Origin of the sequence: Citrobacter sp. Ce119 (assembly GCF_030334525.1) — a bacterium.
In the GTDB taxonomy this organism is placed as follows: Bacteria; Pseudomonadota; Gammaproteobacteria; order Enterobacterales; family Enterobacteriaceae; genus Citrobacter; species Citrobacter europaeus.
On the sequence record NZ_JAOWDR010000055.1, the window covers coordinates 1 to 84,755 of the forward strand.

The following is an 84,755-nucleotide window of genomic DNA, read 5'->3' on the forward strand; positions in this document are numbered from 1 at the left end:
TTCTCCCTTTTCGCCATTGAAAAATCCCCCCGGAATGACAGCAAATTCAGTATTGATTTATAACAATATGGTATCAATCTTAGCAGTAATCGCCCTCTAATCAGCACTAATTCTGCTCACTATAATGAGCCCATCAAAACAAAGCACCGCAGCGTTGTCCGTCGGAAACCTGTATCTCTCTGTTGTTTTTTATGGGGATTTTTTATGAAAGCCTTCACCCGAACGCTAAAAACTACGATGCCGGCCATGCTGTTATTCGCATCATTAAGTGGAGCCTCAACAATGAGTTTTGCTGATTCAACCAATCCGAGTGCCCCTGTTTCCATGACAGATAAGTGGGACAAGACCTTCGCTGAGAGCCAGAAAGTCGAACATCGTAAAGTCTCGTTCCAGAATCGATATGGCATCACCTTAGTGGGCGATCTTTACCTGCCTAAAGACCGTGGCGATCGCAAGCTGGCTGCGATTGCGGTCAGTGGGCCTTTTGGCGCGGTGAAAGAGCAATCCAGCGGTCTGTATGCGCAGACGCTGGCGGAACAAGGATTTGTTACCCTGGCATTCGATCCCTCTTACACGGGGGAAAGCGGCGGCTATCCGCGAAACGTCGCCTCACCGGATATCAACACTGAAGATTTCAGCGCGGCAGTGGATTTCTTAGGGCTGCAAAAAGAGGTGGATCGCAATCGTATCGGGCTGCTCGGTATTTGCGGCTGGGGTGGCATGGCGTTGAACGACGCTGCGATGGATACCCGCGTCAAAGCGGTGGCTACCAGCGTGATGTACGACATGAGCCGGGCGATGGGCCATGGTGTGGGGGATGGCAAAGACCGTTATTCCACCGCCGACCGTCGTGCTGTTCTGCAATATCTGAATGAACAGCGCTGGAAGGATGCGCAGAGCGGCACGTTCGCACACGGCGGTCATGATATTAACGTCGACAGCAACGGTAAGGTCAGCGCGGGCGAGCGCGTTCTGCCAGAAACGCTGCCGGCAAATCCGCATCCGATACTGAAAGAGTTCTTCGATTACTATCGCATGCCGCGCGGCTTCCACGAGCGTTCCGTTAACTCGACCGGGGCGTGGACGGCAACGATGCCACTGTCGTTTATGAATATGCCGCTGCTGAGCTACGCCAGTGAAATCACCATCCCCACGCTTATTGTGACCGGTGAGAAAGCGCATTCACGCTATTTTGCTGAAGATGCTTTCAAGGCGATTGGCAGTAAAGACAAAGAACTGGTCGTGGTGCCAGGGGCAAATCATGTGGACCTCTACGATAACGTGGCCGGAAAAATACCTTTCGCGAAGTTCGAACAATTTTTCCAGACCAAACTGAAATAAACCCTCTCCTGAATTGATGCAAAGCCACCGGCCTCTGGCGGGTGGCTTTTATCCTGATCTTCGTGAAATTTCACTATGTCGACGCTAAACCAAACACCATCACATCCTCATCAGCGCGCATACTGGGGCGGTATTTTTGCCATGACCCTGTGCGTGTTTGTGCTGATTGCTTCTGAATTTATGCCCGTCAGCCTGCTCACGCCGATTGCCCGCGATTTAGGCGTGACGGAGGGGCTGGCAGGCCTCTGGGGCATGCTTGCAACCGCCGCGCCAACCAGGTGGTGGACATGGATTGCGCGTACGCTGCCCGACAACGCCGAAGCCGAGACGGGCTAATGGTCGCGGTGATTCTGCTCTCAATCGCCCTTGGGTCAACGGCAGGAGGCATCGTGTTTGACCACCTCGGCTGGCAAAGCGCGCGTAAAGGTTACATTCTGGCGGCTCATCAGTAACGGACTTGATACGATAAGCGCCACATTTCATTATGGGCGCTTTTTATGCGGCATAACGCTTTCCCTGCGCTATTTAAAAATATAATTCGTAGAATTCTCATATATCAAACATCTGGCTCTTAATGGAAACCTCTTACATTTTATTCTGAAAGCGACTTTTCAGTGCATGTCTATATTAAAATTTTAACTAAAATTCTACAGAACATATATTAACAACTATGTGCTAACAGTAAAATATCCTTGCAAGAGAATTTATAATGTTAACTATTTCATGTTGTTATAGTTGATTAAGGTTAGAGTTTAGAGTATCTTTAATCTAATCTTACATTCTTAATTAAAAGCAGATAATGACAATATGAAAGCCAGACTCTATAGTTTTTCAGAAGATGCAAATGATACTTTTGTTTTTAGATGGACCAGAAAACATTATGAGTTTTGCATGGATAACAATATCTTTTTAAATCATAGAGGAAAGAAAGTTTATAAAGAAAGGAATTTGCTACTATTATCTAAAGGTGACAAAATTCGAATTGAAGCTGATGTTATTGCTGAGCAATATTCAACTATGCCGGTAAAAAGTTTTTCCAGCGTAGGCGCATTTTCATTTCCAACCTGTCAATTGCCGGGTAATGTACGAATCGGCAGATTTTGTAGCATTGCATCAAATGTAAAAATCATGGGTGGGAACCATCCAATGAATCGTTTTACTACTCATATGCTTACTTATAATGGCGAGTTTGATAAATATGCTGCCAGCGAGTTTGGACAAAACTGGACGTTGAAACCATTTATCACTAAACCTAAGGATTTAACGATTGGCAATGATGTCTGGATTGGTAATGATGTTGTTTTAAAGGGGGGGATTTCAATTGGCGATGGCGCTGTTGTTGCTGCAAATTCTGTGGTTACTAAAGATGTGCCTCCATATGCTATTGTCGCAGGGGTTCCAGCAAAAATTATCAAATACAGATTTGAGTCCGGTATTATCGAAGAGTTGTTAAAAATAAAATGGTGGAACTATAATTACACCGATTTGCCTGATAACAGCAAATGCGACGATATCATAAATTTCGTCACTGAAATGAATAAGTTGATATCAAATGGTAGTATTCAACAAAAGATATATAAAAAATTCAATCTTACCGAAACATTCACAACTCTTTAGTTTACTATGCGATTGTTGGCGTTGAGCGTCTTACCATTGACAGCATACGCAGCAACGCTCGGACCAGGCAGCCCGGCACCGGGTGTGCTATGCGACAAAACTCTCTGTGCCGACGAGCACGGGCTGTCGCTGGCGTTAACCACAAAGTATCCTAGGAAGAGGCAAGGGGGCAGGCAGGCTGCTGCCGGAGAGTTTGACTCCACTGCCTTTACCTTTCGTGGCGACTCGTTTGGCGACACCACCGAGCGCCAGTATCGGAACGATCGCTATTTCGCACCAGATGGTAAGCGTAGCGGCAAAGTGAATACGCGTTACACCGTACTGTTGTTCGGGCAGAAGGATAACTTCTGACAGCCCCGGCGTTTTCCCTGTCTGCGCGGCGGGGATGCCGTTTTCCTCTTACCTGCACCACTAACTCTCAAAATTGAGAGGCCGATCCTCTGAGCAGGACTTTTGTCCTCAATCCTCTGCAAACGTCTGGTTACAATCCCTGCATATCTTCAATACCCATAATTCAGGAATTGTTATGACTGCACATATTAATGCCAAAGCGGGTGATTTTGCGCCAACCGTAATTATGCCGGGCGATCCGCTCCGCGCTAAGTTTATTGCCGAAAATTATCTAATTGATTACCGTGAAGTCACCAATGTACGCAATATGCTGGGCTATACCGGTTTATATTTTGGGCAACCTGTTTCGGTGATGGGACACGGAATGGGCATTCCTTCAATGACGCTTTATGCCCATGAACTGGTACATGATTTTGGCGTGCAGAGAATTATTCGTGTTGGTAGCCTGGGGGCAACACAACATCATGTCAAAATGCGAGATATTATTCTTGCCGTCGCCGCTGGAACCGATTCTGTCACGAATTTAAAACGTAGCGCGGGCTACGCAATGGCGGCATCTGCTCATTTTCCATTATTGCAGCAGGCGTGGACATTGGCACAGAAGTCTGGCATCGATATTAAAGTCGGCAATGTCTTCAGTGGTGATCTTTATTACGATCCTGACGAAAATTTAATACCGGCACTGGAAAAGTTTGGTGTGCTGGGTGTGGATATGGAAGTGGCAGGGTTATACGCTTTAGCGCATCAGTTTAATATTGAAGCGTTGGCTATATTAACCGTATCCGATCATTGCCTGACAGGAGAAGAAACGACGGCAGAAGAACGGCAGTTAACGTTTAAGAATATGATAGAGCTGGCGCTGAATACAGCTATTACGGCTTAGCATCAGCATTTAGATGAACCAATCAGAGATGGCATTATATGAAGAATAAAATAGCACTTACGCTGATTAGTTTTCTGGCAAATTTTATTATGGCGGGGTTTGCCAGTCAGTTTGGCATGCTGATTGAACCGATTGCACTACGCTACAGTGCCGATGTGAATACTGTTGCTTCGATATTTTCGTTGCTTAACGGTGGAGCATTAGCCGGAACCGTCGCCGCCTTTTTCTTGATTGAGAAAATCGGTGTTAAGCGTATGACGTTCATTATCTATTCGATAGTGTTCCTCTGCGCTCTGGCAATGCACTTAAGCCCTGGATTATGGCCGGTGATGGTCGCCATGACCCTGGTGGGTTTCTGCGGCGGGATTGGTCTGTGCGTAGCGGGAACGATCGTGGTATCAGTTTGGCAGGATCGCATTCAAAGTACGATGCTGGTGGTGCAGGACGCCACCTTTAACGTTGCGGGCGTAGTTTTTCCGCTGATCACTACCTTCGCCCTGACGCACAATATGTCGTGGAGTTATAGCTATCTGAGCGTAGGTATGGTGGCTCTACTCACGCTGGGCGTTGTGGCTCTCACCCGTTTTTCCGCCTGTGAAACGGCTCCTGCAGCGGATAGCGCAGACGTGGCGAAATCGGAGTGGAACCCAGGGATTATCAGCGGCGGTATAGGTCTGTTTTTAGGCATGCTGGCGCTGTATACCTTCCTGACCTGGGCACCATTGTTTGTGAAGAACAAATTTGGTATTCCCTTTGAAGAAGCAGGAAATATTATTACGCAATATTGGGGGGCTGCGCTGGTCGGCGCGTTAGTCTCAACCGTTATTGTTTCCCGAGTGAAAATACATTATTTCCTGCTAAGTATTATTCTGCTGGCTTGCGTAATTACATCCATTATTGTCACGAAGGAAAAAATCTCCGGGCTTGATTATCTGGCCTACAGTTACGGATTTGTCTGCGCAGCATTGTATAACTCCTTTATTGCCTACGGTGTTTCTTTCGTGAAGCGCGCGAGTAGCCAGAACGTATCTTATATTTTAATTAGCGGCAGTGCCGGGGCGATGTTTAGTCCGGCGATCAGTGCGCTAATGGAAAAAACTATGGGATTACAGAAAATTATGTACGCAATACCGGTGTTGTATTTAATCATCTTTATCATGTTGATGGGTACATTGAAACTTAAACGTAATTAAACACAGTAATAACGCTTACCTTTTTAATTAGATAGCCAGTCGTCACGCCATTTATTTGGTGGGGCGACACTCAACCTTGCTCAAAGGAATTGAAAATGCTGAAGAAAAATAAATCAATGATGAAAAAAACAGTTCTGGGTGCGGTAATTGCGATGTGCTGTACGCAAGCGCTTGCGGCTGATTATACCGATGGCAACATCCGCAAAAATGATTTTAACTGGATGCAGATGAACTTAATGCAAAGTGTGGATGCGAAAGTGCCTTATGGCATTCGTAATGACACCTATCTGGAACTGGAGTTTGGCGCGCGTTCCGGAATTATCGATCTGTACGGTTATGTGGATTTCTTTGATATTTTGGATCGCGAGCAGGACGATCGTCATGGTGGTGATAACTTTTTTGCCAAGATATCTCCGCGTTTTTCCCTGGACGCCATTTTTAATAAAGATTTATCCGTTGGTCCGTTTAATGAATTCTATATCGCAACGGTAAATAACATTGGTGACCGGGAATTATTTGAGCATTACGTCGGTCTGGGCACGGATGTTAAGGTGCCGTGGTTTGGTCTGGTGGGAATGAACATCTATGCGCACTATGTTCGTGAAAACTACGGTGCGGATAACGAAGGTAAGTGGGATGGCTACATGTTCTCGACCAACTGGTCGACGCCGTTCTATACCTTTTCCAACGGCAGTTACTTGAACTATCAGGGTTACTTTGACTACCAGTTCGCCGCTAATAAGATTGCTAATCAACCGTTATACAGCAATAACGCGATTGAATGGTATAACGGCATCTACTGGCATTCAGAGCATTATGCGGTAGGTTATGGCTTGAAGTACTTCCGCAACATGGCACTGATGGAAAACCACGGCGGAGCAGGGCGTACCACCGGGCTAGGCCACTATTTCAACCTCACCTACAAGTTCTGATTGCACCGAAATGACACACCAATGCTCTGTTTGCGAGAGTTGGTGTGTCAGTCAATGATGTCGTTGCCGAGAAATTTACGCAGCCCATCCAGATCCTTAATTTCCAGTCCTTGCTTCGTACGCGTTACCAGCCCGGCATCCGTCAGCGCTTTAACTGCCCGCCGATAAACCCGGTCAGTGGTGCCGAATCGCTCAGCTTCCTGGTATTTTTTATCAAAACCATCCATTGGCTGCTTGTTCTGATGCTGGCGATACAGGTCATACGCCACGTTATGTACGATAGGGTAGAGCATCCGGTGCAGGAAGATTTCTAGCATATCCTGATAATCAACGGCCATTGCGCTGGCGAAAAATATCGCCAGCCTGGGATGCTGGTTCAGCGCTTCTTCCAGACGATCACAGGTGCACACCGCCACGGTAAGCGGTTCTTCAGCTACGATGTCAAGCTGGCAGCGATACCCGGTAAAAAACTCCATTTCACCAAACAATTGCTCATCACATTCCATTGCGCCCAACTGAAAACGGCGACCATTCTCCGCGCTATACCGTAGAGAAATTCGCCCTGATTGCACCATAATCAGTCGATCGACTACCTGTCCCTGACGGTATAGATACTCATCTTCCTGGATAATCTGCGTTTCAGAGAGTAGCTCCTGAAATATCTTCTCAATTAAGGCATCATCCTGTTGCCAGATATTGTGAAAACGACCTTTAGTGAGGGGCTTAAGCTGCATGGCTCAACGTCTTATTGTTTGAGAAAATTCCTATCGCTGACTGTATGCCATCTGCTGAGCAATGTCATTAAGAGCGGGTTGGAGATAATAAAAGGACCAGCACGCTGCTGGCCCTGACACACTAAGGATGGCTGATAAAGCGAGACAGCCGCTGGCGCAGCAGGCGGTTTTCCTGTCGTAACTGTGCATTCTCTTCCAGCAACGTTAGCGCAACGGCAATTCCCGGCCAGTCAAGTTCCAGCTCCTGACGCAGGCGCACCGCGCGACGCATTACGGTCAGCGCATGGTCGTCAAACGTCTTGTCTTCATGAGGCTCAATTACCCCTAAGCCGACAATCTCATGGAGCTCCTCTTCTGATACACCGGTGTACAGACAAAATTCGGTAATGGTAAAGGTGACGGTGACGTTAGCCATTATGCTTTCCCCCACTCTTTGCGCGGATCAAAGGTCTTTTGTGCATCCGCCAGCTGTTGCCACAGGGCGGCGCTGGCATCGTCAGGTTTCGGCGGCATGACTATTTTGATCACCGCATACAAATCGCCGGTATGTTTTTTACTTACCAGACCCTTGCCCTTAATGCGTAGTCGCTGTCCGGCCTGGCTTCCCGCGGGAATGGTCAGCAGGATGCTCTCTTTTAGCGTCGGAACGGTGACTTTCGCCCCTAACGCGGCTTCCCATGGTGCCAGGGGAACGACCACTTCCAGATCCTGATTAACGATATCGAACAGTGGATGCGGCGCAATATGAATCACCAGCCACAAATCACCGTTCGGCCCACCGTTTTCGCCGGGGGTGCCCTGGCCTTTCAGACGGATACGCTGACCGTTACCGACGCCAGCCGGAATTTTCACATTCAGTGTTTTGGGAATTTCACGTTCAACCATGCCGAATGCATTGTAGACCGGCAGGTTGTAACTGATCGTTCGGCTATGCTCAGTAAGCGTTTCTTCGAGGAATACGGCAACTTCAATTTCGATGTCGTGCCCGCGGCTGGCAGGGCGCTGGCGCGACTGGTGCGCACGCTGACCAAAAATGGAAGAGAAGATATCGTCGAAATCTTCGGCGCTGTAGCTTTGATTCTCTCCTTGCTGGAATTGACGACTGAACTGTGGATCGTTGCGGTGCTGCCACAGCTGGTCGTACTCGGCGCGTCGCTGCTCATCACTCAGTACTTCCCAGGCTTCAGCAACCTCTTTAAACCGGGCCTCCGCGTCAGTCTCTTTACTGACATCAGGATGGTATTTACGGGCGAGTCGACGATAGGCGGTCTTGATTGTCTTGAGATCGTCTGTCGGTTTCACGCCCATAATGGCGTAATAATCCTTTAATTCCATAGCGTTCTCTCGTGTAAATCAACACTTGCAGAAGGTGAACCGTGACAACTGGTATCACCGCTTAGTTTAGGGTAATCCTGATAACGGCGAATGCCAACCGTGAAGGAGGGATATTGCTATAAACGATGCGGTTGCGCACCACCAACAGCGCTTTTGACGTTATGGCGTCTGTTGTGTGGTGCGAATAGTGAGATTAGCTGAACATCAGGATTTGGTTATCAGGAAGCGGACCGTATCAGCATAGTTTTGTACGAACGCGTTAAGATCATCAGATTTCAGTCCTTTCGGATTGATCATATATTTACCGTTGATAAAAATGGCGGGTACACCGGTTAAATCTACCGCTTTAGCCATTTCTTGCTGTTTGGCAGTCAATGATTTCACGGCAAAACTATTCCATGCGGCATCATAATCACTGGCGCTGACGCCTGCGCTGATAAATACATTACGAATATCGTCCGCTGTTTTAATGGTTTGTTTTTTCTGAACAGCATCAAAAAGCATCGGTTTAACTTTATCTTGTACGTTCAACAGCATGGCGACGGACCAGGCGTGCGTCATGTCCTGCCCCAGAGGGCCTAAAAAGTCGACGTGGTATTCCGTGAGTTTGACATCAGCAGGCAAGACTTTTTTTACGTTATCAGTGATTTCAAAAACTTCATCGTACTGATAACAGGAAGGGCAATAGAATGAGAAAAACTTCAGCGCCGCCGGGGCTGAAACGACGGGTTTTTCCAGCGAGATATACTCTTTGCCGTCGGTAAATGATGCTGCCTGAGCGCTAACTGTAAAAAGTAACCCAATCAGGGGTAATAAATATTTTTTCATTTCCATATACTCTAAATAACATTTAATAAACAAATTAACTGCTAATGAATACGCCATGCACTGCGTCAGTCTATAATACGATAATCCCATTAAAATGCGCTGACACTTACTTTCATTTACGCAGTAATACGTGTCGGGATGTTATTTATGTAGTGTCACAGAAATATCTTTTGGCACTCTTCGTAAATAGCGAATGATAACTTCCGTGATATTTTCTCGTTTATTTCGGCAATGTTATATTGTAATAACAAAACATAAAAATATGATTAATTCTCATTTCGTTTATAAAGGTGAGCTGCAAGACGATGCGCTATGTTCTGCCAACGTCCTCTACAATTTTCTTTCTCTTGTCGCGCGTGAACGAATAGGGCAACTGTCAGACAAAACGGTGCGACGGGACCCATTCGCTCGGTTTATGTCAGGGAGCCCGACCTCAATCTGATTAAAATCGCGGTATATCCAGCAGATAGCAGGACATAACTTTACAGCGGAAAGGTTGCCAAAACCTGGCGAGTGGTTAAGATAACTCGCATCAATTAGCGAGGGTGTAATGGCGAAACGTCAACGGATGGGATGGTGGTTCCTCTGTCTGGCATGTGTTGTGGTGATGGTTTGTACCGCACAACGCATGGCGGGCCTGCACGCGTTGCAAATGGACACCGTTGCCACAAGCGTTGTTGTCAGCGCACAAGCGCAGACCGACGAGACTTCACCCGTTACCCCTTGTGAACTGAGCGCAAAGTCATTACTGGCCGCGCCTCCTGTACTGTTTGAAGGCGCTATTCTGGTTCTGTGTCTGCTGCTGTCGCTGTTGGCGCCAGTGCGGGCGTTTCGTTTGCCTTTTTTCCCTCCGCGAGCCATCTCGCCGCCCACTCTCAGGGTACATCTGCGATTTTGCGTCTTCCGTGAATGACAGAACAGCCGTTGCTGACTGTTAAATAATTATTCACGGAGAAAAACTATGATGACTGTTTTCAGACAGGCGCTGCTCTGTCTGTTATTGCTATGGCTGCCCGTATCCTGGGCGGTTGAACCCGGCTGGCTACGTTCACCCGATAACGATCACGCCAGCGTGCGGCTACGCGCAGATACGTCCGCAGGCGGTGAAACGCGTCTGTTACTGGATGTCAAACTGGAGGACGGCTGGAAAACCTACTGGCGTTCGCCGGGCGAGGGCGGCGTCGCGCCTGCTATCGCCTGGAAAGACGAAATGCCAACGGTCGACTGGTTTTGGCCAACCCCTGCGCGCTTTGAGGTCGCCAATATCACTACCCAGGGTTATCACGATAAGGTGACGTTCCCGATGGTTGTGCGCGGTAGATCGCCAGCCACGCTTAGTGGCGTTTTGACGCTATCCACCTGTAGCAACGTTTGCCTGTTGACGGATTTTCCTTTTTCCGTGACGCCCACAGCTCAGGATCCGACTTTTGCCCATGACTATGCTCAGGCGATGGGGCAGATCCCGCTTGCCAGCGGTCTGACCGATACTCTGCACGCCGGAGCAAGGGCCGGAGAATTGGTCGTCGAGGCTCATCGCGCGGGAGGCTGGAATGCACCAGGGCTATATCTGGACGCCGTTGATGATGCGGATTTTGGCATGCCGCAAATTCACGTTGCAGGAGAGACGTTACGCGCCACGGTACCTGTTCATGATGGTTGGGGGGAAGGCGCGCCGGATTTACGCGGGAAGTCGGTCACGCTGGTGCTGGCAGATAACGGCGTTGCCCAGGAAAGTCGTCTTGTGATTGGCGAAGCCCCGGTTATTGAAAACGCCTCGCTCCCGTTGTGGCAGGTGGTGCTAATGGCGCTGTTGGGCGGCTTAATCCTCAATCTGATGCCCTGTGTGTTACCGGTTCTGGGTATGAAGCTGGGCTCTATTTTGCTGGTCGAGGAAAAAAAACGTCACCAGATCCGCCGTCAGTTCCTCGCATCGGTAGCCGGAATTCTGGTCTCGTTTATGGCCCTGGCGCTATTGATGACGGTGCTGCGTTTAACTAATCAGGCACTTGGCTGGGGGATTCAGTTTCAGAATCCGTGGTTTATTGGCGTCATGGTGTTGGTGATGCTGACGTTCAGCGCCAGCTTGTTCGGGTGGTTCGAATTCCGTCTGCCGTCGGCGATGACCACCACGCTGGCGACTCACGGCGGCAATGGTTTGTCGGGACATTTCTGGCAAGGCGCATTTGCGACTTTGCTTGCTACGCCGTGCAGCGCCCCGTTTCTGGGCACGGCGGTGGCGGTGGCATTGACCGCTTCGCTGCCGACATTGTGGGGGCTATTTTTCGCCCTTGGGCTGGGGATGAGCTTGCCGTGGCTGCTGGTGGCTCTGCGTCCCGGTCTGGCGCTGCGTTTGCCGCGTCCAGGACGCTGGATGAATATTTTGCGGCGTCTTCTCGGCATGATGATGCTGGGGTCGGCTATCTGGCTTGCGACGTTGCTGCTCCCACATATAGGGCTTGGTGGACAAGGTAGCGCGAAAGAAAGCGTGAACTGGCAACCGCTCAGCGAGCAGGCGATTGAGGATGCGCTGGCGCAACATAAGCGTGTATTCATTGACGTCACTGCTGACTGGTGCATCACCTGTAAAGTAAATAAATACAACGTATTGCATAAAGATGACGTCCAGGCCGCTTTGCAACAGCCGGACGTGGTGGCGTTACGCGGCGACTGGACGCTGACATCTGAAGCTATCACCGAATTTCTGAAAAAACGCGGCCAGGTTGCTGTGCCGTATAACCAAATTTATGGCCCCGGTCTGCCGGAAGGTCAGGTGTTGCCCACGTTGTTAACCCGCGATGCGGTACTGCAAATGTTGAACGATGCCAAAGGAGTCACCCCATGAAGATGATGATTGTTCTGCTGTTAACCCTGTTTTCAGCCGTCAGCGTAGCGAAAGAGCCTGCACCGTTTACCCCGGAACAGGAAAAGCAAATTGAAGCATTAATTCAGGAAGCCCTGTTTAACGATCCCAATAGCCCGCGGATTGGCGCCAGGCAGGCGAAACTGACCCTGATAAACTTCACTGATTACAACTGTCCATACTGTAAACAGTTAGATCCCATGCTGGAAAAAATAGTGCAGAAATATCCTGATGTGGCGGTGGTGATTAAACCGCTGCCGTTTAAAGGGGAAAGTTCGGAACTGGCGGCGCGGACCGTGCTGACCACCTGGCATCAGCATCCGCAGCAGTTTCTGGCGCTACATGAAAAACTGATGCAGAAGAAGGGGTATCATACCGACGTCAGTATTAAACAGGCGCAGGAAAAATCGGGGGCCAGTCCGGTTACGCTGGACGCCCAAAGTGCTGAAACGCTGAGCACTAACCTGCAACTGGCGCGACTGGTGGGAGTGCAGGGAACCCCCGCAACGATTATTGGTGATGAACTTATTCCCGGTGCGGTGCCGTGGGAAACCCTTGAGGAAGTGGTAAAAGAAAAACTGGCGGCGGCCAATGCTCAGTAAATTGCGCCGCTGGCTGCGCGAAGGACTGATCTTACTGGCGCTGTTAGCGGGGGGGATGCTGCTGATGGATGCCTGGCGCGCGCCGCAGCTACCTGCCTCTTTTGACAGCACGCCTTTACAAACGCTGGATGGTGAAACCGTCACGCTGGCGGCACTCAGCAAAGACGAGCCGGTGCTGCTTTATTTCTGGGCGAGCTGGTGCGGCGTATGCCGCTTCACGACGCCGGAAGTCGCCAGGCTGCGCTCGGAAGGGCAAAACGTGATGACCATTGCGCTACGCTCCGGGAGTGAAGCGGAAGTCTCGCACTGGCTGTCGCGTAAAGGCGTGGACTTTCCGGTCATCAATGATGCTAACGGGGCAATCTCCCGTAGTTGGGCGATCAGCGTTACGCCCACGTTGGTGGTGATGTCCCAGGGCCGGGTGGTATCAACAACCAGCGGCTGGACCAGCTACTGGGGCATGAAACTTCGGCTGTGGTGGGCAACAACGTTCTGATATTTATGCCGGGGGAACCCGGCATTTTCTTACGATAAAAAGGTAATAAAAACAGGTTGTTCTGATATTAAATCCCTAAACCATATACTAATGGCTATATATTTTTGATTTTTTCTGTAGTTGCAAATCTACAAAGGTAATGGCATATCTGATGGTGTTTTAAATATCTTATTTCTTACAGGGATTATAGAATAATGGGCAAGGGTAAAATTATTGTTGCATCAATGATGGTGTTTTGTGTCCTTATTTTTATTGCTGCTATTGCCTTTTTTATGATGTATCAGGGGGAACTAACTGAACCAACCAGTGAAGAGAAACATGCTGCTATTCTGCATGCCGCGGGTCTGCTGAAATCAGACGTGCAGGATGAAAAAACAATAAAAAATTTATTTCAACGTTATATTTTGTCGCGTAAGGTAAATCTGGATTCTGGTGAATGGGTGGCAGACGATGCCGTGACGCAGGAATGTAAAAAGCTCGCTCCGGAACATGATCCCGCGAAGATTTATCAGCGCTGTGCAATTGCAGATGTTTATCTGGTCAAGAATAAAAACAATAAAATTCAACAAATTATACTACCCATTTTCGGTAAGGGTGCGAAGTCGATGATGCATGCCTTTCTGGCCCTTGACCCAGACGGACGTACGGTTAAAAACCTGTATTACTACCAACAGCGGGAAACTCCATTTTTGGGTGCCAGAGTGGAAGATGAGAGTTGGCGTAAGCAGTGGCCGGGTAAAAAAGTGGTTGATAATAACGGGAAGCCAGTGCTGAGAATAACTCAGGAAAAATCGGGAAATATCGATGAATATACGGTAGATGGTATTTCTGGTGCAACTCTGACATCGATGGGGGTAGAGAACAGTATCAACTACTGGACAGGCGAGCAGGGCTATGGCCGTTTTCTGCAACGGATTACTCGTGATCCTGATATAATAGCGCCCTAATTATTTTTTGTATTAAATAATATTTGTCCTCATGCTCGCTGTCGACTTGATTTGCGTCAGCGAGTATTGGGCGAGTTCTATTCCTTAGAGTCTATAAATACTCCTGTCTTAACGTCTGCATCAATAAATCCAGACTGTCTCAATTCTGTATTCATCACATTTTCATGAAATAAATTTACATAACTTGTCACCTGTTGACATTTTTATGATCCAGGTCATGTACAGCACAATCAAAAATCGGTAATGATAATAATTATCATTTGTATTTTACGGGATGCGTGCCGTGCGTAAGTTCAGTTTTTTCCTGCTGACCACTTTCTGTAGCTTGTTTGTAAGCCTTCACGTATGGGCTGCTACAAACTATGCGCCGTTTATTGAGGATATTGAGCAACGTCTTGATAAAACGGCAGAACTTTACTCTCAACAGCAAACAGATGAGGCGCGACGCACGGTGCAAATGGCCTACTTTGAGGTATTTGAAAACCTTGAAGGTCCTATTCGAATCAACATTTCCGCCAGCAAAAGTTATGAGATGGAAAGCGCTTTTGGTGAGATCCGACGCATGATTGGCGAAAAAAAATCTTTCTCAGACGTGCAGGCCAAAATTGACTGGCTTAAAGCTTCGTTGCGTGAAGTTGAACCCGTGTTAGATGGCGGGCATCGTCTGGTTGCCGAAGAGCAGCACAATGCGTTTTCCAGAACGGATATCGCCGTACACTGGCAAGAGAGTTTTCGCATTATCGACGATTTGCTGGCCCAGGCGGTAAATAACTATCAGGCTGGGAATTTAAGCGTAGCCAGCCAGAACGTCCAGCAAGCGCACTATCAGGGTTTCAAAAACTCAGAGATGGAAATGTCGGTCAGACAGAATCGATCGGCAAAAGACGCAGCTGCGATCAATCAGCAATTTTCTGCGCTGATTGCGCTCACCGCGCAGCCGGATCGCCTGAATGATGTTTCATATCAGGTCACTACTTTGTTACAGGATATTGAGGATCTTCTGCCAGGTCTGGCCACTACCCGTGACGAACAGCAGGTTACAGCGGAACAAAATACGGGAAGTGCTCCAGTGGCTGAGGATGACAAAGCTCGCGCAGACTGGACTGCCGTGTCTTTAGGTATCCATCAAAGTATTCAGGACGCGATTGCCCGCTATCAGCAGGGCGATGCGAAGAATGCCATTCTGGATGTTCAAGATAGTTATTTTGACCGCTTTGAAGCCAGCGGTATGGAAAACAAGATTGGTTCTCGCGATTCGGCGTTTAAGACCTCGCTGGAGGCTTACTTTACGCGTCTGGTTAGTCTGATGAAAGCTGGTCAGCCAGTGGAAAGACTCAACGCCGAAGCCAGCGCGCTGGAGCAGGACTTACAAAAAGCGGTGGCGATGTTGGGGGAAGGAGAAGAGACCCAGTGGAGTCTGCTGCTCTATAGCCTGATGATCATTGTCCGCGAAGGTCTGGAGGCACTGCTTATCGTGGCGGCCATCGTAGCTTATATGGTGAAAAACAATCACCAGGATAAGTTGCCGCTGATTCGCCAGTCGGTGGTTGTCGCACTAATCGCAAGCGTCATTACCGCTGCGATATTCCAGCTCCTGTTCACTAATTCCGGTGCCAGTCGTGAATTGCTGGAAGGCGTAACGATGCTGATTGCCGTCGTTATGCTGTTCTTTATGAGCTACTGGTTACTGTCAAAAGTCGAGGCACGCCATTGGAAAGCCTGGCTGGAAGGAAAGCTGTCTCACTCACTTTCCCGCGGTTCACTGGTTGGACTCTGGCTGACAAGCTTCCTGGCTGTTTACCGTGAAGGGGCGGAGACGGTGCTGTTTTACTATGCCCTGGTCGGGGACGCGAATGATATTTCTGGCCATATGGCGATTGCAGCAGGTTTTGCTATCGGCTGTGTTGTCCTGCTGGCCGCCTGGCTCCTCATGCGCTACTCGGTCGTACGTCTGCCGTTGAAGCCATTCTTTATGTTTACCGGCAGTTTTATGTACCTGATGGCTTTTGTATTTGCGGGCAAAGGGGTTCTGGAACTGGTGGAAGGCAAACTGTTCCAGCCAACGTTGATTAACGGCATGCCTGAAATCAGCTGGTTGGGAATTTATCCCTACGTGGAAACGTTATTACCGCAGATTGTATTACTGCTTGCGGCGCTGGTGGCGCTGTGGGTGATGCGGCGGAAAAGCTCTGTTCCAGGGGAAACGATAAAAAATAATCTATAGCTGTTATTTAAGACGAGAGGATATGTCTGATGACCATGAAGAAAACCCTGATTGCCAGTGCAGTGATGGCGGGTATTTTCACTGCTCCGGCCGCGTTTGCCTTTAAGGAGTATCCGGCGGGCGAGCCTGTCACCATGAATGAGATGGAACTGGCCGCTGTGTATCTGCAGCCAATCGATATGGAACCGCGCGGCATGGGGTTACCGGCAGCAAAAGCCGATATTCACCTTGAGGCGGATATTCATGCAGTAGAAGGCAGTAAAAATGGTTTTGGCGCAGGCGAGTGGATCCCTTATCTGACCATCAGTTACACCTTAATTAACAGTGATACAGGTGAAAAACAAGAAGGTACTTTCATGCCGATGGTCGCCAGCGATGGTCCTCATTACGGCGCTAACATCAAGATGATGGGTGTGGGTAACTATAAAGTGACCTACCACATCGAGCCGCCGTCAAAAGCGGGAATGCATCGTCATACAGACAGTGAAACAGGCGTTGGCCGCTGGTGGAAACCATTTGATGTGAGCTATGAATTTAAATACGTCGGCCTGAACTAAGCGCTTTTCCCATCAGGCTGCTTTATTTGCCATGTTGGGCCGGGCAGTGCTCCCAATCCTATGTACGAGGTGTACCTATGATTTGTTTTGCGCTGCCCACATCCCACCTGACTGCAAACTATTCCCTCTGATGGGCAGGCTCTAAATTATCGATATATCTGGATAGTTACATCATTCAATCCGCCGTACAGAGTCGATGTTATGAGTTATTTTTTTGTCACGACACTACAGGTTTTTTTCTGCGTTGCGTTGCTCTCCGGGGTTCTCTGGAGTCGCAACGATCCCCCTTCTTTGCGCCCACTTGTCTGGACCTTACTCACAGGCTTAATCGTTGGTGTGTTGGTGGGGCTCACCCTCCGTGGTTCGCAGCCAGTGCAATTACTGCTGGTCGGTACAGAAGTGATGATTACGCTGTTGTTTGTGTTGAGCTTCTGGTGGGTATCAAACCGCATTCGCTACCTGTGGCAGGGGATTCTGGTGTTTGGCGCTGCCCGACACTGGGCACTGGATCCTAATCTCGGCGGATTAACCAGCACCCATGTACTCAATACCGATCTGCTGTTGAATTTGACGGCAATGCTATTGGCATTTGCGATTCTCTGCCTGGCGGGAGTGCTTTGCGCCATGCTATTGCGTCGGATTCGTGGACTTTACTGGCCGTTAACCCTGATTCTGATGGTAATGATTTGGCTGCCCTTAAGCGGCAATCTGTTGCTGTTATTAATGAAACTGCAGGTACTGCCGCTGGCGAAATCGCTATTGAGCTTCGTAGCCAAAGTGACAAACAACGCGGCGATGTATAACTGGTTGGGGGCCGCTCTGTTACTTGTTCTGGCGCTGTGTTGGATACCGGCGCTGCTTCGCGCTATCCGACAGACGCGTGAAGCCGATGAGCCGATAGCACATCGACTGGCGTTGGCGCATCGTCGAAATGCGTTTCGTCTTTGGCTGGTGACGTTAGGGTGTGCGGGGGTCGTGATCGCCGGACAGCTTTGGTGGGAAAAAGTCGCCTCTCAGCCTCCGCAATTGTCAGAGGCAATTCCGGTACAACTTGCTAGTGATGGCATGGTTCATCTGCCAATAGAACAACTCCGTGATGGCAAATTGCACCGCTTTGTCTGGGTAGCAGATGATGGTAAAGCTGTACGTTTTTTCGTGATTAACCGTTATCCCGACAAGTTGCGTTTGGGTGTGGTTTTTGATGCCTGTTTGCTGTGTGGCGATCAGGGCTACGTGATGGAAGGGAATCAGGTTATTTGCGTGGCCTGCGGGGTACACATTTTCATTCCTTCGATTGGTAAACCTGGCGGTTGCAATCCGGTGCCGATTGAAAACTGGCGTAATGATGAGAAAGAGCTGGTGATCCCGGGTAAAGAACTGGCTGCTGGCGTGAATTATTTCTCGACGGTAATGACCATCAAGGTGACCGACCCGGTTGACGGCTCCACATTGACAAATACCTCTGCTGACTACAAATACAGCTATGGCGGCAAAACCTGGTTCTTCTCATCTGAGGCAAATTACGACCGCTTCCGTAAAACACCGGAACAGTTCGTTCCTGCCGAATTGAGGGAGGAGTAACAATGTTGTGGCGAATGTTACGACAATCCTGGGGGCGCAATCTCCGGCGCAAGGGGCTGGCTATTGTAACCGTCTTTCTTGCTTCCAGCCTGATCTCCGCACTGCTGGCGGTGTCGATTGATATTGGCGATAAAATGTCCAGAGAGCTGAAGTCTTATGGTGCCAATATTTTGATTGAACCAGCCGGGCAGGCGGCACTGCCTGCGCTTTTCAGTGAAAACAGTAATCCACTCTCAGAACAGGATTTCCTGGATGAAGTGGAACTACCAAACATCAAGGATATTTTCTGGCGTAACAACATTGTCGGCTTTGCTCCTATGCTCGGCGGTGATATCGACATCGACGGCAAAAAAATACGTATTCTTGGCACCTTCTTCAGTCAGCCGGTGGATATTCCAGATGAAGAAGGGTTTGAAACGGGGCAGAAAATGGTAAGCCCGTTCTGGCAGGTTACTGGTCAATGGCCACAGGAGCCTGTTGGTGATGTCCCTCAAACATTGGTTGGCCATGCGTTGGCACGACAAACGGGCTGGAAGCCAGGCGATCAACTGGTAATTCGTACCAGTAAAACAGCGTTGAACGTGACCGTCAGCGGAATCCTCTCTAGCGGCGGGGATGAGGATAACCAACTGGTTATGCCGTTGCGCACGGCGCAAGCGCTGCTTGGTTTACCCGGTAAAGTGCAGGCTATTCGTGTCTCGGCGCTGACGGTACCGGAAAATGAGCTGTCGCGTCGGGCGCGTGAAAATCTTGACGCATTGAATGCTGAAGAATACGACCTTTGGTACTGCACGGCCTATGTCTCGTCCATTGCACATCAACTGGAGGAGGCTATTTCTGGTGCAGAAGTCCGTCCAGTGTGGCAGGTTGCTGCATCCGAAGGGGTCGTTATCGATAAAATTCAGTTGCTGATGGCGGTCGTGACCGTCGCAGCACTGGCGGCTTCGGCGATGGGAATTGCGTCCCTGATGACCAGCACCATTATGGAACGCGCTAAAGAGATCGGCCTGATGAAGGCGCTTGGCGCGCATCAATGGCAAATCATGCTGCTGTTCTATCTTGAAGCCGCTTCCAGTGGACTGGCCGGAGGAGCATTGGGATGTATAGCTGGTTGGGGAATGGCGAAAGCGATTGGCTTGATGCTATTTGCTGCACCACTGAATTTTGCCTGGATTGTGGTGCCATGTGTACTGGTGATTGCGGTCCTGATTGCCCTGATTGGCACCTGGTTCCCGGCTCGGCGTATTGCCCGCCTGTATCCTGTGGAGGTGCTGTATGGCCGCTAAACGGACAATGCTCTGGTTACTGGTATGGCGGGCGCTGCGTCTGCGCTTTCAGCGGGTTAGCGTGGTATTTGCCGCATTGATGGTGGGGGCGACCATTGTGACCGCGCTGTCAGCGGTGTGGTTCGACATCAATACCAAAATGAGTGAGGAATTACGAACTTTTGGCGCAAATTTCTATATCGGGCCAAGCCATGGCTCCAGTATGCCGCAGCAAGAGCTGCAGACCATTTTAGATCAGGCGCCACAAGGCCTGGTTCATGGAGCCAGCCCATGGCTATACGGTATGGCGCGCACCGAGCTGGAAAAGGTGGTGATTGTCGGCGTGTGGTTTGAATCCTTACAAAAGCTGGTGCCGTACTGGCAGGTTCAAGGGAGTTGGATTGGTGTCAGTTTCGACGATCGCAATGCGATGATAGGCGTCAAACTGGCAGAGCGCCTTAATGTCCAGCCGGGCGATAGCATTATTCTGGTGGATCACAATCAGCGTAAAAACTTACAGATTAAAGGCATTGTTGAAGCCGGTGATGCGACAGATAACATGTTGATTGTGAGTCTTGATGTGGCGCAGGCGTGGCTGCATCAGTCCGATAAAATCAGCCATGGACTCATGAGTGTCAGTAATGATGTCGGCCAGGTGGAAAACTTTGCCAGCCGTTTACAGGTTCAATACCCGGACCTGGAAATACGCCCAATCCGGAAAGTCTCTGCTTCAGAAGGACAGGTGCTGGATAAGATAAAAGGCTTAATGGGGCTGGTTTCGGTCGTGATCCTTGCACTGTCATCTTTGTGTGTGAATACCACGTTGATGGCCATTGTTGGTGAGCGAGCCCGGGAGTTTGCGCTGCAAAAAGCGTTGGGAGCCAGCAACGGCGATATTGTCCGGCAAATCCTTCTGGAAACCTGCATTATCGCGCTGGCCGCAGTGGTTTGTGGGTGGTTATTAGGGTACGTGTTAGCCCAATTGCTTGGGCTGACCGTATTTAATGCCGCTATTTCACTACGCTGGCCAGTGCTGCCGGTCACCCTGACATTATCTTTACTGGTCGCCATTCTGGCGGCGATTGTCCCGGTCCGTCGTGCGGTCAGCGTCGAACCCGCAAAAGTGTTGAAAGGAGAGTAACGCCATGTCCGTTATGCAGACCCCGTCAATGGCAATAGAAACCCGCCATTTATATAAACGGTTCGGCGATGTTACCGCCTTAGATAATATCAACCTGCAAATAGTGCAGGGCGAGTTTGTCGCTATTATGGGCGCCTCAGGTTCAGGGAAAACGACACTGATGAATATTCTGACTTGCCTGGATACTGCAACAGAAGGTCAGGTATTTTTAGATGGGATAGATGCTGCCGCACTGGATGAAGAGGGGCGCCGCCGTTTTCGCGCAGAAAAAATAGGGCTGGTGTTCCAGCAGTTTCATCTGATCCCGTTTTTAACCGCGCTGGAGAATATCATGTTGGCACAGCACTACCACAGCGTTGTGGATGAAGCTGCTGCCAGAAAGGTTCTGGAACAGGTGGGGCTTGGACACCGGGTAACGCACCTGCCGAGTCAACTTTCCGGAGGGGAACAGCAACGGGTGTGCATTGCCCGGGCTCTGGTCAATGAACCGCCGGTAATTTTTGCCGATGAACCCACGGGTAACCTTGATGAAGAGAATGAACAGCGGGTGCTCGATCTACTCACAGATCTGCATCGTCAGGGGCGTACGATTGTGATGGTGACACATAACCCGGCGCTTGGGTTGTTTGCCGATCGTATTATCCGTCTGCAACATGGCAAATATCTGGGTGAGGAGGCTAATCAACATGCGCTGGATTAACATATTAACTCTCGCCACTTTGGTTCTGATTAGTGGATGTAAGGAAGAGAAGTTGGCGGTTGGACAGCAAGCCCCGGCGCTGGCAACATTCGACTTGCAGGGCGGAGAGGCCGGGCTTGAACGCTGGCGTGGAAAGGCTGTTTATCTAAACTTTTGGTCGGCGAGTTGCGGTGGCTGTCTTGCCGAAATGGACGCGCTGGAAGCGCTAAGTAAAAAGTGGGGTGATAAGGTTGTGGTGGTGGCAGTGAATACCGATCCGGCGACGGTTAAAATAGATGGCTTACTGGCGAAACATCAGGTTTCTTACCCGGTACTTCGCGATCAGCTTAAGATTTCCCAGGAGCGCTATCAGGTCATCGGTACGCCAACCTCTGTGTTGATTGACAGGGAAGGTCGCGTGCTGGAATTACACCAGGGGATGCGGAAATCATCTGAGTTAGATGCGACGTTTGCGCGCATGGCCGCCCGATGAACGCGATACAGAGAGAAACGCTATATGGCATTCCGGTGGAATAAAGAGAGTCTGGCCGTCCTGCATGAAAATGCAGGTGTTCTTACGACGGAGCAGATTGCACTGATGCTTCGCACCAATATTACGGTTGTGCGCAATATGGCGTATCGACTGAAACTCAGCCTGCGGGTATCCGCCTACAATCAAAAACGTATTGAGCAAGTACAAACTCTCTATACGTCTTCTGAACCATTAAATCTGAAAGAGATTGCAGCAAAAACCGGACTGACATTCAGTACGGTGCAGTACATTGTATATGTGAAATTAAAAAGTAAACCGTATACCAAACGGGAATACGTTTCCTTTGAAACTGACGATGCGGTTCATTATCGGATACAACGGGAGTTCATTGATACTGAACGTTCCCTTCTGCACAACATTCCAGATAATACACGCTTTCATCAATTGTACCTGACAGACGGAACTTTATATTCTGCACGTAATATTCGCAGCGAAGTGATTATCTCCGATTAATCGGATGGCATATTTCGTTACCCGACGAAGCAAGTATTCATATTAGCGTTTAACCTGGCTTATCTTTTTTTGTGGGAAAATAAAGAATGGCCAATGTATACGCGTATGAATCCGCTCTGGTGATGATGATTACCGCCACGTTTGTCCTCGCCGGGATGGTGAAAGGCGTTACGGGTATGGGATTGCCCACCGTGGCTATGGGGATCCTGGGGTCGCTTATTTCGCCGGTTGCCGCGGCAGCCATGCTGCTGTTGCCTTCACTGATTAGCAATCTTTTTCAGTTTGGCGGTGGCGGAAATACGCGTCAATTACTCAGACGACTATGGCCAATGCTGTTGACGGTGGTGGTAGCGACACTGCTTGCCAGCGCGTGGATTACCGGTGGCGACACCACCCGTACCCAGTTTGCGCTCGGCGTGGCGTTGGTGGCTTACGCTATCTGGACGCTGGCTGGAAAGAAAATCGCGGTGGCTCCGCAGCATGAAAAATCGTTTTCCCTCGTCATTGGATTTGTGACCGGCTTATTGACTGGCGGAACCGGCGTGTTTGTAATGCCCGCCGTACCCTGGATCCAGTCATTGGGGTTTGAGAAAGATGAACTGGTACAGGCGCTCGGGATCTCTTTTACGTTTTCGACCCTGGCATTGGCGCTTGGTTTGTGGTGGCACAATGCGCTGCCCGTACAGTCGCTAAGCTTATCGGCGTTGGCCATTGTTCCTGCGCTGATTGGTCAGTGGTTAGGAACCCGTGTGCGACGGGTTATTTCTCCTGTTGTGTTTAAACGCTGTTTTCTGTTTTGTCTGGTTGGGTTGGGTATGGAGATGATGTTGCGTGCGGCGTGACCGGTGCGGTGACTTTAGGGCGCTATCATGGCATCGTTACTTCAGGCATTCAGGGGCAAAGAGGTCGCTATGGCATCAGAGATGTTAAGTGAAGAAGAGGGCGCTCTGGAGTCGCGAATGGCGCTCACTGCGGCTGCTATGGCCGATAAATCGCGCTCGCGTATGCTGTGCGCCTTGATGGATGGCCGCGCCTGGACCGCAACCGAACTTAGCGCTGTGGCGGATGTATCAGCGTCGACTGCCAGCGCGCATCTGGCGCGTCTGTGCGAACAACGCTTTGTTGTGGCGCTTGCGCAGGGCAGGCATCGTTATTTTCGCCTTGCAGGTTCCGATATTGCTGAACTGCTGGAGCGTTTGATGGGGGTGGCGTGGGCGACATCAACGCCCCGCAAAATCACGACGCCGCCAGGCTTACGGCATGCACGAACCTGCTACGATCATCTCGCCGGGGAGGTGGCGGTGAGGCTGTTCGACACGCTGGTTTCCCGTCAGTGGTTAACGCCGGATGGTGAAACGCTAACGCCGCTTGGGCAGGAAAAGCTGGCCCAGATGGGGATTGTCCTGGCGACGGGTTCATCCCGGCGGAAGCTAACCTGCGGTTGTCTGGACTGGAGCGAACGACGTTTCCATCCCGGCGGCGAGCTTGGCGCATCGCTGCTACGCTGGATGACTGACCAGCGTTGGATAAAAACGGAACTCAATAGCCGACGCGTCACCTTCACTCCGCTTGGCATTCGCAAACTCGAAAGCGAGTTCGGTGTTAAAACGACACGGTAGATGGTTCGTTTTGCGAAAGCGTTCCCGGAAATATGTCATATTTCTGTCACACTCTGTTGTGATTGATAACAACAAGAGGTCGTAGGGATGAATAAATCGTTAATCGCCACAGCCGTGGCAGGCGCTGTATTATTGTCAGCCGCCGCGCAGGCGCAGACCGCGCCGGAAGGCTATCAGCTTATGCAAGTATTGATGATGAGTCGGCATAACTTACGCGCACCTTTAGCCAACAATGGCAGCGTCCTTGAGCAGTCGACCCCAAAACAATGGCCAGAATGGGATGTCCCCGGAGGACAACTCACCACCAAAGGCGGTGTGCTGGAAATCTATATGGGCCACTACATGCGAGAGTGGCTGGCAGAACAGGGGATGGTGAAATCGGGAGAATGTCCGGCACCGGATACGGTTTATACCTATGCTAACAGCCTGCAGCGTACGGTTGCTACGGCGCAGTTTTTTGTCACCGGTGCTTTCCCGGGGTGCGATGTTCCGGTCCATCATCAGGACAAAATGGGCACCATGGATCCCACATTTAACCCAGTGATCACTGATGATTCCGCCGCTTTCAGCCAGCAGGCCGTGCAGGCAATGGAGAAAGAGCGCAGCAAAATGCAGCTCAACGACAGCTATCAGTTGCTGGAGCAAATGACTGACTACAAAGACTCACCGTCCTGCAAAGAAAAACAGCAGTGTTCCCTGACCGATGCCAAAGATACATTTAGCGCGAAATACCAACAAGAGCCTGGGGTTTCGGGGCCGCTGAAGGTAGGGAACTCTCTGGTTGATGCCTTCACGCTGCAATATTACGAAGGCTTCCCGATGGACCAGGTTGCCTGGGGGGAGATTAAATCCGATCAGCAGTGGAAGGTTCTGTCGAAGCTGAAAAACGGCTATCAGGACAGCCTGTTCACCTCCCCGGAAGTGGCGCAGAACGTGGCTAAACCGCTGGTGAAATATATTGATAATGCGCTGGTTACTGAACGCGCGAAAGCGCCGAAAATAACGGTGCTGGTGGGGCATGACTCCAACATCGCATCGCTGCTCACCGCGCTGGATTTCAAACCATACCAGCTTCATGACCAGAACGAGCGTACGCCGATTGGCGGAAAGATTGTCTTCCAGCGCTGGCATGACAGCAACGCAAATCGTGATCTGATGAAAATCGAGTACGTGTATCAGAGCTCGCAGCAGTTGCGTAATGCAGACGTTCTGACGCTGAAATCCCCGGCGCAGCGCGTAACGCTGGAGCTGAAAGGGTGTCCGATAGATGCGGATGGTTTTTGCCCGATAGATAAGTTCGACAGCGTGCTGAATGAGGCGGCTAAGTAAAAGAAAAACTCCCCCGTGTTCGCGGGGGAGTCTGAGCGCTAAACGTTTTTACGTTCGATAGTCTGTTCACCCCAAAAGAGCGAATCTTTGTCTGTTTTCTCAAAGGCTTTGATGAGTACCTCGTCGCTACCTTCTTCCCAAATTTTTTCCGCCAGCTTCTCGTCATAATGCGCGACTTCAAAAATGGCTTCGGCTATTTCCGGCGATGTATTGCGCAGACTTGCCCATTCGCCGACGCGATGGGCTTTCGCTTCTTGAGTTGGCATTCGAATCCTCCTGTTGAAGATTAGCCGTTGAGTTTTACTGCCAGACCAGCGACATATTCACCCTGATAGCGGGCGATAGATAACTCTTCCTGACTTGGCTGGCGAGAGCCGTCGCCTCCGGCGATAGTGGTTGCGCCGTAAGGTGTACCGCCGCGAACTTGAGAGACATCAAACAGCTCTTGCGCTGCGTAACCGATAGGCACGATTACCATCCCATGGTGGGCAAGCGTAGTCCAGGTTGATGTAATGGTTTGTTCCTGACCGCCGCCGGTCCCTGTCGAGCTGAATACGCTGGCGAGCTTGCCGTACAAGCCGCCTGACGCCCACAGCCCGCCTGTCTGATCGAGGAAGGTGCGCATCTGACCGGACATATTGCCAAAGCGTGTAGGGGTACCAAAAATAATAGCGTCGTAATCAGCCAGTTCTTGCGGGGTTGCGACTGGTGCGTTTTGTGTTTTGCCACCAGCCTTAAGGAAAATCTCAGGCTGCATGGTCTCTGGTACGCGCTTAATAATCACTTCCGCGCCATTTACCTTATTTGCGCCTTCTGCGACTGCATGGGCCATAGTTTCAATGTGTCCGTACATGGAATAATAAAGCACCAGAACTTTTGCCATTTTACACTACTCCTCGAGTTAACCGTGTCCGTAGCGACTCGCTACCTACCTTTAAAGATATGACGTACTGTCAGGAGTGCAAATTTCACAATCACTTCTTTGATTTATAACAATTTTTATAACAACCTCTCTTGTTGCAAAATGATACATATTTAACCGGGTAAAATTCGGTAGTCATAAGAAAGACTTATTGATTTCTCAGTGTGACTATTTCTTGAACATCATCAATCCTGTTGCAGGATATTACAGTTAGCGGCCGCCCAGGCCACGCTTCACTATGCTTAATCCCACGCAGTTATTTTCAGGGCATAGCCCATAACGCTGCGTGAGGTATCACTCCTCAGTACCTATGCAATATGATGTCTAATCAATGACGGAGGTCAGTAATGGCAAACCATCGGGGCGGTTCCGGTAATTTTGCGGAAGACCGCGAAAGAGCATCAGAAGCAGGTCGAAAAGGTGGCCAGCACAGCGGGGGCAACTTTAAGAATGACCCGCAACGCGCTTCAGAGGCAGGTAAAAAAGGGGGCAAAAATAGCCACGGCAACAACAAATCGTAATTGTCGGGCTATCTGTCAGATATGTCGTGACGGCTGAAGTTCAGAGCCAGACGTTACGTAGCCACCTACCGCCGCCGGTTTGTTCCGGCGGTTTTTTTTGTCTGCAAGGTTGAACTGTAACAAAACGCAACGCAGACTAATGACATTCAGTTACTCGGGTGTCTCATGTCATTACTATCTCGTTATTCCTTCTCTGTTAAACCTCAGGAAGCGATCCTCATTGTGATCACCATGTTCTGGGGTGGCACGTTTCTGGCGGTGCAATATGCCGTTACCCTGAGCGGGCCTTTTTTCTTTGTTGGTGTCCGTTTTGCCACCGCCGCGCTGGCGGTCGCGCTTTTGTCTTTACGCACATTGCATAAGCTGACGTGGCTGGAAGTTAAAGCAGGCGTTGCGATCGGTATCGCAATTGCGCTGGGCTATAGTTTGCAAACCTGGGGGCTACAGTTTATTCCCAGTAGCAAATCGGCTTTTATTACCGCGATGTACGTGCCGTTGGTACCGCTTTTACAATGGCTGTGTCTGGGACGTATGCCCGGACTGATGCCGTGTGTCGGCATTGTGCTGGCCTTTATCGGGTTGATTTTTCTCGCCGGACCGGGAGGCAATTTGCTGGCTTTAGGCGAAGGCGAGTGGATAACACTTGCTGGCGCGGTGGCGATTGCGGCAGAAATTATCCTGATTAGCGCGTGGGCGGGAAAAGTGGATGTACGTCGGGTAACGGTAGTGCAACTGGCGACCGCTTCGGTAGTGGCGTTTATTGCGATGGGCCCGGCCAAAGAGACCGTACCGCCAATGTCTACCGGATTGCTGGTTGTGGCGCTGGGGCTCGGAATTTTCAGCGCGATTATTCAGGTCACCATGAACTGGGCGCAGCGCAGCGTTTCGCCGACGCGCGCGACGGTTATTTATACCGGTGAGCCGGTGTGGGCCGGGATTTTTGGTCGTCTGGCAGGTGAACGCTTACCTTTACTTGCCTTGCTTGGCGCGGCATTCATTATTGTTGGTGTGCTGGTCAGTGAGCTGAAGTTCAAAAAGAAAAAAGCGCAGCCGCAAGAGGCGCCGCCGGAGTCGCTTTAATTTAACCATTCACCGCGTGATTTGGTATGCTGACGCCCTCACAAGAAGGAGAGGGCGCATGGTCCAACGCGCAGAGAAAAAAACAGGTAAGCGCTCGCAGGCCGTCAGTGCAAAACGCCAGGCCATATTAACCGCGGCATTAAATATCTTCTCCCAATATGGGATCCACGGCACGCGTCTTGAACAGGTTGCTGAGCAGGCGGGCGTATCAAAAACCAATCTGCTTTATTACTACCCGTCAAAAGAGGTGCTTTATATCGCTGTTTTACGGCAAATCCTCGACATCTGGCTGGCTCCGTTGAAGGCTTTTCGCGAAGACTTTGCGCCGCTGGTGGCCATTAAAGAATACATTCGCCTTAAGCTGGAAGTATCGCGCGATTACCCGCAGGCCTCACGGCTGTTTTGTATGGAGATGCTGGCTGGGGCGCCTTTATTGATGGCTGAACTGGAGGGGGATCTTAAAACGCTGATTGACGAGAAATCCGCGCTGATTGCCGGTTGGATAAAAAGCGGAAAACTGGCTCCGGTCGATCCGCATCATCTGATTTTTATGATTTGGGCTTCAACCCAGCACTACGCCGACTTTGCCCCGCAGGTAGAGGCGGTGACGGGCGCAACGCTGCGTGATGAAGCCTTTTTTAACCAAACGGTGGAGAACGTACAGCGGATGATTATTGAAGGGATCCGCGTTCGTTAACTGGCTGGCGGCAACGGGCAGCTTAAATCACCCTCTTCACACTGTAACAGTGAGGCGAGAAACGCTTCGCGCTCGTTGGTTTTATCGGTCAGGCACTGGCTGGATATCATCGCCTGGGCGCTACCCCCTTCGGTGCCAGAACTGATTAACGCGCAGTCTGCATCGCGCAGGGTTATCCATGAGGTTTGCGCTTTTTTCAGTAAATCTCGCTGGGTTGGGGCGGCGCGCTTCAGCGCATTCTGATACGTTTCATTAAGTTTAGCGTCGGCCACCTTATATTGCTCTGCTGCACAGGTGTTCATCTCAATCTGCGTGTTCGCGTTGGCGCAGTCATCCGCCAGCGCCTGGCCGCTCAGCAGCAGCGCTGCACATGTCAGTACGATTCGTTTCATGCTTCCCTCTGACTTCATAAAAAAAGGCCCCGTTACCGGAGCCTTAATTAACCACAACCTTAGCCGATTGTCATCAGGCTGGCGTTACCCCCAGCCGCGGCGGTATTGACACTCAGGGAGCGTTCAATGTACAGCCTCTCTAGCAGAATATTGCTTTCGCCGCGGGCAAAGCCCTGGACCGACACGATCGCCCCTTCGCGGGCCGCCACGGCTTCGCACAGTGCGCGAAGCTGATCGGAATCGCCGTGGAAAATAACCGCATCAAACGGCTGGGTAGTGATGTTGTCCGCTTTGGCAAACTGAATGCGCCCGGAAACCGCGGTTGGCAAACGTTTTGCCAGGTCACGATGGAACGCATCATCTGGCCACAGGATTAAGCTCCCTACGGAAGCCACCGCAGCAAGCTGTACCAGCGCGTCCTGTTCATCATCAGCGATACACAGCACGCGTTCGCGCGGCAACAGTGTCCAGGTATTGCGTTCACCGGTTGGCCCAGGCAGCAGACGTTGGGTTCCGGCCTGCGACAGTTCGCCATACTGCTGGCAGAGAGCACGCAGCGATGGACGGTCGGTTGCCCATTCGCTGAGCGCTTCCAGCGGCTGAACAAGTGCAGCCTTAAGCTGCGCATCGACCGGATAGTCCGCATCCTGACGGGCAAGCGTAATGCCTAACGCATTTTCCGGACGGTTTGCCAGCAGGCGGTACAGATACAGCGGTCCACCCGCTTTTGGTCCGGTTCCTGACAAGCCTTCGCCACCGAATGGCTGCACCCCGACGACGGCGCCAACCATATTGCGGTTAACATACAGGTTCCCCACGTGTGCCGAGCCTGTGACCTGGGCGATGGTTTCATCGATTCGGGTGTGTACGCCCAGCGTCAGGCCGTAGCCGGAGGCATTGATTTGTTCAATCAGGTTGCCCAGATTGTTACGGGTGTAACGCACAACGTGCAGTACCGGACCGAACACCTCTTTTTGTAATTCGTCGAAGCTTTCCAGCTCGATAAGCGTCGGCGCGATAAAGGTACCGGTTTGCCATTCACGCGCATCGTCGCTGTTTTCGCGCGCGGCCTGGAACACCGGGCGTCCTTTGGCGCGCATGGCCTGAATATGGCGCTCAATATTGGCTTTGGCTTCTTCATCGATAACCGGCCCAATATCGGTGGTCAGGCGACCCGGGTTGCCCATACGGCATTCCGCCATCGCACCGCGCAGCATTTTCAGCGTATGATCGGCTATATCATCCTGCAGACACAGGACGCGTAGTGCGGAACAGCGCTGCCCGGCGCTGTCAAAAGCAGAAGCCAGAACGTCGACCACGACCTGTTCCGTCAATGCGGAAGAGTCGACAATCATGGCGTTCATCCCACCGGTTTCGGCGATAAGCGGGATTGGACGCCCCTGCGCATCAAGGCGGGTCGCGATATTGCGTTGCAACAGCGTGGCGACTTCCGTTGAGCCGGTAAACATGACGCCGCGTACGCGCTCATCGGAAGTGAGCTGCGCCCCGACGGTTTCACCCTGACCTGGCAGCAGTTGTACCACGCCCGGCGGTACACCCGCTTCGAGTAAAATAGCGATACCCTGGGCGGCAATCAGCGGAGTTTGTTCCGCAGGTTTTGCCAGCACGCTATTACCTGCCGCCAATGCGGCGGCAATCTGCCCGGTGAAAATAGCCAGCGGGAAGTTCCATGGGCTGATACAGACCACCGGCCCTAACGGACGATGGGTTTCATTATCGAAGTCATCGCGGACCTGACCAGCATAATAGTGCAGGAAGTCGACCGCTTCGCGCACTTCCGCAATGGCGTTGCTGAAGGTTTTACCCGCTTCGCGCACCAGGATGCCAATCAACTGCTGCATCTGACCTTCCATCACAACGGCGGCGCGATGCAAAATAGCGGCGCGCTCTTGTGGTGGGGTGGCGAACCAGATCGGCGCGTTATTTACCGCGTTCTGCAGCGCCTGTTCCACTTCGTTGTGAGTCGCTTCACGCACGTAACCGACAATGTCTTTCGGTTCGGCCGGGTTGACGACTGGCGTCATTTCACCGTCAGCAACCGGATGTTCGAGCATCGGTTTAGCGTGCCATTTTTGCAGCGCGCTGTTGAGCAGGGCAGAAGACAGCGAGGCCAGACGATGTTCGTTCGCTAAATCCAGCCCGCCTGAGTTTTCGCGACCTTTACCATACAGGTCACGCGGCAGGGCAATTTTCGGATGCGGCAGCCCGGCCTGGCCTTCCTGCTGCGCCAGTTTTTCAACGGCTTCGACCGGATCGGCCACCAGTTCATCCAGCGGCAGGGTAGTGTCTGCAATGCGGTTGACGAACGAGGTGTTGGCGCCGTTTTCCAGCAGACGACGCACCAGGTATGCCAGCAGCGTTTCGTGCGTGCCGACCGGTGCATAAATGCGGCATGGACGGTTCAGTTTGCCATCGGCAACTTTGCCGGTGACCTGCTCATACAGCGGTTCGCCCATGCCGTGCAGACACTGGAACTCATACTGACCCGGATAGTAGTTCTGACCGGCTAACTGATAAATTGCCGCCAGCGTATGGGCGTTGTGGGTGGCGAACTGCGGGTAGATCAGATTCGGTACCGCAAGCAGTTTTTTCGCACAGGCCAGATAGGAAACATCGGTGTACACCTTACGGGTGTAGACAGGATACCCTTCCAGACCGTCCATTTGCGCACGTTTGATTTCGCTGTCCCAGTAGGCGCCCTTAACCAGACGGATCATCAGGCGACGGCGGCTGCGCGTGGCGAGGTCAATCAGGTAGTCGATAACATACGGGCAGCGCTTCTGATAAGCCTGGATAACAAAGCCGATACCGTTCCAGCCCGCCAGTTCAGGTTCAAAGCACAATTTTTCCAGCAGATCGAGGGAGATCTCCAGTCGGTCGGCCTCTTCGGCGTCAATGTTGATGCCGATGTCGTACTGGCGCGCCAGCAGTGTAAGCGACTTCAGACGAGGATAGAGTTCATCCATTACGCGATCGTACTGCGCACGACTGTAACGCGGATGCAGCGCCGACAGCTTGATAGAAATGCCAGGCCCTTCATAGATACCGCGGCCATTAGAGGCTTTACCAATGGCGTGGATCGCCTGCTGGTACGAAACCATATAAGCCTGGGCATCGGCGGCGGTCAGAGCCGCTTCGCCCAGCATGTCGTAAGAGTAGCGGAAACCTTTTTCTTCCAGTTTACGCGCGTTAGCCAGCGCTTCGGCGATAGTCTCTCCGGTGACGAACTGCTCGCCCATCAGGCGCATTGCCATGTCGACGCCTTTACGCACCAGTGGTTCACCGCTCTTGCCGATAATACGGTTGAGTGAGCGTGAGAGGCTGGCTTCGTTATGCGTAGAAACCAGACGACCGGTAAACAACAGCCCCCAGGTCGCCGCGTTGACGAACAGGGAGGGGCTGCGTCCAATGTGCGACTGCCAGTTGCCGTTGCTGATTTTGTCGCGGATTAACGCATCGCGGGTTGCCTTATCGGGAATACGCAGCAGGGCTTCCGCCAGACACATCAGCGCGACGCCTTCCTGTGAAGAAAGGGAGAATTCCTGCAATAAACCTTGTACCATCCCGGCGCGGCCGCTGGCGGTCTTCTGGTTACGCAGTTTGTCGGCCAGATCGTACGCCAGTTTATGCGCTTGCTCGGCGATGGGTTGCGGCAGACGTGCCTGCTCCATCAGCATCGGCACTGCGTCGGTTTCGGCGCGGCGGTACGCGGCGGTAATTGCCGCGCGCGAAACTGACTGCGGCAGGATCTGTTCGGCAAATTCCAGGAAGGGCTGATGCGCTTCATTCTGCGGGGTGGTTGACTCCTCACCCTCATTCGCGGCACCCGCCAGCAGGGCTGGCAGCTCAGGAAGCGCGTCGTCATTTTCCAGTCTTTCGAGATAATTAAAGATGGCTTGTTTGATCAGCCAATGTGGCGTGCGATCGATTCGTGATGCTGCTGTTTTAATACGCTCGCGAGTGGCGTCATCCAGCTTAACCCCCATCGTGGTGGTTCCCATGCCGTTTACTCCTGTTGTACTTAAATACGGGGCTGATAGTTACCGAGAAATATCTACCATGTTGCAACTTTGTGCAACCGTGTTAAATGTGACTTGGTTTGCAAGCTTGGAAATGAATGAAATGTTAATAAATATGAGCGTTATGAAAGAGGCTGTAATAATTGCCGAATCTTTTTCTCTGCAGTAGTTAACACTTTTAAAAGGTGCAACCGTAAAAAGTGTGAGAGAGTGCAACCTACAGAAAAATGCTATCTACTCTGGATCAAATTTGATGTAAATGATGTGTTAAATCGATTGTGAATAACCATCGCTTCCGGCAGGATACGGTCGCCCTGGTAAACATAGATATCTTTGCCACGTTCCGGCAGGGTAATAAAACGGCAAGCCACGGCATTGCTGATACATAATTTTGGAGAGTTTTGATGGCTATTAGCACACCGATGTTAGTGACATTCTGTGTCTATATTTTCGGCATGATATTGATAGGGTTTATTGCATGGCGTTCAACCAAAAACTTTGACGATTACATTCTTGGTGGACGCAGTCTGGGTCCATTCGTGACCGCGTTATCCGCCGGGGCATCTGACATGAGCGGCTGGTTGCTGATGGGTTTGCCTGGCGCGATTTTCCTGTCGGGCATTTCAGAAAGCTGGATCGCCATCGGCCTTATTTTGGGCGCATGGATCAACTGGAAGTTGGTGGCCGGACGTTTACGCGTACATACCGAATACAATAACAATGCGCTGACGTTACCGGATTACTTTACCGGTCGCTTTGAAGATAAAAGCCGAATTCTGCGTATTATCTCCGCGTTGGTTATTCTGCTGTTTTTCACCATCTATTGTGCTTCAGGGATTGTGGCAGGGGCGCGTCTGTTTGAAAGCACCTTTGGCATGAGCTACGAAACAGCGCTGTGGGCGGGCGCGGCCGCGACGATCATTTATACCTTTATTGGTGGTTTTCTGGCGGTAAGCTGGACGGATACCGTCCAGGCCAGCCTGATGATCTTTGCTCTCATCCTGACGCCGGTAATGGTCATTATTGGCGTAGGTGGATTTGAAGATTCGCTGGAAGTGATTAAACAAAAGAGCATTGAGAACGTGGACATGTTCAAAGGGCTGAATTTTGTTGCCATCATTTCCCTGATGGGCTGGGGTCTGGGTTACTTTGGCCAGCCGCATATTCTGGCGCGCTTTATGGCGGCAGATTCCCACCATAGCATCGTTCATGCTCGTCGTATCAGCATGACCTGGATGATCCTGTGTCTGGCAGGTGCCGTGGCCGTAGGCTTCTTTGGTATTGCTTACTTTAACAACAACCCACAGCTTGCCGGTGCCGTTAACCAGAACGCCGAGCGTGTGTTTATTGAACTGGCGCAAATACTGTTTAACCCATGGATTGCCGGTATTCTGCTGTCTGCGATCCTCGCTGCGGTTATGTCGACTCTGAGCTGCCAGTTGCTGGTGTGCTCCAGCGCAATCACCGAAGATTTGTACAAAGCGTTCCTGCGTAAAAATGCCAGCCAGAAAGAGCTGGTATGGATTGGCCGCATCATGGTGCTGGTCGTGGCGTTGGTGTCCATCGCGCTAGCGGCGAATCCGGAGAACCGCGTACTTGGTCTGGTAAGCTATGCCTGGGCCGGCTTCGGCGCGGCGTTTGGTCCGGTAGTCCTGTTCTCCGTAATGTGGTCGCGTATGACCCGCAACGGCGCGCTGGCGGGGATGATCATTGGTGCGGTGACGGTAATCGTCTGGAAGCAGTTTGCCTGGTTGGGTCTGTATGAAATCATCCCGGGCTTTGTTTTCGGCAGCATCGGTATTGTGGTCTTCAGCCTGCTGGGTAAAGCGCCATCAACGGCTATGCAGCAACGTTTTGCCGAGGCTGATGCGCATTATCACTCAGCTCCGCCATCGCGTTTACAGGCAGAATAATCTGCCTTTGTCCTCAGGCTCGCTGTGTGCGCAATACCGTTCGGTTAAGCATGTATGGAGAACGTTTTACCCTGAATTAGTTTCCGTTCACCTTATGTGCATTGCTTCTCTGATATCGCTATACCTGTGAACGTGCAAGGGAGGCTCACCGCCGCCTCCCTTGCATCCCAGGCTCCCGGCGGGAAAATCGTCGCTGCGCGAGCTATTCGTCTTATGCCGTCTGCCTGTCGGGTCGGGGCCGAGCCTGCGTCCCTGCAGGCCGTCCCCTCTGTCCGCATCCCTGCGGACAGACCCGGTCAGCCGTCAACGCCTCATCGATTTTCAGCCGGACCGGGGTCATCGCTTCAACGCTCTGACTTTCAGCTAAATCTTTTTTGCTGTTCAAATATATTCAAATAAAAGTGCAGGAGGTCAGGTGTGGCTGGTCCGGCTGAAAAATGCCGACGTGTTTCCGTAAGGCCGGGAGAGCCAGCATGGATGCTGGCTCAGGGCGCGCTTTGCAGGGATGCTACCTCGCGCCCGGCCCGGTCGCCTGGAGGAATAAACGGAGGGGACCGCGGAGCGGCAATTTTCCCGCCGGGAGCCGGGATTGTAAAGGGCGTGGCGGAGAACGCCCTTTACACGTTCACAGGAATCGGTGCTTCAGAGAAACGATGTACATGAGGTGAACGGAATCCTTTCTCTGAAATAGCATGTTCATTACCTTCGCGAATACAGGTTGATGCTTTCTGATACACAGGCGTTAACTTAATGACATTGCCGCATGTGGGGGCTTTTATTACCTACGCTGCAAGCTCGCTATAACCGTTACCCGCCTAACTGTTTACATTAAGTCATCATTCTCAAAACATTCTGCTTGAGTTTTTCTTTACTGTAATGATAATCACTATCACTGTAATTTACTTTTCTTTTCATCAATTGACCGAGAATAACGTTTAAGGGTTCTTCGCATGTTTGTTCCATTTCTAATTATGTTGCGCGAAGGGTTAGAGGCCGCGCTGATTGTCAGCCTGATTGCCAGCTACCTGAAACGGACTCAGCGTGGTCGATGGATTGGTGTGATGTGGATTGGTGTTCTGTTGGCGGCGGCATTATGCCTGGCGTTAGGAGTTTTCATCAACGAAACCACCGGTGAATTTCCGCAAAAAGAACAGGAGCTGTTTGAAGGCATCGTGGCGGTCATTGCCGTGGTGATCCTCACCTGGATGGTGTTCTGGATGCGTAAAGTTTCGCGCAACGTCAAAGTCCAGCTTGAACAGGCTGTCGATAACGCGTTGCAGCGTGGCAACCATCACGGCTGGGCGCTGGTGATGATGGTCTTTTTTGCCGTTGCCCGTGAAGGGCTGGAGTCGGTGTTCTTCCTGCTGGCCGCATTCCAGCAGGATGTAGGTATCTGGCCGCCGTTAGGCGCGATGCTGGGACTGGCTACCGCAGTGGTACTGGGATACCTGATTTACCTCGGCGGCATTCGCCTCAACCTCGGGGCATTCTTTAAATGGACCAGCCTGTTCATTTTGCTGGTGGCTGCCGGTCTTGCCGCTGGGGCGATCCGCGCTTTCCACGAAGCCGGTTTGTGGAATCATTTTCAGGATGTGGCGTTTGACCTGAGCAGTGTGCTGTCGACGCATTCGCTGTTTGGCACATTGATGGAAGGCATTTTCGGCTATCAGGAAGCGCCAAGCGTGAGTGAAGTCGCTGTCTGGTTTATCTACCTGATTCCGGCGTTGATTATGTTTGCGCTACCGCCGCGTTCAGGCACTACGGCATCGCGTACCGCACCTTGATCAAAAAGCGATGCAGAATATCTTTTAGTTACAACATACTTATTTATAGGGCCAGGTTATGACGTTTAATTTTCGCCGTAGTGCGCTGCAGTTGGGTATTGCCGCGCTGTTTGCCTCCGCTTTTACTGCACAAGCCGCCGATATTCCGCAGGTGAAGGTCACGGTTAACGACAAACAATGTGAACCGATGACGATCACGGTAAACGCCGGGAAAACGCAGTTCATCATCCAGAACCACAGCCAGAAAGCGCTGGAGTGGGAAATTCTTAAAGGCGTTATGGTGGTTGAAGAGCGCGAAAACATTGCGCCAGGCTTTAGCCAGAAAATGACGGCTAACCTGCAGCCCGGTGAATATGATATGACCTGCGGTCTGTTGACTAACCCGAAAGGTAAACTGATCGTAAAAGGCAGTGCAACGGCGGATGCCGCACAAAGCGATGCTCTGCTGAGTCTGAGCGGCGCGATTACCGAATACAAAACCTATGTGACAGCCGAAACCGCGCAATTGGTTGCGGGGACCAAAGCCTTCACCGATGCGATTAAAGCCGGCGATCTGGAAAAAGCGAAATCGCTGTACGCGCCAACCCGTCAGCATTATGAACGTATTGAACCGATTGCTGAACTGTTCTCCGATCTCGACGGCAGCATCGATGCGCGTGAAGATGATTATGAGCAAAAATCCGCCGATCCCAAATTCACCGGCTTCCACCGCCTGGAGAAAGCGCTGTTTGGCGACAATACCACTCAAGGTATGGACAAGTATGCCGACCAATTAAACAGCGATGTTCTTGACCTGCAAACGCGTATTAGCGAGCTGGCTTTCCCACCGTCTAAAGTGGTTGGCGGGGCAGCAGGACTGATTGAAGAAGTCGCTGCCAGCAAAATCAGCGGGGAAGAAGATCGCTACAGCCATACCGATCTGTGGGATTTCCAGGCCAACGTTGATGGTGCGCAGAAAATTGTCGATCTCCTGCGTCCTCAGTTACAAAAATCCAATGCTGAGCTGTTGGCGAAGGTGGACGCGAACTTCAAAAAAGTCGATACCATTCTGAGCAAGTACCGTACCAAAGACGGCTTTGAAACCTATGACAAACTGACCGAAGCCGATCGAAATGCGCTGAAAGGGCCAATCACGACGCTGGCGGAAGACTTGTCGCAATTACGCGGTGTTTTGGGTCTGGATTAAGCACTATGCAGCAAGATAATGAAAACGGCGTGAGCGAACCGTCACGCCGACGTTTACTGAAAGGGATGGGCGCCCTGGGTGGCGCGCTTGCGCTTGCCGGAGGATGTCCGGTTGCCCACGCGCAAAAACCGCAAAGTGCACCGGGAACGCTGTCCCCTGATGCACGTAGTGAAGCGCAACCGTTTTATGGCCAGCATCAGGCGGGCATCCTGACGCCGCAGCAGGCATCGATGATGCTGGTGGCGTTTGATGTTCTCGCCAGCGATAAGGCCGATCTCGAACGTTTGTTTCGGTTGTTGACCAGCCGGTTTGCATTTCTGACCACCGGCGGACCGGCTCCGGATACGCCGAATCCACGTCTTCCCCCTATGGATTCAGGTATCCTCGGCGCATACATTGCGCCAGACAACCTGACGATGACGTTGTCAGTCGGCTCATCGCTGTTCGATGAACGCTATGGCCTGAAATCGCAGATGCCAAAAAAGCTGCAAAAAATGACCCGCTTCCCGAATGATTCACTGGACGCGGCGCTGTGCCATGGCGATATGCTGCTGCAGATTTGTGCCAACACGCAAGACACTGTCATCCACGCGCTGCGCGATATCATTAAACATACGCCCGATCTCCTCAGCGTGCGCTGGAAACGTGAAGGGTTTATTTCCGATCATGCCGCGCGTAGCAAAGGTAAAGAGACCCCGGTTAATTTGCTTGGCTTTAAAGACGGCACCGCGAATCCGGACGCTACGGATGCGAAGTTGATGCAAGACGTGGTGTGGGTTACTGATGGGCAGGGCGAACCTGCCTGGGCGCAAGGCGGAAGCTATCAGGCCGTCAGGCTCATTCAGTTCCGCGTTGAGTTCTGGGATCGTACGCCGCTGAAAGAGCAGCAAACGATTTTTGGTCGCGATAAACACACCGGCGCGCCGCTGGGTATGCAGCATGAGCACGATGTACCTGACTATGCCAGCGATCCCGAGGGTGAGGTGATTGCGCTCGACAGCCATATTCGCCTGGCGAATCCGCGCACGAAAGAGACCGACTCCAGCCTGATGATGCGCCGTGGCTACAGTTATTCGCTCGGTGTGACCAATTCCGGTCAACTGGATATGGGACTGTTGTTTGTCTGCTATCAACACGATCTGGAAAAAGGCTTTTTGACGGTGCAGAAACGCCTGAACGGCGAAGCGCTGGAAGAGTATGTCAAACCGATTGGTGGGGGATACTTCTTTGCTTTGCCGGGTGTCAAAACTGCAGATCGCTATCTGGGACAGTCTTTGCTCGAAGCCTGATAATTATGCCCCGTTGTACAGCGGGGCTTTTCCTGACATCTTGATGAATCAACAAATTATTTTTTATGATAGGTATGGAACTGAAATAATTCTGTCATCTCTGGGCAAGAAACTGTCTCTGGTGATAAGATAGAATTTAAGTTAACAGCAAGTAAAAATATTGTTGCATTAACGAAAGATTATGATGTAATTATAAGTAATAGCGGTAGTTCCCGGCGGTGATAGTCGTTCACTATGGAGATCGCGAATGGAAAAGTCCTGTATTGGACACGTTTTTCACAGTAGTCGCAGTACCTTACGCGGACGTTTCTCTTCCGGTAGCCTCCTCGTCACCGCTAAATCTCTCTCTCATTCACTTCTTATCCTTGTTACTGACGCCCTGTACGGTGCGCGTAGCTGTGCGTGGCGTCTTATCCGAAAGCAAGCAATGGCTTACAAGGAAGCCAACCCTCAGATGTTCGTGCGCATAATCGTGCCGCCAACGGCGCGTGTGATGTATACCTACAACTCAAGGTGCTATCCATGGGAAGACAAAAAGCAGTGATCAAAGCTCGTCGTGAAGCAAAACGTGTGCTGAGGCGGGATTCGCGTAGCCATAAGCAACGTGAAGATGAATCGGTCACCTCGCTTGTGCAGATGGGCGGCGTAGAAGCGATTGGTATGGCGCGTGACAGTCGCGACGCCACGCCAATCACGGCGCGAAATGAAGCTCAGGCGCACTACCTGAATGCTATTGAGAGTAAACAGCTGATCTTCGCCACCGGTGAAGCCGGGTGTGGTAAAACCTGGATCAGCGCGGCAAAAGCAGCAGAGGCTCTGATCCACAAAGACGTGGACAGGATCATTGTAACCCGTCCAGTTCTGCAAGCTGATGAAGACCTTGGCTTCTTACCTGGGGATGTTTCCGAGAAGTTTGCTCCCTATTTTCGTCCAGTGTATGACGTGCTGGTGAAACGTCTGGGAGCCTCCTTCATGCAATATTGCCTGCGACCTGAGATTGGTAAGGTGGAAATCGCGCCGTTCGCCTATATGCGTGGACGTACATTTGAAAATGCAGTGGTTATTCTTGACGAGGCTCAGAACGTCACTGCTGCGCAAATGAAGATGTTTTTAACCCGCCTCGGGGAGAATGTGACGGTGATTGTGAATGGGGATGTGACCCAGTGCGATCTACCAGCCCACGTTCGCTCAGGGCTTAGCGATGCGCTGGCCCGTTTCGAAGAAGATGATATGGTTGGGATTGTTCGTTTCAATAAAGACGATTGCGTCCGCTCTGCGCTCTGTCAGCGGACGCTTAACGCTTACAACTGATAAGTACGCCGTCTTCAAGGCCCGGGAAACCGGGCTTTGTTATTTGACGTTAACACATGACTTTCTTTTGCTGCTCCCGTAGCTGACGCAGGCCTGGTAAAACGGTTACTGTTTAGGCCGAATAAGGCTCTTGCCATTCGCTACTTGCGCTCTTTATTACCAGAATTGAGAGTATTTAAAATGCTGTGCGCAGTTCCTCCAACACATTGTATTCCTCATCAACTAAATACAGGGCTTTCCATTTATCAAAGGTCAGGCAGGGGTGGGACGTGCCAAAAACAATAATGTCACCAACCTGGATGTTGCAGCCTGGCGCCAGAGATAGCATACAGTGTTGATCCATTATTCCTGTACTGGTGATTGCACCGGATTGAAATGGCAGCGCTTTGCCATTGCGATACAGGGCTACCGGTTGGGGTAATCCTGCATCAAAAGCTGCATCACGTTTGCCAAAATTGACCACGGCAAGTGAAGGTTCCGGTACCGACTGCACCATAGCCATCAGTTCCAGGGCGGGGGCTAAATCGCCGCCCAGATGGCTGGCAATGCTGTCGCGTGCCATTAATTCCTTTTGCGCCTGCTGGTAAATACCATTGTCATGCGTAATGTAACAACCCGGACGAATAACTATCCGGCAATGGGAGGGGGTTTTTGCTGCCAGCCAGATGTTACATACCACGTCATACCAGACGGTACCTGCGCCAGTGAGAACAAACTCGCCGTCGACATATTTTTCCATCTGACACGCCAGCAGCGCGGCGTCGCAAAGCAGCGTTTCAATTTGCGGCTGGGGATCGTGGCTGTGCAGCACGCCTTCATATAGTTCCAGTCCACGCAGGCGCAAACCTGACATCTGTGAAATTTCGGCGGTAAGCGCGAGCGCTTCTGCGGTCGTGCGGCATCCGCTGCGCCCGCCAGAAACACCCAACTCGACCAACACATCCAGCGTTTGCTGACGCTCGTTAAAGAATCTGGCCAGTGTTCTGGCATTGTCCAGGCTGTCGACCAGACAGAGATAATCAGCGTCCGGATATGTGTTTTTTAACTGTGAGACCAACAGCATGTTGGCTTTGCCCACCAGTTGGTTGGCCATCAGCACCCGCTGGATACCACATGCCATGGCCGCCTGCGCCTGCCAGGCGCTCCCTACGCCAATTGCCCATGCGCCCGCTTGCTGCTGCTGACGGAATATCCATGGAGTCATGGATGTTTTCCCGTGGGGAGCCAACGATACGCCTCGGGTATCTGCGTAACGCTGCATCCACAAAATATTGTTCTCCAGCGCCTGGGCCTTTATCACCGCGGCGGGCAAACAAACATCCTCATTCAGCACGCAGGCCCGGGCGGAAGAGGGGGTCAGCATAATGGCTGATTTATGTGCGGCAACTGTCATTCTGCGCTCCTTACGGGCGTTGCGTTCGAACGTGGCGTATGGCTGGTATTTTCACGTTCATCAGTGATCATTTTTAGCACCTCTTCACGGGAGAGCTTATTCTGCGGCGTCAGCAACGTTACCACCACGGCGGCAACCAGGCTGACAGACAGCGCAGGAATCACCGGATTACCTAATGCTTTTGACCATACCGGTGAAAGGATCACCGCCAGCGAGGTCAGGCTTCCTCCCAGCAACGCGGCGATGCAGCCCTGCCAGTTAAAACGCAGCCAGAATTTGCCCAGTAATACGGTGACGCACATACCGGACATGATCATCGAGATCATTTTGGTGATGTAGCCAATGATATCGTTCGAGGTCAGGGCAAAAACCAGTGCCAGCGCGATGACGCACAGCAGGAAAATACGTGACAGGTTAATTGCTTTTTCCGGCGGCGGCATTTTGCCTGTCACCATGGTGTATATATCACGCAGAATAATGGAAACCCCGGCGATGGCATCCGAGCTGCCGGATGACAGGTTAGCGGACATCCCTGCTATTAACACCACCATGGCCAGAACATACGGGAGCGAGTTTGTCGCATAGAGGAATGCAAAACTCGGATTTTCAAGACCAGGATCCATCACATGGGTAGCCATACCGATAATCGCGGGAAGGAAAGAGAATCCCATGTACAGCAGACCCGTTATCACAAACGATTGACGAATCGCGCGGGTCGAGGCCGCAGAGTATATGCGCTGGCGGTATGATGGCGTTGCCAGCACGCCAATGCCAATAACGATCGACAGCGAAATGGCGGGGAGAAGTCCCAGTTTGCCGATCCCAAACAGCGTGAATGCCTGTGGATCGGTCTTTGCGACCACGACATCCCAACCGCCGACGTAGCTGACGGACATTGCTGCTAACATGATAAACCCAAGGAACAGAACAATGGATTGCAGCGTGTCGATCCACGAGACGGCTTTGTATCCGCCAATTCCGACGTAGAAAATAAAACCCACGGCGATAATAATTTTTGCTGTGGTGATATCGATGTTCGCTGCCCATGCTAAATACAGGCCGCCGCCGAGGATATGCGCGCCCAACCAGCCAATCGATGCGAGAAAAATCAACAGTGCCACCAGATTTTTGACGATTCGGCTACCACCTGTGTAATAGCAGATCTCCTCGCTCATGGTCATGAAGCGCATTTTGCGAACGGGCGCAAATAGCCAGGCTGTCAGCAGGATCCCCGTCGCGCCGCCAATACCGTACAACATTCCCGCCCAGCCGTTACTGTAGCCAAAGCTGACAGCGCCGATGCTGGAACCTGTGCCAACCATTGTACCGACGGTCGAACCCAGGGTTAACAGCATGGGTAACTTTCGCCCGCCGAGAATAAAATCCTCCCCGGTTTTTTGATGGCGAGTCACGTACCAGCCAACAAACATCATGGCGAAGGCGTAGATCAAAAACCACATCAGGAAATTTTCGTGTAGCATAATAGATCCTTGTTACTGAAGAGTGATCGTCAACAGTCAGCTTTTGAATTTTGAGTTGAAGCAGGTGATGTCTACTTCGACCATACAGTCGACGACCAGGTCGGCAACGCAGCACACGCGAGCCGGTGGATGTTCGGCAAAGAAGCTTTTAAAGACCTTGTTGAACGACTGGAAGTAACGGGCATCGGTAAGAAACACCTTCATATGCACGATATCTTCTTTGCCGAACCCGGCTTCAGTCATGATGTCGAGGCAGTTCTGAATGGCCTGCGTTGACTGCGCAACGATGCCGCCATCGATGATTTCACCATCGACCATTGGCGTTTGGCCTGAGACATACAACCAGCCGTCGGCAGCAACCGCTCTGGAAAAGGGTAATGCTTGTCCGCCAGTCCCTTCAGAGCCTTCAGTTCCGTATCGTTTAATCATTTTTATCTCCCGTTATTGTTCTTTTCTGCTTAAGAATTTGCCTGCGCGCAGGCCTGTCATTTGCTTATGGCTCCAGGTAAGGACGCCGTTAACGAACACGTGTTCAATCCCGTCGGCTGTCTGCTTAGGGTTCTGGAAGGTGCCGGTTTCGTTGATTTTCTGCGGATCAAAAATGACAAGGTCAGCGAAATTACCTTCCCGGACCAGTCCACGTCCCGTCAGGCCAAAACGCCAGGCGGACATGCCTGTCATCTTGTGAATGGCCGTGGTGAGTGGAAAGAGCTTCTCGTCGCGACTGTAGTGGCCGAGAACGCGTGGAAAGGTTCCCCATAAACGTGGATGTGGGTTGGGGTCGCACGGCAGACCGTCTGAGCCCACCATTGATGAGGGGTGTTGTAAAACCCGGCGAACATCGTCCTCGTGCATCTGAAAATAGATTGCGCCAGCAGGCTGCAACCGGGCTGCTGCGTGGTGAATATCTGTCTCCCACTGTTGCGCTATCTGTTGCAGTGTTTTACCGGACATCTCCGGATACGGTGTGGACCACGTGATCAGGATGTCGTAGTCCTCAGTGACTTGTTTCAGGTCGAGGTTGGAAGAGCCAGCTCGGTAAGGATAGACATCGCAGTTGATCTCCTGGCGTTGCTGATATTTCTCGATCAACGCAAGCGTTTCAGTGGTTCGTCCCCAGTTATTGGCACCTGCACATTTATGATGGGAGATCTGAACGGGAACCTGGCCATGACGACCGACCTGGAATGCTTCCAGCATGGCATCGATAATACCGTCGTATTCTGTGCGCATATGGGTGGTATAAAGGCCCTGATGTTCAGCGAGTAGTTCGGCGAGCGCGCAGATCTCTTCTGTAGAAGCATTAACGGCATTGCCATACGAAAGACCTGTACTCAAACCCAAGGCACCCTGCTGCAGGGCCTGATTAAGCGTCTCGCGCATACTGTTGATATTGTTTTCGTTGGCGGGTTCAAGCAGTGATTCCACGCAGTTATTGCGCAGCGTGGTATGACCAATCAGCGTGGCAACATTCACTGAAGGAGTTACAGCATTGATGCGCTCACGATAACGGGCAACGTCCGGGTAGTGAAACTCGTCCAGTTCACCCAGCAAATTGATTGGGTCTGGCACCTCATCTTTTAGGGTTGCGCAGGCGGCGCTGATACCGCAATTTCCGACAATAATGCTGGTGACGCCCTGGGACGTCTTCTCGATATAGTCTGGTTTTCTGATGACAACCAGATCGTCATGGGTATGGACATCAATGAACCCTGGGGACAGCACTAACCCGCGACAATCAATAATATTTTCTGCAGCGGTGGTGATGGATGGCGCGATAAGGACAATCCGATCCCCTTCAACCGCGACATCAGCCTGGTATTCCGTATTTCCTGAACCATCAACGACGGTGGCGTTTTTGAACAACCAGTTAATCTTCATATGTGCTCCATAGTTCGGGAGGATTGGGTAATAAAATGCTGATAGGCGGCGATAAAAGACTGCGCCTGTTGCTGGGTGCGAGTGGGGGATTGTCCGGCACGATAGAGATCGCTGCCGAGCCCGGCTCCAGCACAGCCTGCGTCAAGATAGAGTTGAATGTTGTCTGGCGTGATCCCGCCAACCGCATACAGCGCGGTATGTGAGGGCAGGACAGATTTCAGTGCCCGTACATAATCCGGTCCAAACTGGCTGGTGGGGAAAAGCTTGATTTGCTGAGCGCCGGCATCAATGGCACTGAATGCTTCCGTTGGCGTCGCGCAGCCCGGCAGAACCTGCATCCGATGTTCCAGTGCCCGGCGAATCACATCGGGTCTGGTATTCGGGGTGACAATCAGCTGGCAACCTAATTGCGCCAGGCGGTCCACATTTTCTACGTTGAGGACAGTACCCGCCCCGATTGTGGCCTGCTCGCTATATGTATGAACGGCCTGCGCGATGCTGACTTCCCATTGTGGAGAATTCAGCGGAATTTCAATCGCGCGGAAACCAGCCGCAATCAGTAAAGGAATATGGATATCAATTTCTTCAGGCCGTATGCCGCGCAAAATAGCGACAAGGGGGGCGATGTTATGGTTATTCATGTTGGAATTCCCTGATGTAGGACACTGGAAAATGGCGGCTGGCTAACGGTGTGGCGGCAGAGAATTGTTTCCATAAGGGCGAGGGCGCCAACGCCAGATAGAGGGCGCTGAGGATCGTCGTCTGCCTGTACAATGCTGCCGGTAAAAAAAGAATCGGTAGAAATCAGCGATGCCAGCGCTTCTTTAAGCACCTGTTTACCGCTGATGATGATGTTTGTTTCAGGTGAGAGATTCAGGGCCATACTCTGCTTTATCGCCTGCAGGTCAGAGTAAAGTGTTGCCCCCAATAAATAACTGGCTCTCTGGTTATGCGTGGACTGAGTAAACAGATCGAGCAGTCGCACGGTGAAGCAACTGCGCGCCAGCCCTACCCGGCGGCAGGATGCAGCCCCTTTTAGCAGGTAGTCGTTGTCCAGTTTGGTGACAAACTGGCCGTCGAGTGAATTCGCCAAAATGGTCTGATGAGTGAGGACATCCAAAAGCTCTCCTGCCATTGTGGTAACGCAACTGACGATCTGCTTTTTTTCATCCGTCAGAATAAACTTGGAGTGGGAACCGGGAAGCACGATCAGTGCCGGCCCTTTGACGTTGTGTTGCATCAGCAGACCAAATGTTTCAACTTCTTCGCCACGCATAACGTCCATGGCATCAATGTTTTCGACATCTACCGTAGCCACCGCATTTTTAACGCCAGGAATAAACCAGATGGGGTGTGCTGAAACTTCTGGGATTGTATGCGCAACGGTTCCCTCAACCAGGTCGTTGAATGAGACCGGTACGCTGAGGTGCGGGACGCAATAGAGTCCAACGTCTGACGTGATCATCCCTGACGCCACAATTTCATAAGGTTCGCTGATACCTGCCAAAGCGCAATCCAGGGCTTTTTTTACACCGTTAATCAGCTTGTTTTGATTTCCGGTTATCGCCGTATCACGCACTCCGACGGACTCACTGGTATCTGAAATTACCCGGCTATCCTTCCAGACACGGACTCGTGTGTTGGTCGTACCGGCGTCGATAGTGACAATAAGCATGCCGTTTCCCCTGCGTGAATTTTGTTTGGAATGACGTTCCGTTTATTTGAGGTTATTGATCAATTAACGGAATGTCATTCCGTATTTTTTGATTTGGTGATAGGATTCACAGAATACGAGGACGGTTAACTGCGTCGTAGATCGCAAATTACATGGTTATAAAAGAGGTAACTGTCTAAAAATGAATGTGTTTTGCGGGTTATGGCATTACAGTTACAATAACGGAACTTTTTTATTGGGGATGAATGAATGTCAAACGGTGAAAATGCAAATTCCTCCGGTGTTGACAAGGTTCTGACGATCCTGGAAGAGATTAGCGAGCATTCCGACGGTATATCTCTGGCGGAGTTAGTCAAACGAACCGGGATCGCAAAGACCACAGTATTTCGTACGCTGGAGACGCTCAAGGAACGACAGTACGTTATGCAGGATAACGGAACTGAGCGTTATCATTTGGATCTGAAAAGTCTTGAGTTGGGAATCAAAGGATTGATGAACGTGAATCTGGTAGAGGTATCTATTCCTTACCTGAAAACGCTCTCAGCAAAAACCGCAGAAACCTGTTTTCTGGGGGTCTATAACAGCGGTCATGTTGTGTATTTGTATAAGAGTGAGGGAACGCTTTCTATACAGACTAATGCCCGTCTTGGTGCCAGATTGCCTGCATACTGTACAGGGATTGGCAAAGCGTTATTGGCTTTTCAGCCGTTGGAAGAGATTGATCGGGTGCTGAGTGAGCCGCTTATCCCATTTACTGAGAAGACGGTTGTTGATCGTGTTTCGTTGTATGAAACTCTGGCCGATATTCGGTTGAAGGGGTTCTCGCTGGATAATGAGGAAAATGAAGAAGGGTTAACGTGTGTCGCCCGGCCTGTGTTTAATTATACCGGTACCGTCATTGGCGCACTCAGCGTGGCAGGCCCCACGCACCGAATGCAGCGTAAAATTGATGATGTTAATGATGAACTGGAGCTGGTCTGTTCACTCATTTCTCGACGGTTGGGTTTTATTAACCGCTAACACTACACGCTTTTATGTAAAAGCCTGCTGATATGTAACATACAAGCCGGATAAGGCGCTAATGCCGCATCCGGCAAATGAAATACGCGAAAAAAAAGCCCGTACTTGCGTACGAGCTCTTCTTTAAATATGGCGGTGAGGCGGGGATTCGAACCCCGGATACGTTGCCGTATACACACTTTCCAGGCGTGCTCCTTCAGCCACTCGGACACCTCACCATATTGTTGTTCCTGTGCTACCGGAACGGGCGCTAATTTAGGGAAATACCGCTCCGGCGTCAATCAACTTTTTGAAAAAAACGTGCATTTACACAAACTTCAATCAATATGCAGCTTAAATAAGCGGGAATTGTTTTTTTTGCCAGCATCCTAAAATTTGTTACTCTGATGTTCCCTCGGAAAATGATGATAATAAGTGCGAGAAAGTTCCGCATAACAATGTTCAGGAGACTCTATGGATATAATTTTCTATCACCCAACATTCGATACGAGCTGGTGGCTTAATGCGCTGACAAAGGCCATACCTGGCGCGAACGTCCGTGAGTGGAAAACGGGTGATAATGCGCATGCTGACTACGCGCTGGTCTGGCATCCTCCGGTTGAAATGCTCGCCGGAAGAAAATTAAAAGCCGTATTCGCGCTGGGGGCGGGTGTTGATTCTATTCTTAGTAAACTGAACGCTCATCCGGAAATGTTGGATGCTTCGATCCCACTTTTCCGTCTGGAAGATACGGGTATGGGCCTGCAAATGCAGGAATATGCGGTCAGTCAGGTACTGCACTGGTTTCGCCGCTTTGATGATTATCAGGCATTAAAAAACCAGGCGAAATGGCAGCCGTTGCCAGAATATTCCCGCAATGAGTTTAGCGTCGGGATCATGGGGGCAGGGGTATTGGGCGCAAAAGTTGCAGAAAGTCTGCAAGCATGGGGGTTCCCGCTACGCTGCTGGAGCCGCACGCGTAAATCCTGGTCTGGTGTGGAAAGCTTTGCCGGTACCGAGGAACTGGGCGCGTTTTTGAGCCAAACTCGGGTGCTTATCAACCTCCTTCCCAATACAGCAGAAACCGTAGGCATTATTAACGCGAGTTTACTCAACCAATTGCAGGACGGAGCCTATGTGCTGAACCTGGCGCGTGGTGTTCATCTCAATGAAGACGATCTTCTGGCATCACTGGACAGCGGCAAAGTGAAAGGCGCTATGCTGGATGTCTACAGCCGCGAACCGCTGCCGGAAACCAGCCCGCTATGGAAACATCCGCGTGTGGCAATGACGCCGCATATTGCCGCGGTAACGCGCCCGGCAGAGGCGGTGGACTATATCTCCCGTACGATTATGGGCCTGGAAAGTGGCAAATCCGTCACCGGTCAGGTCGATCGCGTGCGGGGATACTGATGGTAACCCGGCAAGTGCCGGGTTTCAGCTAAACTACCCGTCATACTTCAAGCTGCATGTGCGTTGGCTACGTTTGTTCCCCGCATCACCTACTGCAGTAAGTGATGTGGGTGTCACTCCCTTGCCGCCTGCCTGCAACTCGCATTATTTAGGGTATTAATGCCGGCGATACCTGCTATCCTTGACGGAAAATGACTACAGGAGAGAGTTATGTATCCCGTTGACCTGCATATGCATACCGTCGCCAGCACCCACGCCTACAGCACCTTAAGCGATTACATCGCTGAAGCCCGTCGCAAAGGCATCAAGCTGTTTGCCATTACCGATCATGGACCGGACATGGCGGATGCGCCTCATCACTGGCACTTTATTAATATGCGCATTTGGCCTCGTATTGTGGACGGCGTAGGGATCCTGCGCGGCATTGAGGCGAATATTAAGAATATTGAAGGCGAAATTGACTGCTCAGGTCCTATGTTTACCTCCCTGGATCTGATCATTGCGGGCTTCCATGAGCCGGTTTTTGCACCTCACGATAAAGACACTAATACCCAGGCGATGATCGCCACGATGGCCAGTGGTCATGTGCACATCATCAGCCATCCGGGAAATCCAAAGTATCCCGTTGATATCACGGCGATTGCGCAGGCGGCGGCAAAATATCAGGTCGCGTTGGAAATCAATAACTCCTCGTTTTTGCATTCACGTAAGGGCAGTGAAGACAATTGCCGCGCGGTCGCTGCGGCTGTGCGTGATGCCGGGGGCTGGGTGGCGTTAGGATCGGATTCACATACCGCTTTCACATTGGGAGAATTTGGCGAATGCCGTAAAATTCTCGATGATGTGAATTTCCCGGAAGACAGAATTTTAAACGTCACACCCAAACGCCTGCTGGCGTTTCTGGAATCGCGAGGCATGGAGCCGATCGCGGAATTTGCTGAACTGTAATTGTTACTAACTGGAATAAATGAATGAACGAGTTTTCTATCCTGTGTCGTGTACTGGGCTCGCTGTTTTACCGCCAGCCTCAGGATCCTTTACTGGTTCCCCTGTTTACCCTGATTAGCGAAGGTAAACTCTCCGCCAACTGGCCGCTGGAACAAGACGAATTACTTACTCGCCTGCAGAAAAACTGCGATATGCCTCAGTTGGCTGCGGATTACAACGCGCTTTTTGTCGGCGACGAGTGTGCGGTGCCGCCTTATCGTAGCGCCTGGGTAGAAGGGGCGAAAGAATCCGATGTTCGTGCATTTCTTTCTGCCCGCGGCATGCCGCTGGCAGATACGCCTGCAGATCATATTGGTACGCTGTTGCTGGCGGCTTCATGGCTTGAAGACCAGTCTGCGGAAGATGAAAGTGAAGCACTAGAAACCTTGTTTGTGGAGTACCTGTTGCCCTGGTGTGGTTCATTCCTTGGCAAAGTTGAAGCGCACGCAAACACGCCATTCTGGCGTACCATGGCACCGTTAACGCGTGATGCTATTGGCGCGATGTGGGACGAATTGCAGGAAGATACGGAAGAATAAATGTGATGTAAGTCACTTTAAACTGCAACGCAATTCATCACTTGCATAAATTGTGTGCACGATCTCATTCCTATGCCGTTTTTCTGCTAAGATACGCGGCATGAACATACTTCTCTCAATTGCAATCACAACGGGCATTCTCTCTGGGATCTGGGGATGGGTGGCCGTTTCTCTTGGCTTACTCAGTTGGGCTGGCTTTCTGGGCTGCACGGCCTATTTCGCCTGTCCGCAGGGTGGGCTGAAAGGGCTGTGGATCTCGGCGTGTACGCTGCTAAGCGGTGTGGTGTGGGCGTTGGTGATTATTAACGGTAGCGCGCTTGCCCCACATATGGACGTTATTGGTTATGTCATAACGGGAATCGTCGCGTTTCTGATGTGTATCCAGGCAAAGCAATGGTTGCTTTCATTTGTGCCAGGCACGTTTATTGGCGCATGTGCAACGTTTGCAGGGCAGGGGGACTGGCAGTTGGTCGTGCCGTCTCTGGCGCTAGGTCTGATATTCGGCTATGCGATGAAAAACAGCGGGCTGTGGCTGGCGTCTCGCCGTGAAAATCGACTATCGTCTACGCTGACCAGTAAATAAAAAAGCGTGAGGGGTTCCTCACGCTTTTTATGCCAGAGAGAGCTCTCAGGATTCCGGAGGTACCGACATATGGCGGTATTTAACCAGAATGTCATTATCAACCTGTTTCTTGTCCTGCAAATCCCACAATCCGCGATCAATCCCATCATTAATCAGGAAGATAACACCGGTTTCGATTGCTGACATCAGACACAGCATGACCGGTTCGTTAGAGGTGTAACCAATTTCACCTTCCAACAGTCGCTGGTAGTCAATGAAACGGAATACCCCAGCCTGTACTTCATAAGATAAAATAGTTTTGCTGGTATTCACCGATGAGAGAATTTCGCCGGTGCTGACGTTAACCACGCGTAGGTTCACCGCTATCTGGTCGAGCTGGTATTGCGTATCGGCGCCAATACCGAAATAGCGCGCACCAACACCTCCCGATTTAACGTTGCTTTCATAACCAATAATTGACCCTTCCACCATGACGTTTGCTGCGGTCAAAGATTGCAAAGGGATGCGGTTATTAATGGCAACAGTGCCGTTTTCCTGAGCCGCACGAATGATTTTTCGTTCGTTAAGCAGGTTCTGTAACCCCTGACGTTCCAGTGGGACGAACCAACGAGAATCCTTCAACGCGGTGACTAGCATAGCCGTAGCGCTTTGCGGGACGGCGGTTGAGAAGTTACTCGCCGGGTAAGGTTTAAACTGACCCGTTTCATCCTGGATATTGTAAACCGACACAAAGATCTTACCTGTAGGCATGGGCAGATGCGTCAAGTCTTTATAGCTTTGGGCTCGGGGCATTAATGTCGGCTTAGCGGCTTCTTGCGGCGGGGCTGTTAGACATCCGCTGAGTAAAATTACTGCCACCATGATAAGTAAGCGCTGCATGATTTTTTCCTTTCGTGGCTATAATTTAGAAATCGGTCGACTGATTTTGTAAACCTGACACTTCGATAGTCGACGTTCTCCCCGTTTTCCTGTCCGTGACATTAAGTTGCAGTTGCCCATCCCGGTTGGCGATATCAACGATAAAATCGCTGGTGACCATCCTCCCAGGCTTACCGGTATTAATATTGGTAAGTAAGCCGCCAAGTATTTGCGACTGTATCGCCTGGGTAAAGTTATCCAGCGCAGATGGCGTTTCAATCCCGAAATCATCGCCACTCGGATCTTTATACGAGTTTTGTGCCTGGGCGCTGTTGAGTAAAAAAGAACCGTTGTTTGGGTTGCCACCAAAGTTAGGGTTGCGGAACTGGAACGTCATATTTCCGGCCCAACTTAATGGTGAAATCAGCATGAGCAAAACCACTGCATGTTTGACACGCATGAAAGCCTCCGGACAAAATCATGTTTTAGAATTCATCGCGCGCTAAATCGCTCGTGCTTAATAGTGTTTGATCTATTTGCCGACGATTTAATGCTTCCTCAGTTTCTGCCAATGCAAAGACCACAATTTTGTCGAAGTCTCTTTTCGTCGGGAATAAAAAAGTCTGGAAGATAACGTCCTGATTGACCGTTATGGTGATCCAACTTCCCCAACGTGCACTGGGTCTTTCATTAATGGTTAAGTTTCCTGTGTACTCGCTTTCCCACTTGTCACTAAAGGCCCGGTAGAAATCATGGCCAATGGAAGAGACCGTGTGGTCAGTTAACAGTCCGGGAACCTCCACCTCTACAGCCGCGTGTAGATTCCCGGCAGCAAAGAGCAAATTTGCTGCCACAATCCAGGTCAAATAGCGTTTCATGGCTTTATCGCCTGAGGTTATCATTGGCCCACGAGACCGCCTGCGTACGATTTTTGACAGCTATCTTTTTGAAAAGATTATAAAGATGTGTTTTCACCGTATTTTCACTAATAAATAGTGAACGTGCGATTTCAATATTTGAGGCACCGATACGCAGTTTATTAAGGATCTCTTTTTCACGGTGAGTAAGTAATGCCGACTCCGTGCTGTTATAGCGGTAGTTCCCGGAATGCGTGATTAGGTAGCTGGCTAGCTTTTGCGAGAAGTAGCATTCGCCACGCAACACCCCCTGCAATCCGCTGACTACACGCTGTTCATCTTCAGTTGCGTAGAATACGCCATTGATGTGCGGCCAGTTTTCAATATCCCGGTAAGGATAATCATCTGGGGTATTCAACAATAAAGTCTTTATATTGTTGTTTTTTCTGCTCAAATTATCTTGCCAGTAATGGATCAGTTTTTTATCTGCCTCCATCATATCCAGTAAAACAATGCAGCTGGAGGAAATATCATCCAGAGAACGTTGAATATTATGTAGTTTTCCGGTTAACGCCAGCGACTGCTTTAAATGCTGTAATAACGCAGTTGCCTGCAGGGATGGTTTAGTGATCAACAATAATGTATGACCATGAATACTATGGACTTCATTAAACATGATGAAACTCCACTTTTTAGTCGCACACCTGACAGCTGTCTCTACTAAAATAGAGGCACCAGAAGTACTGACAGATGTTGCACTGCTGTGTAGAAATAAAATATCGACCCAATGGGGTGAAAATATTAAAACAAATGGACTTCAACTGATTTCAATCTAGCTATTACAAATCTTAAAGCAAGTGTTAAACATGTAACTGGATGTAAATTTATATATTAAATTGTGATTTTTGGGTTTTTGTGTAGTTTAGATTTGATAGTAAAGTTGTACATTTTAGCGTTATTGCATAGATTTAAAAAATCATACAAATTATAATATGTTGTTGATTTTTAATGGTTAAAACTATAATTAGATGGTTTTAGATTTCTAATGAATTCTGATATTTTTGTCTCACTTTAAGTTGAACAATTTTAGATAGAAAAAAATGATGCTTGTCACGACTTGTACCGAGCACTATCCCGGAACCATCTGCAAGGCCCAGAAAACGCGGGAGAGGCGTTTTTTTGTTACTGCATAGAAATTCAATCTTCAGGTTACAGAAGAAATAAAAAACAGCGCAGTAACGGTGTTTTCTGCTGTTAATTAGTACTTTGGTGTGAATCTGGATATAAAAATACAACTGGCGGGTGAGTTATTTAAAATGTTTCAACGGACATACTCTTCATCGTAACGTGGCGTTAACAAATGTAAGTCACGTTAACAACAATTTGAGTGGTAAATAATTTAACCTTATGTACGACCAGGTCCAGGGTGACAACATGAAAAACAAGTTGTTATTTATGATGTTTACAATGCTGGGTGTGCCTGGGATTGCATCCGCAACAAGTTATGACTTGGCTAATTCAGAATATAACTTTGCGGTAAATGAATTAAGTAAGTCTTCATTTAATCAGGCAGCCATTATTGGTCAGGTTGGCACTGCGAACAGTGCAAATATTCGCCAGGGGGGCTCGAAGTTATTGTCGGTTATTTCGCAAGAAGGTTCTGGTAACCGAGCGAAAACAGACCAGACTGGATCATATAACTTTGCATATATTGATCAAACGGGTAGTTCCAATGATGCGAGTATTAAACAAGGGTCATACGGTAATACGGCGGTGATTATCCAGAAAGGCTCTGGTAATAAAGCCAATATTACTCAGTACGGTACACAAAAAACAGCAGTTGTGGTGCAGAGACAGTCGCAAATGGCAATTCGCGTTACTCAACGCTAATCCATTAACGACGTTTAAATCAATCCGATGGGGGTTTACCATGAAACTTTTAAAAGTGGCAGCATTCGCAGCAATCGTAGTTTCTGGCAGTGCTCTGGCTGGTGTTGTTCCGCAATGGGGCGGCAATCATCATGGTGGCGGTAGTAACTATGGCCCGGACTCTTCAATGAGTATCTACCAATATGGGACTGGCAACGTAGCGAATGCTCTGCAAAGTGATGCTCGTAAATCAGATGTCACCATCACACAAAACGGGCGTGGCAACGGGGCTGTAGTGGGTCAGGGCGCTGATGACAGTACCATTAACCTGAAACAGACTGGCTTCCAGAACAGCGCTACTATCGATCAGTGGAATGCTAAAAATGCTGATATTAGTGTAACCCAGTTCGGTGGCCGTAACGGTGCGCTGGTTAATCAGACTGCATCTGACTCCAACGTCCTGATCCGCCAGGTTGGATTTGGCAACAACGCCACAGCTAACCAACACTAATTCAGTTTTCTGACTGATAATAAACAGGGCGTGAGCCCTGTTTTTTTTCGGGAGAATAAGATGCATACGTTATTACTCATTGCCGCGCTGGCAAATCAAATAACATTTAATACAACTCAGCAAGGTGATATGTACACCATTATTCCTCAGGTGACGTTAACCCAGCCTTGCGTATGTGAGGTTCAGGTCCTTGCCATACGCAAAGGGCAGGGGGGGCAAAGCCAATCGCAGCAGAAAACAAGCCTTTCGGTCCCTGCTAATCGGCCGATTGAATTAACCAAACTGAGCTTTAATATTTCACCTGAAGATTCAGTCAAAATTATCGTTACCGTTTCAGATGGGCAGTCTCTGCATCTATCACAACAATGGCCTGACTCAAACAGTCATCCATAATTTTTTGCTTTATTTGCATTAAGGGTGTGGCTGGGAATGCGGTGCTGTTCTATGAATATAGGAACGTGTGAACGTTTGTATTTGATCGTTAATCGCAGCGGTGAAGGATCATTTCGATCCCTCAAGGATGGCTAATCATTGAGGAACCCTTATGTGTACATTATTAAAGCGTATTTTAAGTGCCAGTTTGTGTACTTTTTCTCTTTTGACTCTCCCCACAATGGCGCAGCAAATCACAACCGGCGGGGTTATTCATTTTCGCGGTGCAATCGTTGAATCGCCTTGCGACGTGAACACCCAGCAGCAGCAAATTGAATTATCATGTATGCGTGACGGCACTACCCGGAATAGCCTCTACAATCAACAACAGCTCGCGACAACCTCTCAGAACGTGCAACAAATTGCCACAGTCAAAATGCACTACCTCAATGAACAAAAAAACATGGCAATTCTTAATATTGAATATAAATGAGTCGCTGTGGCGTAGATATGCACACTTGCGGTTAAAAAGTGAGATTTCAAGGAAAACCCTGCTGTACACTTAACGAATAGTGTTTTGTCAGGGGGTACTTATGCAATCGCGTGTTCATGTGTTACATGGCGATATTACGACGGTCGCTGTTGATGTGATTGTCAACGCGGCCAATTCATCACTACTGGGCGGCGGTGGCGTTGATGGCGCGATCCATCGCGCTGCCGGACCCGCATTATTGGCGGCCTGCAAACAGGTAATCCAGCAACAAGGAGAATGTCCGACGGGGCATGCGGTTATCACTCTGGCGGGGGACCTTCCGGCAAAAGCGGTCATCCACACCGTAGGACCTGTCTGGCAAGGTGGAGGTCATCATGAGGCCGAACGACTCGAGGAAGCTTACTTAAACACGCTGCAACTGGCCCTGGCTAATGGGTATCAATCCATTGCTTTTCCGGCGATCAGCACCGGGGCTTATGGCTATCCCCGCGCCGCAGCGGCAGAAATAGCGGTAAAAACGATGTTGAAATTTATTACCCGCCGCGCACTTCCTGATCAGATATACTTCGTGTGCTTTGATGAAGAAAACGCTCAACTTTATAAGAGGTTGCTAACACAACAAGGCGATGATAACACGGACTGATATGACCCGACTTGAGCGCGCCATCACGCCACTTTGCGAAAACCACCCGGGAGAATGCGGCATTCTTGCGTTGGATGATAGCCTCGATGCGTTTGCAGCTCGCTATCGGTTAACGGAAATGGCGGAACGTACCCTTGATGTGCAGTATTACATCTGGGAAAACGACATGTCCGGGCTATTGCTATTTTCCGTTTTGCTGGCTGCGGCGAAGCGGGGCGTCCGGGTGCGTTTGTTGCTGGATGATAACAACACGCCAGGTCTGGATGACACGCTGTGTCTGCTGGACAATCACCCTAATATTGAAGTTCGCCTGTTTAATCCCTTTTCCTTTCGCATTCTGCGCGCGCTGGGCTATTTAACCGATTTTGCCCGGCTTAATCGTCGCATGCACAATAAAAGTTTTACCGCTGACGGTGTAGTGACTCTCGTTGGTGGGCGTAATATTGGCGATGCCTATTTTGGTGCGGGTGAACAACCGCTGTTTTCCGACCTGGATGTCATGGCTATCGGACCGGTTGTCAAAGACGTTGCGGATGATTTCGAGCGTTATTGGCGCTGCCGCTCGGTTTCAACGTTGCAAAACGTGCTTGAGATGTCTGAGTCAGATTCTGTGCAACGTATCGAGCTACCCGAATCCTGGTATAACGATGATATTACCCGTCGCTATCTGCATAAGCTGGAAACCAGCCAGTTTATGTCCAGTGTCGATCAACGTTCGCTGCCGCTGATTTGGGCGAAAACACGTTTGCTGAGCGATGATCCTGCAAAAGGAGAAGGGAAAGCGCCGCGCCACTCGCTATTACCGCAGCGTTTGTTCGACGTGATGGGCTCGCCAACCGAACGTATTGATATTATCTCTGCCTACTTTGTGCCGACTCGCGCCGGCGTGGCGCAGCTCCTGAGACTGGTAAGAAAAGGCGTCAAGATTGCTATTTTAACCAATTCACTGGCGGCGAATGATGTGGCGATCGTCCATGCTGGCTATGCGCGCTGGCGAAAAAAACTGCTGCGTTACGGTGTAGAATTGTACGAACTTAAACCGACCCGCGATCGCGTTTCGGTCGTTCACGATCGTGGATTAACAGGTAATTCAGGCTCCAGCCTGCATGCGAAAACGTTCAGTATTGACGATCGCAAAGTGTTTATCGGCTCGCTTAATTTTGATCCCCGTTCGACGCTACTCAATACGGAAATGGGATTTGTGATTGAAAGTGAAGTGCTGGCCGGATTGATTCATAAACGGTTTATGCAAAGCCAGCGTGATATGGCCTGGCAGCTGCGCCTTGATCGTTGGGGAAGAATTAATTGGGTTGACCGACTTGCCGGCAGTGAACAGGTATTAAAAAAAGAACCCGCCACAGGATTCTGGAAGCGGGTTCTGGTAAAGCTGGCATCCGTGTTACCCATTGAGTGGCTGCTTTGAGCCACACGATGAATGCGAGAAAATCTAGCCTGCCACGGCCTTGTTTTTATCCTGCTTCACGGGCGGTTTACCCGAGAAGAGAAACTTCAGCACTGGTATACGTAAATGGATTTCGTACAGTATGACCGCAATCCCAACCACAAACAGCAAACCGCAAAGAAAACCCAGCAGATTCGACGAGATATGCGGTGTGATGTAAGCGCCAAAAAACAGCGTTAATGGGTGGTGCACCAGATAGATAAACAGAGACGCGTTGACAAAATAAGTCACGCGGGCCGACTGGAAATTAAGCAAACGGTGACCCAACGAAAAGACGACGTTCACCATCCACAGTCCCATGACCATGGTAATGACATATTCGGTTTCATACATCCAGGCATCACCATTGCCGTAACGCTGATTGAGCAGGTATGCAACAAATGCGAATGCAGCGCCCAGGGTGCAACCGCGCGACGGCGTGGTAAACAACGCCTTCAGATTCGGGTTGATAAACGCCAGTGCGCCGAGCATAAAGAAAGGCACATAGAACAGCGTTTGCATAACGATAAAATTGAACATGCCATCGCTGAGAATCGAAGGGTAAAGGATGAAAATCGTCCTTCTGACGGCGGCATAGCCGACACCCAACAAGATAAAAATCAGCGTTAATTTAGTCATTGACACCGCAGGCGCGCTGACGGAATCGCTTTGCGTAAGCCTGTTTTTCATCAGGGTGAACACCCACATGCTCACGGTTGTTAACACCACCAGAACCAGTAAAAACCACAGATGGGAAATCAGCTCCCAGGCCAGCGCATTGTACTTATCGTAACCGCTGAGAGTATGCCAACTGTCTGCTTTTCCCTTTACATATTGCAGCATGATAAATTGCGGCAGCGTAAGCAATGGAATCGCGGTGAGCATTGGGATCCCCACGCGTTCTACACGCACCTTCCACCAGCGCTTTAAGGGATAGCGCAAAAACAGCATGTAGGAAAAATATCCTGAAATGACAAAGAAGACCTGCATGCGAAAAGCGTGGATAAAGTCGTTAAACAGAGTCAACCACCACGATGGTTCCGCGCTGTTCACGTGCCAGGTGTGGGTCGAGTAAATCAATGAAATATGGAATGGGATCCCTAACAACATTAGCCAGGCACGGATGGAATCAAGAAAATATTCGCGTGGTGGTGATACAGAGCTCATAGACAGTTATGTATTCTCAGACTTTTCGTCTTATCCCTAAGACGAATAATGGTTACATTCGAGGGCAACCCTACACGAAGTCCAACAACCTGTCTCCAGGATAAGCACGCAAAGTGAAAACAGGTAGTTGAACCTGATTAAACCATGAGCCAGCGCGCGAACAATACAGGGATTCAGTTGTCGGAATACCCGATTATCCATTAAAATGGATCGGATCAATATAAGCACACAAAGGGGGAAGTGCTTACTAATTATGAAACATAAACTACAAATGATGAAAATGCGTTGGTTGGGTGCAGCAGTTATGTTAACGCTGTACACATCATCGAGCTGGGCGTTCAGCATTGATGATGTTGCAAAACAAGCTCAATCCTTAGCCGGTAAAGGCTATGAGGCGCCAAAAAGTAACTTGCCCTCCGTTTTCCGCGACATGAAATATGCGGATTATCAGCAGATCCAGTTTAACCGCGATAAAGCTTACTGGAGCAATCTCAAGACCCCATTTAAGCTCGAGTTCTACCACCAGGGTATGTACTTCGACACACCGGTCAAAATCAACGAAGTTACCGCCACCGCGGTGAAAAGAATCAAATACAGCCCGGATTATTTTAATTTTGGCGATGTTCAGCATGATAAAGACACGGTAAAAGATCTCGGTTTCGCCGGGTTCAAAGTGCTGTATCCGATCAACAGCAAAGATAAAAACGACGAAATCGTCAGCATGCTCGGTGCCAGCTATTTCCGTGTTCTGGGTGCCGGCCAGGTCTACGGTCTGTCTGCGCGCGGTCTCGCGATTGATACCGCTCTGCCTTCTGGCGAAGAGTTTCCCCGCTTCCGTGAGTTTTGGATCGAGCGTCCGAAACCAACTGATAAACGTTTGACCATATATGCATTGCTGGATTCTCCGCGTGCAACCGGAGCGTATCGCTTTGTCATCATTCCTGGCCGTGACACGGTAGTTGATGTTCAGTCCAAAGTTTATCTGCGCGATAAAGTAGGCAAGTTGGGCGTAGCACCGTTAACCAGTATGTTCCTGTACGGACCAAACCAGCCTTCTCCGGCGACTAACTATCGTCCGGAACTGCATGATTCTAACGGTTTGTCTATCCACGCTGGCAACGGCGAGTGGATTTGGCGCCCGCTGAATAACCCGAAACATCTGGCGGTCAGCAGCTTCGCCATGGAAAACCCGCAAGGTTTCGGCCTGCTGCAGCGTGGCCGTCAGTTCTCTCGTTTTGAAGATATCGACGATCGATACGATCTGCGCCCAAGCGCCTGGATCACGCCAAAAGGTGACTGGGGTAAAGGTAAGATTGAGTTAGTTGAAATCCCAACTAACGATGAAACTAACGATAACATCGTTGCGTACTGGACGCCGGATCAACTGCCAGAAGCCGGCAAAGAGATGAACTTCAAGTACACACTGACGTTCACGCGTGATGAAGACAAGCTTCATGCGCCTGATAGCGCCTGGGTACAGCAGACTCGTCGTTCTACCGGTGATGTAAAACAGTCCAACCTGATTCGTCAGCCTGACGGTACCATCGCGTTTGTGGTGGACTTTACCGGCACAGATATGAAAAAGCTGCCGCAGGATACCCCGGTTACCGCACAAACCAGTATTGGCGACAACGGCGAAATCGTTGAAAGCACCGTGCGCTACAATCCGGTATCTAAAGGTTGGCGTTTGATGCTGCGCGTGAAAGTGAAAGACGTGAAGAAAACCACTGAAATGCGTGCTGCCTTGGTCAATGCCGATCAGACGCTGAGTGAAACCTGGAGCTACCAGTTACCTGCCAATGAATAAGACAACTGAGTATATTGACGCAATGCCGCTTTCGGATATCGAAAAAGCGGCACTGCCGAAAACTGACATCCGCGCCGTTCATCAGGCGCTGGATGCCGAGCATCGTACTTACTCGCGCGAAGATGATTCACCGCAGGGTTCTGTAAAAGCTCGCCTTGAGCAAGCATGGCCGGATTCTCTGGCTAAAGAGCAGTTGGTTAAGGATGATGAGGGCCGCGATCAACTGCAGGCGATGCCAAAAGCAACGCGTACCTCTATGTTCCCCGATCCCTGGCGTACCAACCCGGTTGGCCGTTTTTGGGATCGTCTGCGTGGGCGCGATGTGACTCCGCGTTATCTTTCTCGGTTGACGAAAGAAGAACAAGAGAGTGAGCAAAAATGGCGTACCGTAGGCACCATTCGCCGCTATACGCTGTTGATCTTAACGCTGGCGCAAACGGTCGTAGCAACCTGGTATATGAAGACGATCCTTCCGTATCAGGGATGGGCATTCATTAATCCTGTAGACATGATGGGGCAGGATTTGTGGGTCTCCTTTATGCAACTGCTGCCCTACATGCTCCAGACCGGCATTCTGATTTTGTTCGCCGTGCTTTTCTGTTGGGTATCAGCGGGATTCTGGACCGCGCTGATGGGCTTCCTGCAACTGCTGATTGGGCGAGATAAGTACAGCATCTCCGCCTCAACGGTTGGTGACGAACCGCTGAATCCCGAACATCGTACGGCATTGATTATGCCTATCTGTAACGAGGACGTAGACCGCGTATTTGCGGGACTTCGCGCCACGTGGAAATCGGTCAAAGCAACGGGCAACGCTGAGCATTTCGATGTTTATATCCTGAGCGACAGCTACAATCCTGATATCTGCGTGGCAGAACAAAAAGCATGGATGGAGCTGATTGCCGAAGTGCAGGGCGAAGGGCAGATTTTCTATCGTCGTCGTCGTCGTCGTGTGAAGCGTAAAAGCGGCAACATTGATGACTTCTGCCGCCGCTGGGGAAATCAGTACAGCTACATGGTCGTGCTGGACGCGGACTCCGTGATGAGCGGCGACTGTCTGAGCGGGCTGGTGCGCCTGATGGAAGCGAATCCAAATGCCGGGATTATTCAGTCTTCACCGAAGGCTTCCGGTATGGATACGCTGTATGCGCGCTGCCAGCAGTTTGCGACCCGTGTTTATGGACCGCTGTTTACCGCCGGGCTTCACTTCTGGCAATTGGGTGAATCGCACTACTGGGGCCATAACGCGATTATTCGCGTGAAGCCGTTTATCGAGCACTGCGCACTCGCGCCGTTACCGGGCGAAGGCTCATTTGCGGGCTCGATCCTCTCCCATGACTTCGTGGAAGCGGCATTGATGCGTCGTGCTGGTTGGGGCGTGTGGATTGCCTACGATCTGCCGGGCTCTTATGAAGAGCTGCCGCCGAACCTGCTGGATGAACTCAAGCGTGACCGTCGCTGGTGTCATGGCAACCTGATGAACTTCCGTCTGTTCCTGGTGAAGGGGATGCACCCGGTTCACCGCGCGGTGTTCCTGACTGGCGTTATGTCCTATCTGTCGGCACCACTCTGGTTTATGTTCCTCGCGTTGTCGACCGCATTGCAGGTGGTGCATGCGTTGACTGAACCGCAGTACTTCCTGCAACCGCGTCAGCTATTCCCGGTATGGCCGCAATGGCGACCTGAACTGGCGATCGCGCTGTTTGCCTCAACGATGGTCCTATTGTTCCTGCCGAAGTTGCTGAGTATTTTGCTCATCTGGTGTAAAGGAACGAAAGAGTACGGTGGGTTTATCCGCGTTACGCTGTCGCTGCTGCTGGAGGTTTTGTTCTCCGTCCTGCTGGCGCCGGTGCGTATGCTGTTCCATACCGTCTTCGTCGTGAGTGCTTTCCTCGGTTGGGAAGTGGTGTGGAATTCGCCGCAGCGTGATGACGATTCGACCCCGTGGGGTGAAGCGTTTATGCGTCACGGGTCTCAGTTGCTGCTGGGGCTGGTGTGGGCGGTGGGTATGGCCTGGCTGGATCTGCGTTTCCTGTTCTGGCTGGCGCCGATTGTCTTCTCGCTGATCCTGTCGCCGTTTGTGTCCGTTATTTCCAGCCGCTCTACGGTTGGGTTACGTACCAAGCGCTGGAAGCTGTTCCTGATCCCGGAGGAGTATTCTCCGCCGCAGGTGCTGGTGGATACGGATACCTATCTGGTGATGAACCGCAAGCGTACGCTGGACGACGGTTTTATGCATGCGGTGTTTAACCCGTCATTTAACGCACTGGCAACGGCAATGGCGACTGCGCGTCACCGTGCGAGTAACGTACTTGAGATTGCCCGCGACCGCCATGTGGAGCAGGCGCTGAATGAAACGCCGGAGAAACTAAACCGTGACCGCCGCCTGGTGCTGTTGAGCGATCCGGTGACGATGGCGCGTTTGCACTATCGCGTCTGGAATTCACCTGATAAGTATTCTTCATGGGTGAATTACTATCAGGGGCTGACCCTGAATCCGCTGGCGCTCAGGAAAAAATAAGCGTTATGTAATGTGAAAATACCGGCCTGGTGCCGGTATTTTTTTATACTGAATAAAAGAGGCGGGAGATATCAGGTGCGAATAGTAGCCGTGGGAATTATGGTGATCTTCCTGAGCGGATGCGGCAGCATTATTAGCCGAACTATCCCAGGACAAGGGCACGGAAACCAATACTATCCTGGTGTGCAATGGGACGTACGCGACTCCGCGTGGCGTTACGTCACCATCCTCGACCTGCCATTTTCGCTGGTATTTGATACGCTGCTGCTACCGCTCGACATTCACCATGGACCTTACGAATAACTATCGCTCGTCCCATTCATCGGCTGCGGTCTGACCTTCTTCGGTATCCAGGGGAGGCTCCAACTGGAATTCACCTTCATCCCATTCGTGAAGCGTGTTTTCTTCCTGCCACTCCTGACGAATCTCAATTTCATCGTAGTCACCATCAAAAACACTTTGCGCGGCTTCGCCACTCAACATTGGCAGGCATTCACCATCTACATCATCCTCGTCAGCAAAGAATTCCGCCTGCCACATAATGTCACCATCCTGTAGCACGTATTTTTGGACGCTTAGCTGTTGAACGCTGGCGTCGTCTGACTCAAGGTCAGGGTTATCAGCCAGAAACACTTCCCGAGCCGCATCAATAGCCTCTTCCAGCGTGGCATAAAAATTCATGTCATTCTTTGCCATATTCCTTCTCCTAAGGCGAACAATAAAGGGTGATGATTCAATCTATAGACGGCGATTCGCAGAGCGTCAAACCCGTTGACAGCGTGGCTAACTCAATCAGATGATCACCGCCTGCAATGTCTATGAAGCTGGATAAAAGTAATCTCGGTAGTTTATGCAAAAATTTACATTGGCAGATACTGAAGCCGACGTAATATCAGCAAAAAAAATCAAGAAAAAATAGTAATGTATGTGGTTTGCAATGTAGTAATGAAAATCAAAAAAATAAAAGCGGACGTCATATAAGAAAACCTTTATCACCAACAGGCTTTTGCTAAGGTTTTGTGTGGATTCCTGCAGGCAGTCATGCACTGAATTTTTTATAACACTATTAAATCAAAGGAGAAAATTAATTTCACGGTCGGGAGTGTTGCATATGCAATTATTGAAAAACATTAAACCAGCAAGCATCAATGGTAATGCTAAGGTATCCTTAGTGTATGGACTTTGTTAACGCTCTGATGAGCGTTTCAAAAGCATACATAATAATAGATGATTAATACCAGATGTTATAAATCTATATAAAATCATTAATTTGGGAATGAATCAATATCATTGAACTTGTGCTGTTATAATGTTTGCAAAAATTAATGCTTTAATATATAAAATGCAAAATTAAGAATTCTCCTAAGGTTGTTATGGATAACAGTAATTCAAATAATGGAAGGTTGATGGCTTTCTATGTAATCTGTTTGGCTGGTTATATTCTTGGGGGGTTGTGTCTTACACAATTTAAATTAACAATACAGAGTGTGCCGCAAACAGTATATTTAATTATAATTGTAGGGCTATTCTTTTTATACGGAATAATTTTCCTGTTTATGTTGTTCCAGTATCTTTGTAGAAAAGATCTCACCTGCTTAATGATACTAGGAATGGCATTTCTTGGGAATGATGTTTTTTTTGCTGAGACTATCTACATCGTTCAGAATTTGATTAATGACAATGTTTCGATCGAAAAAAGAACAAACGATATTGCTATATTCTATTATTTTCGGCAGGTCAGTTTTATTGCATTGTTATTCATATCTTTAAAGTCTTACAAAGAAACTTCGACAGTTATTGAAACCAAAGAAAGAGAACCTTGCTATATCGCTCTGGCTTTTTTAATCATGCTGGTAATCGCTGTTGTGGCGCACATTCTGGCCAGTTACAACCCTAATTTTACAATCGAGATCACAAGCCTGAAACCTGATAATGTCACGGTGCACTGGCATATTGGGTATATTTATTCACTTATTGTGTCCTGGAGTCTGGTTCTGTTGTATTTAATCATTAAAACCAGAATGAAAAATATATTGTGGAAAAGCATAGGGTTACTATGTTGCTCGGGAATATTAACCAACGTACTACTTCTGAGTCTGGATGAATACAGCATGTATATTTGGTATGTCAGCAGGGGCATTGAGGTGATAAGTACCCTGTGTATAATATCAATACTTATGTACAACACCTTCATCATCCTGAAAAAAGAAACGGATTCAGCTATTAAAGACGCAATGACGAAAATATATAACCGTAAACTGTTCTACAGGTCATTAAAATCAGCGTTAGCAAAAGGCGTAGTGAGTGTAATGGTGTTGGATATTGATAAATTTAAACGGATTAACGATACCTACGGTCATCAGGAAGGTGACAGAGTAATAATCAGTGTTGTCAATATTATCAATAAATCAATTAGGGATACGGATATTTTTGCAAGGGTAGGTGGCGAAGAATTTGCGATCCTGCTTAAGTGTAACGATAAAGATGAAGCTATTGTGATAGCGGAACGAATTAGACGGAATATTGAGAATGGTACGGCAATACCAAATGCGTATGAGTTGAAAGAAAAAATGACGATAAGTATTGGCGTATATTGTAGCAAAACTGATGATGAATCAGCGGACAAAGTCGTTTCATATGCAGATGCTGCGCTGTATGAGGCCAAAAATACTGGCAGGAATAAGGTATGTTACTATTACAATTAAGACTTAAATGAGTGTCGGGTGAAAAATATCATTCGATTCTGAGAAGATAAATACACTCAAATCATCCTGCGGCCTCAGGACTCCGGCGACGGCGCAGGCTATTCCATGAATAGAGGGCGTTAAATAGTACGACGCCCGCGGTCACACAGAAGACGGCGCGAAAACCATAGTTGGCAGATATCGCCGCCCCCATTAATGGTCCTGTTACGTTGCCGATGTCGCGAAATGACTGGTTATAACTGAAAATCCGCCCGGCGATCTGATTCGTTGAGTTATAGACCAGCAGCGTTTGTACCGCCGGGAGCAAAGCCCCATCGGCGGCACCCAATAAAAAGCGCAGAACCCCCAATTGCCAGGGCGTCTGTACGAATGACATTGGAATAAGCAACAGCACGGAGATGACCAGAGCCACAATCAGGATCTTCTCGGGGCCAATTCGATCACCGAGTTTGCCAAGCCTTGGGGCGCTTATTAACGCAGCCACACCCGGAACGGAGGCAATCATCCCGCTGATAAAAGCGATGTTACTGACGTTACCAGCCAGCTCGCGAACGTATAGCGTCAGAATGGGCGCAATAGAGCCGGTTGCTACCTGAATGATAAGCGTAGTGACAAACAGGCTCAGCACCAGTTTTGGGTTCTTTAAAGAGGTTACCACTTCGCGAATGTGCAGCATCTCTTTCTTGCTTACCGCCTGGAAACGCTCGCGGATAAAAAATAGCGTCAGGATAAAACAGACCAGCAGCACGCTGGCAGTGATGAAAAATACCGGGCGTAAACCGTACTGATCCGCGAGCAGCCCGCCGGCTAACGGTCCGAGCAGCGCGCCGCTGACGCCTCCGGTTGAGAGCGTACCCAGCGCCCAGCCGCTTTTGTTGCGCGGAACCTGGGTGGCGATCAGCGCATTAGCGTTGGGAATGAAACCGCCGAGCAGACCCAACAGGGCGCGCAGGATCAAGAACTGCCAGATATTTTGCGCCAGGCCCATCAGCAGCATCACAATAGCCATGCCCAACGCGGAACGCAGCAGCATGATTTTTCGCCCTTTGCGATCGGCAAGGCCACCCCAGAAAGGAGAGGCGATGGCGGAAAAGAGAAACGTGATGCTGAAGACCAGGCCTGACCACATGTTCAGGGCGCTATGACCCGTGACGCCCAGACTCTCGACATAGAGCGGCAAAAAGGGCATAACCAGGCTAAATGCTGCGCCGGTTAAAAAACAACCCAGCCAGGCAACGGTGAGGTTGCGTTTCCAGTTTATGGGAGCATCTGAGGGTGACATAGCGTTCCGCAGTGTGACGCGCTGTTTGCGCTATCGATTGAATATAAGTAAGCAGACTAATTATGCGCCTGGTTGATAGTTGCTGCAATGCGGATAGCAGTTAAACCTAAAGCGGGCAGGGAAAGTGTTGCAGCCCTCAGGGCTGCAACAGCGATTTAATACAGGGAAGGGGAGCCTTCGGGGCGCGTCTTGAAGCGACGGTGCAGCCACATGTACTGCTCAGGAGCCATCATGATGCATTGCTCAACAATCTTATTCATCCACGCAGCCGTAGTTTCCGCGTCGTCTAACGGCGGAGAACACTCCGGAGGCAGCATAATCAATTGATACCCTTTACCGTCAGGCTTGCGGCGAGGAACAAACGGGACCAGACAGGCATTGGACATACGCGAAAGCATCCAGGTCCCGGAGGTCGTTGCGGCTTGTTCAACAGCAAAAAGCGGTACGAACACGCTGGCGCGAGGACCGTAGTCATGATCCGGCGCATACCAGACCACTTCGCCTTTTTTCAACGCTTTAATCATTCCTTTCAGGTCTTTACGGTCGAGCATTGATTTATTCGAACGCATACGGCCCCAGGTTTGTAGCCAGTCGAGCAGCGGGTTGTCGTTAGGGCGATACACACCAATACCTGGCTCCTGCAAACCAAACTGACGCGCACCCAGTTCAAGGGTCAAAAAGTGCAGACCCACCAACAAAATTCCCCGCTTTTGTGCCTGAACGTCGCGGATATGCTCCATCCCGATAACTTCCGTCCAGCGTGAAATACGCTTGTCGGACCAAAACCAGGCCATTCCGGTTTCCATCACGCCCATGCCAACGGACTCAAAGTTTTTGACGATCATCTGCTGGCGTTCCTGCTCGCTCATCTGCGGAAAGCACAGTTCCAGATTGCGGGATACAATTTTTACCCGACGTTTCATCAAACGTAACGCCAGGCGACCTAATGCGCAGCCCAACTTATAAAGAATCGGGTAGGGTAACTGCACGATTAACCAAAGGATGCCAATGCCCAGCCAGGTTAACCAATAACGTGGATGCAGTAACGCAGCCGAAAACTTGGGTAAATTCGTCATGTCTATCCTGTCTTCAAACGACCAATTCCCTGTATTGTCGCATTTTTTCGTGCATATCAAAAATTTGTGACGGGAGAACGGTGATTAAACCATCAATTGTTGTTGCGCGTTTATATTGAAGTAAGAAATGTAGCGCAAAATGTGTGGATGTAAATTGGCGATGTTTGCTTTATGATGCCGCCGATTTCCATTTACTCCCAATTTGCAGGATACGTACACCATGCCAGTGTTACACAACCGCATTTCGAACGACGCCCTCAAAGCCAAAATGCTGGCCGAGACTGAGCCGCGCACGACGATCTCATTCTATAAATATTTCACTATTACCCACCCTCAGCACACGCGTGATGCACTGTACCAGATGTTCACCGCATTGAACGTCTTCGGGCGCGTCTATCTTGCTCATGAAGGAATCAACGCACAAATCAGCGTACCGCAAAGCAACGTCGAGACATTTCGCCAGCAGCTTTATGCGTTTGATCCCGCATTAAACGGATTGCGTCTGAATATCGCGCTGGATGATGACGGTAAATCGTTCTGGGTGCTGCGTATGAAAGTACGTGAACGCATCGTGGCGGATGGGATTGACGATCCGCAATTTGACGCCAGCAACGTGGGGGATTACCTGAAGGCGGCAGAAGTAAACGCCATGCTGGACGATCCTGACGCGGTATTCATTGATATGCGCAACCACTATGAATATGAAGTGGGCCATTTCGAGAATGCGCTGGAAATCCCGGCAGACACGTTCCGCGATCAGTTACCGAAAGCGGTTGAAATGATGCAGGCGCATAAAGATAAAAAAATCGTTATGTATTGCACGGGCGGGATCCGTTGTGAGAAAGCCAGCGCATGGATGAAACACAACGGATTTAGCAAAGTCTGGCACATCGAAGGCGGTATTATTGAATATGCCCGCAAGGCGCGTGAACAGGGACTTCCGGTGCGTTTTGTCGGTAAAAACTTCGTTTTTGACGAGCGTATGGGTGAAAGAATTTCTGAAGATGTCATTGCGCATTGCCATCAATGCGGAACGGCGTGCGACAGCCATACCAATTGCAAAAATGATGGCTGCCATCTGTTGTTTATCCAGTGCCCGGCCTGTGCGCAAAAATATAACGGCTGCTGTAGCGAGTTGTGCAGCGAAGAGAGTGAGTTGCCGGAAGAAGAGCAACGACGTCGTCGCGCTGGCCGCGAAAATGGCAACAAAATCTTTAATAAATCACGCGGTCGCCTGAATACCAAGCTGGGCATTCCGGATCCCACGCAATAAAATGATGCCGGCTGAGGGGTAAGACCTCATCCGGCAACTCATGTTTTACTTCTGCTGGACACCTTCCACTGAGATTATCAGATCCACTTCCTGTGACGCCGGACCGAGATCGGTGGTGATGTTGAAGTCCTTCAGTTTAATTTTCCCTTGTGCTTCAAAACCAGCGCGCGTACCGCCCCACGGATCGCCGCCCTGACCTATCAGCTTTGCGTCCAGCGTAACCGGCTTAGTGACGCCGTTCAGGGTCAGATTACCGGTGATATCCAGATCGTTCCCTTCTTTTTTCACGCTGGTGGAGCTAAACGTCGCCTGTGGGAATTTGGCCACGTTAAGGAAATCTGCGCTGCGCAGGTGCTTGTCGCGTTCAGCGTGATTGGTGTCAACGCTGTTGGTGTTGATGGTCACGTTGACCTTATCGGCTGCGGGATTTTTCTCATCAAAGGTAAATGTACCGTCGAAATCTTTAAAGGTGCCGTACAGCCAGCTGTAACCCAGATGCTGGATACGGAAATTAACAAAGGCATGCTGTCCTTCCTTGTCAATCTTGTAATCTGCCGCCACGGCCGAGCCAGCGGTGAATAACAAAGCGGCGAGTGTCAGTCCAGGCAGGTTTTTTTTCATTTTAAGCTCCATTGTCAGATGACGATTTTCCCAACATGCGATTGAGGGTATCGTCGTGATCGATAAAGTGATGTTTCAGGGCCATCAGTCCGTGCAGAAGCGATAAAACCACCACGGACCATGCAAGCCACAGGTGCAGGCTACCTGCGAGGTCGGCCTGAGCGCCCGCATTGGCAAGGGTCGCTGGGATGTCAAACCAACCAAATACGCTTATCGCTTTGCCATCAGCGGTGGAAATCAAATATCCACTGATGACAATAGAAAAGAGCAATGTGTATAGCGCGAGGTGACCCACTGCCGCAGCGATGCGGGTTAAACGGGAATAATTTGTCAGCGCAGGAGGTGGAGGGGAGAGCAATCGCCAGACGACGCGGATGACTAATCCCATCATAAGCAGAACGCCGATGCTTTTATGCAGTTCAGGGGCCTGGTGATACCAGCCGTCGTAGTAGCTGAGCGTGACCATCCATAAACCCAGCGCGAACATGCCATATACAACAATCGCAGTCAGCCAGTGTAATACGGCAGACACTATGCCATAGCGTTGTGGACTATTATTGAATTGCATAAGCACACCGTTAGATATTTCAGAAGTGAATGAAAATGGCGCGGAAAAGACATTAATGCAACTAATAAATAACAATGACGCTGATATTTATTGTTAAATCAAAATAATTGATTAATTTATGAAATTATCATCAGGCATTTAGAGGGAAAGGCGAGTGTTAAGTCCTGCTTTCGGGGTTTGTAGGTTTTTTTCTTATTCAATTTATTGCAATGAAAATTCAACTAACATCAGTTTATGTCAATTAATGTCAGCGTAATGAGATCAAAAAAACATAATATATATAACATCCATAATTGCCAGTAGCGACCATAAAATAATGTAGAGCATAAAATGCTCGCGAATATTATTAACCAGATAGTGAAAGATGCGGCGCATCGATGTTATTCCTGTCATTAAAAATGGCCTCACCAACGAGGCCATCATTTATTATCGCTTAAAACGGCTTAGCCTGAAGGGGGTCAGGTCAAAGTCAGACTGTTTGTCCTGGGCGAAGTTTGCCGCAATCTCTCCCAGCACGGAGGCAAACTTAAAGCCATGTCCGCTCAACCCGGTTATGATTAGCATGTTGTCATGCTCCGGCAGAGTATCAATAATAAAGTCTTCATCCGGTGAGTTATCATAGGTGCAGGACGCACCGTGCAGACAGCAACCAACGCCTGGCAGAATTGTGCGCAGGAATGGGAAGGCTTCAGATCCATCGCTGGCAACAGCGGCAAACGGCTTACGCTCTTCTGTAGAATGAATTACCTGTCCGCCATTGTGCTTGCCAATTTTTAGCTCGTCATTTTCAGCCGGGAAACCGTAGTATTGATCGCCATTTGGCAACTCTCCGGTGAAGGCAGGGAAGTTATTCTTGACGCTGTAACGTCCATCGGCCTGATACCATGCGAACACCTTGCGCACGGGCTGTATCGGTAGTTCGGGGACTAAAGCCTGCACCCAGGTACCGGCGCTGATCACCACTTTTCGCGCGTGATAGTCACCGTCGGCGGTTTCTACCGTGACGCCATCATCACCGTGACTAATTGCGCTGACCGGGCATTTAAATAGCTGCGCGCAGCCTGCTTCTTCCGCCAGACGGATCCAGGTTTTAATCGCTAACTCACTGCGTAAAAAACCTGACTCGGCTTCAAACAGGCCGATATAGTTTTCAGGTACGCGAATCTCCGGCCAGCGCGCCATGATGGCTGCAGCATCCAGTTGTTCAACGTTGAGTTGCCACTGTTTTGCGCTTTGTGCCGCGGTCGCTAAGAAGGTTGAATCTGCCGGGCCGAGGTTGATTACACCAGAGCGAACAAAAATCGGTTCTTCATTTTGGGTGGACAGTTCATCCCACAATGTCTGCGCCCGCAGTACCAGAGGAACGTATTTTTCGCCTTCGCCATAAGCATGACGAATTAATCGAGTGTCGCCGTGGTGGCTGCCCTGCTGATGCGGGGGCATATGCGCATCGATCATCAGAACCTTCAGACCGGCGCGAGTGGCATAGTATCCGGCTGCGGCGCCTACCGAACCGCTGCCAATAATGATTAAGTCGTATTTCATCCGCTTCTCTCTGCAATCGCGATAGTATACCTTAAATAATTCGAGTTGCAGGACAAAACGGCCCGGCCGTTTTGAACAGCGCTCGCGCTGGCCCCGAAGGGGTGAGGCCGTAAGGCCGAATCACGCGGCAACGCAGCGAATCCCTGGGAGCGTACATTAGTACGTGACCAGGGTGAGCGAGGAAAGCCAACGCACATGCAACTTGAAGTATGACAGGTATAGCAGGGTAAATAACTGACCCGGAATATTCAACCTGGAAATAAGAAAGGCACCGATAAGGTGCCTTTTGATGGTTGGAGGTATCAGGTTTAATGTCGCTGATACTCATTTACCTGGTAATCGCCGGATTCAATTTTGGCGATTCCTGCTTCTAATATCGAAATAAATTGCCTGGCAACATCAGTGGTTAACCAGAGCGTTTGCCCAACTTCAGTCCCATCCGGATCTGGACGATTCGGGGTCTGGTAATGCAAACGCAGCATCAGCGCATCGTAGCTATCAACGGTGCTGATGTCCCATCCTACAAGCGGATGAGTCTGAATGACTTCATTATTCTTTTCCATCATGCCCCCTAATTCGTGTTACTAGACAACGGTTTTCGAGGTTCAATGCGTTTTTTTCTGAAGCAACTTCAGTATATCAATAAATAAGGGTATTCATTGGAAATTTAAAGAGGGGAGCGCATAATTTTTTTGTTTTCAGCGTTATCTGAGTAAGAAACCAACATGTTATTCATTTTTTTTTAGCATGTTGCACAATTATTTTGGTGTTGTGGTTAAAAGATGACCAGAAATTGATTATTAAAATATTAGTTTGCCAGCAGGAATTCGCTATTGATTTAAAGATGGCGTGTATAAAAAAGCCGGGGCGACCCGGCAAACAAACATCACTGCATATCATTATTTATTCATTGATGAACCAGTCATCCGCGCTTTCCCACGTCTCCTGGAGGATCTCGCTGATACGTTCTTTGTCTTCTTTGCTCGCACCAATAACCGACAGATTGTTTGCGCCAGCATAACGCACGGATACGTTACCTTCGTTATCCGGAAAATGGTGCTGAATACGGCGGGAGAGTTCACCTGCCAGCGCGTCAATTGCGCCGGCGGGTAGTGGTGAAGTTTTAGCAATAGTGACTTCAATACGCATAGTAGCCCCCTGTGGAATATACTGTTTATTTATACAGTTAATCGCCTCAGTTGGCTACACTTATTTTAATTTTTTACTGACCAGCGTACCGTTTCGCCACCCAGGAAAGGCACCAGCGTATCATCGTCCAGTGCAATGCTCTCCGGGACCTGATGCTCCACGCGCTCCAGCTCAATAAAGGTCTCATTCACTGGCAAACCATAGAACCGTGGGCCATTGAGTGAGCTGAAGGCTTCGAAATACGCCAACGCATTCATCTCTTCAAACACGGTGGCATAGCTGCCCAGCGCGGTCGGCGCATTAAAGCAGCCCGCACAGCCACAGCTAGACTCTTTACGATGACGCGCATGCGGCGCAGAGTCGGTACCAAGGAAGGCGCGGTTAAACCCGCTGGCAACCAGCTCTCGCAGCGCCTGTTGATGGACGTTACGTTTGAGGATCGGCAGGCAGTACAGGTGAGGGCGAATCCCACCGACCAGCATGTGGTTGCGGTTAAACATCAGGTGCTGTGGCGTAATGGTCGCAGCCAAAAGCTCGTTACCGTCGCGCACGTAGTCGGCAGCATCTTTAGTCGTAATATGCTCGAACACCACCTTCAGCGCAGTTAAACGCTGACGCAGTGGTTCCATCACCGTTTCAATAAAGCGTGCTTCACGATCGAAAATATCGATATCCGCATGCGTCACTTCGCCGTGCACCAGCAGCGGCATACCCAATTTTTCCATCCTTTCCAGTACCGGCATGATGGCGTCAATCGAGGTTACGCCATGCGTCGAGTTGGTGGTGGCATTGGCCGGATAAAGCTTTGCAGCGGTGAAAACGCCTTCGTTAAATCCACGTTCCAGCTCGTTGGGATCCAGCGTATCCGTTAAGTAGCAGGTCATTAATGGCGTGAAGTCGTGTCCGGCAGGTACCGCGTCAAGAATTCGCTGGCGATAAGCGATAGCCGCGTCAACCGTGGTGACGGGCGGAGCCAGATTCGGCATGACAATGGCGCGGCCATACACTTCACTGGTATAGGGCACGACAGTTTTTAACATGTCGCCATCGCGAAAGTGAAGATGCCAGTCGTCTGGGCGGCGGATCTTTAAAACCTGGGATGGTGCAGTCATCAATATGCTCCGGCTGAGGATAGTCTTTTTTGCCGGAAACAAAGGATAAGCGGAAACGTTTTCGTTTGCACGAAAAAAAGCGCGCTGTCTGTAAGCGTCACCAGCAGTATCACACTGCCAACGCGCCAAATGTTTAATCGTTAATTAAGACTTAATTTTTTTATTTCAGTGTGTAATTATATATATTGATATAATTAATCATAAAACAAATGATTTTTATTAATCTATTTTATTTCTGGATGTTTGAATAAAAATGTTATGGCACAGGAGGTGCAATGAAGATTTTTCGTCCGCTATGGACAAAAGGGATCCTCCTTTCTCCCCAGTATTTTCAACAGCAAACGTTGCTTAATTCCCGTGATGACCAGGGTATAGCCCAAATGAGCGTTATGCATCCGTGGGGGGTATGGCGTGCAGAATTTGATTCACAAGTACTGACACAAGGGCAACTGAAACCCCTTTGCCTGAACTTACGATTTCAGGACGGTACTCAGATAGATACTGAGCAGATGGATGCCCTACCTCCAACGTTAACGTTGACGGGGGAGACAAACGAAGCCACAGTGCTGTTGGCCCTTCCTCAGTTTTATTCGAATGACCGTAATTGCCTGCAACCGGAAGACATTGCTGAATATCCGGTGCGTTACCGCCAGGTGTGGCGCGATGTACGCAACCAGTTTGATGATGACATAAAGCCGATGGCGGTGATGCAACATGAACTCACGCTACGGCTTTCAACTCAGGATAATGCCAATTACCTCACCTGCCCGGTGGCTCGGATATTAAAAGACGTACAGGGTAACTATGTCCTTGATGGGACGTTCATCCCTCCGCTGCTGGCGATGCACGGTAATCACGGGTTGTGCGACAAGACAGAGGTTTTATTGACGCAACTGCGTGCTCGCATTATCCGTTTGATGGCAATGCGTCGGGAAAGTAATGAGCGGATGGCGGATTTTGCTGTAGCAGACGTCTCGTTATTTTGGCTGCTCAATGCGCTAAATACCGCCGAACCCGTCCTGGGGATGTACCAGCGTTTCCCACAGGTGCATCCGGAACGCGTGTATCAGGAGTTGGCGCGGCTGGCGGGGGCGCTGCTGACGTTCTCGCTGGAACATGAGATTGGCGTTATCCCGCTGTATCAGCACGATGATTTAAGCAACACGTTTTTGCCGTTGTTCAGGTTGTTGAACAGATTGTTGGAAACCAGCCTGCCATCACGGGTCATCGCCATTGATATGGAACGCGATCTTCGTCTGCATCAATGGATCGCCCGACTACACGATCCCCGTCTGCGTGAAGGTGCTGACTTTTGGTTGTCGGTGCGTTCATCCCTGCCAGCTGCGCAGCTTTATAACCAGTTCCCACAATTATGCAAGGCGGGGAGCCCGGACGATGTAAACCAGGTTGTGAATATTGCGCTAAATGGCATCCCGCTGAAAGCGCAAACTCACGTCCCGGCGGCGATTCCCCTGCGCCTGGAAAATCAGTATTTCTCCCTCGATCTCAATCATCCGTCGGCCCAGCGAATGCTGGACGCTGGCGTCTGCGTATTTTATGTACCGGGCACGTTGGGTGAACTCGAGCTTGAGCTGTTTGCGGTGTTGCGCACATGACCTTCAACGTCGATGAATGTCTGGCCGATATTTGGCTTCAGACCGTTAGATTACGGCAGGGGGAGCAGTTTGCTACTGGGGAAGGGCGGCGGTTGTGGCAGATGTGCGCGGATAATGTGACGTGTGTGCGAGAGGTGACGCGTACGGCGGGGTTAACCGAGGAAAACATTCTGCACATCACCTATGCCTGTTGTGCACTGTTGGATGAGGCGGTGAAAAGTCGCGAGGTACAGGATGATGCCAGTCTGGTGTGGTATCAGTCCCCGCTCCAGACGCACTACTTCAACACCCTCGACGCCGGAGAAGCGTTGTATGAGCGGATGCGTGGTGTTCTGCGCGAGCCGGCACCGGAACCAACGGTGCTTATCTGTTTCCATCGGGTATTGATGTTGGGATTTCTCGGTGGACTGAGTCCGGACGCACCAACACGGACAGCGTTACTCAATGAACTGACATCGCATATTCCCGCTTTTCAGTTTCAGGAATCACAGCCGGTACTTAATACCTTACCTGCGCGAAGCTCGCTGGGTTTATGGCTGCGTGACGTCCGAATTCGGCTGATGTTGGGCCTGTTTGCGGTGGGACTACTCTGGTGGGGGCTGGACTGCTGGCTTGACTCACTACTGGTCAGTTTCGCCGCATAACACAGGCGAATGGCAACGTTGGGCTTCGCCAATTTCATGTGTTGAGCAGTAGGGACATTCAACGCGGTTACTGAGAACGGGGAAGTATTACCTTAATGGGCATAGGGTTACGGCCATGGGCGGTAGCGTGCCCGAACGCCAGGAGGGCACAAAATGTTGTTTGATCACAACCATAACAAACTGACTATTCGTGGGCTGGACGTGGAACCAGACGTTCTGGCTTTCAAAGGACATGAATATCTCAGCCAGCCTTTTCGGTATGACATTCAGTTCACCAGCACTAATCATGGTATTACGCCGGAAACAGTATTGATGCAGGACGCTTCGTTCAGCTTGTGCGCACCGCCGGAACAGGGGATGGCGGTGATGACTCCGCAGCGCACATTGCATGGGGTGATTACCGCATTTAAGTGTCTGTCTGCCTCACGTGACGAAACGCATTACGAGGTGCGACTGGAACCCCGTCTGGCGCTACTTTCCCGCAGTCATCAGAGCGCGATTTTCCAGGATATGTCCGTCTCGCAGATTACGGAAAAAATCCTGCGTGAACGTCATGGTCTGCGCGGTCAGGATTTTGTTTTTAAGCTGAATAATGAGTACCCACGTCGCGAACAGGTGATGCAGTACGGCGAGAATGACCTGACGTTTCTGTCACGGTTGCTGGCGGAGACCGGGATCTGGTTCCGTTTCGCGGCAGATTCACGGCTGAAAATTGAGGTGATAGAGTTTTACGACGATCAGCAGGGATATGAACAGGGAATCACTCTACCGCTGCGCCACCCGTCCGGTATGTACGACGGCACAGTTGAAGCCGCATGGGCGCTGAATTCGTCGCATTCGGTGGTTGAAAACACGGTTACCACCCGAGACTACAACTACCGTGACGCCCAAAGGGACATGGACAGCGCGATGGATGTCACTGCGGGCGACAAAACTACCCGTGGTGAAGCGTATCATTACGCAGATAATTTTCGTGAGGCCGGTAGCCCGCAGACTATTGAGGGCGGGGGATTTTATGCCCGTATCCGCCACGAACGCTATCTGAACGGGCAGACGCGACTGGGGGGCACCAGCAACAGCGTAACGTTAATGCCTGGCCAGGCGCTGAAGGTGACCGGCGGTGAGGCTCCAGATATGTTTGCCCACGGCGTGGTCATCACCGCGATTCATACCCGTGCCGCTCGTGACCGTAGCTATACGCTGGAGTTTGAGGCAATACCCTGTTCTGAACGTTACTGTTTTCGCGCACCTTCGCCGGAGAAACCTGTGATGGCGGGCACTTTGCCTGCACGGGTGACCAGTACCCAGCCAGGCGATCTCTACGGGCATATCGATAAAGACGGACGCTATCGGGTCAATTTACTCTTTGACCGCGATACATGGCCCGCCGGGTACGAAAGTCTGTGGGTGCGTCAGGCCAGACAGTATGCTGGAGATACCTATGGTTTTCATCTGCCACTGCTGGCTGGCACGGAAGTGGCTATTGCGTTTGAAAATGGCGATCCGGACCGGCCATATATCGCCCATGCACTGCATGACTCAGCCCATCCTGACCATGTCACCATCCGCAACAATAAACGCAATGTCCTGCGTACCCCTACGAACAACAAATTCCGCCTCGATGACACCCGTGGGCAGGAGCATATCAAGCTCTCGACGGAGTACGGCGGGAAGAGCCAGCTAAATCTGGGTCATATCGTGGACAGCGGCAAGCAGAAACGGGGGGAAGGGTTTGAGCTGCGCACGGACAAATGGGGGACGATACGCGGCGGACAAGGGCTGTTTATCAGTGCCGATATGCAGGCAAAGGCGCAGGACCTACAGCTTGAAATGAAAGCGGCGCTGGAAACCCTGGAACAGGCGCAAGGACTGGCGCAATCGCTGAGCGAGGCGGTGAAAACGGCCAACGCAGAGCTAGCACAAGTAGCAGCGCAAAAAAGTCTGATGGAAGGGTCGCTAAAAGATTTACAGCAAGCGGCTTTGCTGTTGAGCGCACCCGCGGGTATTGCACAGGTATCTCCGGAAAGTATTCAAATTAGTACGGGTAATAATTTTATTCAGACCTCGGCTGAAAACAGTGATTTCAGCGTGTTCAAAAAGTTTACCGTCGCTGCCGGGGAGGTTATCAGTCTGTTTGCTAAAACGTTGGGGATTAAGATTTTTGCCAACAAAGGCAAGGTTGAGATACAGGCGCAAGATGACAACATGGAGCTTACTGCCATGAAAGATATGAAAATACAAAGTAAGGACGGGGAGGTTTATATCTCGACGGCGAAAAAAATTACATTAGCATGCGATAAAACGGCACTCATTATTGAACGTTCAGGCGTGACCATTAAGACATTGGGTGATGTGAATGTGAAAAGCGCTACGTTTAATCGTCAGATCCCACAGCCGTATAATTATACGCCCCCGGAACTTCCTCCCGGTGCGACCTGCAAGGAGCGGACGTAATCGTGAGCAACTATAAACAGTTTCAATCGGATGATATATGTAGCGATTTTAACGGGCGGTACCAAAATGAATATCGCTATTTACTGGTCGATCCGTTAAAAAATGTCACTTTTTTAAATGATTTATGCCTAAGTAATTTAAAGGAAATATATGGCGCTGAAAACGTCAAACCCGTACTACGTCCTGATCTTCGCTACTCTCCGGAATCTTGTCCACATTTGATATTACTGGCCGCACCCGGAGAGGTGTGTTCAACCGCAGTGATTAATGAAGTTGTAAGATATGGAACCTATGAGCGGAAATATAATAAGCGCTATATTTGTGGGCTATTGAGCAGCGCTTGTGGGCTTCAGGTGTTGTCGCAAAAGATCGCAGATAATTGCCGAACTCTTGGTGACCAGATAACTACAGGTTATTCATTACCCTTTTTTGAGCCATTGCGTATGGAGCTTTTGTATCTAACGCAGTTATCTCCTGTGATTGAAGAGGTTCTTTGGCCAATTTCAACCTGGTGGTATATAGCCTATACGGGAAAACTCAACGGCCTGAACAGCATCGAAGCAACGACAGCAGGTAAACTGACGTGGGGAATGCAGGAAGGCCAACTGAATATCAGGGATATATGGCGCATATTATATGCCTGGGATAATGGGAAAACGATCCTACCGGATAACGCAGTTTATCTGGCTGCACAAGCCTGGAAAGAAGTCGGTAAAATAGGATTGCATCAGTTGCGTGATAAAACTTATCTCGCACTAAATGCACTCAATTTTCCCGTTGATATAACCCGTCATTCAACCATTGCGTCTCTTCTGCAACAGGCGAGAGAAAATCCCTCGCTACTGTTGACGCAGTTACTTCAGACATTACCCGATTCAGTCTGGCTGGAACTGGAACAGCAAAGCACCGTTCAATAAGGAATGTTTATTTATGTCGCTTAAGGATCAATCTCAAGATAATGCCGCAGCAGCAGATCAGTCTGCCCAGATCCCGTCAGATTGTAAGGTGTGTCAACGAGAAGGCATTCCGGTTCTTCCCCTGCGGATTGCTGTTGTACCCAACGGGATGGTCTCTTCTGGTTGGCAACCTAACATTCAGCCACAACCTGCACCCTCGCTGAAAGGAGGGGAATATAAATATGCCTTAAGAACGTTGCGCATGGGATATCTGTACGTACTTTTAAAGCCTAAAGAAAGCAATGGCGATAAAAAAACATGGCAGGGTTATGAAGTTACAACAGAAGGCGCATTGCGGCAATTTGAAGCCACTCTGATGCCTGAATGTGATGCGGTAGAATCGCTTTGCAGCGCCTGTCGCACGCAAGGGCATTGCAATGCGGGAAGTTTTATCAATTTTGATACCAAAAAATACAGCGAAGCGTGGCTGGCATTTAGCAGCGATCCCTGGAGCGATGACGTTTTAAGTCAGTATGAAAAAGAACCGTCCGAAGAACGCTTTACGCATATTATTCTGGATAGTCTGCAAAGCGCGCCGTCTGCTGAAAAAGGCGAATTTGCGATCGATAGCGCGTTGTCATCATTGAAAGAGAAGGTGGCTGAATATGCAACCTTACTTTATCCCTGGCTGGAGAAGATTAATGAACCCGAGGGAGGAATGCATGGATTTTACTCACGCCAGGATGAGTCCACCTCATTTGGCGATTATGTTGATCGCATTACGCAGCAATACCAGCGTCCGCCGGTGGCAATTACCCTCACAGACAGTGTAGGGATTGTTCAGGAGTTAAAAGCAGGGCAACTGCAGTTGGTGAGCGCCATGGAAGATTATATTAGCCAACCAGAAACCATGCACAAACATATCATCGCCCTGGCAATTGAAAACTATCTGGCGGGGTCGGAAGAGAGTATTAAGCAAAACAGCAAAACCCGCTGTGTGTATACCTCTTCCCCGTATCCTGCTGCTAACAGTGTGGAATGTATTGATAAAGACGAGGTTGGCCGCCAGACGTGGGATGAATACTTTACGCGTTTACAGCAAAGTTATGATGAAAAAGGGCGAGCCGATTTTGCAAAAACCTATAAGGAAAAGGTGGAATCCCTACAACAGCGCATTGACAATGTGGGTACAGATTTAGCTCTCTGGTATGTCGCGCCTCTCTGGAAATATGTTATCGATAATGACTATTCAAAACAGCAGGATCTGCTCGAATGGTATCGCCAGTTCACGACGGTCACCACCTGCCTGCAGGGAGGGGCAATTGATGATAGTACCCGTGATGTGTGGTGTACATGGTTCGGCGACACTAACAGTCCTGTATATAAAGGACTGCTAGGATATAGCACTGATGATTACAGCAGCATCTACAGCGGGCTAAGCGTCTATTCTTATTTGAAAGTTATTGTTGGTGCGGATGAAATCGGTAATACGCTAAAAAGCGACAGAATCCAGGCGATGTTTAACACCCGTATTCTGGCGATGAATGGCGCGTTTAGTCGGGGAATTGACAAACTGGATGATGCGACCCGACACGGGGTCATACGCATGCTTCAGGGGGCTGGGTATGTCGCCACGGGGCAAACGGTGACGCTTTTTTCCTTATCGATGACCATAAGAGAGTTCCAGCAGTTTTATCAGGAATATGGCACGCGCCTGGGCATGGAGGTTGCCAAAAATTCATCCCCGTTTAGTGGCACGATTCGTCAGGGAGGCGTGACAAGCACGCGTTCAGCCGTAGGATATTTGTTGGCGATCACGGACAACGAGTTGCTGGGCCAGCGGATTAATATGCAACTTAGCAGTATGGTTGCTTTAGAAAACCTTTTTAAACCGCTGCGTAAGTCCGGAGTGAGTCCTTCATCAGTAACAAAAGCGCCGATTACTCACCAATCACATGTCGGCAATTTTGCCAGTGAACTCCGTATATCGTCACTTTCATTGCTGGATAAAACCGAGTCCTCTCTGCGCACGGTGGATGCGGCGCAATGGGAAAATATTCGCAGCAACATCATCAGTGAACGAACCGGGCGATTGGTGAGCGGTAATGCTATAGGTATGGTGCTGTCTACGGCCATGCTGGCATTCCAGACTTACGATCTCTGGGAAAATAACCGAGCACTTCAGTTTACCGACGGTAAATTTAAGCAGTTAACGAACTATCTGATGATCGCCAGCGCGGCAACGGAAATCGCCGGTTTTGGACGTATGTTAACGAAAAAAGGCCTCTGGCAAGTATTGGGTAAGGATGTCCATACACTGATTAAAGCGGGCGGTGTTCTGGCTGGAGTAGCTTCGGTAGTGGATGGGATAAGGATGGGATTTTCTTGGTGGGATGCTTATATCAAGGGAGACAATGGTTCTGCAAAGTTTTATTTTTTTGCTGCCGCGTCGACGATCGCTGGTGGGGCTGTTGCTGGTTATTATGCTTACTACGGCGTTTTTACTCTTTTTGGCCCCGCCGGACTAGCATTAGCATTAATTTTTTTAGGCGCTGCATTAGCTCTTAGGGGGGAGCAACTACGTAGTACGCCGATTGAAATCTGGCTGCGGCGTTGCTGCTTCGGTCTTCGTCGCGAAGAAGATGATATTCCCTGGCAGGCTACGAGTCTGGAGGATTTAAACAGCGCCTTAGCCGATTATAACGCAATTATCTCCGGTATGCGGGTTCAGGTCGCCTTTAGCACAGTCTCTTCTATTCCTGGTGGTGGTGGAACCTACCGACAAATTGAGTCCAATATTACGTTACCCGGTTATAATAGTGAATTATCTGCCTATGAATATCAACTGCAGGCATTTGCTGCTAATGGTAATGCACTATCAGTGACGTCAGAATCGCATGAAATGTTCCCAGGTCAGGATGATAAATATCATAATGAAGTCGAGTATTTTTTTAAAGGTTTTATTGAGCATGAAACGGATGAAGATAACAGTTTGCTGATTATTAAAAATGGCGGGTGGGTTTCATCGTTTTCATACAATAGGGCAGTGTTAACGGTGAGCTACTGGAAAAATAAATATAACGTTGAGGATGTGCTTTCATTAACGCTTAATGTAAAAGGATAAATGAATATTATGACTAAAAAGCCAGGCAATAAAGTAAAGCGTCGCGCATCACTGTCCGCCTCTGAGAATAAAAAAAAGGAACAGCATACAGCAAACGTTGAAACACAACGCCCCAAAAACCCTTTCTATCGCCGTTCCGTACTGATCCCGCAGGCGGAAAGATGGCAGGAGGATCTGCCGGTTCAGTGGCTGGAGCACGATGTTGAACCCAATGCTATCTGGCTGAATGAAAAGAATGATATCTGGCTGGAAATTCCCCGTTATGAGAATCAGATCTCATGGGGCGGCGGCGATATTTTTGCCTTCCTTTTAGTGCCATTTATACTTTTTTACTTAATAGCTCCTTTTGTAATTAAATGGGATGTGAGTATTTTTTTAGGCTCTTTATTAACTTGTGCTTTTTTTATATCTTTCTTTAAATTATTGATCAGAATGACCTATCACACGCCACGCGGTACGCCCGTGCGCCTAAACCGTAAGCGGCAGAAAGTCTATATTTACGAACATCACCGCAGCAGCTGGAATCCGTGGATAGACTGGCCGGT

81 protein-coding genes, 1 tRNA gene and 3 pseudogenes are annotated in these 84,755 nt (G+C 50.0%); 55 read left to right on the top strand and 30 right to left on the bottom strand.

The features are described 5' to 3' along the window. Positions 1–282 precede the first annotated feature (282 nt). The 8 genes and pseudogenes from OGV80_RS14625 (at position 283) to OGV80_RS14660 (ending at position 6,317) form a co-directional block, all read left to right on the top strand. A complete protein-coding gene (locus OGV80_RS14625; RefSeq protein ID WP_286515212.1) occupies positions 283–1,341 on the top strand; it encodes an alpha/beta hydrolase in 1,059 nt (352 codons plus the stop codon). Positions 1,342–1,416: 75 nt separating this feature from the next. After that, positions 1,417–1,584 (top strand): annotated as a pseudogene (locus OGV80_RS14630) (MFS transporter); the annotation flags it as partial. After that, positions 1,576–1,757, top strand: a pseudogene (locus OGV80_RS14635) (MFS transporter); the annotation flags it as partial. The pseudogenes OGV80_RS14630 and OGV80_RS14635, both read left to right, overlap by 9 nt. A 391-nt stretch (positions 1,758–2,148) precedes the next feature. Beyond that, a complete protein-coding gene (locus OGV80_RS14640; RefSeq protein WP_087052690.1) occupies positions 2,149–2,958 on the top strand; it encodes a CatB-related O-acetyltransferase in 810 nt (269 codons plus the stop codon). A gap of 36 nt (positions 2,959–2,994) precedes the next feature. Next, positions 2,995–3,309: a YcgJ family protein gene (locus OGV80_RS14645; protein WP_236019708.1), complete on the top strand. Its 315-nt coding sequence runs from the start codon at positions 2,995–2,997 to the stop codon at positions 3,307–3,309. 175 nt (positions 3,310–3,484) lie between these two features. After that, positions 3,485–4,192, top strand: coding sequence for a purine-nucleoside phosphorylase (deoD, locus tag OGV80_RS14650; RefSeq protein ID WP_043015835.1), 708 nt, complete (start codon positions 3,485–3,487; stop codon positions 4,190–4,192). 38 nt (positions 4,193–4,230) lie between these two features. After that, positions 4,231–5,385, top strand: coding sequence for an MFS transporter TsgA (tsgA, locus tag OGV80_RS14655; protein ID WP_087052688.1), 1,155 nt, complete (start codon positions 4,231–4,233; stop codon positions 5,383–5,385). A 95-nt stretch (positions 5,386–5,480) separates the two neighbouring features. Then, positions 5,481–6,317, top strand: coding sequence for an outer membrane protein OmpK (locus tag OGV80_RS14660; RefSeq protein WP_047412218.1), 837 nt, complete (start codon positions 5,481–5,483; stop codon positions 6,315–6,317). 47 nt (positions 6,318–6,364) lie between these two features. On the opposite strand, the gene OGV80_RS14665 is transcribed toward OGV80_RS14660, so the two are convergent. The 4 genes from OGV80_RS14665 to dsbA all read right to left on the bottom strand — a co-directional run bounded on the left by OGV80_RS14665 (position 6,365) and on the right by dsbA (position 9,214). Beyond that, on the bottom strand, positions 6,365–7,051 hold the full coding sequence (locus OGV80_RS14665; protein WP_043015838.1) for a Crp/Fnr family transcriptional regulator: 687 nt from the start codon (positions 7,049–7,051) through the stop codon (positions 6,365–6,367). A gap of 121 nt (positions 7,052–7,172) precedes the next feature. Beyond that, complete coding sequence (cbpM, locus tag OGV80_RS14670) at positions 7,173–7,466, bottom strand: chaperone modulator CbpM (RefSeq protein WP_043015839.1); 294 nt, start codon at positions 7,464–7,466, stop codon at positions 7,173–7,175. Beyond that, positions 7,466–8,386, bottom strand: coding sequence for a curved DNA-binding protein (gene cbpA, locus OGV80_RS14675; RefSeq protein WP_003832035.1), 921 nt, complete (start codon positions 8,384–8,386; stop codon positions 7,466–7,468). The genes cbpM and cbpA overlap by 1 nt, the downstream gene beginning before the upstream one ends. 204 nt (positions 8,387–8,590) lie before the next feature. Next, positions 8,591–9,214: a thiol:disulfide interchange protein DsbA gene (gene dsbA / locus OGV80_RS14680; protein WP_043017878.1), complete on the bottom strand. Its 624-nt coding sequence runs from the start codon at positions 9,212–9,214 to the stop codon at positions 8,591–8,593. Between the two features lie 375 nt (positions 9,215–9,589). Here dsbA and OGV80_RS24425 point away from each other — a divergent pair. From OGV80_RS24425 to agp, 17 genes and pseudogenes are all read left to right on the top strand, one after another. Further along, positions 9,590–9,694: pseudogene (locus OGV80_RS24425) on the top strand (VOC family protein); the annotation flags it as partial. Positions 9,695–9,764: 70 nt separating this feature from the next. Further along, a complete protein-coding gene (locus OGV80_RS14685) occupies positions 9,765–10,127 on the top strand; it encodes a hypothetical protein (RefSeq protein ID WP_043015841.1) in 363 nt (120 codons plus the stop codon). 48 nt (positions 10,128–10,175) lie between these two features. Further along, the gene (locus tag OGV80_RS14690; protein ID WP_087052687.1) at positions 10,176–12,056 is read left to right on the top strand and encodes a cytochrome c biogenesis protein CcdA; all 1,881 of its coding nucleotides are present in this window, start codon (positions 10,176–10,178) and stop codon (positions 12,054–12,056) included. Then, positions 12,053–12,676 carry a DsbA family protein gene (locus OGV80_RS14695; protein ID WP_043015843.1) on the top strand — a complete coding sequence of 208 codons (624 nt, stop codon included), beginning with the start codon at positions 12,053–12,055 and terminating at the stop codon, positions 12,674–12,676. Before OGV80_RS14690 ends, OGV80_RS14695 begins: the two co-directional genes overlap by 4 nt. Then, positions 12,666–13,172, top strand: coding sequence for a protein disulfide oxidoreductase (locus OGV80_RS14700; RefSeq protein ID WP_047412209.1), 507 nt, complete (start codon positions 12,666–12,668; stop codon positions 13,170–13,172). Before OGV80_RS14695 ends, OGV80_RS14700 begins: the two co-directional genes overlap by 11 nt. 194 nt (positions 13,173–13,366) lie before the next feature. After that, positions 13,367–14,119, top strand: a complete 753-nt coding sequence (gene nqrC / locus OGV80_RS14705; protein ID WP_047412206.1) for an NADH:ubiquinone reductase (Na(+)-transporting) subunit C — start codon at positions 13,367–13,369, stop codon at positions 14,117–14,119. Positions 14,120–14,393: 274 nt separating this feature from the next. Beyond that, on the top strand, positions 14,394–16,343 hold the full coding sequence (locus OGV80_RS14710) for an FTR1 family iron permease (RefSeq protein ID WP_087052686.1): 1,950 nt from the start codon (positions 14,394–14,396) through the stop codon (positions 16,341–16,343). A 29-nt stretch (positions 16,344–16,372) separates the two neighbouring features. Then, positions 16,373–16,900 (top strand): iron transporter, encoded by a 528-nt coding sequence (locus OGV80_RS14715; protein ID WP_003035987.1) that lies wholly within the window; start codon positions 16,373–16,375, stop codon positions 16,898–16,900. A 201-nt stretch (positions 16,901–17,101) separates the two neighbouring features. After that, on the top strand, positions 17,102–18,481 hold the full coding sequence (locus OGV80_RS14720; RefSeq protein ID WP_075144862.1) for a Fe-S-containing protein: 1,380 nt from the start codon (positions 17,102–17,104) through the stop codon (positions 18,479–18,481). Between the two features lie 2 nt (positions 18,482–18,483). Beyond that, the gene (locus OGV80_RS14725; protein ID WP_087052685.1) at positions 18,484–19,767 is read left to right on the top strand and encodes an ABC transporter permease; all 1,284 of its coding nucleotides are present in this window, start codon (positions 18,484–18,486) and stop codon (positions 19,765–19,767) included. Beyond that, entirely contained in the window at positions 19,757–20,887 is a 1,131-nt protein-coding gene (locus OGV80_RS14730; protein ID WP_140389860.1) for an ABC transporter permease, read from the top strand. Before OGV80_RS14725 ends, OGV80_RS14730 begins: the two co-directional genes overlap by 11 nt. 4 nt (positions 20,888–20,891) lie before the next feature. Beyond that, positions 20,892–21,587, top strand: coding sequence for an ABC transporter ATP-binding protein (locus OGV80_RS14735; protein WP_075144860.1), 696 nt, complete (start codon positions 20,892–20,894; stop codon positions 21,585–21,587). Beyond that, on the top strand, positions 21,574–22,059 hold the full coding sequence (locus OGV80_RS14740; protein ID WP_047412195.1) for a TlpA family protein disulfide reductase: 486 nt from the start codon (positions 21,574–21,576) through the stop codon (positions 22,057–22,059). Before OGV80_RS14735 ends, OGV80_RS14740 begins: the two co-directional genes overlap by 14 nt. A gap of 24 nt (positions 22,060–22,083) precedes the next feature. Beyond that, complete coding sequence (locus OGV80_RS14745) at positions 22,084–22,572, top strand: hypothetical protein (protein ID WP_043015852.1); 489 nt, start codon at positions 22,084–22,086, stop codon at positions 22,570–22,572. Between the two features lie 86 nt (positions 22,573–22,658). Beyond that, on the top strand, positions 22,659–23,414 hold the full coding sequence (locus OGV80_RS14750) for a sulfite exporter TauE/SafE family protein (protein ID WP_043015853.1): 756 nt from the start codon (positions 22,659–22,661) through the stop codon (positions 23,412–23,414). Positions 23,415–23,483: 69 nt separating this feature from the next. Further along, positions 23,484–24,191, top strand: coding sequence for an ArsR/SmtB family transcription factor (locus OGV80_RS14755; RefSeq protein WP_043015854.1), 708 nt, complete (start codon positions 23,484–23,486; stop codon positions 24,189–24,191). 87 nt (positions 24,192–24,278) lie between these two features. Beyond that, positions 24,279–25,520 (top strand): bifunctional glucose-1-phosphatase/inositol phosphatase, encoded by a 1,242-nt coding sequence (agp, locus tag OGV80_RS14760; RefSeq protein WP_043015855.1) that lies wholly within the window; start codon positions 24,279–24,281, stop codon positions 25,518–25,520. A gap of 38 nt (positions 25,521–25,558) precedes the next feature. On the opposite strand, the gene OGV80_RS14765 is transcribed toward agp, so the two are convergent. Both OGV80_RS14765 and wrbA read right to left on the bottom strand, forming a co-directional pair. Further along, on the bottom strand, positions 25,559–25,786 hold the full coding sequence (locus tag OGV80_RS14765) for a YccJ family protein (RefSeq protein WP_003036015.1): 228 nt from the start codon (positions 25,784–25,786) through the stop codon (positions 25,559–25,561). 20 nt (positions 25,787–25,806) lie between these two features. Then, positions 25,807–26,403, bottom strand: coding sequence for an NAD(P)H:quinone oxidoreductase (wrbA, locus tag OGV80_RS14770; protein ID WP_075144859.1), 597 nt, complete (start codon positions 26,401–26,403; stop codon positions 25,807–25,809). Positions 26,404–26,789: 386 nt separating this feature from the next. Here wrbA and OGV80_RS14775 point away from each other — a divergent pair, with 386 nt between their 5' ends. From OGV80_RS14775 to rutR, 3 genes are all read left to right on the top strand, one after another. After that, positions 26,790–26,963 (top strand): con-10 family general stress protein, encoded by a 174-nt coding sequence (locus tag OGV80_RS14775; protein WP_003036022.1) that lies wholly within the window; start codon positions 26,790–26,792, stop codon positions 26,961–26,963. A gap of 165 nt (positions 26,964–27,128) precedes the next feature. Further along, complete coding sequence (locus tag OGV80_RS14780; RefSeq protein WP_080625411.1) at positions 27,129–28,043, top strand: DMT family transporter; 915 nt, start codon at positions 27,129–27,131, stop codon at positions 28,041–28,043. Between the two features lie 58 nt (positions 28,044–28,101). Next, positions 28,102–28,740, top strand: a complete 639-nt coding sequence (gene rutR, locus OGV80_RS14785; RefSeq protein WP_043015857.1) for an HTH-type transcriptional regulator RutR — start codon at positions 28,102–28,104, stop codon at positions 28,738–28,740. Here the strand turns inward: rutR and OGV80_RS14790 are convergent. Both OGV80_RS14790 and putA read right to left on the bottom strand, forming a co-directional pair. Then, entirely contained in the window at positions 28,737–29,132 is a 396-nt protein-coding gene (locus OGV80_RS14790) for a lysozyme inhibitor LprI family protein (protein WP_043015858.1), read from the bottom strand. The two genes, rutR and OGV80_RS14790, sit on opposite strands and share 4 nt — an antisense overlap. A gap of 59 nt (positions 29,133–29,191) precedes the next feature. Then, entirely contained in the window at positions 29,192–33,154 is a 3,963-nt protein-coding gene (gene putA, locus OGV80_RS14795; RefSeq protein WP_087052682.1) for a trifunctional transcriptional regulator/proline dehydrogenase/L-glutamate gamma-semialdehyde dehydrogenase, read from the bottom strand. Positions 33,155–33,576: 422 nt separating this feature from the next. On the opposite strand from putA, the gene putP reads away from it, so the two are divergent. The 5 genes from putP (at position 33,577) to phoH (ending at position 40,655) form a co-directional block, all read left to right on the top strand. Next, positions 33,577–35,085: a sodium/proline symporter PutP gene (gene putP / locus OGV80_RS14800; protein ID WP_032936247.1), complete on the top strand. Its 1,509-nt coding sequence runs from the start codon at positions 33,577–33,579 to the stop codon at positions 35,083–35,085. A 950-nt stretch (positions 35,086–36,035) separates the two neighbouring features. Continuing rightward, positions 36,036–36,869 (top strand): iron uptake transporter permease EfeU, encoded by an 834-nt coding sequence (efeU, locus tag OGV80_RS14805; RefSeq protein ID WP_043015860.1) that lies wholly within the window; start codon positions 36,036–36,038, stop codon positions 36,867–36,869. A gap of 58 nt (positions 36,870–36,927) precedes the next feature. Beyond that, a complete protein-coding gene (gene efeO / locus OGV80_RS14810; RefSeq protein WP_087052680.1) occupies positions 36,928–38,055 on the top strand; it encodes an iron uptake system protein EfeO in 1,128 nt (375 codons plus the stop codon). A 5-nt stretch (positions 38,056–38,060) separates the two neighbouring features. Further along, a complete protein-coding gene (gene efeB, locus OGV80_RS14815) occupies positions 38,061–39,344 on the top strand; it encodes an iron uptake transporter deferrochelatase/peroxidase subunit (protein WP_043015862.1) in 1,284 nt (427 codons plus the stop codon). 522 nt (positions 39,345–39,866) lie between these two features. Next, the gene (phoH, locus tag OGV80_RS14820) at positions 39,867–40,655 is read left to right on the top strand and encodes a phosphate starvation-inducible protein PhoH (protein WP_003036052.1); all 789 of its coding nucleotides are present in this window, start codon (positions 39,867–39,869) and stop codon (positions 40,653–40,655) included. 175 nt (positions 40,656–40,830) lie between these two features. Here phoH and OGV80_RS14825 read toward each other — a convergent pair whose 3' ends face one another. The 6 genes from OGV80_RS14825 to OGV80_RS14850 are packed head-to-tail and all read right to left on the bottom strand — an operon-like array spanning position 40,831 to position 47,085. Beyond that, the gene (locus OGV80_RS14825; protein ID WP_043015863.1) at positions 40,831–42,048 is read right to left on the bottom strand and encodes an amino acid deaminase; all 1,218 of its coding nucleotides are present in this window, start codon (positions 42,046–42,048) and stop codon (positions 40,831–40,833) included. Beyond that, a complete protein-coding gene (locus OGV80_RS14830) occupies positions 42,045–43,529 on the bottom strand; it encodes a sodium:solute symporter family protein (protein WP_047412169.1) in 1,485 nt (494 codons plus the stop codon). The genes OGV80_RS14825 and OGV80_RS14830 overlap by 4 nt, the downstream gene beginning before the upstream one ends. 36 nt (positions 43,530–43,565) lie before the next feature. After that, positions 43,566–43,958 (bottom strand): RidA family protein, encoded by a 393-nt coding sequence (locus OGV80_RS14835; protein ID WP_043015865.1) that lies wholly within the window; start codon positions 43,956–43,958, stop codon positions 43,566–43,568. Between the two features lie 12 nt (positions 43,959–43,970). Next, positions 43,971–45,410, bottom strand: a complete 1,440-nt coding sequence (locus OGV80_RS14840; protein ID WP_043015866.1) for an N-acyl-D-amino-acid deacylase family protein — start codon at positions 45,408–45,410, stop codon at positions 43,971–43,973. Beyond that, the gene (locus OGV80_RS14845) at positions 45,407–46,051 is read right to left on the bottom strand and encodes a 2-dehydro-3-deoxy-6-phosphogalactonate aldolase (protein WP_051642646.1); all 645 of its coding nucleotides are present in this window, start codon (positions 46,049–46,051) and stop codon (positions 45,407–45,409) included. Before OGV80_RS14845 ends, OGV80_RS14840 begins: the two co-directional genes overlap by 4 nt. Beyond that, positions 46,048–47,085 carry a 2-dehydro-3-deoxygalactonokinase gene (locus tag OGV80_RS14850; protein ID WP_075144853.1) on the bottom strand — a complete coding sequence of 346 codons (1,038 nt, stop codon included), beginning with the start codon at positions 47,083–47,085 and terminating at the stop codon, positions 46,048–46,050. Before OGV80_RS14850 ends, OGV80_RS14845 begins: the two co-directional genes overlap by 4 nt. Before the next feature lie 249 nt (positions 47,086–47,334). Here OGV80_RS14850 and OGV80_RS14855 point away from each other — a divergent pair, with 249 nt between their 5' ends. Beyond that, the gene (locus OGV80_RS14855) at positions 47,335–48,105 is read left to right on the top strand and encodes an IclR family transcriptional regulator (protein WP_043015867.1); all 771 of its coding nucleotides are present in this window, start codon (positions 47,335–47,337) and stop codon (positions 48,103–48,105) included. Between the two features lie 130 nt (positions 48,106–48,235). Here OGV80_RS14855 and OGV80_RS14860 read toward each other — a convergent pair. Continuing rightward, positions 48,236–48,323 (bottom strand) — tRNA-Ser (locus OGV80_RS14860). 235 nt (positions 48,324–48,558) lie between these two features. Between OGV80_RS14860 and ghrA the strand changes: the two genes are divergently transcribed. The 4 genes from ghrA (at position 48,559) to OGV80_RS14880 (ending at position 51,606) form a co-directional block, all read left to right on the top strand. After that, positions 48,559–49,497: a glyoxylate/hydroxypyruvate reductase GhrA gene (ghrA, locus tag OGV80_RS14865; RefSeq protein WP_047412167.1), complete on the top strand. Its 939-nt coding sequence runs from the start codon at positions 48,559–48,561 to the stop codon at positions 49,495–49,497. A gap of 210 nt (positions 49,498–49,707) precedes the next feature. After that, positions 49,708–50,445 (top strand): phosphatase, encoded by a 738-nt coding sequence (locus OGV80_RS14870; protein WP_043015869.1) that lies wholly within the window; start codon positions 49,708–49,710, stop codon positions 50,443–50,445. 23 nt (positions 50,446–50,468) lie between these two features. Beyond that, positions 50,469–51,023: a TorD/DmsD family molecular chaperone gene (locus tag OGV80_RS14875; RefSeq protein WP_043015870.1), complete on the top strand. Its 555-nt coding sequence runs from the start codon at positions 50,469–50,471 to the stop codon at positions 51,021–51,023. Positions 51,024–51,123: 100 nt separating this feature from the next. Beyond that, positions 51,124–51,606 (top strand): DUF1097 domain-containing protein, encoded by a 483-nt coding sequence (locus OGV80_RS14880; protein ID WP_043015871.1) that lies wholly within the window; start codon positions 51,124–51,126, stop codon positions 51,604–51,606. Between the two features lie 45 nt (positions 51,607–51,651). Here OGV80_RS14880 and csgG read toward each other — a convergent pair whose 3' ends face one another. The 4 genes from csgG to csgD are packed head-to-tail and all read right to left on the bottom strand — an operon-like array spanning position 51,652 to position 53,997. Then, positions 51,652–52,485: a curli production assembly/transport protein CsgG gene (csgG, locus tag OGV80_RS14885; protein ID WP_003036082.1), complete on the bottom strand. Its 834-nt coding sequence runs from the start codon at positions 52,483–52,485 to the stop codon at positions 51,652–51,654. 25 nt (positions 52,486–52,510) lie between these two features. Then, complete coding sequence (gene csgF / locus OGV80_RS14890) at positions 52,511–52,924, bottom strand: curli production assembly/transport protein CsgF (protein WP_087052676.1); 414 nt, start codon at positions 52,922–52,924, stop codon at positions 52,511–52,513. 25 nt (positions 52,925–52,949) lie between these two features. Next, the gene (gene csgE / locus OGV80_RS14895) at positions 52,950–53,342 is read right to left on the bottom strand and encodes a curli production assembly/transport protein CsgE (protein WP_043015873.1); all 393 of its coding nucleotides are present in this window, start codon (positions 53,340–53,342) and stop codon (positions 52,950–52,952) included. A gap of 4 nt (positions 53,343–53,346) precedes the next feature. Continuing rightward, positions 53,347–53,997: a biofilm master transcriptional regulator CsgD gene (gene csgD / locus OGV80_RS14900; RefSeq protein ID WP_003036091.1), complete on the bottom strand. Its 651-nt coding sequence runs from the start codon at positions 53,995–53,997 to the stop codon at positions 53,347–53,349. A gap of 758 nt (positions 53,998–54,755) precedes the next feature. Here csgD and csgB point away from each other — a divergent pair. The 6 genes from csgB to OGV80_RS14930 all read left to right on the top strand — a co-directional run bounded on the left by csgB (position 54,756) and on the right by OGV80_RS14930 (position 58,632). After that, entirely contained in the window at positions 54,756–55,211 is a 456-nt protein-coding gene (csgB, locus tag OGV80_RS14905; protein WP_043015874.1) for a curli minor subunit CsgB, read from the top strand. Between the two features lie 40 nt (positions 55,212–55,251). After that, a complete protein-coding gene (gene csgA / locus OGV80_RS14910; RefSeq protein ID WP_043015875.1) occupies positions 55,252–55,701 on the top strand; it encodes a curli major subunit CsgA in 450 nt (149 codons plus the stop codon). A gap of 60 nt (positions 55,702–55,761) precedes the next feature. Then, complete coding sequence (gene csgC, locus OGV80_RS14915) at positions 55,762–56,094, top strand: curli assembly chaperone CsgC (protein ID WP_047412156.1); 333 nt, start codon at positions 55,762–55,764, stop codon at positions 56,092–56,094. Between the two features lie 151 nt (positions 56,095–56,245). After that, complete coding sequence (locus tag OGV80_RS14920) at positions 56,246–56,566, top strand: YmdA family protein (RefSeq protein WP_043015877.1); 321 nt, start codon at positions 56,246–56,248, stop codon at positions 56,564–56,566. Positions 56,567–56,666: 100 nt separating this feature from the next. After that, positions 56,667–57,209 carry an O-acetyl-ADP-ribose deacetylase gene (gene ymdB, locus OGV80_RS14925; RefSeq protein WP_286515228.1) on the top strand — a complete coding sequence of 181 codons (543 nt, stop codon included), beginning with the start codon at positions 56,667–56,669 and terminating at the stop codon, positions 57,207–57,209. After that, positions 57,193–58,632: a phospholipase D family protein gene (locus tag OGV80_RS14930; protein WP_286515230.1), complete on the top strand. Its 1,440-nt coding sequence runs from the start codon at positions 57,193–57,195 to the stop codon at positions 58,630–58,632. Before ymdB ends, OGV80_RS14930 begins: the two co-directional genes overlap by 17 nt. A 24-nt stretch (positions 58,633–58,656) precedes the next feature. On the opposite strand, the gene mdoC is transcribed toward OGV80_RS14930, so the two are convergent. Continuing rightward, a complete protein-coding gene (gene mdoC, locus OGV80_RS14935) occupies positions 58,657–59,817 on the bottom strand; it encodes a glucans biosynthesis protein MdoC (protein WP_193144761.1) in 1,161 nt (386 codons plus the stop codon). Positions 59,818–60,088: 271 nt separating this feature from the next. Between mdoC and mdoG the strand changes: the two genes are divergently transcribed. The 3 genes from mdoG (at position 60,089) to OGV80_RS14950 (ending at position 64,448) form a co-directional block, all read left to right on the top strand. Further along, entirely contained in the window at positions 60,089–61,624 is a 1,536-nt protein-coding gene (gene mdoG, locus OGV80_RS14940; RefSeq protein WP_087050897.1) for a glucans biosynthesis protein MdoG, read from the top strand. After that, positions 61,617–64,145, top strand: a complete 2,529-nt coding sequence (gene mdoH / locus OGV80_RS14945) for a glucans biosynthesis glucosyltransferase MdoH (RefSeq protein ID WP_286515232.1) — start codon at positions 61,617–61,619, stop codon at positions 64,143–64,145. The genes mdoG and mdoH overlap by 8 nt, the downstream gene beginning before the upstream one ends. Positions 64,146–64,220: 75 nt before the next feature. Then, complete coding sequence (locus OGV80_RS14950) at positions 64,221–64,448, top strand: YceK/YidQ family lipoprotein (protein ID WP_047413529.1); 228 nt, start codon at positions 64,221–64,223, stop codon at positions 64,446–64,448. Here the strand turns inward: OGV80_RS14950 and OGV80_RS14955 are convergent, their stop codons facing one another. Further along, complete coding sequence (locus OGV80_RS14955; protein ID WP_043017882.1) at positions 64,449–64,826, bottom strand: MysB family protein; 378 nt, start codon at positions 64,824–64,826, stop codon at positions 64,449–64,451. A gap of 692 nt (positions 64,827–65,518) precedes the next feature. Here OGV80_RS14955 and OGV80_RS14960 point away from each other — a divergent pair. Then, the gene (locus OGV80_RS14960; RefSeq protein ID WP_286515234.1) at positions 65,519–66,850 is read left to right on the top strand and encodes a sensor domain-containing diguanylate cyclase; all 1,332 of its coding nucleotides are present in this window, start codon (positions 65,519–65,521) and stop codon (positions 66,848–66,850) included. 61 nt (positions 66,851–66,911) lie between these two features. Here OGV80_RS14960 and mdtG read toward each other — a convergent pair whose 3' ends face one another. Further along, positions 66,912–68,132 (bottom strand): multidrug efflux MFS transporter MdtG, encoded by a 1,221-nt coding sequence (gene mdtG, locus OGV80_RS14965; RefSeq protein WP_043015885.1) that lies wholly within the window; start codon positions 68,130–68,132, stop codon positions 66,912–66,914. 155 nt (positions 68,133–68,287) lie between these two features. Further along, on the bottom strand, positions 68,288–69,208 hold the full coding sequence (locus OGV80_RS14970; RefSeq protein WP_043015886.1) for a Kdo(2)-lipid IV(A) acyltransferase: 921 nt from the start codon (positions 69,206–69,208) through the stop codon (positions 68,288–68,290). 220 nt (positions 69,209–69,428) lie between these two features. Here OGV80_RS14970 and trhO point away from each other — a divergent pair, with 220 nt between their 5' ends. After that, positions 69,429–70,481, top strand: a complete 1,053-nt coding sequence (trhO, locus tag OGV80_RS14975) for an oxygen-dependent tRNA uridine(34) hydroxylase TrhO (protein ID WP_043015887.1) — start codon at positions 69,429–69,431, stop codon at positions 70,479–70,481. A gap of 45 nt (positions 70,482–70,526) precedes the next feature. Here the strand turns inward: trhO and OGV80_RS14980 are convergent, their stop codons facing one another. The 7 genes from OGV80_RS14980 to pyrC all read right to left on the bottom strand — a co-directional run bounded on the left by OGV80_RS14980 (position 70,527) and on the right by pyrC (position 75,476). Further along, entirely contained in the window at positions 70,527–71,102 is a 576-nt protein-coding gene (locus OGV80_RS14980) for a YceI family protein (protein WP_043015888.1), read from the bottom strand. 1 nt (position 71,103) lies between these two features. Continuing rightward, positions 71,104–71,670 carry a cytochrome b gene (locus OGV80_RS14985; RefSeq protein ID WP_043015889.1) on the bottom strand — a complete coding sequence of 189 codons (567 nt, stop codon included), beginning with the start codon at positions 71,668–71,670 and terminating at the stop codon, positions 71,104–71,106. A 261-nt stretch (positions 71,671–71,931) separates the two neighbouring features. Further along, the gene (locus OGV80_RS14990; RefSeq protein WP_003846814.1) at positions 71,932–72,045 is read right to left on the bottom strand and encodes a YceO family protein; all 114 of its coding nucleotides are present in this window, start codon (positions 72,043–72,045) and stop codon (positions 71,932–71,934) included. Positions 72,046–72,096: 51 nt separating this feature from the next. Further along, complete coding sequence (gene solA / locus OGV80_RS14995) at positions 72,097–73,215, bottom strand: N-methyl-L-tryptophan oxidase (protein WP_286515237.1); 1,119 nt, start codon at positions 73,213–73,215, stop codon at positions 72,097–72,099. Positions 73,216–73,523: 308 nt separating this feature from the next. Beyond that, positions 73,524–73,778 carry a biofilm formation regulator BssS gene (bssS, locus tag OGV80_RS15000; RefSeq protein ID WP_003036154.1) on the bottom strand — a complete coding sequence of 85 codons (255 nt, stop codon included), beginning with the start codon at positions 73,776–73,778 and terminating at the stop codon, positions 73,524–73,526. 340 nt (positions 73,779–74,118) lie between these two features. Continuing rightward, on the bottom strand, positions 74,119–74,364 hold the full coding sequence (dinI, locus tag OGV80_RS15005; RefSeq protein WP_043015891.1) for a DNA damage-inducible protein I: 246 nt from the start codon (positions 74,362–74,364) through the stop codon (positions 74,119–74,121). 65 nt (positions 74,365–74,429) lie between these two features. After that, positions 74,430–75,476, bottom strand: a complete 1,047-nt coding sequence (pyrC, locus tag OGV80_RS15010; protein ID WP_047412125.1) for a dihydroorotase — start codon at positions 75,474–75,476, stop codon at positions 74,430–74,432. 275 nt (positions 75,477–75,751) lie between these two features. Between pyrC and tssK the strand changes: the two genes are divergently transcribed. The 6 genes from tssK to OGV80_RS15040 all read left to right on the top strand — a co-directional run. After that, positions 75,752–77,092 carry a type VI secretion system baseplate subunit TssK gene (gene tssK, locus OGV80_RS15015; RefSeq protein WP_043015893.1) on the top strand — a complete coding sequence of 447 codons (1,341 nt, stop codon included), beginning with the start codon at positions 75,752–75,754 and terminating at the stop codon, positions 77,090–77,092. After that, a complete protein-coding gene (gene tssL / locus OGV80_RS15020) occupies positions 77,089–77,736 on the top strand; it encodes a type VI secretion system protein TssL, short form (protein ID WP_043015894.1) in 648 nt (215 codons plus the stop codon). Before tssK ends, tssL begins: the two co-directional genes overlap by 4 nt. A 153-nt stretch (positions 77,737–77,889) precedes the next feature. Beyond that, positions 77,890–80,190: a type VI secretion system Vgr family protein gene (locus OGV80_RS15025; protein ID WP_286515239.1), complete on the top strand. Its 2,301-nt coding sequence runs from the start codon at positions 77,890–77,892 to the stop codon at positions 80,188–80,190. 2 nt (positions 80,191–80,192) lie between these two features. Continuing rightward, a complete protein-coding gene (locus OGV80_RS15030; protein WP_080625398.1) occupies positions 80,193–81,107 on the top strand; it encodes a hypothetical protein in 915 nt (304 codons plus the stop codon). 13 nt (positions 81,108–81,120) lie between these two features. After that, entirely contained in the window at positions 81,121–84,210 is a 3,090-nt protein-coding gene (locus OGV80_RS15035) for a T6SS effector BTH_I2691 family protein (RefSeq protein WP_140389858.1), read from the top strand. Continuing rightward, positions 84,211–84,755 (top strand): DUF6708 domain-containing protein (locus OGV80_RS15040; protein WP_353654551.1); only part of this gene is annotated, 545 nt, incomplete at its 3' end. It abuts the gene before it with no gap.

Bases quoted from the DNA above. Each gene is read 5' to 3' on its own strand.
- OGV80_RS14625 (WP_286515212.1), top strand. From the start codon at position 283: ATGAGTTTTGCTGATTCAACCAATCCGAGTGCCCCTGTTTCCATGACA.
- OGV80_RS14640 (WP_087052690.1), top strand. From the start codon at position 2,149: ATGAAAGCCAGACTCTATAGTTTTTCAGAAGATGCAAATGATACTTTT.
- deoD (WP_043015835.1), top strand. From the start codon at position 3,485: ATGACTGCACATATTAATGCCAAAGCGGGTGATTTTGCGCCAACCGTA.
- tsgA (WP_087052688.1), top strand. From the start codon at position 4,231: ATGAAGAATAAAATAGCACTTACGCTGATTAGTTTTCTGGCAAATTTT.
- OGV80_RS14660 (WP_047412218.1), top strand. From the start codon at position 5,481: ATGCTGAAGAAAAATAAATCAATGATGAAAAAAACAGTTCTGGGTGCG.
- OGV80_RS14665 (WP_043015838.1), bottom strand. From the start codon at position 7,051: ATGCAGCTTAAGCCCCTCACTAAAGGTCGTTTTCACAATATCTGGCAA.
- cbpM (WP_043015839.1), bottom strand. From the start codon at position 7,466: ATGGCTAACGTCACCGTCACCTTTACCATTACCGAATTTTGTCTGTAC.
- cbpA (WP_003832035.1), bottom strand. From the start codon at position 8,386: ATGGAATTAAAGGATTATTACGCCATTATGGGCGTGAAACCGACAGAC.
- dsbA (WP_043017878.1), bottom strand. From the start codon at position 9,214: ATGAAAAAATATTTATTACCCCTGATTGGGTTACTTTTTACAGTTAGC.
- OGV80_RS14685 (WP_043015841.1), top strand. From the start codon at position 9,765: ATGGCGAAACGTCAACGGATGGGATGGTGGTTCCTCTGTCTGGCATGT.
- OGV80_RS14690 (WP_087052687.1), top strand. From the start codon at position 10,176: ATGATGACTGTTTTCAGACAGGCGCTGCTCTGTCTGTTATTGCTATGG.
- OGV80_RS14695 (WP_043015843.1), top strand. From the start codon at position 12,053: ATGAAGATGATGATTGTTCTGCTGTTAACCCTGTTTTCAGCCGTCAGC.
- OGV80_RS14700 (WP_047412209.1), top strand. From the start codon at position 12,666: ATGCTCAGTAAATTGCGCCGCTGGCTGCGCGAAGGACTGATCTTACTG.
- nqrC (WP_047412206.1), top strand. From the start codon at position 13,367: ATGGGCAAGGGTAAAATTATTGTTGCATCAATGATGGTGTTTTGTGTC.
- OGV80_RS14710 (WP_087052686.1), top strand. From the start codon at position 14,394: ATGCGTGCCGTGCGTAAGTTCAGTTTTTTCCTGCTGACCACTTTCTGT.
- OGV80_RS14715 (WP_003035987.1), top strand. From the start codon at position 16,373: ATGACCATGAAGAAAACCCTGATTGCCAGTGCAGTGATGGCGGGTATT.
- OGV80_RS14720 (WP_075144862.1), top strand. From the start codon at position 17,102: ATGAGTTATTTTTTTGTCACGACACTACAGGTTTTTTTCTGCGTTGCG.
- OGV80_RS14725 (WP_087052685.1), top strand. From the start codon at position 18,484: ATGTTGTGGCGAATGTTACGACAATCCTGGGGGCGCAATCTCCGGCGC.
- OGV80_RS14730 (WP_140389860.1), top strand. From the start codon at position 19,757: ATGGCCGCTAAACGGACAATGCTCTGGTTACTGGTATGGCGGGCGCTG.
- OGV80_RS14735 (WP_075144860.1), top strand. From the start codon at position 20,892: ATGTCCGTTATGCAGACCCCGTCAATGGCAATAGAAACCCGCCATTTA.
- OGV80_RS14740 (WP_047412195.1), top strand. From the start codon at position 21,574: ATGCGCTGGATTAACATATTAACTCTCGCCACTTTGGTTCTGATTAGT.
- OGV80_RS14745 (WP_043015852.1), top strand. From the start codon at position 22,084: ATGGCATTCCGGTGGAATAAAGAGAGTCTGGCCGTCCTGCATGAAAAT.
- OGV80_RS14750 (WP_043015853.1), top strand. From the start codon at position 22,659: ATGGCCAATGTATACGCGTATGAATCCGCTCTGGTGATGATGATTACC.
- OGV80_RS14755 (WP_043015854.1), top strand. From the start codon at position 23,484: ATGGCATCAGAGATGTTAAGTGAAGAAGAGGGCGCTCTGGAGTCGCGA.
- agp (WP_043015855.1), top strand. From the start codon at position 24,279: ATGAATAAATCGTTAATCGCCACAGCCGTGGCAGGCGCTGTATTATTG.
- OGV80_RS14765 (WP_003036015.1), bottom strand. From the start codon at position 25,786: ATGCCAACTCAAGAAGCGAAAGCCCATCGCGTCGGCGAATGGGCAAGT.
- wrbA (WP_075144859.1), bottom strand. From the start codon at position 26,403: ATGGCAAAAGTTCTGGTGCTTTATTATTCCATGTACGGACACATTGAA.
- OGV80_RS14775 (WP_003036022.1), top strand. From the start codon at position 26,790: ATGGCAAACCATCGGGGCGGTTCCGGTAATTTTGCGGAAGACCGCGAA.
- OGV80_RS14780 (WP_080625411.1), top strand. From the start codon at position 27,129: ATGTCATTACTATCTCGTTATTCCTTCTCTGTTAAACCTCAGGAAGCG.
- rutR (WP_043015857.1), top strand. From the start codon at position 28,102: ATGGTCCAACGCGCAGAGAAAAAAACAGGTAAGCGCTCGCAGGCCGTC.
- OGV80_RS14790 (WP_043015858.1), bottom strand. From the start codon at position 29,132: ATGAAACGAATCGTACTGACATGTGCAGCGCTGCTGCTGAGCGGCCAG.
- putA (WP_087052682.1), bottom strand. From the start codon at position 33,154: ATGGGAACCACCACGATGGGGGTTAAGCTGGATGACGCCACTCGCGAG.
- putP (WP_032936247.1), top strand. From the start codon at position 33,577: ATGGCTATTAGCACACCGATGTTAGTGACATTCTGTGTCTATATTTTC.
- efeU (WP_043015860.1), top strand. From the start codon at position 36,036: ATGTTTGTTCCATTTCTAATTATGTTGCGCGAAGGGTTAGAGGCCGCG.
- efeO (WP_087052680.1), top strand. From the start codon at position 36,928: ATGACGTTTAATTTTCGCCGTAGTGCGCTGCAGTTGGGTATTGCCGCG.
- efeB (WP_043015862.1), top strand. From the start codon at position 38,061: ATGCAGCAAGATAATGAAAACGGCGTGAGCGAACCGTCACGCCGACGT.
- phoH (WP_003036052.1), top strand. From the start codon at position 39,867: ATGGGAAGACAAAAAGCAGTGATCAAAGCTCGTCGTGAAGCAAAACGT.
- OGV80_RS14825 (WP_043015863.1), bottom strand. From the start codon at position 42,048: ATGACAGTTGCCGCACATAAATCAGCCATTATGCTGACCCCCTCTTCC.
- OGV80_RS14830 (WP_047412169.1), bottom strand. From the start codon at position 43,529: ATGCTACACGAAAATTTCCTGATGTGGTTTTTGATCTACGCCTTCGCC.
- OGV80_RS14835 (WP_043015865.1), bottom strand. From the start codon at position 43,958: ATGATTAAACGATACGGAACTGAAGGCTCTGAAGGGACTGGCGGACAA.
- OGV80_RS14840 (WP_043015866.1), bottom strand. From the start codon at position 45,410: ATGAAGATTAACTGGTTGTTCAAAAACGCCACCGTCGTTGATGGTTCA.
- OGV80_RS14845 (WP_051642646.1), bottom strand. From the start codon at position 46,051: ATGAATAACCATAACATCGCCCCCCTTGTCGCTATTTTGCGCGGCATA.
- OGV80_RS14850 (WP_075144853.1), bottom strand. From the start codon at position 47,085: ATGCTTATTGTCACTATCGACGCCGGTACGACCAACACACGAGTCCGT.
- OGV80_RS14855 (WP_043015867.1), top strand. From the start codon at position 47,335: ATGTCAAACGGTGAAAATGCAAATTCCTCCGGTGTTGACAAGGTTCTG.
- ghrA (WP_047412167.1), top strand. From the start codon at position 48,559: ATGGATATAATTTTCTATCACCCAACATTCGATACGAGCTGGTGGCTT.
- OGV80_RS14870 (WP_043015869.1), top strand. From the start codon at position 49,708: ATGTATCCCGTTGACCTGCATATGCATACCGTCGCCAGCACCCACGCC.
- OGV80_RS14875 (WP_043015870.1), top strand. From the start codon at position 50,469: ATGAACGAGTTTTCTATCCTGTGTCGTGTACTGGGCTCGCTGTTTTAC.
- OGV80_RS14880 (WP_043015871.1), top strand. From the start codon at position 51,124: ATGAACATACTTCTCTCAATTGCAATCACAACGGGCATTCTCTCTGGG.
- csgG (WP_003036082.1), bottom strand. From the start codon at position 52,485: ATGCAGCGCTTACTTATCATGGTGGCAGTAATTTTACTCAGCGGATGT.
- csgF (WP_087052676.1), bottom strand. From the start codon at position 52,924: ATGCGTGTCAAACATGCAGTGGTTTTGCTCATGCTGATTTCACCATTA.
- csgE (WP_043015873.1), bottom strand. From the start codon at position 53,342: ATGAAACGCTATTTGACCTGGATTGTGGCAGCAAATTTGCTCTTTGCT.
- csgD (WP_003036091.1), bottom strand. From the start codon at position 53,997: ATGTTTAATGAAGTCCATAGTATTCATGGTCATACATTATTGTTGATC.
- csgB (WP_043015874.1), top strand. From the start codon at position 54,756: ATGAAAAACAAGTTGTTATTTATGATGTTTACAATGCTGGGTGTGCCT.
- csgA (WP_043015875.1), top strand. From the start codon at position 55,252: ATGAAACTTTTAAAAGTGGCAGCATTCGCAGCAATCGTAGTTTCTGGC.
- csgC (WP_047412156.1), top strand. From the start codon at position 55,762: ATGCATACGTTATTACTCATTGCCGCGCTGGCAAATCAAATAACATTT.
- OGV80_RS14920 (WP_043015877.1), top strand. From the start codon at position 56,246: ATGTGTACATTATTAAAGCGTATTTTAAGTGCCAGTTTGTGTACTTTT.
- ymdB (WP_286515228.1), top strand. From the start codon at position 56,667: ATGCAATCGCGTGTTCATGTGTTACATGGCGATATTACGACGGTCGCT.
- OGV80_RS14930 (WP_286515230.1), top strand. From the start codon at position 57,193: ATGATAACACGGACTGATATGACCCGACTTGAGCGCGCCATCACGCCA.
- mdoC (WP_193144761.1), bottom strand. From the start codon at position 59,817: ATGAGCTCTGTATCACCACCACGCGAATATTTTCTTGATTCCATCCGT.
- mdoG (WP_087050897.1), top strand. From the start codon at position 60,089: ATGATGAAAATGCGTTGGTTGGGTGCAGCAGTTATGTTAACGCTGTAC.
- mdoH (WP_286515232.1), top strand. From the start codon at position 61,617: ATGAATAAGACAACTGAGTATATTGACGCAATGCCGCTTTCGGATATC.
- OGV80_RS14955 (WP_043017882.1), bottom strand. From the start codon at position 64,826: ATGAATTTTTATGCCACGCTGGAAGAGGCTATTGATGCGGCTCGGGAA.
- OGV80_RS14960 (WP_286515234.1), top strand. From the start codon at position 65,519: ATGGATAACAGTAATTCAAATAATGGAAGGTTGATGGCTTTCTATGTA.
- mdtG (WP_043015885.1), bottom strand. From the start codon at position 68,132: ATGTCACCCTCAGATGCTCCCATAAACTGGAAACGCAACCTCACCGTT.
- OGV80_RS14970 (WP_043015886.1), bottom strand. From the start codon at position 69,208: ATGACGAATTTACCCAAGTTTTCGGCTGCGTTACTGCATCCACGTTAT.
- trhO (WP_043015887.1), top strand. From the start codon at position 69,429: ATGCCAGTGTTACACAACCGCATTTCGAACGACGCCCTCAAAGCCAAA.
- OGV80_RS14980 (WP_043015888.1), bottom strand. From the start codon at position 71,102: ATGAAAAAAAACCTGCCTGGACTGACACTCGCCGCTTTGTTATTCACC.
- OGV80_RS14985 (WP_043015889.1), bottom strand. From the start codon at position 71,670: ATGCAATTCAATAATAGTCCACAACGCTATGGCATAGTGTCTGCCGTA.
- OGV80_RS14990 (WP_003846814.1), bottom strand. From the start codon at position 72,045: ATGCGCCGCATCTTTCACTATCTGGTTAATAATATTCGCGAGCATTTT.
- solA (WP_286515237.1), bottom strand. From the start codon at position 73,215: ATGAAATACGACTTAATCATTATTGGCAGCGGTTCGGTAGGCGCCGCA.
- bssS (WP_003036154.1), bottom strand. From the start codon at position 73,778: ATGGAAAAGAATAATGAAGTCATTCAGACTCATCCGCTTGTAGGATGG.
- dinI (WP_043015891.1), bottom strand. From the start codon at position 74,364: ATGCGTATTGAAGTCACTATTGCTAAAACTTCACCACTACCCGCCGGC.
- pyrC (WP_047412125.1), bottom strand. From the start codon at position 75,476: ATGACTGCACCATCCCAGGTTTTAAAGATCCGCCGCCCAGACGACTGG.
- tssK (WP_043015893.1), top strand. From the start codon at position 75,752: ATGAAGATTTTTCGTCCGCTATGGACAAAAGGGATCCTCCTTTCTCCC.
- tssL (WP_043015894.1), top strand. From the start codon at position 77,089: ATGACCTTCAACGTCGATGAATGTCTGGCCGATATTTGGCTTCAGACC.
- OGV80_RS15025 (WP_286515239.1), top strand. From the start codon at position 77,890: ATGTTGTTTGATCACAACCATAACAAACTGACTATTCGTGGGCTGGAC.
- OGV80_RS15035 (WP_140389858.1), top strand. From the start codon at position 81,121: ATGTCGCTTAAGGATCAATCTCAAGATAATGCCGCAGCAGCAGATCAG.